The sequence below is a fragment of the Flavobacterium salmonis genome, from assembly GCF_903819435.1.
GTDB classification, from domain to species: Bacteria; Bacteroidota; Bacteroidia; order Flavobacteriales; family Flavobacteriaceae; genus Flavobacterium; species Flavobacterium chungangense.
In genome coordinates, this window is record NZ_CAIJDP010000053.1 from 1 (window position 1) to 85217 (window position 85217).

Consider the following 85217-nt stretch of genomic DNA (forward strand, 5'->3'; position numbering starts at 1 on the left):
AAACGCTTATAGCGGATTTTTTAAAGTCCTGTTATAAGCGGTTTTTTATTGTCCAAAAAATAAACCTGATCAAAATAAGGGATGTTTTTCAGTGCCCTTAATTTTTATGAGCGGTTTTTTTGTGCATAAACTTATTTGAATGGTATCAAGTGTTATAGATTTTCGAAGAAATCATTCCCTTTATCATCCGTAATGATAAATGCAGGGAAATCCTTTACAGTGATTTTTCGAACAGCTTCCATTCCTAATTCTTCAAAATCAACTACTTCTACTTTTAAGATATTGTCCTGAGCCAAAATAGCGGCCGGACCTCCGATAGAACCCAAATAGAATCCGCCGTATTTGTTGCAGGCATCCGTAACTTGTTTGGTACGGTTTCCTTTGGCCAGCATCACCATACTTCCGCCATGTTTTTGAAATTCATCCACATACACATCCATACGACCGGCTGTTGTTGGTCCAAAACTTCCTGAAGCCATTCCTTCAGGAGTTTTTGCAGGTCCTGCATAATACACAGGATGATTTTTAAAGTATTCCGGCATCGGTTTTCCGGCATCTAATAATTCCTTAATTTTTGCGTGTGCGATATCACGGGCCACAATAACAGTTCCGTTTAGTTTTAAACGGGTTTTGATAGGATATTGTGACAATTTTGCTAAAATATCCGCCATTGGCTGATCTAAGTCAATTTCAACCGGAGCTTCCAGATGAGGTGCTGTTTCCGGTAAAAATTGTTTTGGATTTACTTCTAACTGCTCAAGGAAGATTCCGTCTTTTGTAATTTTTCCTTTGATATTTCGGTCTGCAGAACAGGAAACTCCCAATCCAACCGGACAGGAAGCTGCGTGACGAGGCAAACGGATTACACGTACATCATGCGTAAAATATTTTCCTCCAAACTGAGCTCCGATTTCACTTTCCTGACAGATTTTCTGAACACGCTCTTCCCATTCCAAATCACGAAACGCCTGACCGGCCATGTTTCCTGAAGTAGGCAGATTGTCAAAATATCCTGCGGATGCTTTTTTTACAGTTGCTAAATTTGCTTCAGCAGAAGTTCCGCCAATCACTAAAGCCAAATGATAAGGTGGACAGGCAGAAGTTCCTAAATCCTTGATTTTAGCACGAATGAAAGCATCAAGGGATTTATCGTTTAGTAACGATTTTGTTTGCTGGTATAAATACGTTTTATTTGCAGATCCTCCTCCTTTTGCCATGAATAGAAATTCGTAAGAAGTTCCTTTTTTGGCGTAAATATCAATCTGTGCCGGAAGATTCGAACCTGAGTTTTTCTCTTCAAACATCGAAATTGGAACGATCTGTGAATAACGTAAATTTCGTTTTTGATAGGTATTGAAAATTCCTTTGCTCAGCCATTCAGCATCATCAGCACCGGTGAAAATGCTTTCTCCTTTTTTTGCCATAACGATTGCTGTTCCCGTATCTTGGCAGCTTGGCAATTGCCCTTCGGCAGCCACCGAAGCATTTTGAAGTAAATTGTAAGCCACAAAACGATCATTGTCTGTTGCTTCCGGATCGTCGAGAATATTTCTTAGCTTTTGTAAATGTGTTGTTCTCAACATGAAAGAAACATCTGTTAAAGCTTCTTCAGCTAATAATTCCAATCCTTTTGGATCAACGAGAAGAATTTCTTTGTCTCCAAATTTTTCAAGTTGTACAAAATCTGAAGTAATTTTTCTGTATTGTGTTTCGTCTTTTAAAATAGGATAGGGATCCTGGTATATAAAATCAATCATTTCTTTGTTTTTGGCAAAGTTAAAAATTATTTACCTAAGAAAGAATTTGAATTATAAGTGTTTCGGAGTTTATTGTTGGTTATGAAACTCATTAAAGCTCATCTTTTTTTCAAAATAAGGTTTATCTTTTGCTGAAAGAAGTTTCTTTTTCCAATGAGTTCCCTTTAGTAAAAATGAAATAGAATCAGAATAGGTTACAATTCCCGAATCTTCATTGCTATCATCTCCGGGTTCAAATGAAACTGTCTTGCAATAAAAACTTTCAGGATCTTTTCCTGATGTATTGCTTACAAATTCAGTCCACGTTCCCCAACCGCTGTCTGACATCGATTGCCATTGATGAACAAGCTGTAAATTATGGTTTTTCAGATAGTACAGATAATTTTCATGCGTATAACCGCAGGCAGGATATCCAAAACCAATTTGTATAAAAGAAGAATTTTTGCCTGATGCATTAGTCAAACCTGAGGATCCTCCCCATTCGGCACCTTTCTCGTAATTGTTAATAGTGATTCTTGAAGACGTGATTTTGGTTTTATTCTGATAAAAATCAAGTCTGAATTTCGATGTTAGGATACTGTCCTTATCAGCTTTCAGTTCTGTCAAATTTGCCATAATATGAGTGAACTCGGCATTTTTTTCATTTGAAAGGAAAATGGTATCTGTTTCTAATATATTTTCTTCTGTTTCTGCTTTATCAGTAACAGTGGGAAGTTCTTTTGCTTCAGCAGAATTTACATCTGCAATCAGACTTTTTTTCTGTTCTTTATGACAGCTTGCTAGAATCAATAAGATAAAAAGATGTTTAATTTTCATATTTAAAATCTCCAAATTTTAAAAAAACCAGGTGGCCACAAAAATAGCCGTAATCACACAAATTAAATCAACCAAAAGCATGGTGCCCAAAGCGTAACGAGTATTTTTAATATTTACCGAGCCAAAGTAAACCGCAATTACATAAAACGTACTTTCGGCGCTGCACTGAAAAATACTGCTCAGTCTTGCTGTAAGGGAATCTGCTCCAAAAGTATTCATCGAATCAATCAAAAATCCTCTTGATCCCGCAGAACTAAAAGGGCGAAGCATTGCAACTGGCAGTGCATTAGTAATTTCTTTGCTCACTCCCATATTAGAAAAGATAAATCCAATAGCATCACTGATGATTTCGAATAAACCACTGTTTCTAAATAATGAAATAGCAACCAGCATTCCCAAAACATAAGGAAAAATCGTAACTCCAGTCTTAACTCCGTTATTTGCTCCCACTACAAATGTGTCAAAAACTGTCGTTTCAGCTTCCTTAAATTTTTTCTCATGTATGAAAGAAAAGATTAGGGTAAAAGCAATTATCGCTACTAATATTAATCCCGAAAGGTTAGAAGTGAAATAGTTTTTCCCGATTAAATCCAAATGGTTTACATACATCAGAAGACCAACAATTGCTGCAATTAAGGTCATTAAACCAATAAGAAGTGAAGCACTTTTAAAATTGATTTTTTGTTTCACTCCCACAATCAGGAAAGCAGCAATAGTTCCGATGAAAGAAGTAATGATACAAGGCAGCATTACATCTGCCGGATTACTGGCATTGGCAGCAGCACGATAACCGATAATTGAAGTTGCAATTAAAGTTAAACCCGAAGCGTGAAGACACATAAACATAATCTGTGCATCACTGGCTTTGTCTTTTTCGGGATTTATTTCCTGTAAACTTTCCATGGCTTTTAGTCCGAACGGAGTTGCGGCGGAATCTAATCCTAAGAAATTCGCGGCAAAATTTAAGGTCATGTAGGATATCGAAGGGTGGTTTTTAGGAATACTCGGAAATACTTTTACAAAAACGGGACTCAGCACTTTGGCTAAATTTCCGGAAGCTCCTGAAATAATCAGAAGTTCCATTAATCCGCAGAAAAATGCTAAATAAGCCATAAGCGGCAGAATTAAATCAAGTAAGGTACTTTTACAAGTTGGCAGTAAACCATCTGATTTTTGAAGACCGCTGTAGATTTTTACGGTTTTGTTTTTATAAACATAGGTTGTATCGGAATTTAGCGTGTCACGATTTACAATCATGGTCTGTTCCGGCGCATTTTTAATGCTGTCTTTGATGAAAGCGGGAAGTTGTTCAACGTATTTTTCAGAAACCAAAATCGGATCATCTTTCTTTCCATTCAAAATAGAATCAATAGTATACGTGTTGGCAGTAAATAAACTCACCACAATAAACACAATCGAAGAAATAAAAATCGTTAACCAAAATCTGCTTAATACCATAATTGTAATTTTTTGTAAATGTAATAAATCAATTGCAATGACAATTACAAAAGTCAATTTCGTGGTTTAAGGCAAATTGATTTAGGTGAGTTTTTGAATTTTCATTCAATCACAATTTTAGTTTCCAGATAATTTCCGAAAGATTTGATTCCTTCAAAAAGTAACTTTTTTTTGCTCATTTCGGTTTTAACGAAAAACTCTGTTTCAATTTTGGCATGATCTTTTTTGATGGTTCTTTTCCAGGTTCCAATGACTTTTCCGTTTTCTACAATTGTGGGTTTAAAAATGCCGTTTTTGGTAAAAGCTTTTGGCTGATGTTCTAATAAAATAGAAGATTCGCGGTTTTTATACGAAATTAAATACTCGTCAAAAGCGGCAAGAAAATGTACGCTTTCGCGGAAATTATGAGGATTAGGACATGCATTACTTAACCAATATTGCTGATTATCAATAGTTATACTATTTAATTGCAATTTAATTGCATTAATTGCAGATTTGCAAATTGTTGTAGAAAAACCGGACCAGTGTGAAAAATCTGCAACTGTTGCCGGACCACGGCTTTCAAAATAACGTTGGGCAAGTTTGGCCAAAGCTTCTTCTTTGGTTAATTTGGTTTTTGGTTTAGGGACCCTTTCTTCAAGTAAGGTATATGTCATTTTTTTGCCTTTCATTTTTCCGTTGCAGACTAAACCATCTAATTCTGCATACATCATGATTAAAACAGGACTTAATTTATAATCTCCGGAAATTTTTTTGACATTAAGTTCCTGTATGATTTCTTCCCGGGTTAAATGATTGTTTCCGGCCAGTATCTTTTCTATAGCTGAGTTGATCTTGTCAAATTCCTTTTCGTCACAGCCATATTTTTTAGTTTCGGCAATAATAATACGTTTCACCTGAGGGCCGGAAACATCGAGCATCCAGTAAATATCTTCTGCTGAAACCAAATGCCAGGTTGGACGTAAAATATGGATTCGGATTATTTTTCCTGAACTAATGGCTTCTTCGATTTCCTTTTCAGTAGCATCACAACGGGAGCCAATTGCCCATTTTGCCATTTCGTAATCCTGAGCCTGCATGGCGCCAAGATGTTGTACAATTTTTTCAGGTGAATTATGACTTGTTTTATCCAGTTTTTGCGAAATGAGACGATGATTTGAAATTTCGTGATGTGTCATACTTGCTTTTTTTTAACCATATAAGTTATATAAGTCATTTAATACTTTCCATTTCAAAATCTTAGTATGTTAGAACCTTAGCAACTAAAAATCTATACATGAATAATTTCCTCCTCAATCAATAAATCCTCACGTCTTAAACGAAGGAAAATCTGTGCTACGGCAATGGTGTCTTTTTCACAATAGGTAATAATTCTGTCAATGTCTTTCTCCACATAAAAAACATATGCTACCTGGCTTCCGTCGATATCACCTTTTGGAGAAGGAACTCCAAGAATTTTCGTCAGTAATTTTAAAGAAGTAAAATGTTTGTAATCGCCAAACTTCCATAATTCTAAAGTATCCAAATGCGGAATTTCCCATGGCTTTTTGCCGAATAAATTCAGTTTATCCGGAATCGCAATTTGGTTGATAATCATTCGGCGTGCGAGAAACGGAATATCAAATTCCTTGGCATTATGCCCGCACAAAAGATGCTGTGGCTGATTGAAATGATTGTTCAGCAGATTATTAAAGTCTTTCAGGATCTTTTTTTCTTCTCCAAAAAAAGAAGTTACCCTGAAATTTCGAATATCTCCTTTGATCGTAAAGTAACCAACCGAAATACAAATTATCTTTCCGAACTCTGCCCAGATTCCGGCACGATCGTAAAATTCTTCTGGGGTAAAATCTTCTTTTCGCTGATATTGTGTTTTCAAATCCCAAAGGGATTGCATTTCCGAATCAAGTGAATTAAAGTTTTCTTCTTCAGGAACGGTTTCTATATCAAGAAATAAAATGTTGTTGAGGTTTATTTTTTCAATCATTTTTGGAGACTTCTTAGATATTTGATGGTTAGACTTGCTTATATTTTTTTACAAATATCTGTAAAATTCTTACTATTTTTAAATTTATTTTATGAATTTACAATTAATGCCAAGTTTGTCTGCTTCTTTCAAAAAATATTTGGCTAAGTTTTCATTATCTATTTCCAGAATTATTTGAATATCTTCCAAAAGGTTGTCGAAATTAGTTTTACCCTCTTTGAGATCTATTCCTAATATTTCTTTTTGCAGCTTTACAAACGAAACTCCCTTTATACCTTCTCTCCAGCTTTCTAAAACTATTTTAGCCATAATTTTATATATGAATGATTAATATAAGTTATGACTAAAATAAACTTTGCTGTGCAGAAGGACTTTCGTGCTCCAAAAGCCATTTTTTGCGCCATATTTCTCCTGCATAACCCGTAAGAGATCCGTTTGTACCAATAACCCGATGACACGGAACCACAATCCAAAGCGGATTTTTACCATTTGCCGATGCTACAGCCCGAATCGCTTTTACATCTCCAAGCTTTTTAGTCTGATCCATATAACTTACTGTTTTTCCATACGGAATTTCCAGTAAGGCTTTCCAGACTTTCTGCTGAAATTCTGTTCCTTGTGGATTTAGTTTTAAGTCGAAATCGGTTCTTTTACCTTCGAAATAGTCATTGAGCTGCAAAACTGCCTCCTGTAAAACTTCGGGAATAGTTTCTGAAACTTCATTTGTTCCAACATCAGAAACGGAGATTACAGCGATACCATTCTCATCTCCAACGATTTTGGTGATTCCAAGAGGGGAATTGATATAAACTGTTTCCATGATTTTTGGTTTTAACCGCAAAGACCCAAAGTTCGCAAATATTTTTGAACGATATAAAATTTAAGTTTAAGTGTTTTGCTTTACTTATATAAAATTAATGACTGGCTGAGCGGAGTCGAAGCCTTTTGTTTTCATAAGCCTTCGACTCCGCTCAGGATGACAATAGTGTTAGGAGGTAATAAAACTTAAATAATTTATATAGTTTAATAATCTTCCAGTCTAAATTTATAGTTTAAAACGGTTTCAATTTTCGCGCTTGAAATAACCTTTTTACTATTAGATTTCCCAGCACTAAACTTCGGTAAAATCAGGTTTTGTTCTTTTGCTTTTTGTGTATAATACTCCTCTCTTGTTGGATGAAATGGCGCAACAGCATTAAAAACGTCGTTCCATTTAGATTGGTTTATGATTTCTTCAATGATGCTGATGCAATCGTTTTGATGAATCAGATTTACGGGAGCATCTGCATTTGCTAAGTTTTCTTTTCCTGACAAGGAAGTCACAGGATGACGATCTTCTCCAATTAATCCGCCGAAACGCAGAATAGTAGTTTCGAAGTTTTGATTTCTCTGTAAAATTGCTTCTGATAAAAGCAATTGCTTGCCACTTTCGGTTTCGGGATTTGGATTTGTTTCTTCCGTAATCAAATTATTTTCATCGCCATAAACTGAAGTTGAACTTACAAAAAGCACTTTTTTAACGGAAGATTTTTCTATAAACGGAATCAGGTTTTTGATTTTTTCGACAAAAACTTTCTTTTCTGAATCTGGATTGGCAGCTCTCAGTTTTGGCGGAATATCAATAATCAGGATTTCGCTTTCTGCTAAAAAATCAATGATGCTTTCAGAAACGCTTTCGCTTTCAAGTGCAACTAAAAATGGATTTACCCCGGCGTCTTTTAAAATCGGAAGTTTATTTTCTGAAGTTGTGGATCCATTTACTGAATTTCCTTTTTCGATTAGTCTTTTTGCCAGTGGAAGCCCTAACCAACCGCATCCCAGTACACTTATTTTTGTCATTTTTTAAGATTCAAAATAGAAAAGCTTTTTTCTTTCTCGCAGATTTGCTTCGCCAGTTCGCTATCGCTCGAGTGGCAGATTTAGCAGATTGATTTTAAAATAATCTGCTAAAATTAGCTTAAATTTTTTTAAATCTGCGTTAAAAAAAAATACAAGATTAATATTTTACAAAGTTAAAGTAAATCGGACTTTTTCTTTTCCTTTTGCACCAATTCTGTTGTAAAATTTAATGGCCCTTGTGTTGAATTCCGGTGTTTGCCACTGCATATTGATGCAGTTATTTTTGATTCCGATTTCTTTTAGTTTTTCGATTAAAACTTCGCCAATTCCAAAACTTCTTACTTCTTCTTCCAGAAATAAACAATCCATATACAAAAAACAAGAAGCATCCCAGGTTGAAAAATCAAAAGTAAAGGATGTGTAACCCACAATTGTTTCTTTCGTGGCAACAACTAAACAAAACAATTTTGGATTTTCATTAAAAAGAGCGTTTTTCAAACCTTGTTCTTTTCCTTTCGGAGAAAATTCGGCTTTTTCAAATTCAGCATGTTTTTGGCATAAAATGACCAGTTTGGGTAAATCGGCTATTTCGCAGTTTCTTATTGAATATTCCATTGAAGATTGATTTCTGTTTGCAGAAAGCTGATAAAATGATTAAAATAATCCGGATAATTCTCATTGGCTCTTGTGGCAATAAAGTGTTTTCTCTTCAAACCATTTTTCCCAACTTTAATTGCTTTGATCTGACTGGATTTTAAATGCGGCTGAACTGCCCATTTTGCCATTGACATTACACCCATATCGGCTTTGACCATTTCCAGGGACGCTTCTGTCAAAGGCATTGGCGTTATTTTTTTCGGACTCACTTTGGCTGGAGCCAAAAGAAACTGATGAATGGTAACAGTTTCCATTGGGAGCGAATGGATAATGAGATGTTCATTGATGAAATCTTCTGCAACAACATATTTTTTATCGGCCCAGGGATGATTCTCAGAAACGACCATCATAACCTCGTCCTGAAACAGTTCTGTGTATTTGATAGTATTGTCTTTAATCGGATCGCTTATAATAGCAATATCAATGGTGTTGTCTAAAAGTTTCTGCAATGGTATATGAGTGGCTTCGATCACAATTTTAAGTTCCACATTAGGATATAAAAGATGAAACTGTTTCAAAACTGACGGAAGCCAGTGATAACTCGAAAAACATTCAGTACTGATTCTAATTTCGCCATATTCTCCAAAAACCATTTGTTTGATTTGGCTTTCGGTTTCTGACAGTTTGTTCAGGATTTCATTGGCGAGATCGTAGATTTTTTCGCCGGCTTTGGTCAAAACCAGTTTTTTATTGGTTCGTAAAAAAATGGCTGTTCCCAATTGATATTCTGCTTCTTTGAGCTGATGACTCAAAGCCGATTGTGTCAGGTGAAGTTTGTCAATCGCTTTGGTAATGCTTCCTTCTTCGACAATTGCTTTTATCAATTTTAAGTGACGTATTTCCATTTTCAGTGATTAATACACAAAGAAACAAAAAATTAGATTGGCTTTTGTATGAAAAAAAATAATGTTCTGCATGAATTCTTTTCGTTTTTATGAGAGGTAAAACCATCCTAATTTTGAAAAAATAAACTTTAAAACATTAAATATGGAAGCACAGATTAAACATTACGAAAATAAGCTGGCCTTTGAAATGGATCCGTCAGATTTATTTGAAGCGCTGAACGATGGAGAAAACATAATTGTAATAGATGCCCGAAGAGCTTTTGGCTACGACGAGGAACATATTCCAAACGCGCTTAATATTCCACACCGCGAAATGAATTTAGAAACCACACAGCATTTAGATAAAGATGTTTTGTATGTTACCTATTGTGCCGGAATTGGGTGTAATGCCTCAACAAAAGGAGCTCTAAATATGACCAGACTAGGATTTAAGGTAAAAGAATTAATTGGCGGACTGGAATGGTGGAAAATCGATGGTTATGCAACCGAAGGCGAAAAGGGAGTCAAGGAAGGATTGAAGGTTGAATGTGCTTGTTAAATATAAAAGGCAGACTTTTTCATTAAGTCTGCCTTTTGAAATTGTTCTGAACGATTTAAGAGAAATATTTATTCTATTTTAATATCGTTTTGCTCAGCAACTTTTTTGAATAGATCTTCTTTGTTTTCGCTTTTCATTTTCTGATAAATACCGCCTATAATTTGCTCTGTGTCTTTTACGTAGTCAGATTTGCCAATAGTATAAATACGATGTGCTTTAAAAATATTGTCTAAAGCTTTTTCAGAATCATTGAGGGCAAGATAATTTTTTCCTGCTCCAAAAAAGCCTTCTGCATTATTAGGGTCAGACTTTATCAGTTTTTCATAATAAGTAATAGCTGTTTTATAATCTGTTTTTAAACTGTACACAACGCCAATATTTACTAAAGCAAAATCACCTTCAGGGTAAATTTCGAGTGATTTTTTATAATATTTGATTGCATTGTCATAATCTTTTAATTGTCTGTAACACATCGCAATGTCGTCCAAAGCCAAAACAAATTTTGAATCTTTTTTTAGAGCTATTTGGAAAGATTCAATCGCCAGTTCATATTTTTGGTCACGCATAAAGTCTTTAGCAATAATATAAGAGTTTTGTGCCTGTTCGTTTTTTGAATCAGTATAAAAGGGGCTTGGATTGCTTATTACTGGTTTAGTCGTAATTTTACCGCAGGTTTTACTTAAAATCTCAGCTGTTTTTTTTAAAAGGCTCTGAATTCCTTCAACTGTATTTATGGATTCTCTAACCTTTGTGTCTTTGTCATCCATAACAACCTGAGTCATGGATTCACTTATACAGCTTGTGTAAATTTCGTCAGTTATTTCAGCTTTTTTGCTTAGACAGTCGCATGTCAGTTTCGCTATTTTTTCTTCAATCGTTTGAGAAAATCCGTTATGGGAACTTACAGAAATTACAAAAATCCAAAATAGTTTTTTCATAAATACGGTTTGAATGATTATTGATTTATGACTTCTTTTTTAACTTCCATTACTGGCGCCAGACTATCTGTTTTGACTGTAGTACTATCAATTACCGGAGCAGTTTCTATTGGTTTTACCGGCGCTGGATGTCTTTTAATTTTTTGCTGAATCAAAACAGCATCATTTAAAACAAAAGCTTTAGGCATCATCCAGTTGCTTCTTGGTTTGATATTAAACAGCGGATTGGTCATTAAATCGAAAGAGCTTTCGATCAAATCCATATCAAAAACAGAAGATTTATTAATAACGAATTCCATCACAAGAGGTTCATTAGATACAACATAGTAGCATAAAATTTTGCTGTCCTCTCTCTTTAAAAGATTTCCTTTTTGTCCGGACGTTGAAACGCCATTGGCTTTAAAGTTATAAAACGTCATTTTTGGATTTGCATAAATATCGTAGCGATTGACTTTACGGTTTGGCGTAATTTTTATTTTCAGATATCTTTTACTTCCTATAACGCTGTCTCTTACAAAGGAAATAGTTGGTTTTAGTACTTCTATATTAGGAGCAATGGCGCTATACGTAAAAGCAGAATTGTACTTGCTTGCAATTGGAAGACGGTTTAGACCTATTGCTTTTTGATTCATATTTCCCAGATATGTTTTAGTCCATTCATCCAGATTGATATCATAAGTTGTCCAGACGGCAGAATCAGTATCAGCGTTATAAACGTATAATAAACTATTTGATTTTGCCTTTCCGGGTTCATAATCTGAGTGATATCCGGCATAAACAAAAAAGCTGATCGATATGATAAGGAAAAGTATAGTCCAGGCACCTTTTCTATAAAATGATCCAAATAGCGGGAGTAATAATCCGAAAAGCAATACCGTAAGAACTGAACTTCCGTAAAGGATTTTTAAACCTAAACCAATTGGAAACGTGATGATAAACGGTGCTAGAATTGCTAATGCAGGAATGCTGAATAACAAGTTTAGACCTATGCTGTAATGTTGGGTAAGGACAAAAAATCCAAATAAAAAAATTCCAAAGTAAACAGGAATAATCAGGAATCCTGCTCCCGTTAATTGATTGGCTAAAACGATATTGATGATAATCCATAGCAATAACGGCGCTACGAAATGATTCATCGTAATTTTTGCTTCAGAAAAATGATGGTAAAAAGCAAAACAAATGGCAATACTAAGTGTTACAAAGGCGCCAATGTAGGCATGACCATTATAAGTAAAACCATTTAGCAGATCAGTGTATTGCGGATAAATTTGCAGGACGATTTTCCAGCCTAAAAAAGTGACCAAACCAGCAATAATCATGGAACCTAGCAAAGGAACAAATCCTTTAAAAATTTCCCTGAAAGAAATGAGGTGTTTTACTTTTCCAACGAAAATAAAGAAGAAAAGTAGTCCTAAAGCAATAATGCTCATTGGGAAAACCCATGAAAAAGGATAATTTATGAAGAATCCGAACGGAACACTAAAATAAACATTGTCCTGTGTAGTGTGAGTAGAGTTTAAATCAATATTAGAGAAGTATTTTAATAGCGGCATCAAATATGATCCCTGATGTGTTAATGTAGTTTTGTTTAAATGCTGAATATCATCTTGCTGGGTGTGATAATTATAATGACCATCAATAAAAGCAAAGTTGAAACCCTGAATGTTTCCCTGTTCTCTAAAAACAGTTAAATCGGTGTCATTTGGAAGCATTTTGTAAATACTGTACATTAGCGAGTTTGAAACCGGATATTTTGCTTTGGCATTCGAAAATTCTTTTACAAGAGCCTGGTTTCCTTTATTGGTTTCCATCAGCATATAGCTTGGTCCGGACGAACCTCTTGCTTCAAAATTTAAAACCAGGCCAACCTCTTTTGCCCACGGATGCTGATTCACAAACAGGGCAGCGCCGTTTAAACCCAGTTCTTCAGCATCAGAAAAAAGGATAATAATATCGTTTTTATGCTTTTCATTAGCGTATAAAAAAGCCCGTACGCCTTCAAGGATTGTGGCAACTCCTGAAGCATCATCACTTGCTCCTTTAGAAAAAGAATGCGGTGCGCTGTCATAATGTGAGAGTAATAATAGCGCTTTTGAATTATCAGTTCCTTTTATACGGGCCAGAATGTTTTTGGATTTTACCAAAAGACCTTTGTCATTCAGTGTAAAACCTTCCTGAATCGAGGTTTCGAGACCAATTCTGTTTAATTCAAGTTTAAGGTAATTAGCAACTAACTCATGATTGGTAGAACCAACAAAATGGGGCTTTTGGGCTATAATCTGAACCTGATTTAGTGCTCGTTCTGTTGAGAATTCGGCAAGAGCTTCTTCATCTTTAGAAATATACTGGGGCATCATAGAGGCAAATATGATGGACAGAATTGCTAAGACTCCTAAGAAAGCCAGAATTGAAGTAGGATTTTTTTTCATATTGTGGTATTAAATTTCTTTTTTTACGAGCATAAAATAATCATTGTCCAAAGACCGATATCCCTGATCGTACAGAAAATAGTAGGTATTCCCTGTTTTGGTCTGCAAGATATTGGTAAAGAAATCAAAATCAAAACCTTTATTGAGCATTTTATCACGTGTTGCTTTTGATTTTCCTTCCGAATTTAATTCAGACAAAATACGGTAATTTTTACGCAGTTTGTTGTTTACATTGCGCATAAAATTCGTGCTGTCTTTATTTATTTTATTGTTGTAGGCATTGCGGCAACTGTCTGAGCAAAATTTTTTATCTTCCCGGCCTACAATTTTTTCGGAGCATTCGAGGCATGTTTTCATGAATCAATTTTCTTTATTTCATATAAGTCTGTTCTTCTATCTTTCAGCGTATGTACACTTCCATGTTCATGCAGTTCTTTTAGTAAATTCAAATCAACATCAACAATAAGTGTCATTTCGGTGTTTGGAGTGGCTTCGGCTTTGATACCGTTGCTCGGAAAAGCAAAATCCGAAGGCGTAAAAACGGCTGCCTGCGCATATTGAATATCCATATTATTTACTTTCGGAAGATTCCCCACGCAACCAGCAATCGCCACATAACATTCATTTTCGATGGCACGTGCCTGCGAACAATGTTTTACACGGGTATATCCATTTTGAGTATCGGTCAAAAAGGGTACAAAAAGAATGTTCATTCCTTCATCTGCAAGTAATCGTGGGAGTTCCGGAAATTCGACATCATAACAAATCAGGATTCCTATTTTACCGCAATCGGTATCAAAAGTTTTAAATTGGGATCCGCCTTTCATTCCCCAGTGTACCACTTCGTTTGGTGTGATATGAATTTTGGTATACATTTCGGAAGTTCCGTCTCTTTTGCATAAAAAACCAACATTATACAAATTACCGTTTTCCAAATAAGGCATACTTCCGGTAATAATATTGATGTTGTAAGAAATAGCAAACTCCTGAAAACGTTTCCTGATAGGATCAGAATGTCGGGCAAGCTCCCGAATTGCATTGGCTTCAGATAAATGATTGTAATCGGCCATTAAAGGCGCAATGAAAAGTTCCGGGAAAAGGGCAAAATCACTTCCGTACCCAGAAACCACATCAATAAAAAACTCTGATTGCTCAAAAAATTCTTCCAGGTTATTCAATTGACGCATTTGCCATTGTACAAGTCCAAGGCGAATAACACTTTTTTCGAGATTAATCAGTTTGGGACTTTCATCATAATAAACATTGTTCCATTCCAGAAGAACGGCAAATTCCTTAGACTCTTCGTCACCTTCCAGATAGTTTTTGATAATCCGCAAAACGTGAAAGTCGTTACTTAGCTGAAATGAAAGTACAGGATCATGTAATTCCTTGTGCTTTACTTTGTCGATGTAGTTTTTTGGCGTCATCTTTTTAGAATGCTGCGCATAATTTGGAATTCTGCCTGCAAAAACAATTGCTTTAAGGTTCAATTGTTCGCATAATTCTTTTCGGGCATCGTACAAACGTCTTCCTAAACGAAGCCCGCGATAATTTGGATGGATAAAAACATCTATTCCGTATAAGATTTCTCCGTTTGGATTGTGAGTCGAGAAAGAGTAATCACCAATAATTTGTTTGTAGTTGTGTTTTTTGTCTACTAATTTTTCATCAAGAATTAATGATAATGCAGATCCCACTACTTTTCCATCAACTAAGATAACCAGCTGACCTTCGGGAAATATAGAAAGCAATTTTTCGATTTCATCAGCTTCCCAATATGAATTGGCCATTTCAGGATAGGATTCCACCATTGAATTCTTTAACTGTTTATAGTCATCAAATTCTAAATTTCTTAATTCTACCTTATTTATTTGAGTCTGCATGTGGTGTATTTCTCTCAAATATAGTAAAATATTTCCATTTACAAACGGTTACAAACAGTTACAACCGAAAGTAAATAGTTTGCTACCGACTAATCTTTGAAACCTGTCACATCTTTGCACTGTTGAATTTGACGAACGAATTCGATTTTATATAACCCTTAAAAATAGTATACGCCATGAAAAACAAAGTACAATTAATCGGTAATGTAGGTAATGATCCAGAAATCAAAACATTAGACAGTGGAAGAAAATTAGCGCATTTAAGTATTGCTACTAATGATAAATACACCAATGATAAAGGTGAAAAAGTAGAGCAAACCGAATGGCATCGTGTTACTGCATGGGGCAAAACTGCCGAAATTATCGAAAAATATGTTGTAAAAGGAAAAGAAATCGCCGTTGAAGGAAAACTAACCCACAGAAGCTACGATGATAAAAACGGAGAGAAACGCTACGTTACAGAAGTTGTTGTAAACGAAATTTTATTGCTTAGCAAGTAATGTTTTTATTTGTTGGTTAAACCTGACAGGCTTTAAAACCTGTCGGGTTTTTTATTATCATTAAACATAATCCTTAGAGAAGGGGCTTCGACTCCGCTCAGCCTGACAACTTTTAATTCTAATCATAAAAGATATAATTATAAAATCGAAGCGCCGTTTATGTCAGTAGTGAGTATTTCGCTCATATAATCAAAAAAGGGTCTCATATTCTGCATGGTTTCCAAAGCCTGTCCTAAAAACTGCGGACTCAAAACCTCATCATCTGTAAAACGTTTAATAATCAAAAACTGTTTAAAGCGAAGTAAATCAATAGCTTTATGATTGATGTCAAAACCTTTTGGTGCTGTTTTGAGCTGTTCTCCCTGTAAAGCTCTAAAAGTATTTCTAAAAACTTTTGAATTTAGTATTTTTTTAAATGATTCAGAATCATGGTCAAATTCGGTTCGAATGCGTTTTAAATCTGCTGCATTGGGTCCCCAAAAGCCGCCGGCAAAAAAACTGTTTCCTTTTTCAAGATGAAAATAATAACCACCACGTCTTGCCGCTGTTGCGCGTGTATAACTGCCTCCCCAAAAAGTTTTAAACGGAGTTTTGTCTTTAGAAAAACGAATATCACGATAAATTCGGTACACACTTTTTTTGCCTGAACGGGTTTCCAGAACATCTGTTTTAGAAAGTTCGTGAAGTAAAGCCTCTGCAAAAGTTTCAATATGGTTTAACTCGATTAGATATTCTTGTTTATGCGCTTCGAACCAGGATTTGTTGTTGTTTTCTTTAAGCTGCTGCAAAAAATCAAGAGCAGATTGTGGAATTATGATTTGGTTTTCCATATAAATTTTAGTCTTTAAAAATAAGAAGTTGACCGCAATTCAAAACTAAAAAACCCACCGAAAAATTGGGTGGGTTTTGTCTATATCGCTAAGCAGTCTTTTTGAATAAATCAAACATAGGACAGCGTGAGCAGCGTTTCTTTTCACTTTTTTTGTATTTCTCACAGCAAGAAGATTTACAGTTTTCAATCTTCTTAATTTTATCAAGGATATCTTTGTTTTTCTTTTTCTTCTTGTCCTTTTTCTTGTCCTTGTCTTTTTCTTTCTTGCTCAATTTTCCTCTGTATTAAAAACAGTGACAAATATAAAAAGAAAATATTATTTTTATATATTCTAAATAAATTTTAACTTTTTTATTTTGGGTTAATAGCAATTGAGCTCGTAACGGTTAACTGCTGAATATCACGATCGAACAGGTAAAGTCCGCCTTTGTCTTCACCAATTAAGTTGATTTTGTCCAGAATAGATTTAGCTGTAGCTTCTTCCTCGATTTGTTCAGAAACATACCATTGTAAGAAATTATGTGTAGCATAATCTTTTTCTTCAAAAGTGATGTGTACCAATTCGTTGATAGATTGCGAAACAAAAAGTTCGTGATTATAAAGCTCCTCAAACATTTCTTTAAAAGTAGAATACGATATTCTAGGTGCTTTTAAATCTGTAATCTGAGCATGTCCGCCACGTTCGTTTACATATTTTACCAATTTAAGCATATGTGCACGCTCTTCGTCTGACTGGGTGTACATAAACTGAGCGATTCCTTCTAATCCATGTACTTCAGCCCAACAAGCCATTGAAAGGTACGTTTGAGAAGATTCTGCCTCTATACGGATTTGTTTGTTTAAAGCCGTTTCAATATTTTTTGATAACATAATAGATGTCTTTTTTGTAAAGTTAAAAAAAATAATTCAAACCATTTTTTGGATATCTGAAAAACATAAGAATATTTCGATTAATTCTTAGTCGATTTAAGGTTATCAAAAGAAATAGGCTGTGAGAAAATGGCTTTATTAATGATTGAATTTTTTTCTTCATAATAAAACCCGTCTGTAAATTTCCGCATTATGTATTGTTTTGAAGCTATATCATAATAGCTCAAAATGTAATAATCTTTTAGTTTAAGAATATTTTGCAGCGAAATATTTTTATTGATACTTAAATAATAAAAAACATTATCAATAGCCAAAGGTTCTGATTGTTTGTTTTTTACAAATTCTAAATCCGAATTAAGCATAGCATCAAAATAAGCCATTTTACTTGAATATTCAGAGTAGCCTCCAAAGTCATTATCAAAAAAATCTGCCAGTAAATTGCTCTGTATGTTATCAAAACCTGAAATCTGATATTCTACAAATCCGCCAAAAGATATTGATGTATTTTTCTTGTTTTTAAAAACTGTTATTCCTGCATTTAATGTTGAAAGCTGTTTTAAAAACTTCTCAGTAGTTTTTACCTCCTGAGGATTTTTATCGTTTATCTGTAAAAAGAAGGGTGAATTTTTAAAATTAACGGAGTCTTTTTTTGAGACAGAGAGGCTTTTAAGTGTTTTGCCTGAATCAAAATCTTTGATGTCAAACAATAGTTCTTCTTTGCCTGCCTTGATTTGCATTAATTTGTTTTCGTAAAAAAAAGAGTTGGAAGTTTTTGATGGTGTTTTAGAGACAGGCTGATTGAAATTTTTCTCGGTAACATCTACAGTGATAGTATTTAGATCTAAAACGTGGGTCTTTTTTAAACTGTAATCGAATGTCAAAAAAATATGATCGCCTGATACATACATTTTGGTTTTTTTAATCGTTTTATCTAAGGTATTAAAACTATCAGGATCTATTTTTTCAATTGGGTAATATCGGATAACGGTATTGAAAGCCAAATTCTGCTCTTTATCATTCTGAAACAGGATTCCGGATAAATCAAACATTTTTACTTCGGCCTTTCCATTATTAAATTCATAGAGTAACAGATGCTGCCTATTTGTTTCCTTACAAAGCATATAAAAATTATTGTTTTTTTGGTAAGTCGTTATTACATTTTCGTTGTTTGGTGACAAATCAAAATTTAAAGCTTTTGAAGTTTTTGTTTCCAGATAATATTTAATAATTCGGATGTTTCTTAAATTATTTGTGGCCCAATAAAGCAGAGGATTTCCGTCATCCCCAATACTATGACCAATTAAAGACCTGTCTTTTTCCATTTTTATAGAATCGGTAAATTGATTTTTGAGGAAAAGAGATTTATTGTATTTTAAGATATTAATGTATTTATCATCTGCTGCAAAAACATAAATGTCATTAGTTTTTACATCTTCAATATTGAGTATCTGACCATTTTCTAAAGGCCTGTTTAGGTTTAATGAAAAAGAATTTAATACTGTCTGGCTGAATGAGACAGCATTATAAAAGACGTATAAAATAAGGAATAGTTTTTTCATATCGTTTTACGCTCAAATATTGTTCCGTTTTTTATCTTCTTATTGATTCATAAGCTCTTGAAAAAAATCTACAAACCGACCTACATGCAATCCATCCATCAATCCGTGATGAACATGTACAGACACAGGCATCGATTTTTTCCCGTTTTCTAAGGTAATCATTTTTCCAAAAGAAATTTTAGGGCAGCTATCCGGATAAGTGTAACTGCGTGCGTGAGAAAGTGAAGTGAAATTTATCCACGGAATCGCCGAAAAGTGAATCAGATTATCATCATCAAACGATCTTGTAAAAAGTCCGGGAGTGTTTTGTATACGCTCAATTTCTGTATAAGTATTCTTTTCAAAAATCCTGAAAGCCGGATTGTATTCTATTAATGAAAAGCCGAAAGTACCGTCTTTGCGGCCAATTGTTGCAGAAACATCTACACGATCATTAATGTAGATTTGATTTTCAGAAATGCGATATTTAAAATTTTCAATCGAGTTTACCGCAACCAAAGTTTTATGCAGATAAAAGATAAAAAAAGAAGCCTTTAGTTTTTTAGCGGTTTGATAGGCTTTTGTACAATCAATCTCGACAGTAACACCAAAAAAAGGTTCTTCCATTTTACTGAAATGTTCAAAATGCTCTTTTCTGTTCCAGTTTTCTAAATCTAAAAGTGTTTTCATTACAGTAAATTATGAACAACTTCGGTAATTTTTTCGAATGAACTAAAATGTTCGTGTTCCACTTTATGATTGATTTTTTCATGTTCCCAGGTGGTATGAAACGGAATGTGAACGGCATATCCGCCAATTCCTAAAACCGGAAGCACATCTGATTTTAACGAGTTCCCGATCATAAGAAATTCATGCGCCTGAATATCCAGACGGCCTAATAATTTTTGATAATCAATTTCCTGTTTGTCCGACATGACTTCGATATGGTGAAAATAATGTCCCAAACCGGAGCGATGCAATTTGCTGTGCTGATCTTTTAAGTCGCCTTTTGTAGCTACGACCAGTTTGTATTTTCCATGTAATGACTGAAGGGTTTCTTCGATTCCGTCAAGCAGTTCTATTGGTTTTTCCAGTAACTCTTTTCCGTATTGAATGATTTTTTCAATGACTTCAACCGGAATGGTATTATTCGAAATATTCATTGCCGCTTCGATCATCGATAAAATATATCCTTTGATTCCGTAACCGTATAAAGGAAGATTCTCAATTTCGATTTTAAATAGCTCCTGAGAAATTCCCTGATGTGAAAGATAATCTTCCATTAAGGCGCAAAATTTATTTTCGGTTTCCTGAAAGTAAGGTTCGTTTACAAATAAAGTATCATCGGCATCAAATGCGATTACTTTTAAGTTGGGTATTTTGTTTTTATGTAACATGGTATATTTTGTTTCAAGTTTGAAGTTTTCTTTGTTTCAGGTTTTTTTGCTACGAATTACACGAATTTCCTCTAATTGTAGAACAAATTAAAATAATTTTAAAAAATCTGCAGAATCTGCGTGAAACCTTTAATCAGTCTTAGAAGAAAGCTTTTTTAACGAAATAGTCTTATCGTAAAAAGTAATCCGGATTCCGAAAAGCAAAATGATTCCGCCAATAACCATTTGTAAAGTTATTTTTTCTTCTAAAAACAACCAAGCTAATATTGAAGTAATTACAGCCTGACTTAATAAACTTAAAGAAACCCTCGTAGCACGCATGTGCTGGGTTGCATAACTAACCGAAAGCCAGGCACACAATTGACAAATTACCGACTGCAATATCAATATAAACCAGCCTGTATCTGAAAATCCGGTAAAAGGTTCGTTTAGTAAATAACAAAGTATCCCTAAATAAATACTGGAAGCGAATAAACTAATGGTCATAAACGATAAAACATCCACCTTTGAAAGAACATTTTTGCTGATCAAAAGATAAATTGAATATAAAATACCGGATAAAACAGCAAACAGAAATGCCTGATTGAAATTCAATTCCACAAAAAAGGCAAAGCCAACCAAAGTCACCATTCCGAATAAGGATACCAATGTTCCAATCCAAAAGTTAGTAGCAGGTTTTGATTTCAGGAATAAAAAAGAACCAATTCCTACCCAAACCGGAGACAGATTGGTCAGTAACGAAGCCTGAGTAGCACTCGAGTCCTGAATGGCGATATTCCAAACGGCAACATCTGAAGCAAACAGAATACCGCAAAGTGCTGCTAAAAGAGTAAATTTTAATGTTGGCAGTTTAAAGTTTTTGCTCAAAAGCACATAAGGCAAAAGTAATGTCACCGCAAAAAACATTCTGTAAAATGCCGAAATTAATCCTGGCGTTAATTTGAGTTTTACCAAGATAGGGAAGATGGAAATACAAAGTATGCCGCAGATTAAGGCTAATCTTGGTTTGGTCAGTTTCATTTTTGTTTTTATTAAGCGAAAATGCAAAATTAGCATTTTGAAAGCGTTCTTTCAGAAAAAAACTCCCAATTCATAAAATCAGGAGTTTTGTATTAATCTTCAAATTTTCTAATAATGTATTCTTTTGTTTTATTATCGTAATATCCCAGATAGTAGGCATCTAATTTGAACAAAGTCTGTGATGAAACATCATTATTTTTATCAAAAAAAGTTCTGATTTTGTCAAAAGCTAATGGTTGTAATTCTCCATTAATATGGTTCCCCTGATTGTCAAACAATCCTTCAATTTTGACTACTTTTCGGTTAGAATAAGAATTAAAGCTCTGCATAGTTGAATTGAAAGCAGCCACTGAAATCAGAGCACCAATTAATCCAAACTGACCTAATGCTATTTGTCCTGTAGATTGCTGAAGTGCCGAAACGCCTCCAAAAGTAATTAGGGTATTTTGACCAATATGGTAACAACTTAGAGCAGAGCTTAGGTTATTTGTTTTTCTAATAAACTGAGAACTGTTTTCTAAGACCCTTTTTCCTCCAAAGCTGCCACCTTCCTGATAAATTTCGGAATTCTTAAATTCAATCGGATTAGTTGAATTGGCAAGATATTCTTTTATTATGTTGTCATCTAAATCTTTTATCGTGAAATGAAAAATATCTGATGAGGTTTTTATCTGATATAATTTATTGTCAAAATAAAAAGAATTTGAATTTAAAAATGCTCGTTCACCACTTAAATATGGTTTTTTTACCATTTTTTCAGTAGCAGTAAAATCCTTTAAATCAATTAAAATGACCTGAGTAAAATCGATATTGCTATCATTAGTTATTATAATTTGTTTGTTATTGAAATAGCATTTTCTTTTTTTCGCAGCATCCGTTAATGATGTTGGGTTCTCGACAGTAATATTTTGTAAGGAGAAAGGCGTATCGAAAGGTGGTAAATATTCAGACAAAATACCCGATAAGTCTGATTTTTTATAGTCTGATTCTAAAAAATGAAATCTTTCTGCAGGAATCATTTTTTCTGTATAATTGCCTTCGTTGTTAAAAACATAGATCTTGAAGATATTACTATTTTTTAAAACCGTTAGTATATAAAAATTTTCGTTTTCACTGAACTTTTGTAAAACCTTTTCATTTTTTAAAATCAGTTTATATTCTTTGGTTGTGGTTTTACGATTATTAAAATCGTATAGTTGCGCAAATATATTCTCATGGTTATTAGACGACCAATATAATCTCGTACCATCATTACTGGTATTGTAACCAATAATATTAGCGTATGTTTTGGTATTTGGCCTTTCGGCAGAAATACTGTCAACAATTTGCATCTTGTCATTCAGATTAATTGCTTTTACTTTTTCTTTGTCGCTTATAAATAAAGTAACCGTGTTTTTTTCATGATTAACCGTTTGAAAAACATCACGATTTTTTTTTAGTTCCAAAACGATCGAGTTTACAACTTCCTGAGTAAAAGCAGTTATAGTTGTAAGAAGTAAAAAAAGTAAAAAAGTTGTTTTTTTCATAAATTTGGGCGCAACAGATTTTTAATTGGCGAATATTTTATTTTTTGATAAAGGATAGCTTGTTATTAAACCTAATCCTGAGTTTGATTTATATTTAATCTTCAAATTTTCTAATAATGTATTCTTTTGTTTTATTATCGTAATATCCCAGATAGTAAGCATCTAATTTGAATAATGTTTGTGCTGAAATAGTATTATTTTTGTCAAAAAAAGTACTGATTTTATCAGATGCCAATGGCACTAATTTTCCTTTAATACGATTTCCTGCAGTATCAAACAATCCTTCGGTTTTAACGACTCTTCTGTTAGAACTGGAATCGAAATCTTCCATTGATGTACTAAATACAATATCTTCAGTAAGCCCAAATTGATTTATTGTAGTTTGATCGGCTGATTGTTTTAACTCTGATACACCTCCGAAAGTAATGAATGTGTTTAGACCCGTCTGATAACAGGAAAGTCCAAGAAATAAATTGTTTGATTTAAGAATAAACAGCGGACTGCTTGCTAAAGTTCTTTTAGCTCTTAAACTGCCACCCTGTTCATGAAATTCTGAATTTTTAAAGGCAATTGGTTTCGTTGAATTGGCAAAATATTCTTTTAGAATGTTATCCTCTAAATCTTTTATAGTGAAATAAATGATTCCTGATGAGCTTTTTAGCTGATATAGTTTATTGTCAAAATAAAAGGAATTTGAATTTAAAAATTTTCGATCGCCAACCAAATATTGTTTTTTTATCATCTTTTCGGTAGCAGTAAAACTTTGTAAATCAATTAAAATCAACTGAGTAAAATCGATGTTGATATCAAGGGTGATTACAAGTTGTTTATTGTTGAAATAGCATTTTCTTTTTTTGGCAGCATCTATTAATGATGTTTGATTTTCAACAGTGATGTTTTGTAAAGAGAAAGGTGCTTCAAAAGGCAATAAACTTTCGGAAAAGGCGGTATATAGATCTGATTTTTTATAGTCTGATGTGAAAAAGTGAAATCCTTCTGTGGTAATTATTTTCTCTGTATAATTGCCTTCGCTGTCAAAAATATACAGTTTGAAGATATCACTGTTTTTTAAAACTGTCAGAATGTAAAAGTTTTCGTCCTGACTGAATTTTTGTATAACTTTTTCGTTTTTTAAAACCAGTTTGTATTCCTTGGTTATGGTTTCACGACTATTAGTATTAAACAATTGGGCAAAAATGGCTTCATAATTAGTAGACGACCAAAATAATCGTGTGTTGCCATTGTTTTTATTATAACCAATTATATTAGTGTAAGTTTTAAGATTTGGCCTTTTAGCAGAGATACTGTCTGCAATTTGCATCTTTTCATTCAGATTAATTGCTTTTATTTTTAGTGAGTCTCTTACAAACAATGTAACTGTTTTTTTTTCAGGGTTAGCAATTTGAAAAACAGCACTACTTTTTTTTAGTTCCAGAGGTATTGAATTTACAATTTCCTGTGCGAAAGCGGTTAGATTGCTTAGGAATAAAAAGATTAAAAAAGTTCTTTTTTTATAGATTGGAGTGTGGTGCTGTATCAATTTGCGAATATTTTATTTTTTGCAAAGATAGTTTACAAAGCAAATACTATGAAAGTAAAAAGCGTAAATCAATTAAAAATGTTAATTGGTTTACGCTTTTTGTTGTTTTTAATATCTTGCCAATTCGCTGTAGGCCTTTTGAATTTGTTTATCTGAAAATGGTTTCTGTGTTTTGGCTAACATTTTACTGGTTCTGATACAGCTCATCATTATTAAATGCTTAATGGCTTTAACGTTTAACTTATAGTTTCCATTTCTGCAAATTGGTATCAGGATTTTTAATAACTATCGATTATTTTACTTTTCTGCTCTTAATATCCTGACGGTTATCCCAAAACGATACTATTTGGATTTGATTTTCGTTTATTTCATAGAATATTAGATAAACTTTCATAGAAATAACACGGGTAATTTTGTTTGAAGTAAGTCTTCCAATCAGTTCTGAATTTGAAAGTGTGTCTAATAAATCTTCGACTTCATTTAGCAGTTTTAAGCTGTAAGTTGGACTTTCATTTCTAATTAAATAATATTCAATAACATTTTGTAGCTGAAGTTTAGCAAAAGAAGACCAAACTATTTCTTTTTTAGCCATTCTCGCATTTCTGAGATTACTTCTTTATTTTTATGAAAATTTCCATTTTCGATCTCCGAACGACTACTCTCAATTGCCTTTTTTTGATCATTTGACAATTCATAAAGCTCTTGTTCAGATGAATCAAAAATAGTTTGAAGTGCATTTAGAAAATTCAAATCTTTAGAATCTTTGATTCTCGATATTAAATTCTTTTTTATTTGTGCAGTCAAGTCCATAATGTTTTCTTTATATACTCAAAATTAGAGATTTATTCTTAGAAAGTATAATCTATTGCGATTATTTGTACAAATGTGTCTAAATAAAGAAAATTATCTGCCAGATGTTTAGGCAGATAACTTCCCTTGTAAGTTTTATCGAAATAAAATTAATTTTTTAATTTACCGTCTCCCCATTTGGAGCATCAGCATCTGGATTTATAAAAACCAGTTTACCTTCGGCATTTGTTGTCATCAGGATCATTCCCTGGCTTTCAACACCACGTAATGCTCTTGGTGCCAGATTAGCTAATACAGAAACACGTTTCCCGATTATTTCTTCAGGTGAAAAACTCTCTGCAATTCCTGAAACAATCGTACGAACATCGATTCCTGTATCTACTTTAAGCACTAAAAGTTTGTTTGCTTTTGGCATTTTTTCGGCGTCCAGAATAGTTCCTACACGAATATCCATTTTAGCGAAATCTTCAAACTGAATCAAATCTTTTTGAGGTTCCGGCTGTTTGCTTTCAGCAAGATTAGCTGTTTTTGTAGCTTCCAATTTATCTATTTGTTTTTGTATTTCTTCATCTTCAATTTTTGCGAATAATAATTCTGCTTCGCCAATTTGGTGTCCGTCCGGAATCAATTCTGAATTTTCAGTAACATCATTCCATTTCAGTTTTCCTTGGTTTTTTAGAATATTTGACAATTTATAAGCAGTAAAGGGTAAAAACGGTTCAGCCAAAACGCTCAAAGCAGCCGCAATTTGAAGTGCTACATACATTTGGGTTTTTACACGCTCCGGATTGTCTTTCATTACTTTCCAAGGCTCTTCATCGGCAAGATATTTATTTCCTAAACGGGCAACATTCATCAATTCGCCTAAAGCTTCACGGAATCTGTAACGCTCTACCGAACTTGAAATCACAGCCGGATATGCTTTTAATTCGGCTAAAGTATTCTCGTCAACTTCAGATAATTCATTTGGAGTTGGAACAAATCCGTCGTAATATTTGTTGGTTAAAACCACAACACGATTAATAAAGTTTCCGAAAATAGCAACCAGTTCATTGTTATTTCTCGCCTGAAAATCTTTCCATGTAAAATCATTATCTTTAGTTTCAGGAGCATTTGAGGTTAAGGCATAGCGCAAAACATCCTGTTTTTCCGGAAATTCTTCTAAATATTCGTGCAACCAAACTGCCCAGTTTTTTGAAGTCGAAAGTTTGTTTCCTTCTAAATTCAAAAACTCATTTGCAGGAACATTGTCTGGTAAAATATAGCTTCCTTCGGCTTTTAGCATTGCCGGGAAAATGATACAGTGAAAAACAATATTGTCTTTCCCGATAAAGTGAACCAGTTTCGTGTCTTCATCTTTCCAGTACGGTTCCCAGTCTTTTCCTTCACGGGCTGCCCATTCTTTTGTTGATGAAATATAGCCAATTGGCGCATCAAACCAAACGTAAAGTTTTTTTCCTTCAGCACCTTCAACCGGAACATCAATTCCCCAGTCAAGATCACGTGTTACCGCACGAGGTTCTAATCCTCCATCGATCCATGATTTTACCTGTCCGTAAACATTCGATTTCCAGTCATTTTTGTGACCTTTTATAATCCACTCGTTTAGGAAATCAGTATATCGGTCCAAAGGTAAAAACCAGTGTTTGGTCGATTTCAAAATTGGAGTTTCACCTGTAATTGTTGATTTTGGGTTGATCAAATCGGTAGCATTCAAAGTCGATCCGCATTTTTCGCACTGATCTCCGTAAGCTTCCGGATTGTCACATTTTGGACAGGTTCCTACAACAAAACGATCTGCCAAAAACTGATCTGCTTTTGCATCGTACAACTGCTCCGTCACTTCTTCAATAAAATCGCCTTTATCATACAATGTTCTAAAGAATTCCTGAGCGGTATCATGGTGAATTTTAGCCGAAGTTCTGGAGTAATTATCAAACGAAATTCCAAAATCAGCAAACGATTTTCTAATAATTCCGTCATATTTATCAATAACTTCCTGTGGCGTAACTCCTTCTTTTTTTGCTTTCATCGAAATGGCAACACCGTGTTCATCGCTTCCGCAAATAAATGCAACGTCTTTTCCCTGCAAACGCAGGTATCTCGAATAGATATCTGCAGGCACGTAAACCCCCGCCAAATGCCCAATGTGGATTGGTCCATTGGTATAAGGCAATGCTGCTGTAATCGTATATCTTTTAGGATTCTGTATCATATGTTGATATTATTGTTTTTTATTTGTCGTCTGTAATTCGCTCATTAAATTTTGGTGTGTAAGGCCAATTTTGGTTTTGCTCATTTCATCTTTCAAATTTATTGAGTGCAAAAATAAGCAATAGAATTGAGATTTTGTTATTTCACAGAGATTCACAAAGAAAAAGCGCAGAGATTCGCTAAGGTTTTTTATTTTTTTCAATCTCGCAAAGTCGCAAAGCCTCAAAGTTTTGTTGCACACAGATTGAGCAGATTTAAGTAAAAATCATTTAAATCTTTTTTATAATCTATGGTTAAAATAAAACTTTGCATATCGGCGAGACTATTTTAGTACAACAATTAAATCCCTTTGTGAACCTCCGTGAAAACTTTGTGTATCTCTGTGGTAAAAACACTCATAAAATAGAACCAGTTTAAACTAACACGACAAGTAAAATCTTCAAAATATATTTCGCAATCTTTGCGGTCGAAAAAACAAATTTTATGAGCAAGACAAAACTAATTATCAATAAAAACGGATCAATCAAAATTGAAGGAGATTTTGAAATCATGGATCCGGAAGGAACAGTTTACGGATTACAAGGAAGAGCAGCATTAGGGCTTTGCCGTTGCGGATTATCTGCAAACAAACCTTTTTGCGATGGCGGTCACAGAAACAACTTCGAACATGATTCTGTTGCATTTGATTTACCACCTATGAAAACGAATTAAGAAATTGTATTTTTGAACGATAAAAAAAGCTGCACTTTAATGCAGCTTTTTTTATGATTCGTGTTCTTTGACTATAAATTCAAGTACGTCTTTAAAGTATTCATTCAAATTTCCGAAAGGATGTTCACCTGGATACCAATTAGCAAATTTCCAGTATTTCCATTCTTCGTTTTCTGGTTCGGGAGGGATGAGTAAAAAATATTGTTCTTCTTCTATTCCTGCAATAAGAATGGCATTTTTTAATTCTGGTAAATAAGAATAAGCTTCAATTGTAAAGGGTTCAATATTTTTTAAGAAATCAATATTTGAGATATTTTCAAAACTTGGTTCTATATCATTTGGTGCAGAAAAACCATTAGTTATTTTTATAAACTCAATGTAATCCTTAGGTAATTTTACACCGAGTCTATTTTCAGTATTGCTTATTTGTTTTTCAGTTGCAGGAATAGTTCCTAGCCAATTATTTTCAATTTGTTCTGATGTGAAATTGAAATCTTCATTTTTAATTGCTTTTTCAGAAATAGTAGTTAATAATTTTTTCATCATTATTTTTATATATAAAGCTCACCCTTCATCGTAATAATCGAAGAACCTCCAACCAAAATATCATTTTCTCTTATCATGACTTCAATAATAGAAGGCTGATTTAGTTTTACACCCTGCAAAATTTTATATTCAGTATTCAGTTTTGCCTGTTTTTTTGAAGTTAAAAAACCAATTAATGGACCGGCAGCTGTTCCCGTAGCAGGATCTTCATAAATTCCGATTACGGGATTGAAAAATCTGGCTTCGGCAATGTTGTCTTCCTTTTGATTTGAAATGGTAAAACAATAAAATCCTTCTGATTGGTATTCTTTTGAAATTTCAATTAGAAGCTTGTGATCAGGAACGATGCTGTTTAAAATTTGACTGTTTTTGATGGGCACCATAGTATGAGCGACTTCGGTTTTTACAATTGTTGGGACAAAATCATTACTATCTAAATCTTCAATTTTTAAACCAAGCGCCACAGCAAGTTTATAAGTAGGTATTTCCTTTTTGATAACAGCCAATTTTTGATGCATTTGTACAACAGGATATTGTGTAACCGAGTCAAAACTTACCGTTAATGAAATCGAAGATTTTTTCATGATTACAAATCGGTTGTTTTCTGATTGTTCGTCAAATATTGGTATTTTTTTAAGCAAAGCCCCGCAGACTGCACCCAGTAAATTATGACCTGCACCGTCAATTTCGATTCCGGTTGGAGTAAACGAACGAACATTTAATGCTTTTTGTCCCTTTGAATAGTAGACGAAAGAAGTTTCGGAATAACCAAATTCTTTAGAAATATCCTGATACGTTTTCAGTGCTAAATTTCCGGTAGTAAAAACAACAGAGAGCGGATTTCCCTTATAACTTTCATTCGAGAATACGTCTAAAACATAATATTCTAATGCTTTTCTTTCTGTCATACCTTCCTGTTTTTAGTGCTTGAAACCTTTTTAGAGGGAATAAAATTACGTTTTATTCTTGTATTTCAATTATAGCATTAACCTTCCATACGTTATTTTAGTATTACTTTATGATTAAAATTTGTTTTCTCTGTTGTACTAAGATGGTCTTCATTATTTTCTAATCATTTAATCCTTTTCCGTTAAAAACTTATGATTTAGCTTTAGTAAGCAGATAGTCAGGTACGGAGAAAACGTCCTAAGAATTTATTACAGTTTACGTTTCTTATATTTGCGGTCACATAAAGTTTTATACTATGGCTAAAGGACCCGAAAAAAACACTAAAAATAAGGCTTTGCATACCAAATTGTTAAATCGGAAAAACGCTAAGCTTCAGGAGGAAAAAAAAGAACGTGCATTGCGATTGAAAGCTTTAGTTGCAAAAATGAATGAAAAAAAGAGTAATAACGATGATGGCATATAAAACAATCCCAAAACAAAAATAAAAATGGAGGAATTCGGAAGAATAATAATTTCAGAAACAGCAATAAACAGCGAATATCCTCAGGATGTTGTTAATTCAAATATTTCGGTAATCAATTTAATGCGCGAAGAAAAAATCGATGATGATTTAATACATGAAGATGCTTTATTGAGTTATTATTTAGATTATTATACTTCAAAATATACCGAAGGTAATTTCGCAAAGTTTGTATATGATTCCGGATGGAATAAAGAACTGAACGAATTGATTGAAGAAGGTTTGACCATAATTGGTGCCGAAAAGCATTTAGCCTTATTTCAGGAGCAAAGCAGGAAACTGCGATTACAAAGCAATATCAAACTTGGTAAATTTTTAAAGGGAAAATTAGAAGGGCCAAATCCGTTTCGGGATCTTTTAAATAATGATTTGTTTTTTGGACTGGAGGAAAATATAACCTTATTAAATGCTGCATTCCTCAAATCACATCCTGATACCGAAGTACTTTCTGTAGATGATATGTTTGAGGTTTTGGAGAAATTTGTAGGCCATGAGATTAAGAGAGCATAAAACAGGAAACAAAGGTTCAGTGTTTGAAGGTTTTTTCACAGTCTGAAATAAAAAACTTTAAAATTCTGTCTTTTCTAAATTTGTTAATTTTTTAAAAAATCTCTGCAAATTTTTGGATATCTCTGTAAAATGATTTCAAATTTTTGATTTTATTTAAAAAGCTTATTAAGAATATTTTATATTTGAAAGCCCCAATACTAAAATCAAAACCAATGAAAATCAAAACCTACTTAATTCTTATCGGCACTTTTTTATTTTTAAGCTCCTGCGAAAAAAACAAAAAACAAGCCATTGAAGATAATGACACAGCTTTAGCCTTACACGCTCAACCCGAAAATGTGAAACAAAAACTTATTGAAAAACTTATTTTTAAAGATAATGATGCTATAATAGTGTCTAAAGAACTCGATTTGGCTCTTTTGAAAAAAGTAACCACAAATTTAAACATAAGGTATGCTGATTTAAAAATCAATGAAACAACTTCTATAAGTTACAACGATAAAATCGCCTTTTTTGTAATTACTTATTTTGTTAAAACAGAAGAATCGGAAAAAGAAAATACCGGAGAGGATGACCCGGGAGATTTTTTTGAAAGAAAATATCTTTTTGTTAATAAAGCAGATGGAAAAATCATTGATCAGGAAACAGATTTTAATTTGAGCTACAATGAAAATGAAGGAATGAAGTTTTCGAAAACATATATTCTTAATAATCTGTTTCAGCTCAACCAAAATACAACAGCAGTTGCATTTTATACAGAAGAAAGCTCAGGAAGTCGTGTTGCTTTATATTCTCAGCAAAAATTTACGATCATTGCATTGGTAAATAATAAAATTAAAAAACTTTTATACGAATACCCAATTAGAAAAACGCAGGGAGATTCTAATGACAGAGGCTCTTTTGAATTGGAAACTTTAGAAACAGGTTTGATAATTTCTGATACAGAAACAAATGGTTTTTTGGATTTAATTGTTTCAAAAAATTTTTTATACGAAGTTGCAGTTGAAGAAGACCGGGAAAATGGAACCAAAGAACAAAGTAATATTAAAGTTAAAAAAGAATCTGAAAGGATAAAGTATAACGGAAATACTTATGAGTTTAAAAAAGATGAAAGATACAGATTTCTGGATAATTAAAACTGTAAGTTCAAAACGATAACCTATAAATTATGTATAAAAAAATAGTATTTGCCTTTATGCTTTTCCCTGCTTTTTTATTGGCTCAGGGTTACAATAAATCTAATAGAGTTACCCGTTATTTTTATGATGATCAGGTACCTTCAATAGAGATTTGGTATGGTACGGATAACATTAAAGACAGCATTAAAACATATTATCCAAACGGAAATTTGAACGAGGTTTTTTATCATGATGAAAAGGGCAGGAAGAATTCGAATTGTTTTCAATATAACAGACAAGGGGAGAAACTCGTTACCTGGAATTTTTTGCACGGAAAACTGCTCAGCAGAATCGATCATAAACTGCCTTTTAATAAAGATAGTGAAGAGGCAACAGAAAAAATGCTCAAATCACTTACAGAACTGAATCTAAAAACGAATTATAACCCGACAAATATCAAAGATATTACAACAAGGGGCTATCTAAGAGCCCGCCTTGGAAATAAAACTTTAGCGCTCGAGGATTTAAAAAGAGCCGAATTTCTGATAAATAAAAAACCTAAAGATACCACTAAAGTGGTTTCAGAATCTATAAAGGCAAGCAGAGAAAAATTCAAAAGCTCCCTTTATGATGTACTGGCAAATACTTATATGAGCCTTGAAATGGAAAATCCTGCATTTCAGTATTTTTACAAAGCAATGATTTGTGCTCCGGGTGATTATCGAATTTTATACAATTTTGCTAATTATTTACAACTAAGAAAATCCAATGATCTGGCACGATATTATTTAGAAAAAATTATAAAAGAAAAGCCGGAACATGGTCATGCCAGATGGGGGATTGCCAAATTATATTCGGATTTAGGAGAGTATGATAAGGCAATGGAAAATATTGAAATTGCTTTTAAGAAAGAAAAAACAATAATAGATCATTCATCAGATTACGGCGGAAGGGATTTAAAAACGACAAGAGGTTTACTTTATCATAAATTAGGGGAATCTGAAAAAGGGATTAAAGATCTTAAAGAAGCTTTGGAAATGGATAAAAACAATTCCTATGCAATGAAAAATCTTGGAATTATTTATTTGGAACAGAATAAATATAACGAAGCATGTCAGTTATTTACAAAAGCAAAAGAGCTGAATTATACCTTAATGTTTGATGAAAATGATTTGGATCTACTATTAGAAAGCGCCTGTAATAATATTCAGCGCGAAATAGTTCAAAAACAAGCGGCGTATGTTTTTCCTAATCCTGCAGTTTCTGTGATTTCAATTGAGAATTTTAATTCTAAAAACTTTGATTATTCATTCTTTGATTTCGAATCTAATCCAATCCTGAACGGAAAAAGTACAAATGGATCAATTGATGTTTCGGGGTTATCTTCAGGGTTTTATATTCTTAAAATTTCGAACAGAGAATCTTCAGAAACATTTAAAGTGATTAAGGAATAACATTTTCTAAAATCAGACTTAACTAAAATCGATTTTACAATTGAAAAAATAGGTAATACCGAGTATAAAAACATACAAAAGCGTTATCAGCAAATTAACCGTATGAAAAATAAAAATGCTGTTTTTCGTCTTTGGTAAAATTCATTTTGATCTTCTTTAATAAAAAACCTGACAAATCTCTGTCTAACCTTGGTAAAACTTTGCGAAACAACCTTTATAATGCATTTTTCCCTTAAAAGTTTGTCGTAATCTTAGGAAACATTTCCTTAAATTTGCTTCCGTTATAAAAAATACAATAGTTATAAAAACCAAGCTATGTTACAAATCGCATTTATTAGAGAAAATCAGGAGAAAGTAATCAAGGCTTTAGCAAAACGAAATATCGATGCTAAAAGCGTTGTGGAAGAGGTGGTGCAATTAGACGAAAATCGTCGCGCAACACAGGCAGAATTAGACAATACTTTAGCTGAATCTAATAAATTATCCAAGGATATTGGTGAATTAATGAAAGCGGGAGAGAAATCAAAAGCCGCAATCTTAAAAGAGAAAACAGTTTCATTAAAAGAAAAAAGTAAAGAATTAGGCGAAAAAGCAGAAGCTTTAGCTACCGAATTAACGAATAAATTATATACATTACCTAATCTTCCTGCTGATATTGTTCCAGAAGGGAAAACGCCCGAAGAAAATCTAAATGTTTTTGAAGAAGGTGATATTCCGGTTTTACATGAAGGCGCACAACCTCACTGGGAACTGGTAAAAAAATATGATATTATCGATTTTGAATTGGGTGTAAAAATTACTGGTGCAGGTTTTCCGGTTTACAAAGGAAAAGGTGCTCGTTTACAGCGTGCTTTAATCAATTATTTTTTAGATAAAAATACGGCTGCAGGTTACAACGAAGTTCAGGTGCCTCATTTGGTAAACGAAGCTTCTGGTTATGGAACCGGACAACTACCGGACAAAGAAGGACAAATGTATCATTCAACGATTGATGATTTATACTTGATTCCAACAGCTGAGGTTCCGGTTACAAATTTGTTCCGCGACGTACTTTTAACAGAAACGGAATTACCGGTTTTATATACAGCTTACACCCCATGTTTTCGTCGTGAGGCAGGTTCTTATGGAGCGCATGTACGCGGATTAAATCGTTTGCACCAATTTGATAAAGTTGAAATTGTACGCGTTGAACATCCGGATAAGTCTTACGAAGCACTTGACGGAATGGTAGAACATGTAAAAAATATTTTAAAAGAGTTAAAATTACCATACAGAATTTTACGCTTGTGTGGCGGTGATATGGGTTTCACTTCGGCTTTGACATATGATTTCGAAGTATTTTCTACCGCACAGGATCGCTGGTTAGAGATTAGCTCTGTATCTAACTTTGAGACTTTCCAGGCAAATCGTTTGAAATTACGTTTCAAAGATAAAGACGGAAAAAACCAATTGGCTCATACGCTTAATGGAAGTTCATTAGCTTTACCAAGAGTTTTGGCCGGTATTTTAGAAAATTACCAAACTCCGGAAGGAATTGTAATCCCTGAAGTTTTACGTCCTTACTGCGGATTTGATATTATAAATTAATTATATAGTAATTAGCTAAACCTAACAGGTTTCCAAAACCTGTTAGGTTTTCTTTTTTACAATAAACAATGGAAAAATGAGCGGAATATTAAACTGGAATGTCGATCCTGTTATTTTTTGGATAACAGATACTTTTCCTCTAAAATATTATGGAGCATTTTTTGCTGCCGGACTCCTGCTTGGTTTTTATATTGTTAGAAATATTTATAAAAAAGAAAATGTATCTTTAGAAAGTCTGGATAGTTTGCTGATTTATGTTATTGTTGGTACAGTACTTGGAGCCAGGCTTGGACATTGTTTTTTTTATGAACTGTCTTATTTTATTCAACATCCGATAGAAATACTTTTGCCAATTCAAAAAATTAAAGGCTCGTATGAATTTGTTGGTTTTCAGGGTTTGGCAAGTCACGGTGGAACTATTGGCGTTTTAATTGCGATACTGTTATACTGCAAAAAACATAAAGTACAGCTGCTGTGGATCTTAGACAGAATGGCTGTTGCCGTTCCTATTACAGCTGCTTTTATCAGGTTTGGTAATTTCATGAATTCAGAAATTTACGGGAAACCAACTAATGGAAAGTGGGGAGTAGTATTTCAAAGAGATGATTTGATTCCCAGACATCCAACGCAGTTATATGAGGCATTCTCGTATTTGTTTATTTTTGGTTTCTTGTTTTTTATGTTCCGATCACAAAAAATAAAAGAACGAGAGGGACTGATTTTTGGTTTTTTCCTCACGTTATTGTTTCTGGCTCGTTTTATAATTGAATTCTTCAAAGAAAATCAGGAAGTTTTTGAAAATAATATGCCAATTAATATGGGACAGATTTTAAGCATTCCCTTTATTTTAATTGGATTAACTTTGATAATCTGGAAATCAAAGCAAAAAAGGAATACATTGAAATTTTATAATGCTTAAAGTTAGCTTCTAAAAACCGAAATATGAAAAACATCTGTATCTATATCGTTTTGTTGTGGTCTACTTTTGTATTCTCCCAAAATGAGCAGCTCGCTCAATATTATTATGATAAAGGTGATTTCGAAAAAGCAAAAATCAGTTATGAAGAGCTTTTAAAAAGTGTACCATCCAATACGCAGTATTTTTTAAGAACAGTTGAATGTTATCAGCAGCTGCAGCAATTTATCAATGCTGATAAAGCTATTCAGGAAAGGTATAATAGATATAAACAGGGTGTTTTTTTAGTCGAATTAGGATATAATTTTCAATTACAGAAAAACGAATCTAAAGCTAAAAATTATTATGATCAGGCTGTCGAAAAAATAAAAACGAATCCGAATGATGTTTACGGAGTTGCGAATTCTTTCGAGAAAAAAGTATTGCTTGAATATGCTTTGAAATCCTACCAAACCGCAATGCAGGTGCAGCCCAATTACAATTTTAATTTCCAGATTGGAATGTTGTACGGGCAATTAGGGAAAACCGATTTAATGATAGATCTTTTACTGACAGAATCATTTCAAAATCCACAAAATTCAAATCTGATACAGGCACAATTATCACGTTTTATGAACGGTGAAAATGATAATACGGCTTTTAAAGATGCTATGCGTAAGGCTTTAATCCTGAAAACACAACAAAATCAGGATGTATTTTGGAACCATTATCTAAGTTGGTTTTATGTACAGCAGAAAGAATTTGGAAAAGCTTTTATTCAGGAAAAGGCCATTTATAAACGTGAACCGGAATCGTTGACAAGTATAGTTAATCTAAGTCAGTTTGCACTGAATGAAAATGATACTGAAACGGCTACTGAAATTTTGAATTTTATTTTGCTGAATACCAAAGATTTAAATTTACTGATTCAGACCAATGCTAATTTGATGCAAATTAAAATTGATAAGGCGCAGGAAAAGGATTACCCGGGCATCACTATCGAATTGGAACATTTGCTTGCAACTTACGGAATAACTCCTTTTACCTTATCTTTGCAAATAATTCAGGGTCATTTCCTGGCTTTTAATTTAAAAAAGACAGAAGAAGGCAAAGCAGTTGTAAAAAAAGCCTTAGAGCTTAATTTGAATGAGTATCAAAAAGCAGATGCCAAAATGGAATTGGGGGATATTTTGCTTTTGGAAGAAAAATACAATCAGGCATTGATTTATTATTCCCAAATTCAATTGGATTTGAAGAATGATGTGATGTCTCACGAAGCAAGTTTAAAAGCAGCAAAAGCAAGTTATTTTAAAACAGATTTTGAATGGGCTTTAAAACAATTCAAGGAATTAAAGTCGGCCAATACACAATTAATTGCAAATGATGCCCTGGAATATTTTTTGCTGATCAATGACAACACAGTTGCTGATTCGACACAAACGGCTTTGAAGCAATTTGCAAAAGGTGATTTTTTAATTTATCAAAATAAACAACAAGATGCAATTATACAGTTTCAGAATATTTTGAAGTCTTTCAAGGGACAGGAAATTGAAGCTGTAACAATGTTGCGTTTAGGTAAAATATATGAAAGTCTGAAAGATTATAATTCGGCTTTAAGCCAATACCAGCAAATCATTGATCATCATAGCGACGGAATTTATGTAGATGAAGCGCTGTTTTTTTCGGCAGAAATTTACAACGATCAATTAAAAGATATAGAAAAAGCAAAACCTTTGTATGAAAAGGTGATTTTTAACCATCAGGATAGTATTTACTTTGTTGATGCCAGAAAAAAATACCGCGAGTTAAGAGGAGACAAGAATTTATAAAATAGATTTTTGGATTATTAGAAAGTTAGATCATTAGATTTCTAACAATCTAAGATGTCTAACAATCTAATAATCTAAGAAAAAAATGATTATTTACAACGTTACCACCAATATACACGAAAGCGTTCATGACCAATGGTTAAAATGGATGCAGGAAAAACATATACCGGAAATTCTGGCTACAAACAAGTTTTCTTCAGCACGAATCGTAAAAGTTTTGATTGAAGAAGAAATGGGGGGAATTACATATTCTGTTCAGTATTTTACAGACAGCAAAGCAACTTTAGAGAAATATTATCTTGAAGATGCACCAAAATTTCGTCAGGAAGCCCAGGAATTGTTTGCCGATAAAATGCTTTCTTTCAGAACCGAATTAGAAGTGATCTCGGAACATTAAAAAAGATAGTTAGATCGTTGACTTTTTAGACAGTTAGAAGCTTTTTCTAAAAATCTAATAAGTCTAACGATCTAATAAGTCTAACAATCTAAAAGAAATAATGGAAAAAGTAAAAGCCAAAAAACATTTAGGACAACACTTCCTGAAAGACGAAAGTATCGCCAAAGCAATTGCAGATACTTTGAGTTTACAGGGATATGATGAGGTTTTAGAAATAGGGCCGGGAATGGGTGTGCTGACTAAATATTTGCTTGACAAACCAATTAACACACACGTAATCGAGATTGATACGGAATCTGTAGTGTATTTGAGTGAAAATTATCCAAAATTAAAAGACAAGATTATCCCTCAGGATTTCCTGAAATACAATATTAATGAGGTTTACGAAAACAAGCAATTTGCCATTATCGGAAACTTTCCTTATAATATTTCAACACAGATCGTTTTTAGGACTTTAGAATTTAAACATCAGATTCCGGAATTTTCGGGGATGTTTCAAAAAGAAGTTGCTGAGCGAATCTGCGAGAAAAAAGGCTCTAAAGCTTACGGAATCTTGTCCGTTTTAGCACAGGCTTTCTATGATACTGAGTATCTGTTCACTGTTGACGAAAATGTTTTTATTCCTCCGCCCAAGGTAAAATCGGGTGTGATGAAAATGACCCGAAAGGAAGATTATAGTCTTCCTTGTGGTGAGAAGTTGTTCTTTACGGTAGTGAAAACTGCTTTTCAGCAAAGACGAAAAACATTACGTAACAGTTTGAAAACATTAAATTTAACTGATAATTTGCGATTAGACACTATCTTTGATAAACGTCCCGAGCAACTAAGTGTAGATGAATTTATTGAACTGACTCAAAAGATAGAAGCCGATGGAGTTCAAAGTTAGCAAAGAATTAATACATCAATTAGAAGAGCACATTGTTCACAAAAACGACAAAGAACTTGAAGTTTTACTTAACGATCTGCACCATGCCGATATTGCCGAAATCCTCGATGAACTGGATTTTGACGAGGCAACCTATATTTTTAAGGTTTTAGACAGTGATAAAACCGCTGAAATTCTTCTTGAGCTGGAAGATGATTTGCGGGAGAATATCTTAAGCCGACTTTCGCCAAAAGAGATTGCAGAAGAGCTTGATGAACTCGAAACTAATGATGCGGCAGATATTATTGCCGAACTTTCGCAGGAAATTAAAGCCGAAGTAATCTCGGAGCTAATTGATGTTGAACACGCAAAAGACATTGTTGATTTATTGCGTTACGACGAAAACTCTGCCGGAGGTTTGATGGGAAAGGAGCTGGTAAAAGTCAATGAGAATTGGAATGTACTGACTTGTGTGAAAGAAATGCGTATTCAGGCCGAAAATGTGTCCAGAGTACATTCAATTTATGTGGTTGATGATGAAAATCGCTTAAAAGGAAGATTATCACTAAAAGACTTATTGACAACTTCGACCAAAACACAAATTGGAGATATTTATATTCGGAAATTAAATTTTGTAAACGTAGATACTGAAGATGTTGAGGTAGCGCGTATCATGCAAAAATACGATTTGGAAGCTATTCCGGTTGTAGATGAATTGGGTCGTCTTGTTGGTAGAATTACAATTGATGATATCGTAGACGTAATCAAGGACGAAGCTGATAAAGATTACCAGTTAGCGGCGGGTATTACGCAGGACGTTGAATCAAATGACAGTGTTTTAGAATTAACAAAAGCACGTTTACCCTGGCTTTTAATTGGAATGGTAATCGAAATTGTAGCTTCTTTTGTTTTAAAAGGAAACGAAGAAACATTTCAAACCTATTCAACCTTAATTATTTTTGTGCCTTTACTTTCGGCAACTGCAGGAAACATAGGCGTTCAGGCATCAGCAATTGTAGTTCAGGGGCTTGCAAACGGAACGTTGAAAGAATTTAGCCGAGGTTATTTTACCAAAGAAATTACCGTTTCGATGATTTCCGGAAGTATCATTTCATTGCTTTTACTTGGATATCATTCAATTATGTATCAACAGTATTTAGTAGGTCTGGCAATTTCAATTTCGATGATTGTAGTGATTTTATTTGCTGCAACTTTGGGGACTCTGGTGCCGCTTTTCCTTCATAAAAACAAAATAGACCCCGCTATTGCAACAGGTCCTTTTATCACAACAACCAATGATGTTTTTGGAATTATGCTCTATTTTGGAGTTGCCAAACTGATTCTTGGATTTTAAATGTTGAATTATACAAAACAGCTATTAACCAATTAGAATATAAATTAACAATCAGAATGAAAGTACATATCATAGGAGGAGGAAATCTTGGTGTTTCTATTGCCTTGGGAATTGCGAAATTTTCACAAAGTCACAAAGTCACCGTAACCAGAAGAAATACCGCCAGTATTCAATATTTAACCGAATTAGGAATTACGGTTTCTTCAGATAATAAACATAACATTCAGGAAGCTGATGTTATAATTTTAACTATTAAACCCTATCAGGTAGATACAGTTCTGACAGAGATTTTGCCAATTATTCAGGGCAAAACCATTGCATCTGCAGTAAGTGGTTTGTCTTTGGAAATGCTTCAGTCAAAAACGAATAATGAATATCCGGTAGTGAGAATCATGCCGAACATCGCTGCACAATTTGGAGAATCTGCAACTTGTATTTCTTTTCCTGAAAAAGACAGGGAAAAAGCATTGCCAATCGTAGATTTATTTCAGGATTTGGGAACTGCACCGGTTATTGATGAGAAATTAATGGATGCGGCCACTGTTTTAGGAGCTTGTGGAACCGCTTATGCTTTAAGATATATTCGTGCTTCAATGCAGGCCGGTATCGAAATTGGATTTGATTCTCAGACAGCTTTGGCAATTGCGGCACAAACTGTAAAAGGAGCAGCAAAAATGTTGTTGGAAGAGAAAGTGCATCCGGAACAGTTAATCGACCGTGTAACAACTCCTCAGGGCTGTACAATTGTAGGTTTAAATGAAATGGAACACAATGGATTCAGTTCATCTTTAATAAAAGGAATCAAAACTTCTTTGAAACAAATCAAGGGATAGTTTTTAAAAGAAATTCCAATATAAAAATTCCAAATTCCAAGTTTGTATAGCTGGGATTTGGAATTTATTTTTGGTATTGTTTTATGATTTAGAAAAGGAGAAATTAATCGTAGCTAGAAAATCTAATTCTTCATTTTGATACAATTAATCTTTTCGGTTGTTAAATATACAGAATCAGAGATAGTTGAATAATAAATTTTCGTGACTTTGCATTTGCAATTTTCTTTTTCTAATGTCAAAACTACTATTCTTGGGCCACTTGGAGGATTATTTCCACGTTCCCAATTTATTATTTTAAAACCTCTGGATTTTAGTCTTTCAGCTAATTTCAATTTTTCATCTTTATCATCTGCAATGTTGTAGACGGGTTTATCATATAGATCAGGGTATTCAATAGATTGTCCATTTGAATATTTAATTACTAAATCAAGAGTTTTATCAATAAAATCAGAATTTGTTTCTTTATTTTTAGAACAAGAAAAGAATATAAGAATTCCGATAAAAAGAAAATAGATGTTCTTCATTAGTATAATTTATTAATCAATGAACAATTGTAAGGATTAAGATTTGTAAAACATAATTCTTCAAAAAATCTTGGTGTCAAAAAATTATAAGATTTTTTTTCTGGTCAAAATAAACTTCAAATAAACAAATCCGAAAATACCCGAAAGCACAGAAGCAATCAGAATCGCAATTTTAGAGAAAACAATTATTTCAGGATCTTTAAAAGCTAAAATGGTAATGAAGATTGACATCGTAAAACCAATTCCGCCAAGCATTCCGGCACCTAAAATGTGCTTCCATTTTAATTTTTTTGGTAAAGCACAAAGACCAGCGTTTACTCCAATAAAAGAAAAAAGTAAAATGCCTAGAGGTTTACCAATAACCAATCCTAAAACAATTCCGAATGTGTTTGTGTGGTTTAAACCTTCATGCCAATCTAATTCTATGGCGATGCATGTATTTGCAATAGCAAATAATGGTAAAATCAGAAACGCTACAGGTTTGTGTAAAAAGTGCTGTAGTTTATAGGATGATGATTTTTTACCGCCATCTCCAAACGGAATTACAAATGCTAATATAACCCCGGTAATAGTGGCATGAACCCCGGAGTTTAGCATGAAATACCACATGGCAACACCACCAATCAAATACGGAATCAGGTTATTAATTTTCATTCTGTTCAAAACAAATAAAAGTCCCCATATTCCTAAGGCAATAGCAAGATTTATAAAAGCAATTGAAGACGTATAAAAAATAGCAATTACGATAATAGCACCTAAATCATCAATAACTGCCAATGCTGTTAGAAATACTTTTAGTGATACTGGGACTTTATTTCCCAAAAGCGATAAAATTCCAATAGCAAATGCAATATCGGTTGCCATAGGTATTCCGGCTCCATTTTGTGTTGCAGTACCGTAATTTAAAGCTAAAAATAGACCAGCGGGGATCAACATTCCACCAAATGCGGCTATGATTGGCAAAGTTGCATTTTTGATGCTTGACAATTCACCATGGTAAATTTCGCGTTCTAGTTCTAATCCAATCAGTAAAAAAAAAAATCGTCATCAAACAATCATTAATCCAATGTGTAATAGAATGTTCGCCAAAATCTTTTTCCCATAAAGCAATATATTCCGTCTGAAATAATGAATTGGCCAATGTAAGCGAAAGAATAGTGACAAAAAGCAATAAAAGGCCTCCTGATTTTTCGTTTTCAAAAAAGGTTTTAAAGGTTTTAGTCAATTTCATTTAAGAGAAGTTATCTTGATATAAGAAGAATATTGAAAGGCATTTTCATCTGTGTTATTTCAAAGTTAAAAAAAATTAGGTCAATAAAAACCTGCGTTTATCAGTTTGAAACAATCTCAATTAAAAAATAAAGAATAAACTGTATTTTTGTTTTATCTAAATTTAAAAATAATGAGCATAAAAATTCTACATATCGATAACAATCATCCCACTCTCTGGAAGCAATTAGAAGAGGCCGGTTTTGAAAATCATTCTGATTTTACATCTACAAAAGAAGAAATTGAAGCCAAAATTCAGGATTATAACGGAATCGTAATCCGAAGCCGTTTTAAAATTGACAAACAATTTATCGATAAAGCTGTTAACCTTCAGTTTATTGCCAGGGTAGGAGCAGGATTAGAAAGTATTGATTGCGATTACGCATTAGATAAGGATATTCATTTGATCGCTGCTCCCGAAGGTAATTGCAACGCTGTTGCAGAACATACTTTAGGAATGATTTTGTCACTTTTTAATAAACTAAATCAGGCAGACAGCGAAATCCGATCTGGTGCATGGAATCGTGAAAGTAACCGCGGATATGAACTAGACGGAAAAACAGTCGGAATTATTGGATATGGTAATATGGGGAAAGCCTTTGCCAAAAAACTCCGTGGTTTTGATGTAGAGGTATTGTGTTATGATATTGTGGATAACATGGGAGATGAAAATGCAAAACAGGTTTCATTACAGGAATTACAGAAAAAAACCGATGTTTTAAGTCTGCATATTCCATGGACACCGGACACAGACAAAATGATCGATCTGAATTTTATTAATGCATTTACAAAGCCGTTCTGGATTATTAATACATCTCGTGGTAAAAATATAGTGACGGCAGATTTAGTTGAGGCCATGAAATCTGAAAAAGTTTTAGGAGCTGGTTTAGATGTATTGGAATATGAGAAATTATCTTTTGAGACCCTTTTTCAGGATAAAAATACTCCTGAAGCTTTTCAGTATCTCTTAGATGGTAAAAAAGTGATTCTGACTCCTCATATTGCCGGATGGACATTCGAAAGCCATGAACGTTTAGCACAGGTAATTGTAGATAAAATAAAAGCTCTGTATGTAAAATAACAGCCCAGTTGAGTTTTAGGTTTTAATAACAGGTTTTTTCTGTAAAATATATTTTGCAGAATTAGTTTTTGAAGTTATTTTTTTTTAATATTGTTGCTAAATTTAACAAAATTTTAAATTAAGGAGGAACTGAAAATCCTAAAAAGAGTAAGTATTAACTAATTAAATTTTATTAATTATGATTGAATGGTACAAAAAAGTGGTTTTTGAAAATTATGCAAATTTTAATGGTCGTGCAAGAAGAAGTGAATATTGGTACTTTGCTTTGTTAAATGGTATTATTAGTATCGCTTTGAGCTTTGTTCTGGGCTTTATTTCACCAAGTTTAGGGCTTGCAGCCAACCTTTATAGCTTAGCTGTATTAATCCCTTCGATAGCGGTTGGTGTTAGAAGAATGCACGATGTTGGAAAAAGCGGATGGTTTATCATTATTCCAATCTACAATTTAATCCTTGCATGTACTGAGGGTGAAAAAGGAACAAACGAATATGGTCCGGATCCTAAAAACAATTTTGACGAAATCAATGAAATCGGAAAGGCTGAGGCATAATCACATAATTGAATAATATGGAAACTACAAAGCCAGAAGAATGGAATAATTCAAATCCTGAAATACCGGTATTTAAGGTTGACCCAATTATGGTATTAGTCTTTGGATTTTTAACTTGCGGATTATATTTGATTTACTGGAATATTAAAGTTGCAGAAGTTTTTAATGCAGTGGCTAAAAGAGAAGTTATTTCTCAGCCAATTGCAATTTTTGCCGGATGTTGTATGCCTATAAATATTTACTTCTATTATTTAGCAGGTAAAGAGGCTTTGCCAAAAGTATACGAACAAACAGGTGAACTTCAAAAAGATCAATCAACTTTATTAATCCTTTTAGGTTTCTTTTTTCCTATAGCCGCAGCAATGATCGTACAAGGTGACATCAACAGATTGTATAAATAATAATAGAATAAAACGTAAAATTTACGGAATTATCGGTGCATTAATAACACTGATAGTTCCGTTTTTTTTAATGTTGCAAAATCATAATAATCATTTAGAATCAGATCAGTCTTTATGTCCTTTTAAAATGCTTACCGGATTTCCTTGTCCGGGTTGCGGTATAACTAAATCGTTGGTATACTTTTATCAGGGAGATATTTATAAAAGTATTAGCTATCATATTTTAGGCCCGTTTGTAATTCTTTTTTGCTGTCTGACAATTATTGTGTTAACAGTAGAGATAATTAATAAAAAAGAATATTTTACCACTCTTTTATACAATAAAAAATTAGCTTATAATCTGGCTTATTTTCTGGCTATTTATCACTTTGTAAGATTGATAGTTTTTATTGCAAACCATTCTTTTGATGCTATTTTGCATCAGTCTGTCTGGTTTTAAAATAAAAAAAAATCCCAACCACAAGGGAGGGCACTGAAAAAGTGGCTATTTATCAAAAGAGGTTGTTTTCAAATATGAAAACAACCTCTTTTTCTTTAATGTATTCGGATAGGTGATTGAGAACATTTCGTACAGACGATTCTCAGAGCCTCCATTTTACTTGTAAAATTACCTTTTTAATTTTAAAGGACTTTTTCAGTGCCCTCCCACAAGGTTAGGATTTTTTTTTATTTTTCTTTATTAATTAATGTCCTCTTTCTCAGCTAATTTACGCTCCAGTTCAATCTGAAACTCTTCTATTACAGGTTTCATCGTACTTTCAGGAATATCTGCAATCCTGATGTACATTAAACCATCGACTGCATTGTTAAACAACGGATCAACATTAAAAGCTACTACTCGCGCATTTTGTTTGATATATTTTTTGATTAATACCGGCAAACGCAAGTTCCCTGGTTCCAGTTCATCAATAATTTTATCAAATTTGTTAAGGTCTGATTCTGCTTCGTCAAAAATAAAATCTTTGTCAGCGTCTTTCAGTTTTACCTTATAAGCCTTTTTCGGATGAATATACTGAGCGATATAAGGATCATAATAGTTTGACTTCATAAATTCAATCATCAGCGATTTTGAGAAGTCAGAGAACTGGTTACTGATGCTTACGCCACCCAATAAATATTTATGTTCCGGATAACGCAAAGTCGTATGAATAATTCCTTTCCATAGTAAGAACAATGGCATAGGTTTTTGCTGGTATTCTTTGACGATAAACGCACGACCCATTTCTATTGATTTATGCATCATATCATGCAACTCCGGTTCAAATCTAAAAAGATCGTTCAGGTAGAAGCCTTCAATGCCGTATTTTGGGTAAATTTCAGAGCCTAATCCCATACGGTAAGCACCGGCAATTTTTTTAGTATCCTCATCCCACAAAAACATATGATGGTAATACTGGTCAAACTGGTCTAAATCTATTGATTCATTGGTTCCTTCACCTACTTCACGAAAAGTAATTTCGCGTAAACGGCCAATTTCATGCAAAATATTCGGTATCGATTTTGCTCTTGCAAAAAAGACTTCATAATTTTTACTTTGCAATAAACGACAGTCACTGTTTCGTAAAGCATCTACTTCAGCAATCATTTTTGCTTCATTTGCAGGAGTAGCAATTTTTTTAGGTGCTTTCGTAATTTTTAAATTAGCCGTATCCAGTAACTTATGATCTTTTTCAAAAGGATTGGCCAGCATATAGGTTTTCTTTCTTAAAAACTCAGAGTATTCTTCAAACGATTCAATTTCGTTTTGTTCGTTTACCGAAATTGGTTTGCCGATACGAACCTTAATAACACGGTCTTTTTGAGTAAGCAATTCCGATGGTAATTTTGCAGTACGCAAAGTATCATCAATTTTAGAAAGCCAATAGAACAATCTGCTGTTTTTGGCATGAAAATAAATCGGGACAACCGGAACTTTAGCTTTTCTAATTAGTTTTAAAGCTCCTTCTTCCCAAGGTTTGTCAACTACCAGTTTTCCATCTCTGTAAGTCGACACTTCCCCGGCAGGGAAAATACCCAAAGGTTTTCCATCACTTAAATGACGTAAGGTTTCCTTAATTCCAACCACGCTGGATTTAGCATCCCTATGATTTTCAAAAGGATTAACCGGCATGATATATTTTTTAAGCGGAACAATTCGGTGTAATAAAAAGTTGGCAATAATCTTGAAATTAGGTTCTCTTTCAAGCATTAATTTCAATAATAAAATACCATCAATTCCTCCAAGCGGATGATTTGAAATAGTGATATAAGCACCATCTTTAGGCAAACGTTTTAAGTCTTCTTCCGGAATTTCAAACTTAATTTGTAATTCATCCAATACTCCGTTCAAAAAAGGAACGTCTTCTAAATGTTTATTATGATCGTATATTTTATTAAGGGTTGATATCTTAAGAACCTTCATAAGAATCCAGCCTGAAAAAGTACCGAAAACCCCGTACTTCTCAACATTTATCGCCTTTGCAACTTCTTTCGCGGTAACTAAACCCATCTACTATTTTTAATTTATTAGAACAGCGAACAAAGATAACAAAAAACTCTACTTTTAGTGTTTGTTATGTAAACTTTCCGCTTTTTTATTACTTTTGAAATTCTAAAAAAATCGAATGAAAATTATTTCTTATAACGTAAACGGAATACGCGCTGCTATTTCAAAAGGCTTTATCAACTGGCTTCAACAGGCTAATCCTGATGTTATTTGTCTTCAGGAAATTAAGGCTACTCAGGAGCAGATTCCTACAGAAGATATTACTGCTGCGGGTTATCCGTACCAATATTATTATCCGGCAACCAAAAAAGGATACAGCGGTGTAGCTATTTTATCTAAAACAGAACCTAATCAGGTTGTTTATGGAACAGGAATACACCATATGGATTTTGAAGGACGAAATCTTCGTGCTGATTTTGATGATGTATCTGTAATGAGTTTGTACCTTCCTTCAGGAACAAACATAGAAAGGTTAGACCATAAATTTATGTTTATGGATGATTTTCAAGTCTATGTAAACGAATTAAGGACTACAATCCCTAATATAATTATTTGTGGCGATTACAATATTTGCCACGAAGCAATCGATATTCACGATCCGGTCCGCAACAAAACAGTATCGGGATTTTTGCCTCAGGAACGTGCCTGGCTGGACGGATTTATGAAGTCCGGTTTTATCGACAGTTTCCGTCATTTCAACAAAGATCCGCATCATTATACATGGTGGAGTTACCGCGCTGGAGCAAGAGGAAACAACAAAGGCTGGCGTATCGATTACAATTTGGTAAGCGAACCTTTAGAGCACAGATTAAAACGTGCCGTAATCCTTCCGGATGCCATACATTCAGACCATTGCCCGGTTTTAGTCGAAATTGAGTAATTTTGGTATTGTTATTGTTAGAAAAAGGTCAGTTTTAAGTCAAAATAATTGTCATCCTGAGCGGAGTCGAAGCTTTAAGATTAAAAGTAAGGAGCTAATTCCTGCTTTTCACTGCAATCTTTTTGTTTTTAAAGAAAAAACTAAAAGGATTTCCGTTTCAATCAGGGCTAGGGCTTCACGGTAATAAGAATTTCAAGAAAGAATAATAACCTAATTTATTAAATACCATAAACAAAAATGATTAAAAAAGCCTCACTGGGATTGCTTGTTATAGCTCTTTCGACGTCTTGTGTTTCCAAAAAAATATACAACGATCTGGAAACAAAATATTCAGATTTAAAAAAAGAAAACCGTTCTATTGCTGATGAAAACGCAGATCTAAAAACGGCAAAAAACCAATTAGAATTAGATCGTGATAAATTAGCCAAAGATTTAGCAAGTACAAAAGATGATTTAGCCAAACAAAAAGCTGATTTAGCTGCTGCACAAAGTAAATACAAGGTTTTACAGGATTCGTACAATGCTCTTGAAAAGAACAGTAATGACGCTTTAGAGAAAAACATGAGTAAAAACCGTGATTTATTGGCTGAATTAGAAGCAAAATCAAAAAAATTAGCTGAAGAACAGGCTCGTTTGGATAAAACAGCAAGCCGTCTGAACGAACTTGAAGCTATGATTGCTGCAAAAGAAGAAGCTATGAGAAAGCTGAAAGAAACGTTGTCTAAAGCTTTAAATGGTTTCGAAGGAAAAGGACTTACTGTAGAACAGAAAAACGGAAAAGTATACGTTTCTATGGAAAACAAATTACTTTTTAATTCAGGGAGCTGGGCAGTGGGTTCAGAAGGTAGAAAAGCGGTTGTAGAATTAGGAAAAGTTTTAGGAGACAACCCGGATCTTTCTGTCCTAATTGAAGGACATACAGATGATGATCCATACGCAGGTTCAGGACCAATTGCAAATAACTGGGATTTATCTACCAAAAGAGCGACTGCAATTGTGGCTATTTTAAGTGAAAATACTAAAATCAACAAACAAAAATTAACAGCTGCCGGTCGTAGCGAGTTTTCTCCTTTGGCAAGCAACGCAACTCCTGAAGGAAAAGCTAAAAATCGCAGAATCGAAATCATCTTAACACCAAGATTAGATGAAATCGCTGATATGTTAAACAGCATCAACTAAGCTGATTTTTATAACATTTAAAAGGCTCAGAGTTTTTTAATACTTTGAGCCTTTTTTTATTGATATGATTTTATAAATTATGCTTTTTCAATTAAAATACTCACGGCATTTCCTCCAAAACCTACTGCATTAATGAGTACTTTTTTTATGGTTTTCGTCTGATTTTGAGCTTTCGCAAAGGGAACATTGATAAACTTATCGTGCTGTATCATCAAAAGCGCTAATTCTAAACTTAAAATTCCTGAAGCTCCAAAAGTGTGACCGATTTTCCATTTATTTGTAGTAAGTAATGGTAAGTTTTCTCCAAAAACTTTTTCAATCGCACGTAGTTCCGTTAAATCGCCTTTTATGGTTCCGGGAGCGTGCATAACGATTACGTCTACATCTTTTAAATTGGTTTTTTTTAAAGCCATTTTCATAGATTTCTGAAAGCAGTCCGCTTCTGCAGAAATCGAAATATTATGTTCCAGAATCTCAGTTGCATATCCAACTCCGGTAATATACGCAATTGCATTATCTGCTTTGCCAGCTTCCAGACAGCAAACGCCCGATGCTTCACCTAAAATCATCGTATTTTGCGTTTTCTCAAAATCAAAAGCGAGATTTGGCCATGCTTCCTCTGTTTGATTAATACGTGAATATATTTTTAAAGCTCTCATTTGAGCAATCGTAAAATCGGTTAAGGGAGCTTCACTTCCGCCAACTAAAAATTTATCTGCCATTCCTGATTTTAGCCATGCTACGCCATTTAGTATTGCATGAAGAGCGGTAGAACAGGTAATCGAATGCGAAATTTCAGGACCGGTGCTTTGTAAATCGTGTGCAATCCAGGAAGAAATATTTCCTAAAGTGGTGGTAGGAGAGGCAAGAGTCTGCGCTTTTCCGGTATCGATGTATTCCTTGTAATGTTTTTCGAATAAATCAGTTGCGCCACGTGAAGAACCTATGTTGATCCCGAATGTATCTCCTGATTTCCAGCCTGCGTGTTCAACCGCTTTTCGCGAAGCTGCCAATGCAAACAAAACAGAATCATCCAAAAATTTATATTTAGGATCCGATTCTCTTACTTCAGCTATAATTTGTTTGGTGTCAGCTTCAAGTACCGCTACAGAAGTTTCCTGCTGATCTAAGAACTGCTGCGAAAAGCAATGTTGATCGTTAAGGTATTTTTTCCAGACTTCTTCATGATTATTTCCTAATGGAGAAATAGACGAAAATGCTGTTATGGAGATTTTAGTATTCAATTTTTTTTATTTAACCGCAAAGTTCGCAAAAGTTTACGCAAAGTTTGCAGGGTTTTAAATAAAAATTAAACCATATAAGTGATTTAATTTTGAGTGTTTTACTTTTCTTATATACCATTCAATTTCTGGCTTATGGAGTCGAGCCTTTGTTTTCATAAGCCTTCGACTCCGCTCAGGATGACAGTAAGGTATGCGAGGCAAAGTTAAATGAACTTATATCTCTTATATGGTTTTTAGTAGCTAGACCATTTCAATAGCTTCTTCAATGGTTTTGTAAACTTTTTGAAGCTGTTCGTTTGTCATGATATATGGAGGTAAAATATAAACTATGTTTCCAACCGGACGTAAAACAACACCATTTTCAATAAAAAAATTATACAATTTGGTGCGCATAGAACCGTAATAGCTTTCCTCAGAATCGGATTTTATTTCAACGGCAAAAATAACTCCTAATGTTCTGGCTGTAATTACTTTTGGATGACTTTCGATTTTCTTTTGGAACTCTAAATGATTTTTATTGATTCTCTCAATATTAGTCTGCATTTCATCGGTTTGCAGTAAATCGATACTTGCCAAAGCTGCTGCACAACCTGTTGGATTTGCAGTAAAAGTATGGCCGTGAAATAATGCTTTATTAATATCATCGTCATAAAAAGCATCAAAAACCTTCTGGGTAAAAGTCGTAATTGCCATCGGAATTGTTCCGCCGGTTAAAGCTTTAGACAAACAAATCATGTCTGGATCTGCATCAACATAGTCCATTGCAAAGGTTTTTCCGGTTTTACCAAAACCTGTCATTACTTCATCAGCAATGGTTAAAACCTTATTTTCTTTACAAATTTCGATTAGTTTTGCTAATGCTTCGGGTTCGTACATTACCATTCCGGCTGCTCCCTGAACGAGAGGTTCAAAAATAAATCCGGCACAATTATTTCGCTGAATTACATTTTCCAGGGCCTCAAAACTCACTTGTTCCTGACCTTTCACCGGAACCGGAATTCGAACAACATCTATAAACATTCCCTGAAAAGCCTGAGTGTAGAAAGAGATTCCGCTTGCTGCCATCGCTGCAAAAGTATCTCCGTGAAACGCATTTTCAAAAGCAATTATGGTTGTTCGTTTTTCTCCTTTATTGAAAAAATACTGTAATGCGACTTTTATGGCAACTTCGACTGCAGTTGAACCATTATCAGAAAAGAAAATTTTCTGCTGGTTCTTGGGCAAAATTTCCATCAATTTTTCAGCAACTTTTATGGCTGGTTCGTGAGTAAAACCGCCAAATAAAACGTGTTCTAAAGTTGTGAGCTGTTTGTAAATAGCATCGGCAATAAATTTATTACTGTGTCCAAATGGATTTACCCACCAGGAAGCGATCGCATCAATATATTCTTTATTGTTTTCATCCCAAAGCAAGGCGCCTTCGCCTCTCGAAATAGCAATTGGTGTTTGAGAAGTTTTGTGCTGGGTATAAGGATGCCAAAGATATTGGCTGTCTTTTTCCTGTAAAGTCATGCGATTGATGATTTTAGATTTTTGATTAACGATTTCAGATTTGAACTTGATTTTTGAAGTTGTTATTGAAGTTGTAAAAGGTTCTCCCGAAACAAATCGGCATATTCTTTAATTATATTTTGGTCAAAATACGGTTCTTCATCAATTCTTCCAATCCATTTAATTCCGGTTTTATTCAGAATCAAACTTTCGGTTGATTTGTTTTCGCTTCCGCTAAAGATGATTCCTGCGACTTTAAAACCTCGATTCTGAATAGCTTCAATGGTCAATAAGGTATGATTAATACTTCCCAGATAATGTCTTGAAACTATAATCACTTTGTAATCAGGTTTAATTAAATCAATAATGGTATCTTTTTCGTTTAACGGAACAAAAATACCACCAGCACCTTCAATAACCAGATGATTTTTAGTTTCCGGTTGCTGGATTTCTTTTAAATCAATTATAATTCCATCAATTTCAGCAGCTAAATGTGGACTCGCCGGGGTATTTAATTGATAAGAGTTGGAATGGAATTGAGATTTAGAATTTGAAATTCGGGATTTTACTTTATGGGTATCTGAATTGTCAAGATCGCCTGCCTGAATTGGTTTCCAATAATCTGCTTCTAAAGCTTCAACAATGATAGAAGAAGCAATTGTTTTGCCTACATCTGTGGAAATCCCGGTTACGAATAGTTTCATTTCTTTGTTTTTAATGGAGTACAAAAATACCAATAAAAATAAAGCCCATCATTACGATAGGCCTGTGTTTTATTCTTCTTTTAATTCATCTATTACTTTTCTTATTTCTTTTGCATATTTACCATAAAAACGATGTACCCACCATTCTAAAGCCAGTCCCATGCATATAATGGAAAAAAATACAAGTACTATAAAACCTATTAACTGCGAATTACTGATTTGATTTATTTGAAAATCGGATGATTTTGTCAGTACATAATATTGAAATCCAATTAAACCTAACACAACAAAAGGAGTTAATGCAAAACCAAATGTTTTGTATAGTTCCATGTTTAATTTTATATCAAAATAAGTTTCATATAAACTGTCTTTTGTTTTAAGTGTAATGTTGTTTAGCCTTTTGTGAAAAAAGTAAAGTTTAGCAAGATAATAAACACATACAGCAGTAAACATGCTGAATATTAAGTAAAAAAACATAGAAATTCTATCTGGGAATTGGTAAAAAATAGGAGCAAATCCGATTATAATGATGGAAATGATTTGGTAATAAAACTCATTTTTAAGGTTTTTTCTAATTTTGTCCAAAGGTGTATTTGCCGATTGTATTTTTTCTAAGTTATCCGGAAGAACGACATTTTCTGTCTTTTCGTTATTCCATGCGTTTTGTATGTCGTTAAGATCCATAACCTTGATTTTTTATAATTTCTTTTAATTTTTCTTTTGCTCTGTTTAATTTTACTCTGGCATTTCCTTCAGAAATTCCGAGGTTTTCACCTATTTCTTTATGAGAGAATCCTTCTAATTGATAGAAAATAATTGCTTTGTCAATTTTTTCGAGTTTCTGAACTGCTTTGTAAAAATGATCTAATTGACTTTCTTTTATATGAGAATCTCCCTCATCATCTTTGATATTTTCTGAAGCAATTTCATATTTGTCTACTTTTCGTTTTTCCTTTCTAAGGAAGACAATCGCCGTATTTACAGCTACCCGATACATCCAGGTCGAAAATTGACTTTCATTTCGAAAAGTATCATATGATTTCCAAAGTTGACAAACAATCTCCTGAAGCAAATCCTGCTGATCGTCATGATTGTCCATGTACATCTTGGAAACTTTGTACAGAATTCCTTTGTGATTTTCTATCCGGGTTAAAAATTCTTTCTCTTTTTCTTTCAAAATAATGCTATTTCAATACAGGTTTAACGGTATATCCCGCTTTTCTTAATAAATTGATTATTCCTAAATCTCCAGCCAAATGCGCTGATCCTACAGCGATAAATGTACTTTCATTTTTGATTAGCTCAGGGATTGTTTTTAGCCAATTTTGATTTCTGTTGTCCAGAATCGTTTTTTTGGTTTCTTCGCTTATTATTTTTTTATCAGTAGTAATATCATATAAGGCAGTTATGTTTTCCTCTTTGTATTGTGCAACTAATTTATCGGTTTCTTCCTTGTTTAATTCTTCCAGCATTTTAATCATTTCCGTATCAGAATAGGCATTCTCAAACATATTCATTTGCTCTTTTACTGTTTCTAATCCGGCAATCTTAAGTTTTCGTTGTTTAGCTGTTTCAATAAAACTCATTTCGTAAAATTTCAGGTCATTACAACCAAAACTTTTCATACTTATTAAACTCATTACGGTAAATAAACTAAAACTATCAACTTGCTGAATGCTCATTCCGGCTTTTTTCTGCAGAATATTATCTAATTTTAATAAGTCTTGCGCATTTAGTGTTTTGCTAAGCGGTTGTTTACCTATTGCCATTTGCTGCAAATCTGTCATTTGTTTTGGATCAGATAGGTCGATTTCCAAAATTAATTTACTCGAAGATTCAAAGGCTTTTTTTGCTTTTTCAGAAAGAAAATAATCTGTTGAGCAAATCATATGGATAGTGCCGTATAAATAGGAAGGATTTGATAATCCGTTTCCTGAAACTTCCCATAAAAGTGAATTTTCTAATTTTGGAGATTTTGTCTGTGCGTGAGTTGCAGTACTAAAAATAATTGTGATTGCTATTACTGCTGATTTGATTAAATTTTTCATGATGTTGATTGATTAAAGTTAGGATTAATTGATGATTGAAACTCCTTTTTGTTATTTACCCGCTTTCTTTTTCTGTGAGGAAGATATATAATTTAGTAATAAAAATCCTATGATAAACAATAGCAGAAGGCTAAGAAGTTTTATGAAAAAATGAGTTATGATACCAATTGCAAGTCCTATTGAAGCAAACAGGATACAATTTAAAATATTTTCTTTTAATGAAGTAAATTGTGATTTCATAATTGTTTTGATTTATTTGATTACGACTCGTAAGTAATCGAATGTTCAAAACGTTACAAAAGTTTTTAATTTTTTTTAAAAGTGACTAATAATGGATTATGGATGTCTTTTTAAATTTCACAGAGATACAAAGTAAAACGCAGATACTCACGAAATTATTCTTTGTTGAGCTTTTTAAGGTTTTGAGGAATGAAACTAAAACACTAGATCCCTTAATAATTCTAAAATCTGATTGATTTCTTTTTCTGAATTATAGCTGTGAATACAAAAGCGAAGGCGTTCCTGGCCTTCCGGAACAGTTGGAGAAAGTATTGCTTTTACATCAAATCCTTTATCCTGTAGTTGCTGTGCTATACGCTTTACATTTTCATTACCTGGAACAATAGCAGATTGAATAGCCGATTTACTTCGTACAAAAATTGGTTTTAAACCTAATAAATTTTTCTGCTGATTAAAGCATATGATATTATGACGTAGGTTTTCAATCTTTTTCTTCTCGAATTCTAAATGTTGATAAGCCACCAGAATGGTTGCAACAGAATGCGGAGATAAGCCTGTTGTATAAATAAAACTTCGGGCGAAGTTTACAAGATATTCCTTAAGTTCATTACTTCCTAAAACCACTGCACCGTGACATCCTAATCCTTTTCCAAAAGTTATGATTCGGACAAAAATTCTATTATGTAAATTCAAATATTGTGATAAGCCTTCTCCTTTTTCGCCAAAAACGCCAAGAGTGTGTGCTTCGTCAAGAACCAAATAGCAATTATGCTTTTCTGAAAGTTCAACTAATTCTTCCAGATTTGGGCTGTCACCATCCATAGAAAAAACAGTTTCAGTAACTATATAGATATTGGTATTGGGAAATTTTAGGATAAGTCGCTCTAAATCTTCAAAATCGTTATGGTTAAATTTATATGATTTGGCATTTGACATTGATATACCGTCTCGAATAGACGCATGACTTAATTCATCATACAAAATAACGTCGTTTCGTTGCGGTACAGCGCTAAAGAAACCAACATTGGCATCGTAGCCTGAATTGAAAATTAAAGTCGATTCTGCTTCGTGGAATTCAGCAATAAAAGATTCTGTAATTTGATAGAGGGAATAATTGCCGGAAATTAAGCGGGAACCTGTTGCGCCATTTTGAATAATCCCATTTTCGATTAAATAATCATGAGTCAATTTAAAAATACTTTCAGATTTAGAAAATCCAATATAATCGTTTGAAGAGAAATCCACAAGATTACTAAAACTTGGTAATTGTCTTAACGAATTATTGTGTTTCCGTTTTTCAAGTTTCTGAATAAGATTTTCGGGTATTTTCATAAAACAAAGTTATGAAATAATAGCTAAATAGAATTTGAGTTCTCCTTCTCAATCCATTTAAAGTTTCCTCTTTCAGTTGCATCCAATAAATCAATTTTTAATTTGGTTGAAAGGTCCAAAGAAAATTGATAGGCACGCTCTTTAGTTTCAAATTCATACATCTCAAAATGGCGGTTTTTTACATACCAGAGATTAGTTCCAAAACATGTATTGTTTACTTTAAAAAAAGAAACGTATTCGAATTCTGTTACTTTAGACTCTGTCTTATATGAAAAAGGGCCGACAACATATCTTGTTATAATTAAATTCTTATGAAAATCAATTTGTAAATTTCTTACTTGAGAAAACTTCAATCCCGCAACAAAAGACATTACACCAATTAGTGCTAAGATACGCATACTGGTAATAAATGTTAAAAGGGAATGGATGTTGTAATTTATAAATATTACAAAAATTACTACAGCTATGGTAACACTAAAAAATACTGCTGCTATAACTAATTCATACCAACTCCTTTTTGCTTCAAAAACTGAAACGATTGATTCTTCTTTATTATTCATATTCAAAAATGAAAAAAGCCAAACATCTCTGCTTGGCTTCTTTGTTAATTGAAAATTATTTTAGTCAACTAAAACAATTACTTTATTGTCTTTCATTTCGATAGTGCCTGACGTAATTTCTAATATGTAAGTCTGGTCATTTACTTTCGTGAATTTATTCGCTACATCTTTAGAAAAATTGAAACTTTTAGCTGCAATTTTAATAGTTCCTTTCTCTAAGATAGAAACAATAGGAGCGTGATTATTCAAAATTTGAAAGCTTCCATTAACCCCAGGCAATGTAACAGATGTTACTTCTCCTGAAAATAATTTTGCTTCTGGTGATACTATTTCTAAAATCATATTTTTTTAGTTAATAGTTGGTCGTTGATGGTTGATTGTTGTTTTTTAACAACTGACAACTAACAACTAACAACCAATTACGCTTCAGCTAACATTTTTTCTCCAGCTTCGATCGCATCCTGAATAGAACCTTTCAAGTTGAAAGCTGCTTCTGGAAGGTGATCTAATTCACCGTCGATAATCATGTTGAAACCTTTGATAGTATCTTTAATATCTACTAATACACCTGGGATACCTGTAAACTGCTCCGCTACGTGGAATGGCTGAGACAAGAAACGTTGTACACGACGTGCTCTTGATACAGAAAGTTTATCTTCTTCAGATAACTCTTCCATACCTAAGATCGCGATGATATCCTGAAGTTGTTTGTATTTTTGAAGAATCTCTTTTACTCTTTGTGCACAGTCATAGTGCTCATTTCCTAAAATTTGTGGAGTTAAGATTCTTGAAGTAGAATCTAACGGGTCAACAGCTGGATAAATACCTAACTCAGCAATTTTACGAGACAATACCGTTGTTGCATCTAAGTGAGCAAATGTTGTAGCCGGAGCCGGGTCAGTTAAGTCATCCGCAGGAACGTAAACCGCTTGTACAGATGTAATAGATCCTTTGTTTGTAGATGTAATACGCTCTTGCATAGCTCCCATCTCTGTTGCCAAAGTTGGCTGGTATCCTACTGCAGAAGGCATACGGCCTAAAAGTGCTGATACCTCAGAACCTGCTTGTGTAAAACGGAAGATGTTATCAACGAAAAACAATACGTCTTTACCCTGATCAGTTCCTGCTCCATCACGGAAATACTCAGCGATAGATAATCCTGAAAGTGCAACACGTGCACGAGCTCCAGGTGGCTCATTCATTTGTCCGAAAACGAAAGTAGCTTTAGACTCTCTCATTCCTGGCATATCTACTTTAGATAAATCCCATCCTCCATTTTCCATAGAGTGCATGAAATCATCACCATATTTTATAATTCCTGACTCAAGCATCTCACGAAGCAAGTCATTTCCTTCACGTGTTCTTTCACCTACTCCTGCGAATACTGAAAGTCCACCGTGACCTTTTGCAATATTGTTGATCAATTCCTGAATCAATACTGTTTTACCAACACCTGCACCTCCAAACAATCCAATTTTCCCTCCTTTTGCGTAAGGCTCAATCAAATCGATTACTTTAATACCTGTGAATAAAACTTCAGATGAAGTTGATAAATCTTCGAATCTTGGAGCTGGTCTATGTATAGATAATCCATTATCGCCATCTTTTGGTAAGTTTCCTAAACCATCGATAGCATCACCAATTACGTTAAACAAACGGCCGTAAACATCTGCTCCAACTGGCATTTTGATTGGATTTCCAGTACCAACCACTTCATAACCTCTGCTCAAACCGTCAGTTGAGTCCATCGAAATGGTACGCACCGTGTTTTCACCAATGTGAGATTGTACTTCAAGAACTAACAATGTTCCGTCTTTTTTTGTGATTTCTAATGAATCATAAATTTTTGGAAGTTCAACATCCTTACCGTTGAAAACTACGTCAACTACTGGTCCAATGATTTGAGCAACTTTTCCTATTACTTTTGACATTACTTATGTGTTTATTAAATAGCTATTTAAGTTTATCGAAAATACCTCTTTTTTCAGAGCGCAAAGATAAATTTTTAATATATAAAATCAATATTTTTTTTAATAAAAAATACTTAGTTTTTGTTATAATTCATAAAACTGATTCTCCAAATACCTAAATTATATAAAATTTGGTATAAATTAAAAAAACCACTGCGTTATAAACGAGCGGCTTTCTACTAAAAAAAATTGGCTTTATTGTAATGATTTTGGAAATAGGATTTGATAGTTACCTAAATTAACTGCTTTTATGTTAGAGCCATATTTCAAATTTATGGCTTCAATGAATTTATTTGCAATCAAAGCATATCCTCTTGGCGACGGATGAACTCCGTCTAAAGAAAAAGCTCCTCCTGTTACAAATGTTGATGTCAGTGTGTAGCTGTCTGCAACAATTCCATTTGTTGTTCCTAATTGCTCCATGATTTTTTTAGTATCAACAATTGCTAAATTATTAGTTTCTGCAGCTGTTTTAATGGTTAAGTTGTAAGCAGTAGTAGCGACTTCAATCTCGGCGACTTCACTAGGTAATAAAACATATCGGTCAGGTAAAGGAAAAGTAATTCCTAATTGTGATAAAGACGGAGAAGGAGAAGCGATTCCATCAATTGCTGCAGATGGAGCTTTTCCTATTCTGGCAGAGGCACTTAAGCAAATTAAATCTGTTGGTAAGGTTTGCCTTGCCTTGCCGAAAATTTGCCCCATTACTGTTGCAGTAGTCGCGTCCAAACCTCCTCCCATTAAGACAGCTTTTAAACTTGCAGACAAATCAGTTAGGGTTTCATCTACCATAATCATTGGATTGTTGCCAGTTGCCGATAAAAGTTTTATTCTGTCGCCTTGGCCTAAAAAAGTTAATGCGTTATGTAAAGGGCCGTATAATTGAGTATTAAGATTACTTACGAGATTAACTCCGCTAATGGTCAGATTAGCTTGAGTTAATTGATTATACTTGATTACATAAAAATAAGGCAGGGTTGTTATGACTGGCAAATTCGCTATAACACCTTTTCTGCCTCCTGTAGTAAGCTGAGTAATTAGTGCTTTATATGTTGCATCAAAAGTTGCAGGAGGGGTTAAAGGATTTACGGCTGGATCTCCACCAGCAGTTGCATACCCTAATTCATCATTTCCTCCAATCCATAAAGAGAAGAAAGTCGGATTCTGACTTAATGCATCTGCTAAAACTGTAGTCGTAGCACTTGAAGCAAAACGAGCAAAATAAGGATTTGCTGTTCCCGCAGTTATTCCTGCTATGCTACCGTAACCAGGCGCCAGCAAATGGAAACTTTTAGCACCAGGAACTCCTAAATTATTAAATGTTCCAGACAAATGTGCTGTAACTTCTGTTGTTGGTGTGCCTACAACAGAAACAGGAGTACTGGTAGTAGTATCAAAATACAAACGTGGTGCGGTGATTGCATTACCGCCTAATAACAATCCACCGATATTATCATTTGCATAAGGGGTCTTGAATTCTTCTCCTCCAACTAAAGCAAATTGTTGTGCTATAATATTTGGATATGCGCCTTCCTGTCCTTTAATAAAAAGAGCATTGTCACTAAAACCTGCTGCAAAAGAATCCCCTAGAGCTACATATTTTGAAAAATCTGCTGAACCTGAAGTTAAGGGTAAACCATCAGAGGAGTTGGAGTCTTTTATTGTCTCGTCATCACTATTACAAGCTGCAAAGGTTAGTGAAACCAATAACAGCCATTTTAAATTTTTTATCATAATTCGTATATTTTAAATTATTCCTTGCTAAATTTTTGAACAAGTAAAATAATGGTTGTTGTTTTTTAATTATGGATTAATTGTCCAGGAAACAAAATATTGCTGACCGATTGATCCTGAACCAATTACCTGTGTATATTCTTTTCCTCCGATATTTGAAGCGCCTAATTTAAATGTAGATTTTAATTTTGGCATAGAATAATTAATTTGTGCATCGATTACTGTGGCCGATTCAATTGTCCCGTCAGCAAAAGTTGATTGCCATTCATATTCGCTATTCCATCTCGCGCTAACATTAAATCCTAAATTTTTAAATAATTTTTGGTTTCCGATTGAAGCTTTAAATCTGTGTTTTGGTGTGTTAAAACCAGCTTCAAAACTTGGATCTTCAGACTGATCAAAATCAAATTGGGCATAATTATAATTTAAACCTAATTCAAAATCTGCAATTATCTTTTTTGATAATCCAATTCCAAATCCAAGTGAATGAATTTCTACACTTGAATTTGTATATATTTGATAAGCTCTGTATTCTCCGTTTTGAAGTCCTCGTACTGATTGTGCTCCTGGATCCGTTACAGGAAAGGAAATTGGTAAGTTTGGATTGTCTTGTGCTGTTCCATAATATGTAGAAACAACATTAAGGTTGCCAATAAAATCGTTATAAATGTTATAGTACCCATTAAGATCTATTGAAATATCTTCATAAACCGAACGGTATCCTAATTCAAATGCTTTTACCTGTTCCGGTTTTACAAAATTAGCTCTTGTTTTTCTTAATAGTTTTGCGGCTTCAACAGGATTTGTTCCTGCCATTGCGCTAAAAGCTTCAACTGAACTTGCAAGATAGGAGTTTTTATAAGCGTCTTCTCCTGTCATAATTTTGGTTGGGCTATTGTTGACATTATAGCTTTGGCCTTCTGCGCTAAGGGTAAAAGTTTCGCTAAATCTTGTCAGGTTGTCTGGGGCTGAACCGATTAATACGGCCCGGCCTATATTAAATCCAATATATTGATCCTGTGTAGTAGGGTTTCTGAAACCTGTCTGGAAAGACGCTCTGAAATTGTGATTTTTCTTTTCACCTCCTGAATATACAAAAGATAATCTTGGAGAATAATTTCCGTCAAAATTTTTAGATTTGTCATAACGAATAGATCCTGTAAATTTTAATCTGTCATCAAGAAATCTTTTTGTTAATTGAGTATAAGCACCATATTCGTTATAGTTGATTGGTCCGTCTGCATCTGTATAAATTCTGCCATGAGAATTTAATTCGTATAATCTGTATGATCCTCCTACCTGAATTTCTGCAAATTTGATGAGATCTTTAAAATTATAATTTGCATCAGAATGATAAATTTTTGAGTTATCAACCAGTTTTGATCCAGATAGAACGCTTTCGTCATTAATGACCTGATTAAATGCATTTTGAAATGCTGTTGTTCCAGGTAAAAAGCGTCCGGTATCAGCGGTTGCTCTTGCAGCTGCGTGCGCTTGTTGTGGTGTCATGCCCCCTAAAGTTCCCTGTATGTAAGCACCTGCATACTGTCCAAACCATGTATTGTCATCTTTCCATTTTCTGTTCACATTAATTCCTGTAAAAATCATATCATAGGAGTTTCCTCCATCTTCTGTGGTCATGTATCCTCTTAGGAAAAAATTCTTTCCTTTAAACTCTAATTTATGCTGTTGCATAAAAAAATTATTTAAGTAATATCTATTGGCTCCCTGATATACTGCGTTTCCAAAACCAAATTTGCTTTGCCAGATAATTTCTAATCTTTCGTCCCCAAAAGGTCTTCCATGAAAAGAAAAGTCGATTTTAGTGTTTCCGGCTTTGTTGTTTGTAAGGTCTGTTTCATTATATCCTGTTCTGCTCACATTGCTGTTTGGTAAAAGATTAACTGCTCCGGCTGGTATGATGCCTAATGCTGCTAATCTTTGTCCTACCCCTTTAATGTTTGTGGTGGCCTCATCTCCATACACGTTTATACCGTCATAATTTGGGTTTGTTCTGTCTATGCCTCCTATTGTTTTGTCGTTATAATCCGTTGCGTACCAATCAGTGGCTTCCATATAGGTGAAATTTGCTTTAGCAGCAAAATATTTATTAAAAGCGTGTGCGAATCGCAATCCTAAATCGTAATAATTATTTGTTCCTGCTGCATCCTGAGAAGTCATTCCGTATTTAAAATAAGCCGAAACTCCCTGATGGGTAAATGGGCTTTTACTATTCATAAACAAAATTCCATTAAAGGCATTTGCACCATATAATGCAGATGAAGCACCTGGCAGTAATTCAACACTCTGGACGTCAATCTCTGATACCCCAATCATATTTCCTAAAACGAAATTTAGAAGTGGGGATGAGTTGTCCATTCCGTCAACCAATTGGAGGAAACGTGTATTGGCCACTGTGGCAAACCCTCTTGTGTTAACGGATTTAAAAGTCATACTACTGGTATTCATCTGTACCTCTTTTAAATTTTCCAAACCATCATAAAAAGAAGGAGAAGCGGTTTTTTTAATATCCTGAATCCCCATTCTTTCGATGGTTACGGGAGATTCTAATATGCGTTCGGGTGTTCGGGATGCCGAAACAACTATTTCATCCAATTTGGTTTCTTCATTTTTTAAAATCACATCTGCTTTTTGATTCAACGAAGTAATGTTGATTGTTTTAGATTCAAAACCAACTGCCGATATTTTGATTGTAAAGGGAGGTTTCGATGGAGTATTTAACTTAAATGTACCGTCAAAATCGGTAGAAGTTCCACTTGAGCTTCCAACAACAGTAATATTAGCTCCTGGAATTGATTGTTTGTTGGTATCTGTAACAGTACCACTAATTGTATTCTGCGAAAAAGATAATCCGCTGATAAACAACATTATTAGTAAATATGCTCTCATTGGTTGGTTATTTGTTAGTTTATATAGCCAAAATACGAATAATTTTGATATTAATAAAAAAACGTTAAAAAAAATTAATATTTATCATAATATTGATAGTTATTTTAACTATTTGATATGGTCATTTATTAAATTTAAATCAAGAAACTAACTCGAATAAAACAAAATAGTATGCATACATAATAATTTTAAGAAAAAAAATGCATTTATCTTAAAAATTCAAGGAAGGATAAAAAAATTGTCAATAAAAAAAGCGAGATGTAAATCTCGCTTTAATATTTGTTTGCTTTATTAAAAATTACTCTACGGTAACTGACTTGGCAAGGTTACGGGGCTGATCAACATTGCATCCTCTCATAACAGCAATGTGATACGATAAAAGTTGTAAAGGGATTGTCGTAATTAACGGTGATAATGCATCAGAAGTTTCTGGAATTTCAATTACATAATCTGCTAATTCACGAACCTGAGTGTCGCCTTTAGTAACTACGGCAATGATTTTGCCGCTTCTGGATTTGATTTCCTGAATGTTGCTTACAATTTTATCATAATGACCTTGTTTAGGCGCAATTACAATAACTGGCATTTGTTCATCTATTAAAGCAATTGGTCCGTGTTTCATTTCTGCTGCGGGATATCCTTCAGCATGAATATAGGATATCTCTTTAAGTTTCAATGCTCCTTCAAGGGCGACTGGAAAATTATAGCCACGTCCTAAATACAAACAGTTTGGTGCATCTTTAAAAGCTGCTGCAATTTCTTTAGCTCTTTCGTTTGTTTCTAATGCTTCAGCTACTTTTTCAGGAATAATTTCTAATTCTTGTAAATAGGTATGGAAATCGGTATTTGATAAAGTTCCTTTGGCTTTTCCTAATCTTAAGGCAATCATAGTTAAAACTGTGATTTGAGTAGTAAAGGCTTTAGTTGAAGCGACTCCAATTTCAGGTCCGGCATGTGTGTAAGCTCCTGCATGGCTCTCTCTGGAAATTGAGGATCCCACAACATTACAAACACCAAATACAAAAGCACCATTTTCTTTTGCTAATTTAATAGCTGCCATTGTATCTGCAGTTTCTCCCGATTGAGAAATAGCAATGACAACGTCATTTTTATTGATAATTGGATTTCTGTATCTAAATTCAGAAGCATATTCTACTTCTACCGGAATACGGGAGAATTCTTCAAAGATATATTCTGCAACTAAACCTGCATGCCATGAAGTTCCACATGCTACAATAAGGATACGATTTGCATTTAAGAATTTCTCGATATTGTCTTCAACACCTGCTAATTGAACAATTCCTTTATTTGCATTAAGTCTGCCTCTGTAAGTGTCTTTAATTACGCTTGGCTGTTCGTATATTTCTTTTAGCATAAAATGATCGTATCCGCCTTTTTCAATTTGCTCCAAATTCATTTGAAGTTCCTGGATGTAAGGGTCTACTAAAGAATCATCTTTTATTTTTCTGATCTTAAGTGGTTTGTGTAATCTGATATTTGCCATTTCGCCATCTTCTAAATATACTGCATTTGCAGTATATTCTATAAATGGTGAAGCATCAGATGCAATAAAATATTCGCCTTCTCCAACACCAATTGCTAATGGGCTTCCAAGCCTGGCGGCAACAATCTCATCAGGATTTTTTTTATCAAAAACAGCGATAGCATATGCACCTACAACCTGATTCAGAGCAATTTGAACTGCTTTTCCTAATTTTATCTTTTCGTTTTTCTGAACCTCTTCAATTAAGTTAACCAAAACTTCGGTATCTGTATCAGAGTGAAATATATAACCTCTTTTTTTTAATTCTTCTTTTAAAGGAGCGTAATTTTCGATTATTCCATTATGGATAATGGCCAACTCTCCTGAATTAGACAAATGGGGGTGTGAATTTAAATCATTAGGAACTCCATGAGTTGCCCAGCGTGTATGACCAATTCCGATAGTTCCGTTCGTTGTGAAATCTGCTTTTGCTTTTTCCTCAAGATCTGAAACTTTTCCTTTTGTTTTACAAAGTTTGATATCTGATTCCTGGTCGTATAGCATTACACCAGCACTATCATATCCTCTGTATTCGAGGCGCTTTAATCCTTTGATGACAATAGGATAAGCCTCTCTGTGACCTATATATCCAACAATTCCACACATATGTTATTTTTTTAATTTGGTTTCGTGTAGTAAATTTTAAGTTTTACTCTTTTAGCATAATTAGGAGCTCCTTCTGGAATATTGCCTCCATATAATACAGTTCCTAAAGGGCTCATTACTGATGCTGTTGGGATCTCTGAAATAGTACTTTCAACAGTTTTATCTAATTTAGATGATGCAGTTATATCTATACTTTCAGTAACTACTAAGCCTAATTTTACGTTAGTAACATCAGTATTTTTAATCAAATTTCGAATATGGTTTGTAATTCTTATTTTGTAGGTACCTATCTTAGTTGTTGGATCTATATTAAGCAAGCCATTAAAAACGGTCCTGCTTTTTTTAGCGTCACCATTGAGGCTTGTGCTACGATCTGCAGAATAATCTGAAAGGATAGTATTGTTTGTTAAATCATATAGATAGATTCTGCCTGGCTGTCTTGCTGCTGTTGTTGGGTCGGTTCCAATTAGACTTGCCATTTTTTGCGAATCAATAGTAAATATTAAATTGGCTTCATTTGTTAGCCATTTTTTAGACGTAACATTGTTTCTAATTTCGTCTAATTCATCATATACGCCATTTGGAGTTGTTTCCCAAGTTCCATCGTCTTTGTATCTTCCTAAGTCAGTTTTGTCAAAAAGTTCAATAACTGCCATTGATCCCTGACCTCCTTTTAAATATAATTTCTCGTCTGGAGTAACATCGTTTGTAGCAGCACTTGTGTAATAATCATCTGATGTGGGACTGCTGCTTTCTTCTTTTAAAAGACTTACGGTATTACCGGTTAAATTTATAACCAGTGTTTTTGATTCCATTACAGTTTCTGCATCAGTGGTAATAGCTGTTTTTGCTTTGTAAAAAATATTGATTTTTCCCTCACTAAACTTCATCATAGCCATTGTGCCTGAAATTGGTTTTCCTTCTGTATTTATTGCAGTAGTTTTTTCTACTTTAAAATACAGCCCTCTAAAATAATTTTTAAAAACATCATCAGAAGCTAATTTACTGGCAGGTGCATCAAATATTTTGGCTTTAAAAAAGGCTTTATTTAGATGCAGGCGCATTTCAGGTTTAATTCTTTTAATAACTTCAGCAGCAGTTTCAGTTTTTGGAGTTGTTTCTTTTATCTCTTTTGAGTTAAAAAAGAATTCATCATTTTCTGAAGCATCATTTGAAACACTACCATCTTTCTCTATTTTAGTGGTTCTATCATTTAATCTCACTCCTAAAGCCTGAGCTTTAGCTTGAAAATCGTCATTTCTGTCAGTATTGTAAAATTTACTGATATCATAACTATTGGCATTATAATTATTTAAATAAATACCTGATTCGTAAACGCTTAATTTTATTAATCCGGATTTAGGACCATAAATAGAGTCTAAAATGTAAGCAGTACTTCCGGTAGTTGATGTTTGTTCAGGATCAAGATGATGAAAATAAGGAACATTTAAAGTTACACTGTCAATAACAGCTCCTTCTCCTAATGTAGGGCCATATGATGCTAATGCAACCTGAGTATTAAAATTGGCTGTAGTTAATCCAAAAACAGGATTATCATAAATACCTAATGCATTTATGGGTAAGTTATTGGATGCTGTTGGAGTTACTTTTTGATTATAAGCTGTAACATTATAGTCTTCCGCTTCCAGTTCAAAATTACTGTCACCAATTATATCATCACCTATGGAATTAAATTCTTTATCGCAAGAATAAAATAGAGCAACTGTTGCTATTAATAGAATTTTCTTAAAAAAAGAAGTGTTATGCATGTTTAATAATAATGTTAAAATTTAAAGTCCCATCGTTCTGTAGAAATTTGTATACGCTTCTGCGAATGCATCTTTCGTGGCGAAAGGTAAAAAAGGTTTTCCTGAAGATTCTATAAATTTTGTTAAACTTGGTGATACGTTTTCTGAAGCAATGATTACTGCGTCTGAATGTAAAATGCTTGCTTTTAGGATATTTTCGTAGTTTGGAGTTTCTAAATCTACAACGGATTCGTGTGGTACTCCGTCAAATTTTACCTTATTAATCATCTCCAGATCCAGATTTTCATCAAAGGATTGTCCGTAAACTGAAGTTACAATTTTAGTTTCAGAAAATAAAGCTTCATTTTTATAATAATGTTTCATGTAAATCGGCAGCATAGAAGCAAGCCAACCGTGAACGTGAATAATATCCGGTACCCAGTTTAATTTTTTTACAGTTTCAACAACACCTTTTGCAAAGAAAATTGCTCTTTCATCATTGTCAGGATATAAAACACCCTCTTCATCGGCAAAAGTCGCTTTTCTTTTAAAATATTCATCGTTATCAATAAAATAAACCTGAATCCTTTCTTTTGGGATTGAAGCTACTTTGATAATCAGCGGCATGTCTAAGTCATTCACTACCAAATTCATCCCTGAAAGCCTGATTACTTCGTGTAATTGATGTCTTCTTTCGTTAATGTTTCCATATCTTGGCATGAAAATTCTTATTTGTCCGCCCTGATCATTAATCATTTTAGGTACGTCATAAGACATTAATGAAACCTCATTTTCAGCCAAATAAGGCACGACTTCAGATGATACATATAATATCCTCTTATCTTTCATAATAGTATTTTACTTAATTTTTGGTAATAAAAACGTTGCAAAATTACAAAAATTTATGCAGTTTATAACTAATATATTATGTTTGCACAAATTTTAATAATACCGCCATGCATATCTTCTACGGCAAAGTAGCCCTGATAGCTTATTTAAAAACTATCAAAACCACAAATTCTAATGTAGGATTTGTACCAACAATGGGCGCTTTGCACCAAGGGCATTTGGCTTTAATGCAACGTTCTCTTAAAGAAAATAATGATACTGTTGTAAGTATTTTTGTAAATCCTACACAATTTAACAATCCTGAAGATCTTGAAAAATATCCCCGTACGCTTGAAGAAGATGTAAAAAAAATGCGTGGGTTAAGTGATAAAATTATTTTATACGCGCCTTCTGTAGATGATATTTATGAAGGAAATACAATGTCACAATCGTTTGATTTTGATGGGTTGGAAAACCAGATGGAAGGAAAATTCAGACCAGGACATTTTAACGGTGTGGGAACTATTGTTAAACGTCTGTTTGAAATTGTTTCGCCAACGAATGCTTATTTCGGCGAGAAAGATTTTCAGCAATTGCAGATTGTAAAAAAAATGGTTGAAAAACATAATTTGTCTGTCAATGTAGTAGGCTGCCCTATTTTTAGAGAAGAAAACCAATTGGCCATGAGTTCTCGTAATGAAAGATTAACTCCGGCAGAACGAAAAGAAGCAGCTATTATTTATAAAACTTTAACTGAAGCAAAAGAAGTATTCAAAGTAAAAAGCCCTCAGGAAACAATTGAATTTGTCGAGAATTCTTTTAGAAACAATGAAAGATTTGAACTGGAATATTTTGTAATTGCTGACGAATCGACATTATTACCTGTCGAAGATAAAATTAAAGATAAAAATTACCGCGCATTTATAGCGGTATTTGTTAATTCTATAAGACTGATTGACACCATTTCATTAAATTAATTTACCTTTGCAACATGCAAATTCAAGTTATAAAATCAAAAATTCATCGTGTTAAAGTAACCGGCGCCGATTTAAATTATATTGGCAGTATTACTATCGATGAAACTTTACTGGATGCCTCAAATATTATTGAAGGTGAAAAAGTATCTATTGTAAACATTAATAATGGAGAACGTTTTGAAACTTATGCTATAAAAGGCGAGAGAAACTCAGGTGAAATTACACTGAATGGCCCTGCTGCCAGAAAAGTTCAAAAAGACGATATCATCATTATTATTTCATACGCAACCCTGGAATTTGAAGAAGCAAAAACCTTCAAACCATGGATTGTTTTTCCGAATGAAAATGACAATTCGCTAACCTAAAACCTTTACATTTTACTATTTTTTTTATTTGTCAAATTTATTTTGAACAAAGCAGATTTATTTTGTCTTAAATTTCTTTGCTTTTTAAAATCACAGTTTACAAAAAAAGCAAATAAAGTATTATATTGCCACCTTATTTTAATACTTTTTAATTATCCCAAATCATGAAAAAAGTTCACTTATTTTTTATTTTAATCTCTATTTCTGCTTTTTCACAAAAAACATTCGATAATATTAAATCGGAAAAACTGGGTACAGAGAGAAGAATAACTATAGGACTTCCTGCCTCCTATGAAACAAGTCCTTCAAAAAAATACCCTGTTTTATATTTACTGGACGGAGATTATTTATTCGATCCTTTTTTGGGAGCAATAAATTACGGAGTTTATTGGGATGATTTACCGGAAATGATTGTTATCGGGATTCATCAGAATCATGATGGAGAACGCTTTGATGATTCTACTATAGACCAAAATGTAGGGGTACCATTTGAAAAAGGGGCAGAGTTTTATGAATTTGTGGGAGGAGAATTACTTCCATATATTGAAAAAAAATACCGTACTGCACCTTTCAAAATTATTGCCGGTCATGATATAACGGCAAGTTATATAAACTTTTTTTTATACAAAGACAGACCGCTTTTTAACGGATATATTTGTTTAAGCCCTGAGCTTGCACCAAAAATGGAGGTTCGTATAGCAGAGAAATTTGCTCAGGTAAAAGAACCATTTTTTTATTATTTGTCAGCAGGCGAAGGAGATATAAAAAAGATAAAAGAGCCAATTGAAAAATTAGACAGCAATATTAAAGTTGCCAATAATCCGTTGGTAAGCTACAAATATGATTTGTTTAAAAATGCGACACACTATACAGAAGTTTTACATTCGATTCCAAGTGCCTTATATCATATTTTTGAAGTTTACAGGCCTATTAATTCTGCTGAATTTAAAGATAAAATTGCTGAACTGAAGTCGGGTTATGCGGATTATCTGGATAATAAGTACAATACAATGTCAGAAGTTTTAGGAGTTGATATTCCGGTTAGGATGAACGACTTTAAGGTTATTGAGAATCTTATTCTGAAAAACAATGCTTACGATGAATTAGGAAAAATGGCAGAAATTGCCAACGTTGATTACCCAAGGGCAATGTTGGGTGAATATGAATTAGGCTTGATGCATGAAAAAATGGGTGAACCAAAAAGAGCCTCAAAAAGATATCAAAATGCTTCGCAAATGGAGCCCATTGGCGAGTTGACCAGAGATATGATGTATCAGAAAATTGATGAAATGAATACGCTTGCAAAAAAAACAAAATAATGTCTAAAGTTAAAACTTCCTTCTTTTGTCAAAATTGCGGAACACAATATGCTAAATGGCAAGGACAGTGTAATGCTTGTAAAGAATGGAATACAATTGCAGAGGAAATTATTCAGAAGCAGGAAAAAGTAGCCTGGAAAAGTGAGCCGGCTTCAACAGGTAAAGCGCCACGACCGTTAAAAATTAATGAAATCGATTCGGCTCAGGAAATTCGAATGGATACTACTGACGGCGAATTGAACCGTGTTCTTGGAGGCGGAATCGTTCCCGGATCTTTAACGCTTTTAGGGGGTGAACCCGGAATTGGTAAAAGTACACTTTTGCTGCAGATTTCATTGAAATTGCCTTATAAAACCCTTTATGTTTCCGGTGAAGAAAGTCAGAAACAAATAAAGATGCGTGCCGAACGAATCACACCGGACAGCGATAATTGTTATATCCTCACGGAAACTAAAACACAAAATATTTTCAAACAGATTGAAGCGATTCAGCCTGAAATTGTCATTATTGACTCTATTCAGACTCTTCATACTGATTATATCGAATCTACGGCAGGAAGTATTTCCCAAATCAGGGAAACTACTGCCGAGCTGATCAAGTTTGCTAAAGAAACCAACATTCCGGTTATTCTGATCGGACATATCACCAAAGACGGAAATATAGCCGGGCCAAAAATTCTGGAGCATATGGTCGATACCGTTTTACAGTTTGAAGGAGATCGAAATCATGTTTACCGAATTTTACGTTCTTTAAAAAACCGTTTTGGCTCAACTGCCGAATTAGGAATTTACGAAATGCTCGGAAGCGGTTTGCGTGAAGTAAGCAACCCGTCTGAAATATTGATTTCGCATAAAGACGAAGAAATGTCCGGAACCGCAATTGCTACAACCATGGAAGGCATGCGTCCTTTGATGATTGAAATACAATCATTAGTAAGTACGGCTGTTTACGGAACTCCACAACGAAGTACAACTGGTTACAATGCCAAAAGACTGAATATGATTTTGGCTGTTCTTGAAAAAAGAGCAGGATTTCGTTTAGGAGCAAAAGACGTTTTTCTAAATGTTACCGGTGGAATTTCAGTAGATGATCCTGCAATTGATCTGGCTGTTGTGGCTGCAATTTTATCATCCAACGAAGATATTCCGGTTACAAAAGGTTTTTGTTTTGCGGGAGAAGTTGGCCTTTCCGGAGAAATTCGCCCTGTTAATCGTGTAGATCAGCGTATTCAGGAAGCTGAAAAATTAGGCTTCAATACTATCTTTGTATCCAAATACAACAAAATTGCCTTGAAAAATACAGGAATCAAAATTGAACTCGTAGCTAAAATTGAAGATGTGGCTAGTTTTCTGTTTGGTTAATTTTTATAAAACCTACTTATGCAATTTCCAAAACAAAAAATATTTAAAGCCTTAAAAATACTTACCGTAGTATTTATACTGCTCTGTATTGCCCTTTACTCTTTTCGTAATTCGCTTTTAAAACAAGCCATTGCGAAAGTAACTCATAAAATGGCGGTTGATTACAATAGCGATTTTTCGATAAAAGAAGCTTCTTTTGATGGTCTGTCAGGAGTTAAATTAACCGATATTGTTTTGGTTCCGAAAAATGCCGACACTCTTTTCAATATTAAAAAAATAGAAACTACTATCAGTCTGAGTAATCTGCTGATTGGTGATGTACAGCTTGGAACTTTAAAAATCAATGATGGCTACATCCAATTAGTTAAAAAAGGGAAAATCAGAAATTTTGATGCCTTTTTAAAAAAGAAGGATACTGAAGAAAAATCAGATGAAAAACGAAAATACGCAGACGTTGCTTATAACATCATTACAAAACTATTGAATTTGGTTCCGACTGATATGAAATTGGAAAATCTGAATTTCAAAATTGACGACAATGGAAAAAAAGCCACTATTGCTATTGATAAATTAGTTTTAAATAACAAACAGCTTACAACAAATCTACATGTACAAAGCAAAAATTTTGACCAACGCTGGAATATAAAAGGTTTTGCTGATCCAAGAGATAAAAAAGCTGACATTCGGTTTTTTAATCTGGATACCGGAGCAATCAAAGTTCCTTATTTAGACGAACGGTATAATTTAAAAGCAAGCTTTGATTCTATACGTTTAAATGTTGCTAATATTGATAAAGACGGAAGCGAATTGCATATTGATGGTTATACATCTATCGCCAATTTAAAAATTAATCATCCCAAAATTGCCAGTAAAGACGTCGTAATAAAAAATGCCCGATTTGATTATCGCTTTTTGTTGGGATCAGATTTTATTTCGATTGACAGTACTTCAACAATGCAGCTCAACAAAATAAAAGTAAAGCCGTATGTTTCATACAATACGGAATCGGATACGATTTATACCTTAAAAGTTGATATTCCAAAAATGAAAGCGCAGGATTTTATCGTTTCATTGCCTGATGGATTGTTCACGCATTTTCAGGGAATGGAAGCGACCGGAAACTTCGATTATAAACTGGATTTTAAATTCAATAAAAACAAACCAAATACTTTAGTTTTTGATAGTAAACTCAATAAAGAAAACCTGAGGATTACTAAATACGGAGAAGCAAACCTGAACAAACTAAATGGAGAGTTTGTGTATCGTGCCATTATTCAAAATGTTTTACAGCGTCCTGTATTGGTTGGAAGTGGGAATCTGAATTACACACCTTTGGATCAGATTTCGCCTTATTTGCAAAAATGTGTATTGACTACAGAAGATCCGTCTTTCTTTTCGCATCGCGGATTCATCAATGAAGCTTTCAAACAATCGATTCTTAAGAATATTAGAACGAAAAAATTCTCGCGCGGCGCCAGTACGATTAGCATGCAATTGATTAAAAATGTTTTCCTGACACGTGAAAAGACACTTTCGCGAAAGCTGGAAGAAATTTTGTTGGTTTATATTTTAGAAAACAACCGAATTGTAAGCAAAGAAAGAATGCTGGAAGTGTATTTCAATATTATTGAATGGGGACCAAATGTTTACGGAATTGGGGAAGCAAGCCAGTTTTATTTCCAAAAAAGGCCTTCAGACCTAAGTGTAGATGAATGTTTGTATCTGGCAACGATTATTCCGAAGCCTAGAAAATTCATGTATCAGTTTAATGATGAAGGAAACCTGAAAGATTATGCACTACAAAATCAAAAATTCTTAAAGAATTTAATGTTCCGCAGAGGACTTTTAATTCCAGAAGATACGCTTGGGCAGCTGCCGGTTTACATATCCGGAAATGCACGTTCATTAATCAAAATCAAAGTGCCGGATTCAACTGCGGTTCCTGTTGATTCTTTATCGATAAATGATGAGTTTGATCTTTAAAACATGAGAAAACGTGACTACATATTTAAAAGAATTGGAGCCGCTTTAATAGATTTGTTTTTGTTTGCGCTGATAATTAAAATAGTAGAACCATTTTTATTTTATGAGCATAGTCGTAATCCAGCAAACACGGATAATAACGGTTACTTTTTTTTAGTATACTATTTTGTATATCTTTCTCAGGATATTCTCATGAATAAGACTATTGGAAAACATATATTCAAATTAGAAATGGTGTTTGATAATGTGCAACCTAATGGTTATAAAAAATATATCAGAATAGTCATAAGAAGAATATTTGATTTATTTGAATTAGTTTGTCCTTTTATTTATTTACTGTCCATTATTTTAACAAAGAAAAACCAAAAATTAGGAGATATAATTGCAAAAATGATTATAAAACCAAATTAACGTAAATCGATTCTATTTAAAATTTTTCAAAAATTCTTCTTTATAAGTCGGAGAAACTTCAATTTCAGAACCATCGTTAAGGGTAATAATTCCACCTTTATTATACGATTTCACACAATTCATATTGATGATATGCGATTTGTGAACGCGAATAAAAGGCAAAGGCAAAATTTCTGAAAAGTGTTTTAAAAACCGGCAGACCATTTTTTTGTTTCCGTTGTTCAAATACAAATCAGTGAAATTCCCGTTTCCGCGCAGGCGAACGATCTCTTCCATTTTGACAACTTCAAATCCTTCCAGTGTGGGCAGGATTACCTGTTGTTTTTCAGGTTTGGATTCATGGAAATTCTCGACAATAATTTTATTTCGGTTAAAGATTTCCTGATTCATGATTTGGTGATGAACCTTGTTAACTGCCACAATCAATTCTTCAATAGATATAGGCTTTAGTAAATAATAAGCCGCACTTTGGTTCAGGGCTTTTAAAGAATATTCAGAAAAAGCGGTTACAAATATGGTTTCGAATTGTAAATCTTTACAGGCTTCCAGAACATCAAAAGCATTTCCGAAAGGCATTTCGACATCCAGAAAAACCAATTGTGGCTGTATTTCGTGTAAAAGAGGTACAGCTTCTTTTATATTCTGTGCTTCCCCGACCACTTCTACCTGCGGACAATATTTGCTCAGATAATTTTTAAGAACTTCCCGCGCTGCCAGTTCATCTTCGACAATTACACTCTTTATCTTTTGAAAAGTCATCATATGGAATCGATTAAAGGGAAGATAATTTCAACTACAGTACCTGATTCCGGAAATTCTTTTTCTTTGATTGTAAAAGAAATATTCTTTTTATACAATTCATTCAGTAAACCAACTCGTTCTTTAGTATTGTTTAGGCCTCGTGATTCATGTACTTTCTGATTACTGGTTTTGAGTTCCTGACTTTTGGTTAAACCAATTCCGTTATCTTCAATAACTACAATTACTTTTTCGTTGTAATACTGAAATTGAAGATGTAAAAATCCTTTTTTATCTAAGTAACGCAAGCCATGCCAAATCGCATTTTCTAAATGCGGCTGAATAATCATATTGGGTACAAAAACACTTTCGGTATCCAGATCTTTATCAACCGTAATTTTAAAATCAAATTTATCCTGAAAACGCAAATGTTCCAGGTCTAAGTATTTTTTTAATTGCTCGACTTCTTTATCCAGTATAATGAAATCCTTATTGGAGTTTTCCATCATATCACGCATCAAAGTAGAGTAGGAAGTAAGGTATTTGTTGGCTTCGAGTTCTTTGTTTTCAGAAATAAACTGATTGACGCTGTTGAGACTATTAAAAATAAAGTGCGGATTCATTTCACGGCGCAATGACTGCAAAGCGATTTCTTTGTTCTTAGTTTTGATGGAATAAAGTGATTTTACAATAAAAACAAACAAGACCAAAAGCAACATAACAGATCCTATTAAAAAATAATTGAAGGTGTTTTTCTTTGTGATTAATTCATCTTTAAGAGACTTTTCTTTCTCGAGCTGGCGAATTTTACCTTCTGTAATCTGGAATTTTTTAGTATTAATTAATGTCGTATCAGATTGAATTAATTGCTCGAAGTTTTTAATAAACCCTTCATAAAGCGCCATGCTTTCTTTTTCATTTCCTTCGGCTTTATAATATTGTACCAATTCTGATAACGTTTTTTTTGCTTCGGCTGAATTTCCTTTTCGGGAGGCAAGATCATAAGCTTCTTTCAATGATAAAACGGCTTTGTTTGGTTCTTCTTTTTTAAAATAAAGAGAAGCCAGCGATTGTAATTGTTTTATTTGGGTATTAAAATCCTCTTTCGTTACGGCTTCTGCCAAAAGCTTTTCGTTGATGCCAATTGCTTTTTCAAACTGATTGTCTGAGGCATATACATTTGCTATTTCATTTTTAAGATTGATAACAGCTTCGGGTTTGTCTTTTGCATAAGCAATTGCTTTTTTGTAGCTTTCTATGGCAACCTTTTTATCTTTTAATTCTAATGAATTTTGGGCTTTCTGAACATAAGCTTCTGTAACTTCCTTGCTTTTATTTTCCTTTTTCAGCAATTCAATATTGGAATCGACATAATCTTTTTGACTGGCCGGATTTGACTTGTTTTTAAGTCGGTTAGCATCATTTAAATTGATTTTTTCTTCAGAAACATCTTTTGCCAATGAACCGGCGACTTCATAATTTTTAATTGCCGAATCAAAGTTTTTCTGGTTTTCCTGAGTTTTGGCTAAACTTCGTGTTACACGGGTTTTATCTTCGGTGAGTTTTAGTTTGGTATAACTGTTTAATGCCCTTTTAAAATATTCCTCGGCTTTGGCATTGTCCCCTTTATTTAAAAATTCGTTGGCCAGATTTTCGTAATTCCGTGCAATTTGACCTTCATCATTTGCATCCAGAGATTTTTCCAGATTCTTCGCAGCTTTACTCATTTTACTCAATGGAACTGCTTTCTTTTTAGCAAGGGAATCCTGTGCGGTTACTCCAATAGGAATCAGCAGTATTGTGTATAAGATGATACTAATTATTCGTTGCATTCGTTGCTTTTCAACAAAACCGGAAAGGTTTCAGTTAATATTGTAAAGTAAAGTATTTTAAACTCCTTTTACAACTTGTTTCACCAAGTCAAAATACCGTTTCACCATTTCTTCAAAAAATGAGGATTTTAAGTTTTTAAGTTTGAACTGTAATCAACCAACTAAAAACTAGAAATTATGAAATCTCAATTTTTTATCCCCGCTCTTTTTGCTGTTATAGTTTCTTTAGTAAGCTGCAATTCATCCCATGCAAATCCAAAAAAAGATACTGGAATTAAAAAAACAATTACAGCCGAAAGTACTAAAATACAAGTGGCCCTTTTATTGGATACCTCCAGCAGTATGGACGGATTAATTGATCAGGCAAAATCAAGGCTTTGGAATATCGTCAATACATTAACAACATTAAAATATGATGGAAAAACTCCTGATATCGAAATTGCTTTATATGAATACGGAAATGACGGATTATCGAAGCAATCCAATTATATCCGACAGATAACACCACTCTCTACAGATTTGGATTTAATTTCTGAAAAGTTATTTGCCTTAAGAACCAATGGAGGAAATGAATATTGCGGAGCCGTTATTCAGGATGCAACAAAACAATTAAAGTGGGCGAGAGAAAAGAGCAATATGAAACTCATTTACATTGCCGGAAATGAAGATTTTAACCAGGGCGAAATAAATTATAAGGAAGCGATTAGTGACGCTTTGAAGAATGATATTTATGTGAACACTATTTTTTGCGGCAATAAAACCGAAGGTATAAATATTCTCTGGAAAGATGGCGCCGATTATGGCAAAGGAAAATATTTTAATATCGATTCAAATCAGACTGTACAATATATCGCTACTCCGTATGATGATGAAATTTCAAAATGCGACGAAAAACTAAATAAAACGTATATCAATTATGGTTCAAAAGGATATGAGAAAAAAATGAACCAAAATGTGCAGGATCAAAATGCAAAAAAAGTTTCGGCATCTAATTATACAGAACGCGCTGTAAGCAAATCAAAAACAGTTTATAAAAACGAAAGCTGGGATCTGGTGGACAAAGTAAAAGAAGACGCGGCGGCAATTTCTAAAATTAAAAGGGAAGAATTGCCGGTTGAGCTTCAAAATAAATCGACAGAAGATATAAAAACTTTTGTAACTCAAAAATCAAAAGAAAGAGAAACAATTCAAAAAGAAATTGCTGTCTTAGCTAAAAAGCGTCAGGAATATATAGATACAGAGTCTAAGAAAAATAAAAAACAGGATGATTTAGGTAATGCTATTAATACTTCAATACTGGGTTTTGCACAAGTGAAAGGTTATAAGGTTGAAAAATAGCAAAGTATCCAATCTGTAATATGAGAAAGAATATTTTAATCTTGCTTTTAATTGGAATTTTTGGCGCAAGTTTTGCATGCAGAAATGACAAGGGGAAGGATTTGAAAACTATAAATGTAAAACCGGTTTATTCTTATGAAGAGAATCTAAAAAAGGAGGTAGCTGTTATAAAGAGATTTTTGGGGGAATCTCCTAAATATAATTCAGATGTTGCCTTCTTTTTAGATATGAAGATAGAATCAGGAAAAAACCGGTTTTTTATTTACGATTTAAAACATGACAAATTACTCGGCAAAGGATTAGTAGGACATGGTTCTGGGTCAGAAACGGGTATTACCGGGAAACTAAAGTTTAGCAACGTAAAAAATTCCAATTGTAGTTCTTTAGGGAAATATGCAATTGGCGGTTCTTACACCGGAAGATTTGGCAAATGTTATAAATTATATGGTTTAGACGAAACAAATAGTAATGCTTTTGACCGGAATATAGTACTTCATAAATATTACGATGTCCCTTTTGAACAACAGCCTTATCCTATTTGCAACAGTCTTGGCTGTCCAATGGTGAATGAAAAGTTTTTTGTAGTTATCGAAAAATTCATTGATAGTTCAAAAAAGAAAATCATTCTGGTTATGTACTATTAAGTCAATTCTAAAAATAAATCCCGATAGCTGGAAGGCTTTCGGGATTTTGTATTTAATGATTCGAATTTAAGGAGCCGGATCCGGAATAATAGTCTGAACGTTATCAATCTCAGCCAGGATTTCTTTTGAAAGCGTTACATCAACAGTTGCAATATTTTCTTTTAACTGATCTAATGATGTAGCCCCAATAATAGCGCTTGTTAAAAAGGGCTGTTGCAATACAAAGCCTAAAGCCAGCTCGGTCAAAGTCAATCCGTGTTTGTGGGCAATTTCCTGATATAAACGAGTTGCCTGAGTGCTTTGCTCGCTGTTGTAACGTTTGTATTGAGGAAAAAGATTGATTCTGGCATTTGGGTGAGGTTCTCCGGTTAAGAACTTACCAGATAAAACTCCAAAAGCTAACGGAGAATAAGCAAGCAATCCCACATTTTCATGAATGGAAACTTCGGCAGAACCAACTTCGAAAAGGCGATTCAATAAATTATACGGATTTTGAATTGTTTTGATTCTTGGAAGATTTTGGTATTTGCTTTCTTCAAGAAAACGCATCATTCCCCACGCATTTTCGTTTGAAACGCCCAGATGTTTTATTTTGCCTTCTTTAATCAAACCCTCAAAAGTTTCAAGAACCTCCCGGAAATTATCTTCCCAGGCTTCATCCTGAACTTTAAATCCGCGCTGTCCAAAACAATTGGTTTTGCGTTCCGGCCAATGCAGTTGGTACAAATCGATATAATCTGTCTGCAGGCGTTTTAAGCTATTTTCTAAAGCATATTTAATACTCGCAGGAGAGAAATCTAAGTTCTCACGCATATATCCAAAATTAGGATTTGGTCCGGCAATTTTAGAAGCCAAAATAACTTTGTCACGATTTCCCGTTTTTTTAAACCAGGTACCGATAATTTTCTCAGTACTTCCATAAGTTTCTTCACGACCCGGAACTGAATACATTTCGGCTGTATCAAAAAAGTTGACACCATTTTCAAATGCATAATCCATTTGCTGATGTCCTTCAGATTCTGTGTTTTGTTCACCAAAGGTCATAGTGCCCAGACAAATTTTACTCACTTTTATATCGGTATTGGGCAGGGTAGTATATTTCATATTTTGTGGTATTGCAATATTTTCTCAAAGATACAACCGTATTTTTTAAATGAAAAAGTTACAAGAGTTAAAAAACGCTTAAGCATTTTTATGAAAACTCAATGGTTTGATTTATAGGAATCTAGCTTTTTTGCTTCTTTTTTTTATAAAAAGTCATTGAGGATTGAAAATCAGATGTTTTGTGTTTTTTTATGTAGTAATAAGATTACTTAATCTTGTAGCTAACGTAATTTTTATTGTAGGTAAATACTTCTTATTCTTACTTTTTTTATTTCAAAACAGGTCGCTCATCGACTAATAATGTCTTTCATCTAAAAGGTCTGAAATTTCATAAAAAACCTGATTTTACGAGCTAATTTTGTTTCATAATCTAAGTCAAAATTGATTACAAAAATAAATCCCTCCTACGGGTTTTTACGTAGGTATAAGGAAATACAAATTTTTTGAAGAATTCGATTTTTGATGTTCCTGAAGTCAGGTAGTAATGTTAGAAATAATCAACAAAATCTAATTGTTATAACATTCTTTAAAAAGAATTAATAATATTTATTATGAAAAAAACTTTACTTAAATCTAGAGTTTTAGCAACCGTTTTATTTTTTACAGTTTTTTTGTTTGGGAACACAGTTTTTGGACAAACGACAGGAGATTATCGCTCTGTTGGGACTGGTAACTGGACTACTCTTTCAAGTTGGCAATATTATAACGGTACTAGCTGGGTTGCAGCAACAAGTTATCCTGGTCAGAGTGCAGGAACAACTAAAACAGTAACAATCCGTGATACACATAGCATCACATTAAACACTAACATAACTAATAGTTTCACCTCTTTGGTAATTGGAAATGGGTCGAGTGGGAAATTAATTGTAAATGGCACTATCACAGTTAATACTAAAAGAGTTACAATCAATTCAAATGGTCTTATGTCATTTGTAGGTAGTAGTACAATAACTTTTCCAGCCAACACTTCATTTGTAGTTAATGGAGGAAGATTAGTTTCTGAAAGTAATCCTTGTAGCAACAATACTGCCCTTTATATAGGCAGTACTAAGGTATCTGCCTGTAACGGCAATGGTGGTGGCGCTCTTTCTGATTTTGATACATTTAATGCCAGAGGCGGAACAGGAAGCGTCACGTCAAACAGTCCTGTCTGTAATGGTAATACGTTGACATTTACAGCTACACCTCCAACTGCAACTTCTGGTTCTTACACATATGAATATAAATGGTCAGGTAATGGAATTTCTACTGGTTATAGTTCTAGTCCTACTTATTCTACTACTGCTAACTATTACAACCACGGGGGAACTTATACTGTGGATATTAGAAGAAACGATGGTATTGTTTCGACAGTATCAACAGATGTTGTAGTAAATCCAACTCCGGTTGGTGGAGGAGTTTACGATGGGAATTCACCTATATGTTTAAATTCCTCTACAGGAAATATGACGTTAAGAGGTGGTTATGTAGGTAATATAGTGAGATGGGAAAAGAAGTTAAGCACTGATTCTTCATGGACTCCAATTTCAAATACTTCAGCTGTATATTCTGAAAATCCTTCTGTAGCTGGTACTTGGCAGTATAGAGCAGTTGTAGGTAGTGGAGCCTGTCCGGTTGTTTATTCAAGTCCATTTTCAGTTGTTGTTAATCCTGAGTTGACAATTACGTTGGTAAGTAATAATTCAATAGGTTGTCAGAATAATAGTAATAGTACACTTTCCTATACTTCAATAACGGGAAATGCTAATTTAGTTTACCTGGATTTTACTTCTTCAGCAGTTTTTGGGTCTAATATGCATCAAGTTATTGGAGTATCAGCAGGTCCTGGTACAATAACTATTCAATATAATTGGGGTGCGGCTCCAGGTACTTATAATGGAGTATTAACGGTTGTTAAAGATACTCAGACTCCAAATTGTACAAGTTCAATAACATACCCGATTAGTCTTACGATAAATCCGGCGGGAACTGTCCCACCATCAATATCTTCTCAACCAGTTGCTCCACCTGCAGTATGTTCTGGAAGCGGTACGCAAACAATCTCTGTTGCAGCAACAGGAACAGGTTTAACTTATCAATGGAGAAGAAATTCTTCACCATTAACAAACGGTGGTGTTATAAGCGGAGCAACAACATCAACTCTTACTTTAACAAATCCAACAACAGCTAATGCAGGAACTTATGATGTAGTTGTTACAGGTACTTGTTCTTCAGGAGTAACTTCTAATCAGGTAACCGTAACTGTAAATGCGAATTTATCAGCTGTTGCAGTGACACCTAATATAGCTCAGAATGTTTGTATTACGGGTTCGGGTTCAGCTTTAACAGCTTCTCCAACAGGAGGAGGAACAGTAACTTACCAATGGGGTAAACGCTCTGTTTCGGGAGGAGCAATAACGGCCATAGGAGGTCAAACATCAGCTTCATATACTCCAACAGGAGCGGGATTAACATTGGGTACATGGTATATTGTATGTACCGGTACTCCAACATGTGGCAGTCCGATAATTTCAAATGAAGTAACAGTAACGGTAAATCAAGCTTTATCGGCTGCACCAATAACCCCAAATACGGCTCAAAATATTTGTGTTTCAGCTCCAGGTACAGCTTTGACAGTTACTCCGACAGGAGGAGGAACAGTAACTTATCAATGGGGTAAACGCTCTGTTTCGGGAGGAGCAATAACAGCTATTGGTGGTCAAACTGCTTCATCATATACTCCAACAGGTGCCAGTTTAACAGCGGGTACATGGTTAGTAGTTTGTACCTCTACTCCATCATGTGGCAGTCCGATAATATCAAATGAAGTAACAGTAACGGTGAATACAGCTCCGGTAACTCCAGGAACGATAACTCAACCAACGAATATATGTGCAGGTACAACAGGAAATATATACAGTATTGCTTCTGTAAATGGAGCAACTTCTTATAACTGGTCAGTTACCGGAGCCGGTTGGGCAGTGACAGCAGGAGGAACAACTGCATCAGCAACCATTACAATCGGTTCAGGTGCAGGAACAGTTTCTGTTACTGCGACCAATGCTTGTGGTACTAGTTCTGCTTCTACAACAGGTAGTGTCACTCCAACTACTGCCCCTTCTACTCCAGGAACGATAACCCAACCAACTAATAAATGTGCAGGTTCAACAGGAAATACATATAGTATTGCTGCTGTAAGCGCTGCAACTTCTTATACTTGGTCTGTAACAGGAACAGGGTGGTCAGTAACAGCAGGAGGCAATACAACTTCAGCGACTATAACAATTGGATCGGGTGTAGGAACAGTTTCTGTTACGGCGACTAATGGTTGTGGTACCAGTTCTGCATCTACGACAGGGAGTATTACTCCAACGACTGCTCCAACAACTCCAGGAACCATAACGCAACCAGTAAATAAATACACTAATACTACTGGAAATATTTTTGCTATAGCTGCTGTAAGTGGCGCAACTTCTTATACGTGGTCAGTTACAGGAACAGGATGGTCTATAACATCAGGAGGCAATACAACTTCAGCGACTATAACAATTGGTTCAGGAGTAGGAACAGTTTCTGTTACGGCTAGCAATGCTTGTGGAACAAGTTCTGCTTCTATTACAGGTAATGTTACTCCAGATACTGTATGTACCGCAACAACTGAAACCCCAGGCAATAATTATTGGAAGGGTTATGTATACACATACAATGGAACTCCTACGGCGACAACCTATATTGGTTCTGTAGCAGAGAAACCTGTTTTTGATAGAAATGTTGCTACAGGAACAATTACAGGAGACTCAAGTGTTGAGGCGAATAATTTTTGTGGGCCAGCACCTAGCGACAATTTTTTTGTTAGATATTTAATGAACGTTACTCTTGCCGAAGCAGGAAACTATGTCATAACTGTTGGTGGTGATGACGGATATCGTTTGTATATTGATAATGTTTTAGTTACGTCATTGAGTAATTGGGGAGATCATTCGTATACATATAATTTTACCACTCAAACATTAACTGCGGGGAGTCATATATTTAAACTAGAATACTATGAAAATGGAGGGGATTCAAGGGTTAGTTTTTCTTATGGTTTACCAAAAGGAGATCCCAATTTGCCTTTTGGAGATAAAGTCTGGAATGTTTATGGATTTATAAAAGCAAATTTAGATTTTACAAATACTGAATTAAGAGATAGCTATGCAGGTTATTACATCGACCCAAATATAAATATTCAATCACAAACTTTTTGGAATAAAACACAATCACCATCAGTAAATAATAGTGCATGGAATGGTGCTCCAATTCAAGTTGATTATTTTACAATGACCTATAAGCGTAAAGGATTTCCTTGTGGGCGCTACCAGATACAGCTAGTAAATTGTGACGATGTCGCTCAGATTTATATAGACGGAAGTTTAATTTTTACTCAGGCCTACACAACAACAGGCACCATCATTAACAGCGGAGCTTATTATACCTTAAATAAAAATTCAGAAGTTGAAATACGCCTGAGAGAGGATGCAGGAGATGCTAATGTTGCTTTTAATTTTATAGATGTTCCTTTTGCTTACGATGGCTCAACAGCGCCACCGTCCGGAACTTCTATAGCAGTGAGTCAGGATTCTATTTTAGCTAATAGTGCAGAGGTATGCTCATGTTATATTAGTAGTGGAAAAACTTTAACAGTTCCCGCAGATGTTACATTAAGTGTAATTGAAACTATTGATGTTAAAACGGATGGTAAATTAGTTATAAAAAATAATGGCTCTCTACTACAGGATACTAATGGCTTATACATTGGTGCGGCTAATTCGTTTATAATGGAACGTACTTCATTTCCGATGAAGAATTTCGATGCTACTTATTGGTCATCACCTGTAGTTGGACAAACCTTGGTTGGTTTATCTCCTAACACTTTGTCAG

77 protein-coding genes and 1 pseudogene are annotated in these 85217 nt (G+C 33.9%); 29 read left to right on the forward strand and 49 right to left on the reverse strand.

The genetic code is table 11. The features are described from left to right. Positions 1 to 152: 152 nt before the first annotated feature. The 10 genes from FLACHUCJ7_RS02010 to FLACHUCJ7_RS02055 all read right to left on the reverse strand — a co-directional run bounded on the left by FLACHUCJ7_RS02010 (position 153) and on the right by FLACHUCJ7_RS02055 (position 9356). Positions 153 to 1757: a fumarate hydratase gene (locus FLACHUCJ7_RS02010; RefSeq protein ID WP_078228937.1), complete on the reverse strand. Its 1605-nt coding sequence runs from the start codon at positions 1755 to 1757 to the stop codon at positions 153 to 155. 69 nt (positions 1758 to 1826) lie between these two features. Further along, positions 1827 to 2573 carry a hypothetical protein gene (locus FLACHUCJ7_RS02015; RefSeq protein ID WP_078228938.1) on the reverse strand — a complete coding sequence of 249 codons (747 nt, stop codon included), beginning with the start codon at positions 2571 to 2573 and terminating at the stop codon, positions 1827 to 1829. Between the two features lie 18 nt (positions 2574 to 2591). Continuing rightward, positions 2592 to 4031 carry a nucleoside recognition domain-containing protein gene (locus tag FLACHUCJ7_RS02020; protein WP_180907754.1) on the reverse strand — a complete coding sequence of 480 codons (1440 nt, stop codon included), beginning with the start codon at positions 4029 to 4031 and terminating at the stop codon, positions 2592 to 2594. Positions 4032 to 4132: 101 nt separating this feature from the next. Next, the gene (locus FLACHUCJ7_RS02025) at positions 4133 to 5209 is read right to left on the reverse strand and encodes a winged helix DNA-binding domain-containing protein (protein ID WP_078228939.1); all 1077 of its coding nucleotides are present in this window, start codon (positions 5207 to 5209) and stop codon (positions 4133 to 4135) included. Between the two features lie 92 nt (positions 5210 to 5301). After that, positions 5302 to 6015 carry a 3'-5' exonuclease gene (locus tag FLACHUCJ7_RS02030; RefSeq protein ID WP_078228940.1) on the reverse strand — a complete coding sequence of 238 codons (714 nt, stop codon included), beginning with the start codon at positions 6013 to 6015 and terminating at the stop codon, positions 5302 to 5304. An 84-nt stretch (positions 6016 to 6099) separates the two neighbouring features. Then, on the reverse strand, positions 6100 to 6324 hold the full coding sequence (locus FLACHUCJ7_RS02035) for a hypothetical protein (protein WP_031456681.1): 225 nt from the start codon (positions 6322 to 6324) through the stop codon (positions 6100 to 6102). 34 nt (positions 6325 to 6358) lie between these two features. Next, a complete protein-coding gene (locus tag FLACHUCJ7_RS02040; RefSeq protein ID WP_078228941.1) occupies positions 6359 to 6835 on the reverse strand; it encodes a methylated-DNA--[protein]-cysteine S-methyltransferase in 477 nt (158 codons plus the stop codon). A gap of 203 nt (positions 6836 to 7038) precedes the next feature. Then, entirely contained in the window at positions 7039 to 7854 is an 816-nt protein-coding gene (locus FLACHUCJ7_RS02045; RefSeq protein ID WP_078228942.1) for an NAD-dependent epimerase/dehydratase family protein, read from the reverse strand. 165 nt (positions 7855 to 8019) lie between these two features. Beyond that, a complete protein-coding gene (locus FLACHUCJ7_RS02050; protein WP_078228943.1) occupies positions 8020 to 8469 on the reverse strand; it encodes a GNAT family N-acetyltransferase in 450 nt (149 codons plus the stop codon). After that, entirely contained in the window at positions 8454 to 9356 is a 903-nt protein-coding gene (locus FLACHUCJ7_RS02055; protein ID WP_078228944.1) for a LysR family transcriptional regulator, read from the reverse strand. Before FLACHUCJ7_RS02055 ends, FLACHUCJ7_RS02050 begins: the two co-directional genes overlap by 16 nt. 142 nt (positions 9357 to 9498) lie before the next feature. Between FLACHUCJ7_RS02055 and FLACHUCJ7_RS02060 the strand changes: the two genes are divergently transcribed. Further along, positions 9499 to 9894 (forward strand): rhodanese-like domain-containing protein, encoded by a 396-nt coding sequence (locus tag FLACHUCJ7_RS02060; protein ID WP_078228945.1) that lies wholly within the window; start codon positions 9499 to 9501, stop codon positions 9892 to 9894. Positions 9895 to 9962: 68 nt separating this feature from the next. Here the strand turns inward: FLACHUCJ7_RS02060 and FLACHUCJ7_RS02065 are convergent, their stop codons facing one another. The 4 genes from FLACHUCJ7_RS02065 to FLACHUCJ7_RS02080 are packed head-to-tail and all read right to left on the reverse strand — an operon-like array spanning position 9963 to position 15144. Then, positions 9963 to 10832 carry a tetratricopeptide repeat protein gene (locus FLACHUCJ7_RS02065; protein ID WP_180907755.1) on the reverse strand — a complete coding sequence of 290 codons (870 nt, stop codon included), beginning with the start codon at positions 10830 to 10832 and terminating at the stop codon, positions 9963 to 9965. Between the two features lie 17 nt (positions 10833 to 10849). Then, positions 10850 to 13261, reverse strand: a complete 2412-nt coding sequence (locus FLACHUCJ7_RS02070; RefSeq protein ID WP_078228947.1) for a M28 family peptidase — start codon at positions 13259 to 13261, stop codon at positions 10850 to 10852. A gap of 9 nt (positions 13262 to 13270) precedes the next feature. After that, positions 13271 to 13618, reverse strand: a complete 348-nt coding sequence (locus tag FLACHUCJ7_RS02075; RefSeq protein WP_031456673.1) for a hypothetical protein — start codon at positions 13616 to 13618, stop codon at positions 13271 to 13273. After that, positions 13615 to 15144 (reverse strand): bifunctional GNAT family N-acetyltransferase/carbon-nitrogen hydrolase family protein, encoded by a 1530-nt coding sequence (locus FLACHUCJ7_RS02080; RefSeq protein ID WP_180907756.1) that lies wholly within the window; start codon positions 15142 to 15144, stop codon positions 13615 to 13617. The genes FLACHUCJ7_RS02075 and FLACHUCJ7_RS02080 overlap by 4 nt, the downstream gene beginning before the upstream one ends. A 176-nt stretch (positions 15145 to 15320) precedes the next feature. Here FLACHUCJ7_RS02080 and FLACHUCJ7_RS02085 point away from each other — a divergent pair, with 176 nt between their 5' ends. Next, complete coding sequence (locus tag FLACHUCJ7_RS02085) at positions 15321 to 15644, forward strand: single-stranded DNA-binding protein (RefSeq protein WP_031456671.1); 324 nt, start codon at positions 15321 to 15323, stop codon at positions 15642 to 15644. A gap of 137 nt (positions 15645 to 15781) precedes the next feature. On the opposite strand, the gene FLACHUCJ7_RS02090 is transcribed toward FLACHUCJ7_RS02085, so the two are convergent. From FLACHUCJ7_RS02090 to metG, 12 genes are all read right to left on the reverse strand, one after another. After that, on the reverse strand, positions 15782 to 16474 hold the full coding sequence (locus FLACHUCJ7_RS02090; protein WP_078228949.1) for a DUF2461 domain-containing protein: 693 nt from the start codon (positions 16472 to 16474) through the stop codon (positions 15782 to 15784). An 88-nt stretch (positions 16475 to 16562) separates the two neighbouring features. Continuing rightward, the gene (locus FLACHUCJ7_RS02095) at positions 16563 to 16748 is read right to left on the reverse strand and encodes a hypothetical protein (RefSeq protein ID WP_029271150.1); all 186 of its coding nucleotides are present in this window, start codon (positions 16746 to 16748) and stop codon (positions 16563 to 16565) included. A gap of 79 nt (positions 16749 to 16827) precedes the next feature. Then, positions 16828 to 17346, reverse strand: a complete 519-nt coding sequence (locus FLACHUCJ7_RS02100) for a ferritin (protein ID WP_031456669.1) — start codon at positions 17344 to 17346, stop codon at positions 16828 to 16830. An 80-nt stretch (positions 17347 to 17426) separates the two neighbouring features. Beyond that, positions 17427 to 18905, reverse strand: a complete 1479-nt coding sequence (locus FLACHUCJ7_RS02105; RefSeq protein WP_180907757.1) for a hypothetical protein — start codon at positions 18903 to 18905, stop codon at positions 17427 to 17429. A gap of 39 nt (positions 18906 to 18944) precedes the next feature. Beyond that, positions 18945 to 19574: a chloramphenicol acetyltransferase gene (locus FLACHUCJ7_RS02110; protein ID WP_180907758.1), complete on the reverse strand. Its 630-nt coding sequence runs from the start codon at positions 19572 to 19574 to the stop codon at positions 18945 to 18947. After that, entirely contained in the window at positions 19574 to 20281 is a 708-nt protein-coding gene (locus FLACHUCJ7_RS02115; RefSeq protein ID WP_031456666.1) for an HAD family hydrolase, read from the reverse strand. The genes FLACHUCJ7_RS02110 and FLACHUCJ7_RS02115 overlap by 1 nt, the downstream gene beginning before the upstream one ends. A gap of 129 nt (positions 20282 to 20410) precedes the next feature. Then, entirely contained in the window at positions 20411 to 21301 is an 891-nt protein-coding gene (locus tag FLACHUCJ7_RS02120) for a DMT family transporter (RefSeq protein ID WP_180907759.1), read from the reverse strand. 92 nt (positions 21302 to 21393) lie between these two features. Beyond that, complete coding sequence (locus FLACHUCJ7_RS02125; RefSeq protein ID WP_180907760.1) at positions 21394 to 22827, reverse strand: hypothetical protein; 1434 nt, start codon at positions 22825 to 22827, stop codon at positions 21394 to 21396. 94 nt (positions 22828 to 22921) lie between these two features. Beyond that, positions 22922 to 24367, reverse strand: coding sequence for a hypothetical protein (locus tag FLACHUCJ7_RS02130; protein ID WP_180907761.1), 1446 nt, complete (start codon positions 24365 to 24367; stop codon positions 22922 to 22924). Positions 24368 to 24659: 292 nt separating this feature from the next. Further along, positions 24660 to 24959 (reverse strand): type II toxin-antitoxin system RelE/ParE family toxin, encoded by a 300-nt coding sequence (locus tag FLACHUCJ7_RS02135; RefSeq protein WP_078228954.1) that lies wholly within the window; start codon positions 24957 to 24959, stop codon positions 24660 to 24662. After that, positions 24941 to 25177 (reverse strand): hypothetical protein, encoded by a 237-nt coding sequence (locus FLACHUCJ7_RS02140; protein WP_078228955.1) that lies wholly within the window; start codon positions 25175 to 25177, stop codon positions 24941 to 24943. Before FLACHUCJ7_RS02140 ends, FLACHUCJ7_RS02135 begins: the two co-directional genes overlap by 19 nt. A gap of 157 nt (positions 25178 to 25334) precedes the next feature. Next, positions 25335 to 27392 carry a methionine--tRNA ligase gene (gene metG, locus FLACHUCJ7_RS02145; protein WP_180907762.1) on the reverse strand — a complete coding sequence of 686 codons (2058 nt, stop codon included), beginning with the start codon at positions 27390 to 27392 and terminating at the stop codon, positions 25335 to 25337. Positions 27393 to 27874: 482 nt separating this feature from the next. Between metG and FLACHUCJ7_RS02150 the strand changes: the two genes are divergently transcribed. Then, complete coding sequence (locus FLACHUCJ7_RS02150; protein WP_031456662.1) at positions 27875 to 28102, forward strand: CDGSH iron-sulfur domain-containing protein; 228 nt, start codon at positions 27875 to 27877, stop codon at positions 28100 to 28102. Between the two features lie 51 nt (positions 28103 to 28153). On the opposite strand, the gene FLACHUCJ7_RS02155 is transcribed toward FLACHUCJ7_RS02150, so the two are convergent. Next, the gene (locus FLACHUCJ7_RS02155; protein ID WP_223255507.1) at positions 28154 to 28648 is read right to left on the reverse strand and encodes an SMI1/KNR4 family protein; all 495 of its coding nucleotides are present in this window, start codon (positions 28646 to 28648) and stop codon (positions 28154 to 28156) included. A gap of 5 nt (positions 28649 to 28653) precedes the next feature. Beyond that, positions 28654 to 29556 carry a PhzF family phenazine biosynthesis protein gene (locus FLACHUCJ7_RS02160; protein WP_180907763.1) on the reverse strand — a complete coding sequence of 301 codons (903 nt, stop codon included), beginning with the start codon at positions 29554 to 29556 and terminating at the stop codon, positions 28654 to 28656. Between the two features lie 296 nt (positions 29557 to 29852). On the opposite strand from FLACHUCJ7_RS02160, the gene FLACHUCJ7_RS02165 reads away from it, so the two are divergent. The 11 genes from FLACHUCJ7_RS02165 (at position 29853) to proC (ending at position 40919) form a co-directional block, all read left to right on the forward strand. Further along, the gene (locus FLACHUCJ7_RS02165; protein WP_180907764.1) at positions 29853 to 30020 is read left to right on the forward strand and encodes a hypothetical protein; all 168 of its coding nucleotides are present in this window, start codon (positions 29853 to 29855) and stop codon (positions 30018 to 30020) included. A 24-nt stretch (positions 30021 to 30044) separates the two neighbouring features. After that, complete coding sequence (locus FLACHUCJ7_RS02170) at positions 30045 to 30587, forward strand: DMP19 family protein (protein ID WP_180907765.1); 543 nt, start codon at positions 30045 to 30047, stop codon at positions 30585 to 30587. Positions 30588 to 30799: 212 nt separating this feature from the next. After that, positions 30800 to 31723, forward strand: a complete 924-nt coding sequence (locus FLACHUCJ7_RS02175; RefSeq protein WP_180907766.1) for a hypothetical protein — start codon at positions 30800 to 30802, stop codon at positions 31721 to 31723. Between the two features lie 32 nt (positions 31724 to 31755). Next, entirely contained in the window at positions 31756 to 33159 is a 1404-nt protein-coding gene (locus tag FLACHUCJ7_RS02180) for a tetratricopeptide repeat protein (protein WP_180907767.1), read from the forward strand. Positions 33160 to 33474: 315 nt separating this feature from the next. After that, positions 33475 to 34746, forward strand: a complete 1272-nt coding sequence (serS, locus tag FLACHUCJ7_RS02185) for a serine--tRNA ligase (protein ID WP_031456654.1) — start codon at positions 33475 to 33477, stop codon at positions 34744 to 34746. 76 nt (positions 34747 to 34822) lie between these two features. Further along, positions 34823 to 35665, forward strand: a complete 843-nt coding sequence (gene lgt, locus FLACHUCJ7_RS02190) for a prolipoprotein diacylglyceryl transferase (protein WP_078228962.1) — start codon at positions 34823 to 34825, stop codon at positions 35663 to 35665. Between the two features lie 23 nt (positions 35666 to 35688). Then, positions 35689 to 37470 carry a tetratricopeptide repeat protein gene (locus FLACHUCJ7_RS02195; RefSeq protein WP_180907768.1) on the forward strand — a complete coding sequence of 594 codons (1782 nt, stop codon included), beginning with the start codon at positions 35689 to 35691 and terminating at the stop codon, positions 37468 to 37470. A gap of 85 nt (positions 37471 to 37555) precedes the next feature. Further along, positions 37556 to 37867: a DUF4286 family protein gene (locus tag FLACHUCJ7_RS02200; protein WP_078228964.1), complete on the forward strand. Its 312-nt coding sequence runs from the start codon at positions 37556 to 37558 to the stop codon at positions 37865 to 37867. A gap of 100 nt (positions 37868 to 37967) precedes the next feature. Continuing rightward, a complete protein-coding gene (rsmA, locus tag FLACHUCJ7_RS02205) occupies positions 37968 to 38753 on the forward strand; it encodes a 16S rRNA (adenine(1518)-N(6)/adenine(1519)-N(6))-dimethyltransferase RsmA (RefSeq protein WP_180907769.1) in 786 nt (261 codons plus the stop codon). Continuing rightward, complete coding sequence (gene mgtE, locus FLACHUCJ7_RS02210; RefSeq protein WP_031456649.1) at positions 38737 to 40086, forward strand: magnesium transporter; 1350 nt, start codon at positions 38737 to 38739, stop codon at positions 40084 to 40086. The genes rsmA and mgtE overlap by 17 nt, the downstream gene beginning before the upstream one ends. 56 nt (positions 40087 to 40142) lie before the next feature. Beyond that, on the forward strand, positions 40143 to 40919 hold the full coding sequence (proC, locus tag FLACHUCJ7_RS02215; RefSeq protein WP_078228966.1) for a pyrroline-5-carboxylate reductase: 777 nt from the start codon (positions 40143 to 40145) through the stop codon (positions 40917 to 40919). A 122-nt stretch (positions 40920 to 41041) separates the two neighbouring features. Here the strand turns inward: proC and FLACHUCJ7_RS02220 are convergent, their stop codons facing one another. Together FLACHUCJ7_RS02220 and nhaA are read right to left on the reverse strand one after the other, a co-directional pair. Continuing rightward, the gene (locus FLACHUCJ7_RS02220; RefSeq protein WP_180907770.1) at positions 41042 to 41443 is read right to left on the reverse strand and encodes a hypothetical protein; all 402 of its coding nucleotides are present in this window, start codon (positions 41441 to 41443) and stop codon (positions 41042 to 41044) included. 84 nt (positions 41444 to 41527) lie between these two features. Further along, positions 41528 to 42674: pseudogene (nhaA, locus tag FLACHUCJ7_RS02225) on the reverse strand (Na+/H+ antiporter NhaA). Between the two features lie 171 nt (positions 42675 to 42845). On the opposite strand from nhaA, the gene FLACHUCJ7_RS02230 reads away from it, so the two are divergent. From FLACHUCJ7_RS02230 to FLACHUCJ7_RS02245, 4 genes are all read left to right on the forward strand, one after another. Beyond that, positions 42846 to 43793, forward strand: a complete 948-nt coding sequence (locus FLACHUCJ7_RS02230) for a 2-hydroxyacid dehydrogenase (RefSeq protein ID WP_180907771.1) — start codon at positions 42846 to 42848, stop codon at positions 43791 to 43793. A 178-nt stretch (positions 43794 to 43971) separates the two neighbouring features. Continuing rightward, positions 43972 to 44343: a DUF805 domain-containing protein gene (locus FLACHUCJ7_RS02235; protein WP_078228969.1), complete on the forward strand. Its 372-nt coding sequence runs from the start codon at positions 43972 to 43974 to the stop codon at positions 44341 to 44343. Positions 44344 to 44360: 17 nt separating this feature from the next. Further along, the gene (locus FLACHUCJ7_RS02240; protein WP_078228970.1) at positions 44361 to 44744 is read left to right on the forward strand and encodes a DUF4234 domain-containing protein; all 384 of its coding nucleotides are present in this window, start codon (positions 44361 to 44363) and stop codon (positions 44742 to 44744) included. Continuing rightward, complete coding sequence (locus FLACHUCJ7_RS02245) at positions 44719 to 45183, forward strand: DUF2752 domain-containing protein (protein WP_031456642.1); 465 nt, start codon at positions 44719 to 44721, stop codon at positions 45181 to 45183. The genes FLACHUCJ7_RS02240 and FLACHUCJ7_RS02245 overlap by 26 nt, the downstream gene beginning before the upstream one ends. 240 nt (positions 45184 to 45423) lie before the next feature. On the opposite strand, the gene FLACHUCJ7_RS02250 is transcribed toward FLACHUCJ7_RS02245, so the two are convergent. Beyond that, positions 45424 to 47232 carry a GNAT family N-acyltransferase gene (locus FLACHUCJ7_RS02250; RefSeq protein ID WP_078228971.1) on the reverse strand — a complete coding sequence of 603 codons (1809 nt, stop codon included), beginning with the start codon at positions 47230 to 47232 and terminating at the stop codon, positions 45424 to 45426. A gap of 115 nt (positions 47233 to 47347) precedes the next feature. Between FLACHUCJ7_RS02250 and FLACHUCJ7_RS02255 the strand changes: the two genes are divergently transcribed. Together FLACHUCJ7_RS02255 and FLACHUCJ7_RS02260 are read left to right on the forward strand one after the other, a co-directional pair. After that, positions 47348 to 48109 (forward strand): exodeoxyribonuclease III, encoded by a 762-nt coding sequence (locus FLACHUCJ7_RS02255; protein WP_031456640.1) that lies wholly within the window; start codon positions 47348 to 47350, stop codon positions 48107 to 48109. Positions 48110 to 48346: 237 nt separating this feature from the next. After that, positions 48347 to 49288 (forward strand): OmpA family protein, encoded by a 942-nt coding sequence (locus tag FLACHUCJ7_RS02260; protein WP_078228972.1) that lies wholly within the window; start codon positions 48347 to 48349, stop codon positions 49286 to 49288. 77 nt (positions 49289 to 49365) lie between these two features. On the opposite strand, the gene FLACHUCJ7_RS02265 is transcribed toward FLACHUCJ7_RS02260, so the two are convergent. The 15 genes from FLACHUCJ7_RS02265 to FLACHUCJ7_RS02335 all read right to left on the reverse strand — a co-directional run bounded on the left by FLACHUCJ7_RS02265 (position 49366) and on the right by FLACHUCJ7_RS02335 (position 68267). Next, positions 49366 to 50532 (reverse strand): beta-ketoacyl synthase N-terminal-like domain-containing protein, encoded by a 1167-nt coding sequence (locus FLACHUCJ7_RS02265; RefSeq protein WP_078228973.1) that lies wholly within the window; start codon positions 50530 to 50532, stop codon positions 49366 to 49368. A gap of 240 nt (positions 50533 to 50772) precedes the next feature. Continuing rightward, a complete protein-coding gene (bioA, locus tag FLACHUCJ7_RS02270; protein WP_180907772.1) occupies positions 50773 to 52044 on the reverse strand; it encodes an adenosylmethionine--8-amino-7-oxononanoate transaminase in 1272 nt (423 codons plus the stop codon). A 62-nt stretch (positions 52045 to 52106) separates the two neighbouring features. Continuing rightward, positions 52107 to 52727 (reverse strand): dethiobiotin synthase, encoded by a 621-nt coding sequence (gene bioD, locus FLACHUCJ7_RS02275; RefSeq protein ID WP_078228975.1) that lies wholly within the window; start codon positions 52725 to 52727, stop codon positions 52107 to 52109. A 69-nt stretch (positions 52728 to 52796) separates the two neighbouring features. Further along, complete coding sequence (locus FLACHUCJ7_RS02280) at positions 52797 to 53411, reverse strand: hypothetical protein (protein ID WP_078228976.1); 615 nt, start codon at positions 53409 to 53411, stop codon at positions 52797 to 52799. After that, positions 53401 to 53904, reverse strand: a complete 504-nt coding sequence (locus FLACHUCJ7_RS02285) for an RNA polymerase sigma factor (protein WP_078228977.1) — start codon at positions 53902 to 53904, stop codon at positions 53401 to 53403. The genes FLACHUCJ7_RS02280 and FLACHUCJ7_RS02285 overlap by 11 nt, the downstream gene beginning before the upstream one ends. Before the next feature lie 7 nt (positions 53905 to 53911). Beyond that, positions 53912 to 54775, reverse strand: a complete 864-nt coding sequence (locus FLACHUCJ7_RS02290) for a TraB/GumN family protein (RefSeq protein ID WP_078228978.1) — start codon at positions 54773 to 54775, stop codon at positions 53912 to 53914. Positions 54776 to 55210: 435 nt separating this feature from the next. Beyond that, a complete protein-coding gene (locus FLACHUCJ7_RS02295) occupies positions 55211 to 56347 on the reverse strand; it encodes an aminotransferase class I/II-fold pyridoxal phosphate-dependent enzyme (RefSeq protein ID WP_180907773.1) in 1137 nt (378 codons plus the stop codon). A gap of 23 nt (positions 56348 to 56370) precedes the next feature. After that, complete coding sequence (locus FLACHUCJ7_RS02300; protein WP_180907774.1) at positions 56371 to 56907, reverse strand: hypothetical protein; 537 nt, start codon at positions 56905 to 56907, stop codon at positions 56371 to 56373. Between the two features lie 60 nt (positions 56908 to 56967). Then, positions 56968 to 57249: a F0F1 ATP synthase subunit epsilon gene (locus FLACHUCJ7_RS02305; protein ID WP_180907775.1), complete on the reverse strand. Its 282-nt coding sequence runs from the start codon at positions 57247 to 57249 to the stop codon at positions 56968 to 56970. 77 nt (positions 57250 to 57326) lie between these two features. Next, a complete protein-coding gene (gene atpD / locus FLACHUCJ7_RS02310; protein WP_041520300.1) occupies positions 57327 to 58838 on the reverse strand; it encodes a F0F1 ATP synthase subunit beta in 1512 nt (503 codons plus the stop codon). Positions 58839 to 59072: 234 nt separating this feature from the next. Continuing rightward, positions 59073 to 60611 carry an SGNH/GDSL hydrolase family protein gene (locus FLACHUCJ7_RS02315; protein WP_180907776.1) on the reverse strand — a complete coding sequence of 513 codons (1539 nt, stop codon included), beginning with the start codon at positions 60609 to 60611 and terminating at the stop codon, positions 59073 to 59075. A 69-nt stretch (positions 60612 to 60680) separates the two neighbouring features. After that, positions 60681 to 63521: a TonB-dependent receptor domain-containing protein gene (locus FLACHUCJ7_RS02320; protein WP_180907777.1), complete on the reverse strand. Its 2841-nt coding sequence runs from the start codon at positions 63519 to 63521 to the stop codon at positions 60681 to 60683. Positions 63522 to 63819: 298 nt separating this feature from the next. Next, complete coding sequence (gene glmS / locus FLACHUCJ7_RS02325; protein ID WP_180907778.1) at positions 63820 to 65670, reverse strand: glutamine--fructose-6-phosphate transaminase (isomerizing); 1851 nt, start codon at positions 65668 to 65670, stop codon at positions 63820 to 63822. A gap of 11 nt (positions 65671 to 65681) precedes the next feature. After that, positions 65682 to 67439, reverse strand: coding sequence for a DUF4270 domain-containing protein (locus tag FLACHUCJ7_RS02330; RefSeq protein ID WP_180907779.1), 1758 nt, complete (start codon positions 67437 to 67439; stop codon positions 65682 to 65684). A gap of 21 nt (positions 67440 to 67460) precedes the next feature. Next, entirely contained in the window at positions 67461 to 68267 is an 807-nt protein-coding gene (locus tag FLACHUCJ7_RS02335; protein WP_180907780.1) for a glycogen/starch synthase, read from the reverse strand. 107 nt (positions 68268 to 68374) lie between these two features. Here FLACHUCJ7_RS02335 and panC point away from each other — a divergent pair, with 107 nt between their 5' ends. The 6 genes from panC to FLACHUCJ7_RS02365 all read left to right on the forward strand — a co-directional run bounded on the left by panC (position 68375) and on the right by FLACHUCJ7_RS02365 (position 74662). Further along, entirely contained in the window at positions 68375 to 69223 is an 849-nt protein-coding gene (panC, locus tag FLACHUCJ7_RS02340; RefSeq protein ID WP_180907781.1) for a pantoate--beta-alanine ligase, read from the forward strand. 14 nt (positions 69224 to 69237) lie between these two features. Continuing rightward, entirely contained in the window at positions 69238 to 69588 is a 351-nt protein-coding gene (gene panD / locus FLACHUCJ7_RS02345; protein WP_031456621.1) for an aspartate 1-decarboxylase, read from the forward strand. Positions 69589 to 69752: 164 nt separating this feature from the next. Beyond that, positions 69753 to 70907 (forward strand): alpha/beta hydrolase, encoded by a 1155-nt coding sequence (locus tag FLACHUCJ7_RS02350; protein ID WP_180907782.1) that lies wholly within the window; start codon positions 69753 to 69755, stop codon positions 70905 to 70907. After that, the gene (radA, locus tag FLACHUCJ7_RS02355) at positions 70907 to 72268 is read left to right on the forward strand and encodes a DNA repair protein RadA (RefSeq protein ID WP_180907783.1); all 1362 of its coding nucleotides are present in this window, start codon (positions 70907 to 70909) and stop codon (positions 72266 to 72268) included. Before FLACHUCJ7_RS02350 ends, radA begins: the two co-directional genes overlap by 1 nt. Before the next feature lie 18 nt (positions 72269 to 72286). After that, a complete protein-coding gene (locus tag FLACHUCJ7_RS02360; protein ID WP_180907784.1) occupies positions 72287 to 74251 on the forward strand; it encodes a transglycosylase domain-containing protein in 1965 nt (654 codons plus the stop codon). A gap of 3 nt (positions 74252 to 74254) precedes the next feature. Then, positions 74255 to 74662: an RDD family protein gene (locus FLACHUCJ7_RS02365; RefSeq protein WP_180907785.1), complete on the forward strand. Its 408-nt coding sequence runs from the start codon at positions 74255 to 74257 to the stop codon at positions 74660 to 74662. Positions 74663 to 74674: 12 nt separating this feature from the next. Here the strand turns inward: FLACHUCJ7_RS02365 and FLACHUCJ7_RS02370 are convergent, their stop codons facing one another. Together FLACHUCJ7_RS02370 and FLACHUCJ7_RS02375 are read right to left on the reverse strand one after the other, a co-directional pair. Further along, positions 74675 to 75424: a LytR/AlgR family response regulator transcription factor gene (locus FLACHUCJ7_RS02370; protein ID WP_180907786.1), complete on the reverse strand. Its 750-nt coding sequence runs from the start codon at positions 75422 to 75424 to the stop codon at positions 74675 to 74677. Further along, positions 75421 to 77232 carry a tetratricopeptide repeat-containing sensor histidine kinase gene (locus FLACHUCJ7_RS02375; protein WP_180907787.1) on the reverse strand — a complete coding sequence of 604 codons (1812 nt, stop codon included), beginning with the start codon at positions 77230 to 77232 and terminating at the stop codon, positions 75421 to 75423. The genes FLACHUCJ7_RS02370 and FLACHUCJ7_RS02375 overlap by 4 nt, the downstream gene beginning before the upstream one ends. A gap of 177 nt (positions 77233 to 77409) precedes the next feature. On the opposite strand from FLACHUCJ7_RS02375, the gene FLACHUCJ7_RS02380 reads away from it, so the two are divergent. Together FLACHUCJ7_RS02380 and FLACHUCJ7_RS02385 are read left to right on the forward strand one after the other, a co-directional pair. Continuing rightward, positions 77410 to 78570, forward strand: coding sequence for a vWA domain-containing protein (locus tag FLACHUCJ7_RS02380; protein ID WP_078228994.1), 1161 nt, complete (start codon positions 77410 to 77412; stop codon positions 78568 to 78570). Between the two features lie 20 nt (positions 78571 to 78590). Further along, positions 78591 to 79214 (forward strand): murein L,D-transpeptidase catalytic domain-containing protein, encoded by a 624-nt coding sequence (locus FLACHUCJ7_RS02385; protein WP_078228995.1) that lies wholly within the window; start codon positions 78591 to 78593, stop codon positions 79212 to 79214. Between the two features lie 66 nt (positions 79215 to 79280). On the opposite strand, the gene FLACHUCJ7_RS02390 is transcribed toward FLACHUCJ7_RS02385, so the two are convergent. Further along, the gene (locus FLACHUCJ7_RS02390; RefSeq protein WP_180907788.1) at positions 79281 to 80318 is read right to left on the reverse strand and encodes an aldo/keto reductase; all 1038 of its coding nucleotides are present in this window, start codon (positions 80316 to 80318) and stop codon (positions 79281 to 79283) included. Positions 80319 to 80869: 551 nt separating this feature from the next. Between FLACHUCJ7_RS02390 and FLACHUCJ7_RS02395 the strand changes: the two genes are divergently transcribed. Then, positions 80870 to 85217 (forward strand): PA14 domain-containing protein (locus FLACHUCJ7_RS02395; protein ID WP_219634051.1); only part of this gene is annotated, 4348 nt, incomplete at its 3' end.

Coding starts and splice junctions, on each gene's coding strand:
- FLACHUCJ7_RS02075 (WP_031456673.1), bottom strand. CDS start 13,618: ATGAAAACATGCCTCGAATGCTCCGAAAAAATTGTAGGCCGGGAAGAT.
- FLACHUCJ7_RS02080 (WP_180907756.1), bottom strand. CDS start 15,144: ATGCAGACTCAAATAAATAAGGTAGAATTAAGAAATTTAGAATTTGAT.
- FLACHUCJ7_RS02330 (WP_180907779.1), bottom strand. CDS start 67,439: ATGCATAACACTTCTTTTTTTAAGAAAATTCTATTAATAGCAACAGTT.
- FLACHUCJ7_RS02105 (WP_180907757.1), bottom strand. CDS start 18,905: ATGAAAAAACTATTCCTTATTTTATACGTCTTTTATAATGCTGTCTCA.
- FLACHUCJ7_RS02380 (WP_078228994.1), top strand. CDS start 77,410: ATGAAATCTCAATTTTTTATCCCCGCTCTTTTTGCTGTTATAGTTTCT.
- FLACHUCJ7_RS02125 (WP_180907760.1), bottom strand. CDS start 22,827: ATGAAAAAAACAACTTTTTTACTTTTTTTACTTCTTACAACTATAACT.
- glmS (WP_180907778.1), bottom strand. CDS start 65,670: ATGTGTGGAATTGTTGGATATATAGGTCACAGAGAGGCTTATCCTATT.
- FLACHUCJ7_RS02135 (WP_078228954.1), bottom strand. CDS start 24,959: ATGGCTAAAAAAGAAATAGTTTGGTCTTCTTTTGCTAAACTTCAGCTA.
- FLACHUCJ7_RS02180 (WP_180907767.1), top strand. CDS start 31,756: ATGTATAAAAAAATAGTATTTGCCTTTATGCTTTTCCCTGCTTTTTTA.
- FLACHUCJ7_RS02300 (WP_180907774.1), bottom strand. CDS start 56,907: ATGAATAATAAAGAAGAATCAATCGTTTCAGTTTTTGAAGCAAAAAGG.
- panD (WP_031456621.1), top strand. CDS start 69,238: ATGCAAATTCAAGTTATAAAATCAAAAATTCATCGTGTTAAAGTAACC.
- FLACHUCJ7_RS02230 (WP_180907771.1), top strand. CDS start 42,846: ATGAGCATAAAAATTCTACATATCGATAACAATCATCCCACTCTCTGG.
- FLACHUCJ7_RS02065 (WP_180907755.1), bottom strand. CDS start 10,832: ATGAAAAAACTATTTTGGATTTTTGTAATTTCTGTAAGTTCCCATAAC.
- FLACHUCJ7_RS02115 (WP_031456666.1), bottom strand. CDS start 20,281: ATGTTACATAAAAACAAAATACCCAACTTAAAAGTAATCGCATTTGAT.
- radA (WP_180907783.1), top strand. CDS start 70,907: ATGTCTAAAGTTAAAACTTCCTTCTTTTGTCAAAATTGCGGAACACAA.
- FLACHUCJ7_RS02025 (WP_078228939.1), bottom strand. CDS start 5,209: ATGACACATCACGAAATTTCAAATCATCGTCTCATTTCGCAAAAACTG.
- FLACHUCJ7_RS02305 (WP_180907775.1), bottom strand. CDS start 57,249: ATGATTTTAGAAATAGTATCACCAGAAGCAAAATTATTTTCAGGAGAA.
- FLACHUCJ7_RS02195 (WP_180907768.1), top strand. CDS start 35,689: ATGAAAAACATCTGTATCTATATCGTTTTGTTGTGGTCTACTTTTGTA.
- FLACHUCJ7_RS02375 (WP_180907787.1), bottom strand. CDS start 77,232: ATGCAACGAATAATTAGTATCATCTTATACACAATACTGCTGATTCCT.
- FLACHUCJ7_RS02155 (WP_223255507.1), bottom strand. CDS start 28,648: ATGATGAAAAAATTATTAACTACTATTTCTGAAAAAGCAATTAAAAAT.
- FLACHUCJ7_RS02120 (WP_180907759.1), bottom strand. CDS start 21,301: ATGAAACTGACCAAACCAAGATTAGCCTTAATCTGCGGCATACTTTGT.
- FLACHUCJ7_RS02090 (WP_078228949.1), bottom strand. CDS start 16,474: ATGGAAAACCAAATCATAATTCCACAATCTGCTCTTGATTTTTTGCAG.
- FLACHUCJ7_RS02030 (WP_078228940.1), bottom strand. CDS start 6,015: ATGATTGAAAAAATAAACCTCAACAACATTTTATTTCTTGATATAGAA.
- FLACHUCJ7_RS02290 (WP_078228978.1), bottom strand. CDS start 54,775: ATGAAAAATTTAATCAAATCAGCAGTAATAGCAATCACAATTATTTTT.
- FLACHUCJ7_RS02110 (WP_180907758.1), bottom strand. CDS start 19,574: ATGAAAACACTTTTAGATTTAGAAAACTGGAACAGAAAAGAGCATTTT.
- FLACHUCJ7_RS02060 (WP_078228945.1), top strand. CDS start 9,499: ATGGAAGCACAGATTAAACATTACGAAAATAAGCTGGCCTTTGAAATG.
- FLACHUCJ7_RS02055 (WP_078228944.1), bottom strand. CDS start 9,356: ATGGAAATACGTCACTTAAAATTGATAAAAGCAATTGTCGAAGAAGGA.
- mgtE (WP_031456649.1), top strand. CDS start 38,737: ATGGAGTTCAAAGTTAGCAAAGAATTAATACATCAATTAGAAGAGCAC.
- bioA (WP_180907772.1), bottom strand. CDS start 52,044: ATGACTTTACAGGAAAAAGACAGCCAATATCTTTGGCATCCTTATACC.
- FLACHUCJ7_RS02260 (WP_078228972.1), top strand. CDS start 48,347: ATGATTAAAAAAGCCTCACTGGGATTGCTTGTTATAGCTCTTTCGACG.
- FLACHUCJ7_RS02035 (WP_031456681.1), bottom strand. CDS start 6,324: ATGGCTAAAATAGTTTTAGAAAGCTGGAGAGAAGGTATAAAGGGAGTT.
- FLACHUCJ7_RS02150 (WP_031456662.1), top strand. CDS start 27,875: ATGAGCAAGACAAAACTAATTATCAATAAAAACGGATCAATCAAAATT.
- lgt (WP_078228962.1), top strand. CDS start 34,823: ATGAGCGGAATATTAAACTGGAATGTCGATCCTGTTATTTTTTGGATA.
- FLACHUCJ7_RS02240 (WP_078228970.1), top strand. CDS start 44,361: ATGGAAACTACAAAGCCAGAAGAATGGAATAATTCAAATCCTGAAATA.
- FLACHUCJ7_RS02015 (WP_078228938.1), bottom strand. CDS start 2,573: ATGAAAATTAAACATCTTTTTATCTTATTGATTCTAGCAAGCTGTCAT.
- metG (WP_180907762.1), bottom strand. CDS start 27,392: ATGATACAGAATCCTAAAAGATATACGATTACAGCAGCATTGCCTTAT.
- FLACHUCJ7_RS02160 (WP_180907763.1), bottom strand. CDS start 29,556: ATGACAGAAAGAAAAGCATTAGAATATTATGTTTTAGACGTATTCTCG.
- FLACHUCJ7_RS02200 (WP_078228964.1), top strand. CDS start 37,556: ATGATTATTTACAACGTTACCACCAATATACACGAAAGCGTTCATGAC.
- FLACHUCJ7_RS02295 (WP_180907773.1), bottom strand. CDS start 56,347: ATGAAAATACCCGAAAATCTTATTCAGAAACTTGAAAAACGGAAACAC.
- FLACHUCJ7_RS02335 (WP_180907780.1), bottom strand. CDS start 68,267: ATGAAAGATAAGAGGATATTATATGTATCATCTGAAGTCGTGCCTTAT.
- FLACHUCJ7_RS02175 (WP_180907766.1), top strand. CDS start 30,800: ATGAAAATCAAAACCTACTTAATTCTTATCGGCACTTTTTTATTTTTA.
- FLACHUCJ7_RS02350 (WP_180907782.1), top strand. CDS start 69,753: ATGAAAAAAGTTCACTTATTTTTTATTTTAATCTCTATTTCTGCTTTT.
- FLACHUCJ7_RS02250 (WP_078228971.1), bottom strand. CDS start 47,232: ATGGGTTTAGTTACCGCGAAAGAAGTTGCAAAGGCGATAAATGTTGAG.
- FLACHUCJ7_RS02320 (WP_180907777.1), bottom strand. CDS start 63,521: ATGAGAGCATATTTACTAATAATGTTGTTTATCAGCGGATTATCTTTT.
- FLACHUCJ7_RS02010 (WP_078228937.1), bottom strand. CDS start 1,757: ATGATTGATTTTATATACCAGGATCCCTATCCTATTTTAAAAGACGAA.
- serS (WP_031456654.1), top strand. CDS start 33,475: ATGTTACAAATCGCATTTATTAGAGAAAATCAGGAGAAAGTAATCAAG.
- FLACHUCJ7_RS02280 (WP_078228976.1), bottom strand. CDS start 53,411: ATGGATCTTAACGACATACAAAACGCATGGAATAACGAAAAGACAGAA.
- FLACHUCJ7_RS02045 (WP_078228942.1), bottom strand. CDS start 7,854: ATGACAAAAATAAGTGTACTGGGATGCGGTTGGTTAGGGCTTCCACTG.
- FLACHUCJ7_RS02385 (WP_078228995.1), top strand. CDS start 78,591: ATGAGAAAGAATATTTTAATCTTGCTTTTAATTGGAATTTTTGGCGCA.
- rsmA (WP_180907769.1), top strand. CDS start 37,968: ATGGAAAAAGTAAAAGCCAAAAAACATTTAGGACAACACTTCCTGAAA.
- FLACHUCJ7_RS02390 (WP_180907788.1), bottom strand. CDS start 80,318: ATGAAATATACTACCCTGCCCAATACCGATATAAAAGTGAGTAAAATT.
- FLACHUCJ7_RS02360 (WP_180907784.1), top strand. CDS start 72,287: ATGCAATTTCCAAAACAAAAAATATTTAAAGCCTTAAAAATACTTACC.
- FLACHUCJ7_RS02365 (WP_180907785.1), top strand. CDS start 74,255: ATGAGAAAACGTGACTACATATTTAAAAGAATTGGAGCCGCTTTAATA.
- FLACHUCJ7_RS02100 (WP_031456669.1), bottom strand. CDS start 17,346: ATGTTATCAAAAAATATTGAAACGGCTTTAAACAAACAAATCCGTATA.
- FLACHUCJ7_RS02235 (WP_078228969.1), top strand. CDS start 43,972: ATGATTGAATGGTACAAAAAAGTGGTTTTTGAAAATTATGCAAATTTT.
- FLACHUCJ7_RS02255 (WP_031456640.1), top strand. CDS start 47,348: ATGAAAATTATTTCTTATAACGTAAACGGAATACGCGCTGCTATTTCA.
- proC (WP_078228966.1), top strand. CDS start 40,143: ATGAAAGTACATATCATAGGAGGAGGAAATCTTGGTGTTTCTATTGCC.
- FLACHUCJ7_RS02085 (WP_031456671.1), top strand. CDS start 15,321: ATGAAAAACAAAGTACAATTAATCGGTAATGTAGGTAATGATCCAGAA.
- FLACHUCJ7_RS02170 (WP_180907765.1), top strand. CDS start 30,045: ATGGAGGAATTCGGAAGAATAATAATTTCAGAAACAGCAATAAACAGC.
- FLACHUCJ7_RS02140 (WP_078228955.1), bottom strand. CDS start 25,177: ATGGACTTGACTGCACAAATAAAAAAGAATTTAATATCGAGAATCAAA.
- FLACHUCJ7_RS02165 (WP_180907764.1), top strand. CDS start 29,853: ATGGCTAAAGGACCCGAAAAAAACACTAAAAATAAGGCTTTGCATACC.
- FLACHUCJ7_RS02070 (WP_078228947.1), bottom strand. CDS start 13,261: ATGAAAAAAAATCCTACTTCAATTCTGGCTTTCTTAGGAGTCTTAGCA.
- FLACHUCJ7_RS02315 (WP_180907776.1), bottom strand. CDS start 60,611: ATGATAAAAAATTTAAAATGGCTGTTATTGGTTTCACTAACCTTTGCA.
- FLACHUCJ7_RS02050 (WP_078228943.1), bottom strand. CDS start 8,469: ATGGAATATTCAATAAGAAACTGCGAAATAGCCGATTTACCCAAACTG.
- FLACHUCJ7_RS02020 (WP_180907754.1), bottom strand. CDS start 4,031: ATGGTATTAAGCAGATTTTGGTTAACGATTTTTATTTCTTCGATTGTG.
- FLACHUCJ7_RS02040 (WP_078228941.1), bottom strand. CDS start 6,835: ATGGAAACAGTTTATATCAATTCCCCTCTTGGAATCACCAAAATCGTT.
- FLACHUCJ7_RS02220 (WP_180907770.1), bottom strand. CDS start 41,443: ATGAAGAACATCTATTTTCTTTTTATCGGAATTCTTATATTCTTTTCT.
- panC (WP_180907781.1), top strand. CDS start 68,375: ATGCATATCTTCTACGGCAAAGTAGCCCTGATAGCTTATTTAAAAACT.
- atpD (WP_041520300.1), bottom strand. CDS start 58,838: ATGTCAAAAGTAATAGGAAAAGTTGCTCAAATCATTGGACCAGTAGTT.
- bioD (WP_078228975.1), bottom strand. CDS start 52,727: ATGAAACTATTCGTAACCGGGATTTCCACAGATGTAGGCAAAACAATT.
- FLACHUCJ7_RS02370 (WP_180907786.1), bottom strand. CDS start 75,424: ATGATGACTTTTCAAAAGATAAAGAGTGTAATTGTCGAAGATGAACTG.